General features: G+C 66.2%; 105 protein-coding genes, 1 other RNA gene and 4 pseudogenes (2 of these 110 cut by a window edge). 80 read left to right on the plus strand and 30 right to left on the minus strand.

The genetic code is table 11. The annotated features are described in order from the left end of the window. On the plus strand, positions 1 to 151 hold the 3' end of the coding sequence (locus H9L16_RS07520; RefSeq protein ID WP_187553895.1) for a cystathionine gamma-synthase. It extends 1,010 nt beyond the left edge of the window; the window shows 151 of its 1,161 coding nt (coding positions 1,011–1,161); its start codon lies off the left edge, out of view; the stop codon is at positions 149 to 151. 7 nt (positions 152 to 158) lie between these two features. Here H9L16_RS07520 and H9L16_RS07525 read toward each other — a convergent pair whose 3' ends face one another. The 3 genes from H9L16_RS07525 to H9L16_RS07535 all read right to left on the minus strand — a co-directional run bounded on the left by H9L16_RS07525 (position 159) and on the right by H9L16_RS07535 (position 4,376). Further along, entirely contained in the window at positions 159 to 932 is a 774-nt protein-coding gene (locus H9L16_RS07525; protein WP_187553896.1) for a sulfotransferase domain-containing protein, read from the minus strand. Next, positions 913 to 2,052, minus strand: a complete 1,140-nt coding sequence (locus tag H9L16_RS07530) for an ABC transporter ATP-binding protein (RefSeq protein ID WP_187553897.1) — start codon at positions 2,050 to 2,052, stop codon at positions 913 to 915. The genes H9L16_RS07525 and H9L16_RS07530 overlap by 20 nt, the downstream gene beginning before the upstream one ends. A gap of 296 nt (positions 2,053 to 2,348) precedes the next feature. Next, on the minus strand, positions 2,349 to 4,376 hold the full coding sequence (locus H9L16_RS07535; RefSeq protein ID WP_187553898.1) for a hypothetical protein: 2,028 nt from the start codon (positions 4,374 to 4,376) through the stop codon (positions 2,349 to 2,351). 457 nt (positions 4,377 to 4,833) lie between these two features. Here H9L16_RS07535 and H9L16_RS07540 point away from each other — a divergent pair, with 457 nt between their 5' ends. From H9L16_RS07540 to H9L16_RS07645, 24 genes are all read left to right on the plus strand, one after another. Next, the gene (locus H9L16_RS07540; RefSeq protein WP_187553899.1) at positions 4,834 to 5,634 is read left to right on the plus strand and encodes an ABC transporter permease; all 801 of its coding nucleotides are present in this window, start codon (positions 4,834 to 4,836) and stop codon (positions 5,632 to 5,634) included. Continuing rightward, the gene (locus tag H9L16_RS07545; RefSeq protein ID WP_187553900.1) at positions 5,624 to 7,324 is read left to right on the plus strand and encodes a GspE/PulE family protein; all 1,701 of its coding nucleotides are present in this window, start codon (positions 5,624 to 5,626) and stop codon (positions 7,322 to 7,324) included. Before H9L16_RS07540 ends, H9L16_RS07545 begins: the two co-directional genes overlap by 11 nt. 7 nt (positions 7,325 to 7,331) lie before the next feature. Further along, positions 7,332 to 8,525: a type II secretion system F family protein gene (locus H9L16_RS07550; RefSeq protein WP_187553901.1), complete on the plus strand. Its 1,194-nt coding sequence runs from the start codon at positions 7,332 to 7,334 to the stop codon at positions 8,523 to 8,525. A gap of 35 nt (positions 8,526 to 8,560) precedes the next feature. Continuing rightward, positions 8,561 to 9,025 carry a type II secretion system major pseudopilin GspG gene (gspG, locus tag H9L16_RS07555; RefSeq protein ID WP_223158191.1) on the plus strand — a complete coding sequence of 155 codons (465 nt, stop codon included), beginning with the start codon at positions 8,561 to 8,563 and terminating at the stop codon, positions 9,023 to 9,025. Between the two features lie 13 nt (positions 9,026 to 9,038). After that, entirely contained in the window at positions 9,039 to 9,425 is a 387-nt protein-coding gene (locus H9L16_RS07560; RefSeq protein WP_187553902.1) for a pilus assembly FimT family protein, read from the plus strand. Between the two features lie 14 nt (positions 9,426 to 9,439). Further along, entirely contained in the window at positions 9,440 to 9,763 is a 324-nt protein-coding gene (locus H9L16_RS07565; protein ID WP_187553903.1) for a PulJ/GspJ family protein, read from the plus strand. A gap of 121 nt (positions 9,764 to 9,884) precedes the next feature. Next, complete coding sequence (locus tag H9L16_RS07570) at positions 9,885 to 10,316, plus strand: hypothetical protein (RefSeq protein WP_187553904.1); 432 nt, start codon at positions 9,885 to 9,887, stop codon at positions 10,314 to 10,316. Beyond that, positions 10,292 to 10,447: a hypothetical protein gene (locus tag H9L16_RS07575; RefSeq protein ID WP_187553905.1), complete on the plus strand. Its 156-nt coding sequence runs from the start codon at positions 10,292 to 10,294 to the stop codon at positions 10,445 to 10,447. Before H9L16_RS07570 ends, H9L16_RS07575 begins: the two co-directional genes overlap by 25 nt. Before the next feature lie 26 nt (positions 10,448 to 10,473). Further along, entirely contained in the window at positions 10,474 to 10,917 is a 444-nt protein-coding gene (locus tag H9L16_RS16160; RefSeq protein WP_233449420.1) for a hypothetical protein, read from the plus strand. Next, entirely contained in the window at positions 10,911 to 11,291 is a 381-nt protein-coding gene (locus H9L16_RS07580) for a hypothetical protein (protein WP_325065073.1), read from the plus strand. Before H9L16_RS16160 ends, H9L16_RS07580 begins: the two co-directional genes overlap by 7 nt. Before the next feature lie 90 nt (positions 11,292 to 11,381). Next, a complete protein-coding gene (locus H9L16_RS07585; RefSeq protein ID WP_187553907.1) occupies positions 11,382 to 12,521 on the plus strand; it encodes a hypothetical protein in 1,140 nt (379 codons plus the stop codon). After that, positions 12,518 to 13,060, plus strand: a complete 543-nt coding sequence (locus H9L16_RS07590) for a GspMb/PilO family protein (RefSeq protein WP_187553908.1) — start codon at positions 12,518 to 12,520, stop codon at positions 13,058 to 13,060. The genes H9L16_RS07585 and H9L16_RS07590 overlap by 4 nt, the downstream gene beginning before the upstream one ends. A 48-nt stretch (positions 13,061 to 13,108) precedes the next feature. Next, positions 13,109 to 13,681 (plus strand): hypothetical protein, encoded by a 573-nt coding sequence (locus tag H9L16_RS07595; protein WP_187553909.1) that lies wholly within the window; start codon positions 13,109 to 13,111, stop codon positions 13,679 to 13,681. Positions 13,682 to 13,991: 310 nt separating this feature from the next. Continuing rightward, positions 13,992 to 15,890, plus strand: a complete 1,899-nt coding sequence (locus tag H9L16_RS07600; RefSeq protein WP_187553910.1) for a secretin N-terminal domain-containing protein — start codon at positions 13,992 to 13,994, stop codon at positions 15,888 to 15,890. 20 nt (positions 15,891 to 15,910) lie between these two features. Further along, complete coding sequence (locus H9L16_RS16165; RefSeq protein WP_229796625.1) at positions 15,911 to 20,014, plus strand: glycosyltransferase; 4,104 nt, start codon at positions 15,911 to 15,913, stop codon at positions 20,012 to 20,014. Next, on the plus strand, positions 20,011 to 21,045 hold the full coding sequence (locus H9L16_RS07610) for a GDP-mannose 4,6-dehydratase (protein WP_187553911.1): 1,035 nt from the start codon (positions 20,011 to 20,013) through the stop codon (positions 21,043 to 21,045). The genes H9L16_RS16165 and H9L16_RS07610 overlap by 4 nt, the downstream gene beginning before the upstream one ends. A 25-nt stretch (positions 21,046 to 21,070) precedes the next feature. After that, the gene (locus H9L16_RS16170) at positions 21,071 to 21,343 is read left to right on the plus strand and encodes a hypothetical protein (RefSeq protein ID WP_233449421.1); all 273 of its coding nucleotides are present in this window, start codon (positions 21,071 to 21,073) and stop codon (positions 21,341 to 21,343) included. Next, a complete protein-coding gene (locus H9L16_RS07615; RefSeq protein WP_425507243.1) occupies positions 21,307 to 21,999 on the plus strand; it encodes a GHMP family kinase ATP-binding protein in 693 nt (230 codons plus the stop codon). The genes H9L16_RS16170 and H9L16_RS07615 overlap by 37 nt, the downstream gene beginning before the upstream one ends. Beyond that, the gene (locus tag H9L16_RS07620; RefSeq protein WP_187553912.1) at positions 21,996 to 22,583 is read left to right on the plus strand and encodes a D-sedoheptulose-7-phosphate isomerase; all 588 of its coding nucleotides are present in this window, start codon (positions 21,996 to 21,998) and stop codon (positions 22,581 to 22,583) included. The genes H9L16_RS07615 and H9L16_RS07620 overlap by 4 nt, the downstream gene beginning before the upstream one ends. Further along, complete coding sequence (locus tag H9L16_RS07625; protein WP_187553913.1) at positions 22,573 to 23,274, plus strand: nucleotidyltransferase family protein; 702 nt, start codon at positions 22,573 to 22,575, stop codon at positions 23,272 to 23,274. The genes H9L16_RS07620 and H9L16_RS07625 overlap by 11 nt, the downstream gene beginning before the upstream one ends. Next, positions 23,271 to 23,849 (plus strand): D-glycero-alpha-D-manno-heptose-1,7-bisphosphate 7-phosphatase, encoded by a 579-nt coding sequence (locus H9L16_RS07630; RefSeq protein ID WP_187553914.1) that lies wholly within the window; start codon positions 23,271 to 23,273, stop codon positions 23,847 to 23,849. The genes H9L16_RS07625 and H9L16_RS07630 overlap by 4 nt, the downstream gene beginning before the upstream one ends. 83 nt (positions 23,850 to 23,932) lie before the next feature. Next, complete coding sequence (locus tag H9L16_RS07635) at positions 23,933 to 24,766, plus strand: class I SAM-dependent methyltransferase (RefSeq protein WP_187553915.1); 834 nt, start codon at positions 23,933 to 23,935, stop codon at positions 24,764 to 24,766. Next, positions 24,763 to 26,616, plus strand: coding sequence for an LTA synthase family protein (locus H9L16_RS07640; protein WP_187553916.1), 1,854 nt, complete (start codon positions 24,763 to 24,765; stop codon positions 26,614 to 26,616). The genes H9L16_RS07635 and H9L16_RS07640 overlap by 4 nt, the downstream gene beginning before the upstream one ends. Positions 26,617 to 26,620: 4 nt before the next feature. Continuing rightward, positions 26,621 to 26,983, plus strand: a complete 363-nt coding sequence (locus H9L16_RS07645; RefSeq protein ID WP_187553917.1) for a hypothetical protein — start codon at positions 26,621 to 26,623, stop codon at positions 26,981 to 26,983. Between the two features lie 56 nt (positions 26,984 to 27,039). On the opposite strand, the gene H9L16_RS07650 is transcribed toward H9L16_RS07645, so the two are convergent. From H9L16_RS07650 to H9L16_RS07660, 3 genes are read right to left on the minus strand one after another with little or no spacing between them, the layout of a single operon-like run. After that, the gene (locus H9L16_RS07650) at positions 27,040 to 27,495 is read right to left on the minus strand and encodes a hypothetical protein (RefSeq protein ID WP_187553918.1); all 456 of its coding nucleotides are present in this window, start codon (positions 27,493 to 27,495) and stop codon (positions 27,040 to 27,042) included. Positions 27,496 to 27,530: 35 nt separating this feature from the next. Beyond that, positions 27,531 to 28,472 (minus strand): electron transfer flavoprotein subunit alpha/FixB family protein, encoded by a 942-nt coding sequence (locus H9L16_RS07655; RefSeq protein ID WP_187553919.1) that lies wholly within the window; start codon positions 28,470 to 28,472, stop codon positions 27,531 to 27,533. After that, complete coding sequence (locus H9L16_RS07660) at positions 28,472 to 29,218, minus strand: electron transfer flavoprotein subunit beta/FixA family protein (RefSeq protein ID WP_187553920.1); 747 nt, start codon at positions 29,216 to 29,218, stop codon at positions 28,472 to 28,474. The genes H9L16_RS07655 and H9L16_RS07660 overlap by 1 nt, the downstream gene beginning before the upstream one ends. A 320-nt stretch (positions 29,219 to 29,538) precedes the next feature. On the opposite strand from H9L16_RS07660, the gene H9L16_RS07665 reads away from it, so the two are divergent. From H9L16_RS07665 to H9L16_RS07690, 6 genes and pseudogenes are all read left to right on the plus strand, one after another. Further along, entirely contained in the window at positions 29,539 to 30,258 is a 720-nt protein-coding gene (locus H9L16_RS07665; RefSeq protein ID WP_229796624.1) for a CoA transferase subunit A, read from the plus strand. 1 nt (position 30,259) lies between these two features. Then, on the plus strand, positions 30,260 to 30,886 hold the full coding sequence (locus tag H9L16_RS07670) for a CoA transferase subunit B (protein WP_187553922.1): 627 nt from the start codon (positions 30,260 to 30,262) through the stop codon (positions 30,884 to 30,886). Between the two features lie 134 nt (positions 30,887 to 31,020). Continuing rightward, positions 31,021 to 33,258, plus strand: coding sequence for a reprolysin-like metallopeptidase (locus H9L16_RS07675; protein ID WP_187553923.1), 2,238 nt, complete (start codon positions 31,021 to 31,023; stop codon positions 33,256 to 33,258). 50 nt (positions 33,259 to 33,308) lie between these two features. Continuing rightward, entirely contained in the window at positions 33,309 to 34,589 is a 1,281-nt protein-coding gene (locus tag H9L16_RS07680) for an FG-GAP-like repeat-containing protein (RefSeq protein ID WP_187553924.1), read from the plus strand. Positions 34,590 to 34,678: 89 nt separating this feature from the next. Then, positions 34,679 to 34,804: pseudogene (locus H9L16_RS07685) on the plus strand (succinyl-CoA--3-ketoacid-CoA transferase); the annotation flags it as partial. 277 nt (positions 34,805 to 35,081) lie between these two features. Continuing rightward, complete coding sequence (locus tag H9L16_RS07690; RefSeq protein ID WP_187553925.1) at positions 35,082 to 37,286, plus strand: reprolysin-like metallopeptidase; 2,205 nt, start codon at positions 35,082 to 35,084, stop codon at positions 37,284 to 37,286. An 83-nt stretch (positions 37,287 to 37,369) separates the two neighbouring features. On the opposite strand, the pseudogene H9L16_RS07695 reads toward H9L16_RS07690, so the two are convergent. From H9L16_RS07695 to H9L16_RS07715, 5 genes and pseudogenes are all read right to left on the minus strand, one after another. Continuing rightward, positions 37,370 to 39,045 (minus strand): annotated as a pseudogene (locus H9L16_RS07695) (electron transfer flavoprotein-ubiquinone oxidoreductase). Between the two features lie 87 nt (positions 39,046 to 39,132). After that, a complete protein-coding gene (locus tag H9L16_RS07700; RefSeq protein WP_187553926.1) occupies positions 39,133 to 39,768 on the minus strand; it encodes an ABC-type transport auxiliary lipoprotein family protein in 636 nt (211 codons plus the stop codon). After that, entirely contained in the window at positions 39,765 to 40,691 is a 927-nt protein-coding gene (locus H9L16_RS07705) for an MlaD family protein (protein ID WP_187553927.1), read from the minus strand. Before H9L16_RS07705 ends, H9L16_RS07700 begins: the two co-directional genes overlap by 4 nt. A 15-nt stretch (positions 40,692 to 40,706) precedes the next feature. Then, positions 40,707 to 41,522: an ABC transporter ATP-binding protein gene (locus H9L16_RS07710; RefSeq protein WP_187553928.1), complete on the minus strand. Its 816-nt coding sequence runs from the start codon at positions 41,520 to 41,522 to the stop codon at positions 40,707 to 40,709. Then, positions 41,522 to 42,643, minus strand: a complete 1,122-nt coding sequence (locus H9L16_RS07715; protein ID WP_187553929.1) for an ABC transporter permease — start codon at positions 42,641 to 42,643, stop codon at positions 41,522 to 41,524. Before H9L16_RS07715 ends, H9L16_RS07710 begins: the two co-directional genes overlap by 1 nt. A 70-nt stretch (positions 42,644 to 42,713) precedes the next feature. On the opposite strand from H9L16_RS07715, the gene H9L16_RS07720 reads away from it, so the two are divergent. Continuing rightward, positions 42,714 to 43,964, plus strand: a complete 1,251-nt coding sequence (locus H9L16_RS07720) for a threonine/serine exporter family protein (protein WP_187553930.1) — start codon at positions 42,714 to 42,716, stop codon at positions 43,962 to 43,964. A 186-nt stretch (positions 43,965 to 44,150) separates the two neighbouring features. Here H9L16_RS07720 and H9L16_RS07725 read toward each other — a convergent pair whose 3' ends face one another. The 4 genes from H9L16_RS07725 to H9L16_RS07740 all read right to left on the minus strand — a co-directional run bounded on the left by H9L16_RS07725 (position 44,151) and on the right by H9L16_RS07740 (position 47,142). Continuing rightward, positions 44,151 to 44,543 (minus strand): H-NS histone family protein, encoded by a 393-nt coding sequence (locus H9L16_RS07725; RefSeq protein WP_187553931.1) that lies wholly within the window; start codon positions 44,541 to 44,543, stop codon positions 44,151 to 44,153. 100 nt (positions 44,544 to 44,643) lie between these two features. Then, entirely contained in the window at positions 44,644 to 46,353 is a 1,710-nt protein-coding gene (locus tag H9L16_RS07730; protein ID WP_187553932.1) for a proline--tRNA ligase, read from the minus strand. Positions 46,354 to 46,489: 136 nt separating this feature from the next. Further along, positions 46,490 to 46,759, minus strand: a complete 270-nt coding sequence (locus H9L16_RS07735) for a DUF4124 domain-containing protein (protein WP_187553933.1) — start codon at positions 46,757 to 46,759, stop codon at positions 46,490 to 46,492. Further along, positions 46,756 to 47,142, minus strand: coding sequence for a DUF4124 domain-containing protein (locus H9L16_RS07740; protein ID WP_187553934.1), 387 nt, complete (start codon positions 47,140 to 47,142; stop codon positions 46,756 to 46,758). The genes H9L16_RS07735 and H9L16_RS07740 overlap by 4 nt, the downstream gene beginning before the upstream one ends. Positions 47,143 to 47,243: 101 nt before the next feature. Here H9L16_RS07740 and pssA point away from each other — a divergent pair, with 101 nt between their 5' ends. The 3 genes from pssA to rimI are packed head-to-tail and all read left to right on the plus strand — an operon-like array spanning position 47,244 to position 48,774. Beyond that, the gene (pssA, locus tag H9L16_RS07745) at positions 47,244 to 48,017 is read left to right on the plus strand and encodes a CDP-diacylglycerol--serine O-phosphatidyltransferase (RefSeq protein ID WP_187553935.1); all 774 of its coding nucleotides are present in this window, start codon (positions 47,244 to 47,246) and stop codon (positions 48,015 to 48,017) included. Beyond that, positions 48,014 to 48,268 carry a hypothetical protein gene (locus tag H9L16_RS07750; RefSeq protein ID WP_187553936.1) on the plus strand — a complete coding sequence of 85 codons (255 nt, stop codon included), beginning with the start codon at positions 48,014 to 48,016 and terminating at the stop codon, positions 48,266 to 48,268. Before pssA ends, H9L16_RS07750 begins: the two co-directional genes overlap by 4 nt. Before the next feature lie 47 nt (positions 48,269 to 48,315). Next, positions 48,316 to 48,774 carry a ribosomal protein S18-alanine N-acetyltransferase gene (gene rimI / locus H9L16_RS07755; protein WP_187554104.1) on the plus strand — a complete coding sequence of 153 codons (459 nt, stop codon included), beginning with the start codon at positions 48,316 to 48,318 and terminating at the stop codon, positions 48,772 to 48,774. 12 nt (positions 48,775 to 48,786) lie between these two features. Here rimI and H9L16_RS07760 read toward each other — a convergent pair. The 3 genes and pseudogenes from H9L16_RS07760 to H9L16_RS07770 all read right to left on the minus strand — a co-directional run bounded on the left by H9L16_RS07760 (position 48,787) and on the right by H9L16_RS07770 (position 53,811). Continuing rightward, positions 48,787 to 51,662, minus strand: a pseudogene (locus H9L16_RS07760) (valine--tRNA ligase). A gap of 99 nt (positions 51,663 to 51,761) precedes the next feature. Next, on the minus strand, positions 51,762 to 52,187 hold the full coding sequence (locus H9L16_RS07765) for a DNA polymerase III subunit chi (protein ID WP_187553937.1): 426 nt from the start codon (positions 52,185 to 52,187) through the stop codon (positions 51,762 to 51,764). Positions 52,188 to 52,326: 139 nt separating this feature from the next. After that, a complete protein-coding gene (locus tag H9L16_RS07770; RefSeq protein WP_187553938.1) occupies positions 52,327 to 53,811 on the minus strand; it encodes a leucyl aminopeptidase in 1,485 nt (494 codons plus the stop codon). Positions 53,812 to 53,967: 156 nt separating this feature from the next. Between H9L16_RS07770 and lptF the strand changes: the two genes are divergently transcribed. Together lptF and lptG are read left to right on the plus strand one after the other, a co-directional pair. Then, positions 53,968 to 55,047, plus strand: coding sequence for an LPS export ABC transporter permease LptF (lptF, locus tag H9L16_RS07775; protein ID WP_187553939.1), 1,080 nt, complete (start codon positions 53,968 to 53,970; stop codon positions 55,045 to 55,047). Then, on the plus strand, positions 54,996 to 56,141 hold the full coding sequence (gene lptG / locus H9L16_RS07780) for an LPS export ABC transporter permease LptG (protein ID WP_187554105.1): 1,146 nt from the start codon (positions 54,996 to 54,998) through the stop codon (positions 56,139 to 56,141). Before lptF ends, lptG begins: the two co-directional genes overlap by 52 nt. Here lptG and H9L16_RS07785 read toward each other — a convergent pair. After that, the gene (locus tag H9L16_RS07785) at positions 56,122 to 56,625 is read right to left on the minus strand and encodes an RDD family protein (protein ID WP_187553940.1); all 504 of its coding nucleotides are present in this window, start codon (positions 56,623 to 56,625) and stop codon (positions 56,122 to 56,124) included. The genes lptG and H9L16_RS07785 overlap by 20 nt on opposite strands. A gap of 41 nt (positions 56,626 to 56,666) precedes the next feature. On the opposite strand from H9L16_RS07785, the gene xerD reads away from it, so the two are divergent. The 16 genes from xerD (at position 56,667) to H9L16_RS07865 (ending at position 75,174) form a co-directional block, all read left to right on the plus strand. Further along, the gene (gene xerD / locus H9L16_RS07790; RefSeq protein ID WP_229796623.1) at positions 56,667 to 57,641 is read left to right on the plus strand and encodes a site-specific tyrosine recombinase XerD; all 975 of its coding nucleotides are present in this window, start codon (positions 56,667 to 56,669) and stop codon (positions 57,639 to 57,641) included. 78 nt (positions 57,642 to 57,719) lie between these two features. Beyond that, positions 57,720 to 58,520 (plus strand): DsbC family protein, encoded by an 801-nt coding sequence (locus H9L16_RS07795; RefSeq protein WP_187553942.1) that lies wholly within the window; start codon positions 57,720 to 57,722, stop codon positions 58,518 to 58,520. A 70-nt stretch (positions 58,521 to 58,590) separates the two neighbouring features. Then, entirely contained in the window at positions 58,591 to 62,493 is a 3,903-nt protein-coding gene (gene purL, locus H9L16_RS07800; RefSeq protein WP_187553943.1) for a phosphoribosylformylglycinamidine synthase, read from the plus strand. Positions 62,494 to 62,786: 293 nt separating this feature from the next. After that, the gene (gene gspE / locus H9L16_RS07805; RefSeq protein ID WP_187553944.1) at positions 62,787 to 64,511 is read left to right on the plus strand and encodes a type II secretion system ATPase GspE; all 1,725 of its coding nucleotides are present in this window, start codon (positions 62,787 to 62,789) and stop codon (positions 64,509 to 64,511) included. Positions 64,512 to 64,515: 4 nt separating this feature from the next. Then, complete coding sequence (gene xpsF / locus H9L16_RS07810) at positions 64,516 to 65,733, plus strand: type II secretion system protein XpsF (protein ID WP_187553945.1); 1,218 nt, start codon at positions 64,516 to 64,518, stop codon at positions 65,731 to 65,733. 67 nt (positions 65,734 to 65,800) lie between these two features. Continuing rightward, positions 65,801 to 66,229: a type II secretion system major pseudopilin GspG gene (gspG, locus tag H9L16_RS07815; protein WP_187553946.1), complete on the plus strand. Its 429-nt coding sequence runs from the start codon at positions 65,801 to 65,803 to the stop codon at positions 66,227 to 66,229. Positions 66,230 to 66,259: 30 nt separating this feature from the next. Beyond that, complete coding sequence (gene xpsH / locus H9L16_RS07820; RefSeq protein WP_187553947.1) at positions 66,260 to 66,736, plus strand: type II secretion system protein XpsH; 477 nt, start codon at positions 66,260 to 66,262, stop codon at positions 66,734 to 66,736. Then, positions 66,733 to 67,185, plus strand: coding sequence for a type II secretion system protein XpsI (gene xpsI / locus H9L16_RS07825; RefSeq protein WP_229796622.1), 453 nt, complete (start codon positions 66,733 to 66,735; stop codon positions 67,183 to 67,185). The genes xpsH and xpsI overlap by 4 nt, the downstream gene beginning before the upstream one ends. Then, positions 67,185 to 67,898: a general secretion pathway protein GspJ gene (locus tag H9L16_RS07830; protein ID WP_229796621.1), complete on the plus strand. Its 714-nt coding sequence runs from the start codon at positions 67,185 to 67,187 to the stop codon at positions 67,896 to 67,898. Before xpsI ends, H9L16_RS07830 begins: the two co-directional genes overlap by 1 nt. Next, entirely contained in the window at positions 67,895 to 68,725 is an 831-nt protein-coding gene (locus tag H9L16_RS07835) for a type II secretion system minor pseudopilin (RefSeq protein WP_187553948.1), read from the plus strand. Before H9L16_RS07830 ends, H9L16_RS07835 begins: the two co-directional genes overlap by 4 nt. Before the next feature lie 5 nt (positions 68,726 to 68,730). Next, the gene (locus H9L16_RS07840) at positions 68,731 to 69,861 is read left to right on the plus strand and encodes a PilN domain-containing protein (protein ID WP_187553949.1); all 1,131 of its coding nucleotides are present in this window, start codon (positions 68,731 to 68,733) and stop codon (positions 69,859 to 69,861) included. Continuing rightward, positions 69,848 to 70,456 carry a type II secretion system protein GspM gene (gene gspM / locus H9L16_RS07845; RefSeq protein WP_187553950.1) on the plus strand — a complete coding sequence of 203 codons (609 nt, stop codon included), beginning with the start codon at positions 69,848 to 69,850 and terminating at the stop codon, positions 70,454 to 70,456. The genes H9L16_RS07840 and gspM overlap by 14 nt, the downstream gene beginning before the upstream one ends. After that, positions 70,446 to 71,198: a hypothetical protein gene (locus H9L16_RS07850; RefSeq protein ID WP_187553951.1), complete on the plus strand. Its 753-nt coding sequence runs from the start codon at positions 70,446 to 70,448 to the stop codon at positions 71,196 to 71,198. Before gspM ends, H9L16_RS07850 begins: the two co-directional genes overlap by 11 nt. A gap of 33 nt (positions 71,199 to 71,231) precedes the next feature. Beyond that, a complete protein-coding gene (gene gspD, locus H9L16_RS07855; protein WP_187553952.1) occupies positions 71,232 to 73,403 on the plus strand; it encodes a type II secretion system secretin GspD in 2,172 nt (723 codons plus the stop codon). Further along, entirely contained in the window at positions 73,400 to 74,254 is an 855-nt protein-coding gene (locus H9L16_RS07860) for a glycosyltransferase family A protein (protein ID WP_229796620.1), read from the plus strand. Before gspD ends, H9L16_RS07860 begins: the two co-directional genes overlap by 4 nt. Then, positions 74,251 to 75,174 carry a glycosyltransferase family 2 protein gene (locus H9L16_RS07865; protein WP_187553953.1) on the plus strand — a complete coding sequence of 308 codons (924 nt, stop codon included), beginning with the start codon at positions 74,251 to 74,253 and terminating at the stop codon, positions 75,172 to 75,174. The genes H9L16_RS07860 and H9L16_RS07865 overlap by 4 nt, the downstream gene beginning before the upstream one ends. Positions 75,175 to 75,202: 28 nt before the next feature. Here the strand turns inward: H9L16_RS07865 and pyrF are convergent, their stop codons facing one another. Then, positions 75,203 to 76,018: an orotidine-5'-phosphate decarboxylase gene (gene pyrF, locus H9L16_RS07870; protein ID WP_187553954.1), complete on the minus strand. Its 816-nt coding sequence runs from the start codon at positions 76,016 to 76,018 to the stop codon at positions 75,203 to 75,205. Positions 76,019 to 76,072: 54 nt separating this feature from the next. Further along, the gene (ettA, locus tag H9L16_RS07875) at positions 76,073 to 77,737 is read right to left on the minus strand and encodes an energy-dependent translational throttle protein EttA (RefSeq protein WP_187553955.1); all 1,665 of its coding nucleotides are present in this window, start codon (positions 77,735 to 77,737) and stop codon (positions 76,073 to 76,075) included. A 183-nt stretch (positions 77,738 to 77,920) separates the two neighbouring features. Between ettA and glyA the strand changes: the two genes are divergently transcribed. The 8 genes from glyA to thiL all read left to right on the plus strand — a co-directional run bounded on the left by glyA (position 77,921) and on the right by thiL (position 84,592). After that, positions 77,921 to 79,192, plus strand: coding sequence for a serine hydroxymethyltransferase (gene glyA, locus H9L16_RS07880; protein WP_187553956.1), 1,272 nt, complete (start codon positions 77,921 to 77,923; stop codon positions 79,190 to 79,192). Positions 79,193 to 79,198: 6 nt separating this feature from the next. Then, positions 79,199 to 79,732, plus strand: a complete 534-nt coding sequence (nrdR, locus tag H9L16_RS07885; protein ID WP_187553957.1) for a transcriptional regulator NrdR — start codon at positions 79,199 to 79,201, stop codon at positions 79,730 to 79,732. Next, the gene (ribD, locus tag H9L16_RS07890) at positions 79,729 to 80,826 is read left to right on the plus strand and encodes a bifunctional diaminohydroxyphosphoribosylaminopyrimidine deaminase/5-amino-6-(5-phosphoribosylamino)uracil reductase RibD (RefSeq protein WP_187553958.1); all 1,098 of its coding nucleotides are present in this window, start codon (positions 79,729 to 79,731) and stop codon (positions 80,824 to 80,826) included. Before nrdR ends, ribD begins: the two co-directional genes overlap by 4 nt. After that, on the plus strand, positions 80,826 to 81,425 hold the full coding sequence (locus H9L16_RS07895; RefSeq protein ID WP_187553959.1) for a riboflavin synthase: 600 nt from the start codon (positions 80,826 to 80,828) through the stop codon (positions 81,423 to 81,425). The genes ribD and H9L16_RS07895 overlap by 1 nt, the downstream gene beginning before the upstream one ends. Positions 81,426 to 81,545: 120 nt before the next feature. Continuing rightward, positions 81,546 to 82,661 (plus strand): 3,4-dihydroxy-2-butanone-4-phosphate synthase, encoded by a 1,116-nt coding sequence (ribB, locus tag H9L16_RS07900; protein ID WP_187553960.1) that lies wholly within the window; start codon positions 81,546 to 81,548, stop codon positions 82,659 to 82,661. Between the two features lie 33 nt (positions 82,662 to 82,694). Further along, complete coding sequence (ribH, locus tag H9L16_RS07905; protein ID WP_187553961.1) at positions 82,695 to 83,162, plus strand: 6,7-dimethyl-8-ribityllumazine synthase; 468 nt, start codon at positions 82,695 to 82,697, stop codon at positions 83,160 to 83,162. Then, positions 83,159 to 83,620 carry a transcription antitermination factor NusB gene (gene nusB / locus H9L16_RS07910; protein WP_187553962.1) on the plus strand — a complete coding sequence of 154 codons (462 nt, stop codon included), beginning with the start codon at positions 83,159 to 83,161 and terminating at the stop codon, positions 83,618 to 83,620. Before ribH ends, nusB begins: the two co-directional genes overlap by 4 nt. A 15-nt stretch (positions 83,621 to 83,635) precedes the next feature. Further along, complete coding sequence (gene thiL, locus H9L16_RS07915; protein ID WP_187553963.1) at positions 83,636 to 84,592, plus strand: thiamine-phosphate kinase; 957 nt, start codon at positions 83,636 to 83,638, stop codon at positions 84,590 to 84,592. Positions 84,593 to 84,630: 38 nt separating this feature from the next. Here the strand turns inward: thiL and H9L16_RS07920 are convergent, their stop codons facing one another. From H9L16_RS07920 to H9L16_RS07930, 3 genes are all read right to left on the minus strand, one after another. Continuing rightward, positions 84,631 to 85,485 carry an SGNH/GDSL hydrolase family protein gene (locus H9L16_RS07920; protein WP_187553964.1) on the minus strand — a complete coding sequence of 285 codons (855 nt, stop codon included), beginning with the start codon at positions 85,483 to 85,485 and terminating at the stop codon, positions 84,631 to 84,633. A gap of 76 nt (positions 85,486 to 85,561) precedes the next feature. Further along, entirely contained in the window at positions 85,562 to 85,966 is a 405-nt protein-coding gene (locus H9L16_RS07925; RefSeq protein WP_187553965.1) for a YraN family protein, read from the minus strand. Next, positions 85,953 to 87,269 (minus strand): penicillin-binding protein activator, encoded by a 1,317-nt coding sequence (locus H9L16_RS07930; RefSeq protein WP_187553966.1) that lies wholly within the window; start codon positions 87,267 to 87,269, stop codon positions 85,953 to 85,955. The genes H9L16_RS07925 and H9L16_RS07930 overlap by 14 nt, the downstream gene beginning before the upstream one ends. 61 nt (positions 87,270 to 87,330) lie before the next feature. On the opposite strand from H9L16_RS07930, the gene rsmI reads away from it, so the two are divergent. Next, on the plus strand, positions 87,331 to 88,155 hold the full coding sequence (gene rsmI / locus H9L16_RS07935) for a 16S rRNA (cytidine(1402)-2'-O)-methyltransferase (protein WP_187551176.1): 825 nt from the start codon (positions 87,331 to 87,333) through the stop codon (positions 88,153 to 88,155). A 133-nt stretch (positions 88,156 to 88,288) separates the two neighbouring features. Here rsmI and rnpB read toward each other — a convergent pair. Next, an RNA gene (gene rnpB, locus H9L16_RS07940) (RNase P RNA component class A) lies at positions 88,289 to 88,638 on the minus strand. A gap of 58 nt (positions 88,639 to 88,696) precedes the next feature. Beyond that, positions 88,697 to 89,464 carry an NRDE family protein gene (locus tag H9L16_RS07945; protein ID WP_187551178.1) on the minus strand — a complete coding sequence of 256 codons (768 nt, stop codon included), beginning with the start codon at positions 89,462 to 89,464 and terminating at the stop codon, positions 88,697 to 88,699. Between the two features lie 332 nt (positions 89,465 to 89,796). Here H9L16_RS07945 and mraZ point away from each other — a divergent pair, with 332 nt between their 5' ends. The 15 genes and pseudogenes from mraZ to lpxC all read left to right on the plus strand — a co-directional run bounded on the left by mraZ (position 89,797) and on the right by lpxC (position 106,698). Further along, positions 89,797 to 90,243, plus strand: a complete 447-nt coding sequence (gene mraZ / locus H9L16_RS07950) for a division/cell wall cluster transcriptional repressor MraZ (protein ID WP_187551180.1) — start codon at positions 89,797 to 89,799, stop codon at positions 90,241 to 90,243. Continuing rightward, complete coding sequence (gene rsmH / locus H9L16_RS07955; protein ID WP_229796619.1) at positions 90,240 to 91,187, plus strand: 16S rRNA (cytosine(1402)-N(4))-methyltransferase RsmH; 948 nt, start codon at positions 90,240 to 90,242, stop codon at positions 91,185 to 91,187. Before mraZ ends, rsmH begins: the two co-directional genes overlap by 4 nt. Further along, positions 91,184 to 91,450, plus strand: a complete 267-nt coding sequence (gene ftsL / locus H9L16_RS07960; protein ID WP_187551181.1) for a cell division protein FtsL — start codon at positions 91,184 to 91,186, stop codon at positions 91,448 to 91,450. Before rsmH ends, ftsL begins: the two co-directional genes overlap by 4 nt. 125 nt (positions 91,451 to 91,575) lie before the next feature. Next, positions 91,576 to 93,318: a peptidoglycan D,D-transpeptidase FtsI family protein gene (locus tag H9L16_RS07965; RefSeq protein WP_308427073.1), complete on the plus strand. Its 1,743-nt coding sequence runs from the start codon at positions 91,576 to 91,578 to the stop codon at positions 93,316 to 93,318. Continuing rightward, positions 93,315 to 94,802 (plus strand): UDP-N-acetylmuramoyl-L-alanyl-D-glutamate--2,6-diaminopimelate ligase, encoded by a 1,488-nt coding sequence (locus tag H9L16_RS07970; protein ID WP_187551185.1) that lies wholly within the window; start codon positions 93,315 to 93,317, stop codon positions 94,800 to 94,802. The genes H9L16_RS07965 and H9L16_RS07970 overlap by 4 nt, the downstream gene beginning before the upstream one ends. Beyond that, complete coding sequence (locus H9L16_RS07975; protein ID WP_229796618.1) at positions 94,799 to 96,184, plus strand: UDP-N-acetylmuramoyl-tripeptide--D-alanyl-D-alanine ligase; 1,386 nt, start codon at positions 94,799 to 94,801, stop codon at positions 96,182 to 96,184. Before H9L16_RS07970 ends, H9L16_RS07975 begins: the two co-directional genes overlap by 4 nt. Beyond that, on the plus strand, positions 96,174 to 97,271 hold the full coding sequence (gene mraY, locus H9L16_RS07980) for a phospho-N-acetylmuramoyl-pentapeptide-transferase (protein WP_187551186.1): 1,098 nt from the start codon (positions 96,174 to 96,176) through the stop codon (positions 97,269 to 97,271). Before H9L16_RS07975 ends, mraY begins: the two co-directional genes overlap by 11 nt. Beyond that, positions 97,271 to 98,626 (plus strand): putative lipid II flippase FtsW, encoded by a 1,356-nt coding sequence (gene ftsW / locus H9L16_RS07985; protein WP_187551188.1) that lies wholly within the window; start codon positions 97,271 to 97,273, stop codon positions 98,624 to 98,626. Before mraY ends, ftsW begins: the two co-directional genes overlap by 1 nt. A 26-nt stretch (positions 98,627 to 98,652) precedes the next feature. After that, positions 98,653 to 99,705 carry an undecaprenyldiphospho-muramoylpentapeptide beta-N-acetylglucosaminyltransferase gene (gene murG, locus H9L16_RS07990; RefSeq protein ID WP_187554111.1) on the plus strand — a complete coding sequence of 351 codons (1,053 nt, stop codon included), beginning with the start codon at positions 98,653 to 98,655 and terminating at the stop codon, positions 99,703 to 99,705. Next, entirely contained in the window at positions 99,705 to 101,147 is a 1,443-nt protein-coding gene (murC, locus tag H9L16_RS07995; RefSeq protein WP_187551190.1) for a UDP-N-acetylmuramate--L-alanine ligase, read from the plus strand. Before murG ends, murC begins: the two co-directional genes overlap by 1 nt. A gap of 8 nt (positions 101,148 to 101,155) precedes the next feature. After that, the gene (locus tag H9L16_RS08000) at positions 101,156 to 102,127 is read left to right on the plus strand and encodes a D-alanine--D-alanine ligase (RefSeq protein WP_425507261.1); all 972 of its coding nucleotides are present in this window, start codon (positions 101,156 to 101,158) and stop codon (positions 102,125 to 102,127) included. Then, the gene (locus H9L16_RS08005; RefSeq protein WP_187551193.1) at positions 102,124 to 102,921 is read left to right on the plus strand and encodes a cell division protein FtsQ/DivIB; all 798 of its coding nucleotides are present in this window, start codon (positions 102,124 to 102,126) and stop codon (positions 102,919 to 102,921) included. Before H9L16_RS08000 ends, H9L16_RS08005 begins: the two co-directional genes overlap by 4 nt. After that, the gene (ftsA, locus tag H9L16_RS08010) at positions 102,918 to 104,153 is read left to right on the plus strand and encodes a cell division protein FtsA (RefSeq protein ID WP_187551195.1); all 1,236 of its coding nucleotides are present in this window, start codon (positions 102,918 to 102,920) and stop codon (positions 104,151 to 104,153) included. The genes H9L16_RS08005 and ftsA overlap by 4 nt, the downstream gene beginning before the upstream one ends. A gap of 127 nt (positions 104,154 to 104,280) precedes the next feature. Next, positions 104,281 to 105,536 (plus strand): annotated as a pseudogene (gene ftsZ, locus H9L16_RS08015) (cell division protein FtsZ). A 247-nt stretch (positions 105,537 to 105,783) separates the two neighbouring features. After that, positions 105,784 to 106,698 carry a UDP-3-O-acyl-N-acetylglucosamine deacetylase gene (lpxC, locus tag H9L16_RS08020; protein ID WP_187551197.1) on the plus strand — a complete coding sequence of 305 codons (915 nt, stop codon included), beginning with the start codon at positions 105,784 to 105,786 and terminating at the stop codon, positions 106,696 to 106,698. Between the two features lie 125 nt (positions 106,699 to 106,823). On the opposite strand, the gene H9L16_RS08025 is transcribed toward lpxC, so the two are convergent. Continuing rightward, positions 106,824 to 107,336: a DciA family protein gene (locus H9L16_RS08025; protein WP_425507182.1), complete on the minus strand. Its 513-nt coding sequence runs from the start codon at positions 107,334 to 107,336 to the stop codon at positions 106,824 to 106,826. On the opposite strand from H9L16_RS08025, the gene H9L16_RS08030 reads away from it, so the two are divergent. From H9L16_RS08030 to H9L16_RS08040, 3 genes are all read left to right on the plus strand, one after another. Then, the gene (locus H9L16_RS08030) at positions 107,320 to 108,246 is read left to right on the plus strand and encodes a M23 family metallopeptidase (protein ID WP_187551198.1); all 927 of its coding nucleotides are present in this window, start codon (positions 107,320 to 107,322) and stop codon (positions 108,244 to 108,246) included. The two genes, H9L16_RS08025 and H9L16_RS08030, sit on opposite strands and share 17 nt — an antisense overlap. Positions 108,247 to 108,510: 264 nt before the next feature. After that, entirely contained in the window at positions 108,511 to 111,237 is a 2,727-nt protein-coding gene (gene secA, locus H9L16_RS08035) for a preprotein translocase subunit SecA (RefSeq protein ID WP_187551205.1), read from the plus strand. Positions 111,238 to 111,419: 182 nt separating this feature from the next. Then, complete coding sequence (locus tag H9L16_RS08040; protein WP_425507183.1) at positions 111,420 to 112,376, plus strand: Nudix family hydrolase; 957 nt, start codon at positions 111,420 to 111,422, stop codon at positions 112,374 to 112,376. On the opposite strand, the gene coaE is transcribed toward H9L16_RS08040, so the two are convergent. The 3 genes from coaE to H9L16_RS08055 all read right to left on the minus strand — a co-directional run. After that, entirely contained in the window at positions 112,373 to 112,978 is a 606-nt protein-coding gene (gene coaE / locus H9L16_RS08045) for a dephospho-CoA kinase (RefSeq protein WP_187551209.1), read from the minus strand. The genes H9L16_RS08040 and coaE overlap by 4 nt on opposite strands. 124 nt (positions 112,979 to 113,102) lie before the next feature. After that, the gene (locus tag H9L16_RS08050; RefSeq protein WP_187551211.1) at positions 113,103 to 113,966 is read right to left on the minus strand and encodes a prepilin peptidase; all 864 of its coding nucleotides are present in this window, start codon (positions 113,964 to 113,966) and stop codon (positions 113,103 to 113,105) included. Positions 113,967 to 113,997: 31 nt separating this feature from the next. Beyond that, positions 113,998 to 114,385: the final stretch of a type II secretion system F family protein gene (locus tag H9L16_RS08055; protein ID WP_187551213.1), read on the minus strand. The gene runs 881 nt beyond the window's last position; 388 of the gene's 1,269 nt are visible here — the last part of the coding sequence; its start codon lies beyond the right edge, outside the window; the stop codon is at positions 113,998 to 114,000.

A 114,385-nucleotide genomic window follows, 5' to 3' on the forward strand; every position in this document is an offset into this window, starting at 1 on the left:
GCTGGCCAACCATCCGGCGGTGATGACCCATGCCTCGATCCCGCCCGCGCGTCGCGCCGAACTGGGGATCAGCGATGACCTGGTGCGCCTGAGCGTGGGCATCGAGGATCTGGCGGACCTCCAGCGCGATCTGGAATACGCGCTGGCCTGAGTTCGTCTCAGTCGAAGACGATGCCGTAGCGCTCGCGCATCGCCCGCAGTTCCCGCCGCATCAGCCAGCGCAGGAGCCGGGAGTCGAGCGCATCGGGCGCTGCCGGCGGATAGTCGCCCACGAAGACCGGCGCATATGCGTTGCCAGACGGCGGTGGTGCCGCGCCGAGGAATGCGCAGGCATCGCGCACGCAGGTTTCGGGGTCGCTGCGCAGGCGTTGACTGCGCAACACCAGCACTTGCTCGCGCGGGAAGTGCGCATAGAGCACATCGAGCTGGCGGGCGTAGTCGCCGCGCGCGCGATAGCTGTGACGACGCAAAGGCGAGCCGCGCGCGAAATTATCCGCGTAGCCGTGCAGGCGCCATCGTTCCAGCAACACCGCCAGCCAGAGTGGCAAGTGCTCGTGGCCGCGCTGGCGTTCCATATGGTGGTGCGAGCGGGCGCGTTCCAGCGGATCGCGCAGCAATACGATCCAGCGCATCGCCGGGTTGTAGCGGGCGATCCGCGCCACGCAGCGCGGCTGGAACAGGTAGAACGGCGTGGCGTCGCCCCAACATGCTCCGTGCTGCGTGTCCGCGAACTGGTCGACATGGCGGGCGTCGATTTCGCCTGCCGACCAGGTCTCGTCGAAGTCCGGCGCATCGAACACGTGCGCTTCCTTGTCGACCGGCAGGCGCAGGCCCGGGCTGGCGCGCAGGTACTGGGCAAGTGCCGAGGTCCCGCACTTCTGCACCCCCCCGACCACGAACGCGATCCGCGGTTCAGGCGATGTCGGTGCCATCCACGGGGCCGGTATGCAGGGTGATTTCGGCGGGCAGGGGAAAAAGCCCGCTGAAGCGCTCGATCGAGTTGTCGACGACTTCGAACGACAGATCGGATTCGTAGCGGCACAGGACGCGCCGATGATGCTGGTGCAGCGTGGGGGCTTGTACCAGTCGCGCGCGGATTCGGTAGATGCCATGTGCCAGCTGTACCCGGAACGCGATCTTCAGCTGCACGCGCTCCTCGCCCGGGGTTCGGTCTGGCAAGCGCACTCTGCGTCCGCTGAGCGGGACCCCGCGTTCGTCCAGGATGTCGATGACGCAGGCGGCATCGGTGAGGGTCGGTTCCATTTGCAGGTCGACAGTGACATCCAGCGGGTCGTCGTAGGCAAGGGCGAGGTGGCGCGCCCCATCCTGCAAGTGCATGGCCACGATCCCGCCGTCCTCGCTGCGAAACCCCTCGGCGATCCGGATCGGCTTCGGCTGGCCTTCGCGCAAGGCTTTGGCATGCACGCGGAACAGATATTCCTCGATGACTTCCTCGGGACTGCCGAGCATCGCCATGCGCCCGGATTCCAGCAGGATCGCCCGTTGACAGAACGCGCGCAGCGCGTTGAGGTCGTGGCCGACGAACAGCAGGGTGGTACCGCGCGCCAGGATCTGCTGGATGCGTGACATCGCCTTGGCCTGGAAGGCAGCGTCGCCGACCGCCAGTGCTTCGTCGACGATCAGGATGTCCGGGTCGATGTGGACCTGCACCGAGAACGCAAGGCGCAGCGCCATGCCGGAGCTGTAGGTCTTGACCGGCTGGTCGATGTAGTCGCCGATGTCGGCGAACGCGATGATGTCGGCGAGCAGGGCGTCGATGCGCGCAGTCGTCAGGCCCAGGATCGCGCCGTTGATGTAGATGTTCTCGCGCCCGGTCAGTTCCGGGTTGAAGCCGGAGCCCAGTTCCAGCAATGCGGCTACGCGGCCATGCGTTTCCACCCGGCCGGAGGTTGGCGGCAGCACGCCGGCGATGATCTGCAACAGGGTGCTCTTGCCGCTGCCGTTCAGGCCGATGATGCCCAGCGCTTCACCGCGCTGCAGCTCGAAATCGATGCCGTGGAGAGCTTCGTGCACATGCATGCGTCTGTGCACGGCGCGATGCAGGCGTGACGAAAGCCGGGGGGCCGCGCTGGCCAGCAGCGTGCCAAACCGGTGCAGGACAGGGACTATCAAGCGCTGTGCGGGCGAGGTCCAAGTCCGGAAAGTCTTGCAGACATCCTGCACGACGATGGCCGGGGATGATTGGGTGTGGATGGCGTTGGTACCAGCGGACATGGAGGCTGCAATCGAAACCAGACGCGCATTGTAGCCGTCGCTGCCAGCGCAAATAAAAACGGGCGGCCCGAAGGCCGCCCGCAAGGTGGAACGATGTCGCTAGATGCTAGAGCTTACGGAATCGACTGCGTGCAGTACGGATCTTCGTTGCTCTCGTCGCGGTCGTCGGTGCTGGTGCCGTGGTCGGAACCGGTACCGTTGCCCTCGTTGCCGCACGGATCGGTCGTGCCGCCCGTGCCCGGACCACCGTTCGGACCACCCGGCTCGCCGGTGGACTCGCCGTTGCCGCGGAAGTCCGGAGTGGATTCCTGGGCGATGTCGGACGGACGGGTGCCCGGCAGGCTGGCCAGCGTGCCTTCGATGCCATCACGCATGTACTGCTCGCCACGGGTATCGCTGTCGGTGACGTTGGTCAGGACGCGCAGGCTTTCGTTGCTGATCAGGCTGGTGGCAACCAGGCCCGGGAACTCGGCGGTGACGACTGCGCGCCACTTGTTGCCGGCACCCGCGGTACCCCATGCGCCGGTAGCCGTCAGGCTGCCCGGGAAGGTGCCGCTTTCCAGCTGGTCCGCATACACCTGCACGGACTGGCCGGCCGGGATGAAGATGCGAACCTGCGAACGGCCCGCCTGGTCCGGATCGGTGGTGCGAACGCCACTGTCCTGGATGCCTTCCAGCGAGACCCAGCCATCGGTGGCGCTGCGGTTGGTCAGGCGGATGAAGCTGCGCTGCGCCATGTTGCTGCCCGGATTGATGGTGAAGATTTCCATCGTCGAGCCGTTGTAACGCAGCGGGAGCAGGTTGCAGGCTTCGCCACCGACCGCCGGGAACACCTGCGGATTACCCAGGATGTCGTCGCGGTAGAAGGTGGTGGTGACCGAGATGTTCTGGTCATTGATCACGGTGTCGGAGTCGACGAAGCCGCAGACCGTCAGGTTGACGCCGTCTTCACCGGTCAGGCCAACGTCGTCCGCGTCGAAGACCGGGAAGGTCACGGTGGAGCCGTTCGCTTCACCACGCATCAGTGCGGTGCCGGAGGAGCACGTGCCGTCGAACAGCCACACATCATCGCTGTAAAGGGAGGGGGAATCGTTCTCGAACGCCAGCCAGCCGCCGGTGTCGCCGGTCAGCACGACCTCGAATTCGTCGTCACCCAGGAACTCGAAACCGCCGGCGGCCACGTCATTGGCACCGATGGTCACGTCGCCCAGATTGATCCACTGGCGGCTGTAGTCGCCGGTGAAGGGGTCGCTGCTGAAGTTGTCGCCCGTCGAGATCGAGGAACCCAGCTTGCCGTCCCAGCTGAAGCGGGACTTCGGCATGTCATCGCTGAGCCAGGAATCGGCCACGTCGATGTACTTGTCGGTGTCGGCGCCGCTGATGTCGGTGCAGGCGGTGACTGCCGAGACCAGGGTCAGGATCGGCCTGCTCTGCAAGGAACCGGCGAACGGTGCGTCGTTGGTCGGGTTGATGAACCAGAAGTCACCGTTGACCACGTTGCCGATGGTCGGCGAACCGACGAACTGATCCAGGCTGGTCAGGTGCGCGTTGTCAAAACGCAGCAACAGGCCGCTGGACGGGTTCTGCGGGTTGGTGATGCCCTGCTTCGGGGTGATGCGGATGGAAACGGTCTGGTTCGGCTCTGCGGTAGCAGCGCCGGTGGGCCCGATCGAATAATAGGCGTCAAACGCGACGTCCCACGTACAAGCCAGCGTGCCGTCCAGGTAGATGTCTTCGGTGGTGCGCACGGTCGCAGAGGCTGCCGGCAGCGGGCCGACGCCGTCTGGATCGACGCAGGTCGCCGGATCCACGTTGAACACGCTCGGCGTGTAGGTGCTGTCGAACTGCGCACCGTCTTTCAGGGTCATGCGGGCGGTGAAGCCGTTGGTGAAGTTGATCGCGTTGTCCGGGGCATTGAAGTCCCAGATCAACTGTTCGCGCATCGTGTAGTCGTAACCAGACGAGATGTAAATGTTCTGGTAGGCCACCGGCTCCGGAGCCTGCTGATCCGCGGTGCCGGTCATTTCATTGCCGTTGAGCGGGGCGTTGCCGTCTTGACGGGTGCCGTAGTCGTAAGCGACTGCAGCGCCGGCCAGTCCCATGCCGGCCACAAGGGCAGCGGCGAGGACGTTCTTCTTCATGCTAGACATGTCTAACTAACTCCTGTCAGTTGGTAATACGGTGTGTTTGCAACTCTTTCCGGCTGCACGGCCCATGCCCGGTACCAGGAGGCTGGGCCTCCGGCACCCGGAATCTTCCAAGCGTTTGCATCGATGTTCTGAGTAGACGTTAATCGGGGGTGCCTTGCGGACATCCACGATTCCCCTCCCCCTGGTTGATCAAGTTGCAGCGTGGACGCTAACGTAAGGTTCAGGAATCGTCAATCCCTTTAATGTGAATAGGTTATAGCGGTGTGCAAATCCTGTGTCACAACATGACCTTGTCACGACAATGTGACATTTCGTGTCAGCAAAGCCCCCGTTCAGGTGAAAGAAGCGGAGCGTTGGCACGAAACCGCTAGACTTCGGCCCCCATAAGCCGGTCGCTCGGGCGCTGAATATACCCGTTCCGCCGTCGATCGTTGAATCGGAGCCCGCAGTGCTGACGACTGTTGCACATTCATGGAGGCATGGGCCGCTGATTCGCATCCTGGCGTGGCGCGACATCAGCGGGCGCTATCGTGGATCGCTGCTGGGTTCCTTTTGGTCGCTGCTGACTCCGCTGCTCATGCTGGCCGTCTTCACTTTCGTGTTCGGGGTGGTGGCACCGACCCGTTGGCCAGGGGTGGAGGAGCAGGGGATCGGCATGTTCGCCCTGCGCCTGCTGGCAGGAATGGTGGTGCATGGCTTGTTGGCCGAAGTGCTGTCGCGGGCCCCGGCCTTGGTGACCTCGCAACCCAACTACGTGACCAAGGTGGTGTTTCCGCTGGAGGTCCTGGGCTGGGTGTCGCTGCTGACCGGGATTTTCCACGCGTTGATGGCGTTGGTGGTGCTGGTGGTGCTGGACGGTGTCTTCGGCACGGGCTTTTCATGGACGATGCTGGCGTTGCCGCTGGTCCTGCTGCCGTACGCGCTGCTGCTGGTGGGTCTGGTCTGGCTGGTGTCCGCGCTGGGCGTGTTCCTGCGCGACTTGGCCCAGCTGGTCGGGCCACTGGTGATGGTGTGCATGTTCCTGGGGCCGGTGTTCTACCCGCGCGAGGCGATGCCTGCCGCCGCCCAGCCCTGGCTGGCGCTGAACCCGATCACGGTGCCGGTGGAGCAGGTGCGACGGGTGCTGTTCGACGCGCAGTGGCCACAGTGGGACGTGGTGGCGCAGTATTCGTTGGTGTCCGTGGCTGTGTATGTGTTTGGCTTGTGGGCGTTTTCCAGACTCAAGAAAGGATTCGCCGATGTCCTCTGAAGCCGCGCGCGCCGCGCCGCGCGACCGCTTGCTGGGCGAGTTGCTGCTCGACGCCGGCCTGCTGGGCGTGGCCGACCTGGAACGGGGGCTGGCCCTGCAGCAGAAGCTGGGCGGGCGGCTGGGCAGCGTGCTGATGCGGATCGGCGCGGTGAGCGAGGACAACCTGCTGCAGGTCCTCAGCCGACAGTTGGGATTGCCGGTGATGGGTGCCGAGGTGCCGGCCCCGGACGAGGACGCGATGCGGCTCACCGCCCTGCAGGCACCGACCGGGATCGACTGGCTGCTCGACCAGCAGGTGCTGGTCTGGCCGGGTGAGGGCAACGACCTGCTGTGCGCTGCGCGCGACCCGTTGTTGCCCTCATTGCGCGAGGCGATGCGGCATGCCTTTCCCGGTCGTCGGGTGCATTGGTGTCTGTGCCGGGCGCAGGACCTGGAGCGCATGCTCGACGGCTTGGCCCACCATGCCCGCTCGGACGAATGGAGCGGTGGCGACGAACAGCAGCTGCGGGCGATGGCCGAGGAAGCCCCGGTCGTCGAGCTGGTCAGCAACCTGATGGCGCAGGCGGTCGAGCAGCGCGCCTCGGACATCCACCTGGAGCCGGAGGAGCGCACCTTCAGCGTGCGTTTCCGCATCGACGGCGTGCTCCACAACCGTCTGCATCTGCCGCGTGACCGTTTCGACGCGGTCGCCTCGCGGCTCAAGCTGATCTCGGGCATGGATATCGCCGAGCGCCGGCTGCCGCAGGACGGGCGCATGTCGACCCGTGTCGGCGGGCAGGAAATGGACATCCGCGTATCGGCATTGCCCGGCGTGCATGGCGAGTCGATCGTGATGCGCCTGCTGCCGAAGGAGCGCAAGGAACTGGGGCTCGAGCGGCTCGGCTTCGAGGCGGATCACCTGGCGATGATGAAGGCGTGGACCGCCGAGGCGAACGGCATCGTGCTGGTCACCGGCCCGACCGGTTCCGGCAAGTCGACCACGCTTTATGCATCGCTGGCTGCCGCAAACGATGGCCTCAAGAAGATCATCACGGTCGAGGATCCGGTCGAGTTCCAGCTGCCGGCGATCACCCAGATCCAGGCGCATCCCGACATCGGCCTGACCTTCGCCAACGCCCTGCGTTCGATCCTGCGCCAGGATCCGGACGTGATCATGATCGGCGAAATCCGCGACCTGGAAACCGCGCAGATCGCGGTGCAGGCTGCGTTGACCGGCCATCTGGTGCTCAGCACCCTGCACACCAACGATGCGATCAGCGCGTTTACCCGCCTGGTCGACATGGGCGTGGAGCCGTTCCTGGTCGCCACCCCGGTGCGTGCCGTGCAGGCGCAACGGCTGGTGCGCCGGTTGTGCCCGCATTGCGCCCGCCCGCATGCGGTGCCGGCCGCGATAGAGGCCGAAGTCCGGCTGTTCGCCGAACGCGTGCTGCCCGGTATGGCGCCGCGCTGGATGGAGGCGGTGGGGTGCTCGCAATGCATGAATACCGGTTACCGCGGCCGCCTGGGCATCTACGAGATGGTGCCGGTGACTGAGGCGATGCAGCACCTGATCGTCAGTGGTGCATCGGTGAACGAGATGAAGAAGCTGGCCCGCGACGAAGGCTGCCGGTTCCTGCGTGATGACGGCCTGTTGAAGGCGTGGCAGGGCCAGACCACGGCCGAGGAAGTGCTGCGCGTCACCGGCAGTTGAGCCCCGCATGCCCCGTTACCACTATCACGCACTGAACGCCGAGGGCATCAGCCTGGAAGGCATGCTGCGCGCCGACAACGAGCGCGACGTTGCCCGCCAGTTGGAGCGGCGCGGACTGTCGGTGATCGAAGTGACCTCCGGAGAAGCCGGCGGTCGCGAGCGCCGCGGCCGCCTGCGCCACGGCGACGTGATCCTGGCCCTGCAGGAACTGGCGACCATGCTCACCTCCGGTGTGAGCATCGCCGATGCGGTCGGCAGCCAGGCGCTGGGTGCGCACCATCCACGCATCGTCGCCGCATTCAGCACCATGTCCCGCGATCTGCAGCGCGGCTTGGCGTTTTCGGCCACGCTGGCCAAGTGCGGGCTGCCGTTGCCGGAATACGTGGTGCAACTGGCGCGTGCCGGCGAACTCACCGGCGAACTCGGCCGCGCGCTGCGCGATGCCTCCACACAGATGGAGTACGAGCAGCAGCTGCGCAACGAGATGCGCAACGCGCTGATCTACCCGCTGGTGCTGGTGCTGGCCGGGGTAGCGGCGGTGGCGATCATGTTCATCTTCGTGGTGCCCAAGTTCGCCTCGTTGCTGGAGCAGGCGAACGACTTGCCGCTGCTTGCGTGGATCGTGCTGGCCTTCGGCACCTGGACGCGGGAGAATTTCCTGCTGCTTCTGGTCTTGCTGGCAGCGGTCGGTGCTGGCGCCGCATGGGCGCTGCGCAAGCCGGAGCTGCGCGCACGCGGGATGGATGCGATGTCGCGCTGGCCGGTGATCGGGCCATGGTTGGTGGAGGCCGATACCGCGCGCTGGGCGAAGGTGCTGGGTGCGCTGCTGGGCAACAAGGTGCCACTGATGCGCGGGTTGGAACTGGCGCAGTCCGGTCTGCAATTGCCGCAACGGCGCGCGCGCATGGGCGAGGTGACGCGTGCAGTGCGCGGTGGCTCCTCGCTGGCTGATGCGCTGGAAGACCACGACGCACTGACCGCGACCGGTTACAACCTGATCCGGGTCGGCGAGCGCTCCGGCAAGCTGGCATCCATGCTGGATTCATTGGCGCGGCTGTATGAAGAGGCGGGCCGCAATCGCATGAAGCGCGTGCTGATCCTGCTGGAGCCGATCGCGATCCTGGTGATCGGCAGCGTGATCGGCACGATCATCCTCGGCGTGATCCTGGCCATCACCAGCGCCAACGACCTTGCCGTTTGACCGCAGTTCCCCGAGACAACAATCGAGACGCAACGATGCGATCCAATCCCCGTTTCCGCATGCGCCACCAGCATGGCTTCACCCTGCTCGAGATGATCGTGGTGCTGGTCATCATTGGCCTGATCATGGGCCTGGTTGGTCCAAGGTTGTTCGGCCAGGCCGACAAGGCGAAGGTGCAGACGGCCAATACCCAGATCAAGATGCTGCGCGGCGCATTGCAGACGATGCGCCTGGATATCAGTCGATGGCCGACCGAGCAGGAAGGCCTGGCCTTGCTGACGACCAAGCCCGTGAACCTCGACGCGGTGAAAGGTTGGGCTGGCCCGTATCTGGATGAGGCGGTGCCGCAGGATCCGTGGGGCCAGGCCTACCAGTTTTCTCCTCAGGCCAGCGATGCCAATCCCTTCGTCCTGTATTCCTACGGCGCCGACGGCAAGGAAGGGGGAGAAGGTCAGGATGCGGACATCGGTTACTTGCCGGGTCAACCCGCCGCCCAATGATCCGCAGGCTGGCATGAGCAGGGCAGGTTTCACCCTGCTGGAGATGATCGTGGTGCTGGCGACCTTGGGTCTGGCCACCGCGCTTGCGGTGCCGGCCATGCTGCGTGGAATCGAAAGTTGGCGCCAGCAGGCCGCGATCGACGTCTTGTTGGACGCTATCCGGGCGCTTCCGGCAGGCGCGCGTGCGCGTGGCCAGCCGATCGTCATCGACGAAACCTCGTTGCGATCCGACAATCCGCCTCTGCGCATCGCGGGCGATTGGACCCTGAGCGTCCCCACACCGTGGCGCGTCGGTGTCAATGGCGTGTGCGCGGGCGGCGACATGGTTGTGGTAGGTCGATATGGCGAGAAAACCATTCGCGTCTCTACACCATTTTGCGAGGCGAAGGTCCTGCCTTGAGAACGCGTTCATCCATGGCCGGCTTCACGCTACTGGAGGCGATTGTCGCTCTGGTGATCCTCAGCATCGGCGCGTTGGCGCTGTATGGGTGGCTCTCCACGAACATGATCGCGCTGGAGCGAGTGCGGGCACGACAAGAGCAGGAGATCGTGGCCCGTTCCTCGCTCGATCTCGTGCGTCGCCTCAATCCGATGGAGACACCCACCGGGGAGCGTCGTGTTGACGACCTCATCGTCAAATGGTCGGGGAGGTGCTGGAAGGACCCAAGCCGGGTGTCATGCAATCCGGAGGTACGAGCATCTTCAATGTGGGATTGTATTTGCTGGATGTTCGCGTGACCCGCGATGGAGAGGTCGTGCATGCGTTCAAGGTGCGCCAGGTCGGCTGGAAGCAGGTGCGGAAGGTGGATCTGTGAGCGCGTGCATAAACCCGCGTTCGCGCCTCTCGGGCTTCACCCTGATGGAAATGCTGGTCACTCTCATGCTGGTGTCGTTTGCCACCATGTTGATGTTCCAGATGTTGGGCAGCTACCGCATCGCGAACGAGCGGGTGAGCGCGCAGGCGGGCTTGATCGATCGGCAGGCACTGCTTTACGACTGGTTCCGGGACACCGTACATGGCTTGTTCACGGCACGCGATCTGATATTCACCGGAGATCCCGAGCGCTTTATGGCCGTGACCATCAATCCACTCTATGCGCCGGAAGGGAGCCCGACCCGCATCGGCTGGTCCCTCCAAATGGCGACCAACGGGCGGCAGGAAATCGTGTACTCCGAATCCGGGCGCGAGCGATGGCGGCTGCCGCTGGACGGCGATGGCAGTGCGCGCTTTGTCTACTTGGATGAGTCCGGGCGCCAGAGCTCGACTTGGCCCCGAAGCTGGGATTGGTGAAGCCGGAGAAACTGCCTGCGGTCGTGATGTTGTCGCGCGGCGAAAACAGCGGTCTGTCGCCGGCGCTGGCGGCAGTCCTCGGTCCGTTGGAGCCGCCATATCGCTTGTACGGGCTGGAGCAAATGGATTGACTGGGATGCATAGGGAGCGGGGATTCGTGCTGGTGCTGGTCCTTGCGATGCTGGTGGTGCTATCGCTGGTCGCGGGCACCGTGGCCGCGATCACCAGTCGATTGGTCGCGCAGTCGCAGCAACGAGCGCAGTACATGCAGGACGAGGTGGATATCGCAAGCACGCGCGCCACGATCCTGTATCTCATGATGAGCCAGCGGGTGACCGTGCGCGGAATAACGGTGGACAATCTGGTGTCGTTCGGCGAGGACGGCGTGCGCGAGATCCAATCTCCCGCAGACCTGGATTCATCTCTCCCGATCGGCAACGAAATCGTGCCCGATGGCCGCGTGTATCGGGCATGGGCAATGCCCGTTTCTCGCTGCAGGACGACCATGGTCTGTTTGGCGTCAACTGGAGTTCGCCAGCCAGGCTGGATCGGCTGCTGGCAAACGGCGGCCGTGCTCAGGAGCCAGCCGAGACCTTGCTGAATCGCTTGCTCGATTATCAGGATGAAGACGATTTGTATCGTCTGAACAGTGCTGAGGCGGACGCATATCGCAAAGCCGGCCTGGCTCGACCGACCAACCGGCCACTTACTACTCCGATGGAATTGACGCGCGTGATGGGATGGAAGGCCGCACTTGATTTCCTGTCGCCTGCGGAAATCAACGACGCGATCAGCGTGGATACCGTGTCGATGGTCAACGTCAATACCGCTTCAGCCAGAGTTCTTCTGACGCTGGCAGGCATGGACCAAGAAAAAGTGGATCGAGTGATGGCTTTCAGGAAACTGCAACCGTTCCTGACCGACGTGTCGTTCAATCAATTCCTCGGGCGCATGCAGGCCCGGAGGAGCCCTTGACTGTGTATCCTGCCGCGTCGGGTACCTTGAAGCTTTGGTCGTCGTCGGGCGGGCAGGTGGGGCTCATTCATTGGAAAATGACGCCGATCGATGAACGAGAAGGTCGCCCTTGGCGTGAAGACTATGAGCTCATCCAATCCAAAGGCCCGAATCAAGACGCTCCTGTCTACTCAGTTCGCTCGCGGCTTTTCGCCCAGCAGATGGATGCGAGGAACTGACGGTCTGCGGCAACTGTCAGCGGGCGGTAACGGACAGGAATGGGTGCTCGCGCGCAGCTATTGTGTTTACGCCCTGCTGGACGGCACATCCGTTCCCCCGCGCAAACGGAAAGGTTACGCCGAAATGGCCACAGCTCGCTGGTCGCCATTTCTGGATACGGAGTCGCGTGTCGAATGGCAAGGGAACCGTGCCATGGTGTGGGCATGGTCGCGAGCGCGTGCGCTGGCCGGGGAAGCCGACGGAATCTTGCCGCCGCCGCGCCGGATCGTGCCCGAATCGCTGTTTCGCGGACAACCGCTGCCCGCTGGCGATGAGCTCGTGGTGTTGGAGGAAGGGCTCGAAGGGCGCGTCTGGCGCGATGGCCTGCTGGTGTCGTCGTGCTGGTGGCCCGAAGTCCCCGACCTTGGCGAGTGGAACGATTTCCGGCGTGGCGCGGGCCTCCCGCCCGCGGCGATCTTGCCTCCGCCGATTGTGCACCCATTGGCAGAGCGCATGTGGACGACACGACGCGCAGAAGGCATTGGCGAGACCTTCGGCCGTTACCGTAATTATCTTGCGCTGATTGGCGTCGGGTTAGCGACCGCAGTACTGGCGGCACTGCTGTGTGGAGTGCTCGCATTGAAGGTATCGATCTGGCAGGTCGAGGGTCAAATAGCGGATCGCGAGCAGGCGCTGGAGAAGATCATCCTGGCGCGCGAGGAGGCGTTGAGAACCCGCGATGCGGTGGATGCTGCGCTTGCCCTGCGGCCACCCGGTGGGCAACTTGAATTGATGGCGCTCGTCACACGACTCATGCGTGGCAACTGGCAATTGCTCGAATGGAAGATGGTGGATTCTCAAACCCTGCAGCTGACTGCCCGCATGGCCAATCCGGATTCCCGTGCAATCGTGTCGGCATGGGAGGCGTCCAAGCGGTTCACTGGAGTGACTGCAGAGCTCGGTCAGCAGAACGGAACCGTTGTGGTGAATGCAAAGGTACTGCCGGCCAAGCCGCAGGAAGCGCGCCCGTGACCCTGGCTTTCATGCCGAAGTGGCTGCAGTTGCGCGAGGAGTGGCGCGGCAACGCTCGCCTGCGCATGGGTGTAGCGATAGTAGCGGCCATCTTGTTCGTGTATGCGTGCTTGCTGCTTTGGGATTGGCGCAGCGCTCTCCATGAAGAATATCGGGAGCGCACTTTGCAGCTATACAAGATGGAAGCGCTGGCAGGGCAGCAGTATTGGCCAGCCCGCGCGCAGAGCGCGCGGATCGTGGAGAAGGCGGTTCTGGCCGAGATCCCGGATGCCGCTACCCTCGGACTCGCGCAGGCCGAGGTACAGACGACGGTACGGCAGATCCTGAATGCCTTTGGTCCAAAGATGTCCAGCAGTACCCGCCCTGCTGCACAGGTGGCAGGACGCCCGGGTATCTGGCGACTCCCGGTCGCGCTTCGCGGCCCTGCAAACGTGATGCAGCTTTCAGAGATCCTTCGCCGCATCGAAAGCGCGGAGCGTTTGATGACCGTGGAAGAAATGTCGATCACTTTCGCAAGGGCGAACCCAATATCGCGTTGACATTGGTGGCCTACTATCGAATTGGCGGCCGCATGCAGGAAGGCGGCGATGGCGCTAATTGAATCAATCCGTCGACACCCGCTGCTTCTGGCCGTTTTTTTTGGGGCAGTCATGGGCGCTGTCGTAGGCGTATTTCTACCGATTCGCGCGGCTGCGTTTCCGAAGGCGCAACCCGAATCTTGGGTGCTGCCCTCTGCGCAGGCATTGAAACGCTTTCGCGAGGATCAGTTCGAGCAAGTCCGCAACGGGCGCTTCTGGGGCGAACTTGCGATGCCGGGGCAGCGGGCCGCTCGCGCCGCCGTCTCGAACTGGTCGCTCGGGGCGATCGTGACGCGCCCGGTGGTGCAGGTATCAGTGACCGCAACCGGCAAAGGGCTGGCTTGGGTGCGTCTGGGCGGCGCGTTGCCGGACGGCTCTATCCTTGTGTCCGCAAGCCGGGATCGCATCTGGTTCGAAAAGGACGGCTGCAAGCGCGTCCGCTCGTTGTATCAGAACAAGGTGAGGCCAGACCCGGAAGGCTGCATCGGCGATGCAGCGTCGAAACCGGGCACTGTGCCTCCGCCGGTAACCGCAACAACCGCCAAGCCTTCTGCAACGCAGCCCGCAGAGCAGCAACCGTGACATTCCTCTTCGTAGATTTCCGCATGAAAAGTTGCCGTCCTTTCCTGGTCGCTACCGCCGCTGCGTTATTGGCGGGGGCGTGCGCAACGCCGCGCCTGGAGCTGCCTGACCCATTGCATTCCTCGCAAGGGGTTGGCACTTCGACAGGGGAAACCCTGATGGAGGCAGGCATTGAAAGCGAACGCCGAACCGCGTTGTTGCGAGGCACCACTCCTGTCGTACCCGGTAGTGGCGACGGCCTGGTGTCTGGCGTGCAGGGTGAGCCGATGCCGCCCCTCAAAGGGGGGCAGTAAACGTCAATATCGAGGGCATGCCAGTTCCTGCCTTCATCAACGAGTTCTTCGGGTCGATCCTGGGGGTTGGGTTCCAGATGGATCCGCAGGTTTCGCGCATGAACGATCTGGTCACCTTGCGCACTTCCGGACCGCAGTCACCGCGAGACTTCTATCGTCTGGCGGTGCAAGTGCTGAGAACCTATGGAGTAGGCACCGAATACACCTCGGGAATGGTGATGTTCAACCGTGCCCGCGACAACGGCGGCTCGGTTCCGCCGCTGGTGGTCAGCGGACGGACGTTGCCCGATGTGCCAATTACGCACCGACCGGTGTTCCAGCTGGTCGAGCTGCAGTCAGTGCGAGTGAACGACGTGATCAGCCTGCTCAACATGGCGTTCAAGTCGGATGCCCTCACGATCCAGCCAGACAACAGCCGCAATGCCATCGTCCTGATGGGCCGTCCGGAACTGGTGAGACAGGCCCTGGATGCAATTCGTGTATTCGATCGGCCGTATATGCGTGGCCGGACCAGTGCCCGTCTTGAGCCGGCCTTCGTGACCGCCGACGAATTGTCCCGGCGCTTGGTCGACGTTCTCAGTGCAGAGGGTTACGGCGCTTCGCTGTACACCACGGGCTCAGCTTCGGGCACGGCGGTCCTGGTTCTGCCGCTGACATCGGCCAACGCGGTGCTGGTTTTCTCGGCCGATCGTGCGGTGCTGGAGCATGCCATCGAGTGGGCTCGCAGCATTGACCGGCCCAACCCTACTGCGGGCACGGATGGCCTGTTCTATTACACCGCCAAGAACACCAAGGCGGAAGAAATCGCCAAGACGATCAGCGGGGTGCGCAGCGCGTCAACCACACGAACGCCGAGTCGCGAGACAGTCGATGGAAGTCAAGGGGGTAGCGCCTCGGCGGCACCGGCGGCACCAGCGGCTGGTGAAGTGGATCTTTCGCGCGGCAAGCTCATTCCGGATGAGCCTCGAAATGCGCTGATCTTTCAGGGCACGGCCACCGACTGGGGTCGCTTGTTGCCACTGATCCAGCAGATGGACAAGGCGCCGCGTCAGGTAATGATTGAAGTGACTGTGGCCGAAGTGACTCTTACCGATGAGGAGGAGTTCGGGGTGTCCTGGCTGGCCCGCAACAGCGATCTCGGCAAATTCAACGGCAACATCAGCTCCGGTGTCTTGGGCACCGCGACCGGTGGTTCCGGGCTCAACTACATCCTCGACATCGGCGGCCAGGCGCGCGCCTCGCTCAAGGCGCTGGCTACGCTCGACCGCATCAGCGTGTTGTCCACGCCTCGTCTGATGGTGAAAAGCGGTGAAGAGGCCAGCTTGGATGTGGGCACCGAAGTCCCCACCATCAGTTCGCAGGCGACGGGCGGCCTGAATACCGGCGGGGGCGGCACCGGTTTCATCCAGACGGTGCAGTACCGCAAGACCGGCATCCTGCTGAACATCAAGCCGGTGGTGTATTCCGATGATCGTGTGGACATCGAATTGCGCCAGGAGGTCAGCGAGGCGCTGCCGCTCGGTGCCGATTCCGGGGTGAGTTCGCCGGCGATTTTCAACCGGTCCTACAGCACCAGTCTCAGTCTGAAAGACGGCAGCGCGATCATGATTGCCGGACTGATGTCGCAGCGGCAGACCAATGGCAGCAGCGGCGTTCCTTACCTGAAGGATGTGCCGGTGCTGGGCAACCTGTTCAAGAGCCAGAAGCGCAAGCGCGACAAGACCGAACTGGTGCTGATGATCGTGCCTTACATCATCGAGACCGACACTCAGGCCGAGGAATTGACTCGCTCGCTCAGCCAGCGGTTCGAGTTGCTGGAATTGCCGCCGTCGACGACACAGCCTAGCTTGGTGCCAGTGATGCCTTCGGCCCCCGTGCGTGGACAGGACGGCGACGGCAGCGTTCTGCCCCATTGACCCGAAAGGGCGCAGACAGAATGGCGAGTGCCAAACCGGTACCAGACAAGGGCAACTCACCGGTTGCCCTTCTGGTACTCGGCATGCATCGCAGCGGCACCTCCGCTGTCACGCGGGTACTCAACCTGCTGGGCGCAGAGCTCGGTGACGACCTGATGCCTGCTGCTCCGGACAATCCGTCCGGGTTCTGGGAACACAATGGCATCGTCGCAGTGCACGACACTCTGCTGAAAGCCTTGGGGTTGCGTTGGGATGATCCCAGGCCATTGCCGAGCAACTGGTTGCGCTCGGCGGCGGCGGGCCACGCCGAGCGGGAATTGCAAAACCTGATTCGCCGAGATTTCACGGGGGTTGACCTGTGGGCGATCAAGGATCCTCGTTTGTGCCGGCTGATGCCGCTTTGGAGGCGCGTGCTTGCTTCCCTCGCCATCGAGCCGCGGGTGTTGCTGGTGTCACGGCACCCGAGCGAAGTGGCCGAATCGCTGCATCAACGCGACCGGTTGCCACAGCCGATAGGCGAGCTGCTATGGGCACGTTACCTGCTGGAAGCAGTCAAGGGCAGTGCAGGCTGCCGGCGCAGCATGATCGACTATGCCGATTTGCTTGCCGACTGGCGCCAGGTTGTCGAGCGCATCGACCAGGCACTTTCGTTGGGTTTGAAAGTGGATGCTCGGCGGGTACGCGAAGTACAGGCATTCCTGAGGCCGCAGTTGCGGCATCACGCAGCGCACGGCGCATGGCCGGGCGGTCTGCTTGCTCCCTTGGGCGAGATCGCGGGCGGAACTCTGGATGCCAATGCGGTAGATGGCGCAGCTCGTGCATTCGATGCAGTCATGCGACCCACTCAGCCATTGGTGGAGGCTTACGCCAGCTTGGTGGCAGTGGCTCGTGGGAATGAAGCGAAAATTCGCACGGATTTGGAAGCCCAAGGCCATTGGGCGCAGCAGCTGGACGGTGAATTGGATGCCGTGCGTGCGCGCCATGGCCAGCTTGTCGCCGAGCATGAACACACTGTGGGCTGGGCGCACGCACTGCAAAGCGAACTGGCGACGCTGCAAGGGCTTTACCGGCAAGCCGAGGCAGACCGGGACGAAAAGGCCGGCTGGGCGCAAAACGTTCAGGACGAGCTGGCGAGGCTGCAAGGGCTGTACCGGCAAGCCGAGGCAGACCGGGACGAAAAGGCCGGCTGGGCGCAAAACGTTCAGGACGAACTGGCGAGGCTGCAAGGGCTGTACCGGCAAGCCGAGGCAGACCGGGACGAAAAGACCGGCTGGGCGCAAAGCCTTCAGGGCGAGCTGGCGAGGCTGCAAGGGCTGTACCGGCAAGCCGAGGCAGACCGGGACGAAAAGACCGGCTGGGCGCAAAGCCTTCAGGGCGAGCTGGCGAGGCTGAAAGGGTTGTACCGGCAAGCCGAGGCAGACCGGGACGAAAAGGCCGGCTGGGCGCGAAGCCTCCAGGGCGAGCTGTCGACGCTGCAAGGGTTGTACCGGCAAGCCGAAGCAGATCGTGAGGAAAAGACCGGTTGGGCGCAGGCGCTGCAGAGTGAACTGGCGACGCTGCAAGGACTGTACCGGCAAGCCGAGGCAGACCGGGATGAAAAGACCGGCTGGGCGCGTGCACTGAACGCGGAACTAGCACAATTACGTTTGGAACATGATCGGGTTGCAGCGGATCACTTCGAAAAGCAGGATCGATTGCAGGCCTTGGAAATCAGCTTCAACGAAAGCAAGGGAAGGGAGGATGCGCTACGAGAGCGGATCGCCCGGAAAGAGCAGCAGGAGCAGGAAATGCAGTTGCAATTGGAGCGGATCGCGGCTGAATTGGCGCGCTTGCAGAATGCGCTAAGCGATCGCCAGGCCGAACTTGAGAGCGAACGCGCCACCCGCCATGTGTTCCAGCAATATGCCTCGGAGCTGGAACAGGCGGTGGGAGGTATTCTTTCCTCCTCCAGCTGGCGATGGAGTCGTCCGCTTCGTCGCTTGATGGCGGCCCTGCGCGGCTCTGCGGTCGAAGTGGCACTGCCCCAACGACCCCACCCCTTCCTTGCGACTGCCCTGCGCTGGCAAGAGCCGAGTGCGCGGGTTGCGCCAGATCAGCCTCATCAGACCGGAGAGCCGGCCGCTGGTGTGTTTGCCGGCATTGCCTTTCCGGAGGTTGATGGGCCTCGCGTCACGGTGGTGATTCCCACCTATGGAAAGCCGGATTACACGGCCCGCTGCCTGCTTTCGATTCAGCGATCCGGTGATGTCGCGTCTTTTGAGGTTTTGTTGCTGGAAGACGCCTCCGGAGATGGCGCGATGGAAGCGCTGCGTGCGATCCCGGGTCTGCGTTATCACGAGAACAAGGAGAATCTCGGCTTCCTGCGTTCCTGCAATCAGGCATTGCAGCTGGCGCGCGGCGAATTCATCTGTCTGCTCAATAACGACACCGAAGTGCAGCCCGGCTGGCTGGATGCACTGTTGCGCACATTCGATACTCATCCCGATGCGGGCTTGGTCGGCGCCAAGCTGGTCTATCCGGATGGCCGATTGCAGGAAGCCGGCGGCATCGTCTGGTCTGATGCCACGGCTTGGAACTACGGCCGGTTGCAAGACCCGGCGGCACCGGAATTCTGTTACGCAAAGGAGGTCGATTATGTCTCCGGCGCCTGCATCATGTTGCCCGCTGGCCTTTTCCGGCGGCTAGGGGGGTTTGACGAGTTCTATTGTCCGGCGTATTGCGAGGATACCGATCTGGCCTTCCGGGTACGCGCTGTCGGCCAACGGGTGATGATGCAGCCGGAAGCCGTGGTGATCCACCATGAGGGCATCTCGCACGGTACCGACGAAGCCACGGGAGTGAAGGCCTGGCAGGTGGTCAACCAAGGCAAATTCCGCGAGCGCTGGGCGCAGACACTGCAGCACGAGCATTTTCGCAACGCCGAACATCCGTTCCTGGCGCGAGACCGGTCAGCGCTGAAGAAGACCGTATTGGTAATCGACCACTACGTGCCGCAGCCTGATCGCGATGCCGGATCGAGAACGATGTGGCAATTCATGCAGCTGTTTCTGGCGCATGGCATGAACGTGAAATTCTGGCCTGAAAACCTGTGGCGCGACCCGGTCTACACGCAGCGGTTGCAGCAGGCAGGTGTTGAAGTCATGTACGGTCCTGCATGGGCCAATGGGTTCGAGCGTTGGCTGGAACAGGCCGATGGTGCGATCGACTACGTCCTGTTGAGCCGGCCTCATGTTACCCAACCGCTGTTGCAGGCGCTTCGCCGGCGGACACGGGCGAAACTGCTCTACTACGGACACGATATCCATCACCTGCGCATTCTCAGCGAATACGCCCTGACGGGTGACAAGGCGCTCCTGCCGGAGGCAGAACGTCTGCGTGCACTGGAGGAAGCGGTCTGGCGTAGCGTCGACGTCGCTTACTACCCGGCAGATGCAGAGACCAATCACGTACGCACATGGTTGACCGCAAACAATGTGAACAGTCTCGCGGCGACCATCCCGGTGTATGCCTTCGACAGTTTCCCGGAGGATCCTTGGAACAACCTGGACGAGCGCCGCGACGTGCTGTTCGTGGCCGGATTCGCGCACGGCCCCAATGCGGATGCTGCTGCATGGCTAGTCAACGAAGTGATGCCGCGACTGTGGCGGCGACACCCGAGGCTGCGGCTGTCGCTGGTTGGGTCCAATCCCACCTCGGCAGTTGTTGCACTGGCCAGCGAGCGCGTTGAGGTGACCGGTTTCGTGGATGACGACGAGCTACAGCGTCGCTACCGATCCGCGCGCGTCGCGGTGGCCCCGTTGCGCTATGGCGGCGGCATGAAGGGCAAGGTGGTGGAAGCGATGCGATTCGGCCTCCCCTGCGTCACGACTCCAATCGGCAAGCAGGGATTGGAAGACGTGGACGACTGGCTGGCAGCCCACCAGGATCCGGATGCGTTCGCCGACGCAGTATTCCGGCTGCTTGAAGACGATGCGGCCTGGCAGCACGCGTCAGTATCGTCGCAGGCGCACGCACGCAGGCATTTCTCCTCCGAGGCGATGTGGCAGGTGGTCGGGCGCGCCATCGATCCTGCGCCCTACGAGAGCGCCGACGTGCGCAGAGTGCAGTTGAGGGGAGCGGCATGAAAGTATTGATTCTCGGCGCGACGGGTTTCGTCGGCAGCTACCTCATGGAGCGCGCAATGGCGCGTGGTGACGAGGTGGTCGGCACTCACTACAACGCGACCATCGAAAACCGCGACTGGCGCCCGTTCCAGGATCGTTTGTCGCGTTGCGACATCCGTTATCGCGAGCAAGTCGATCGCGTCATCGCTCGCAGCTGCCCGGATGTGGTCTATCTGCTTTCGGCGCAGAGCTACCCCGCGCTTTCATGGGATGTGCCGGTCGAGACATTGCACACCAACGTGATCGGCACGGCTCAGGTGTTCGAATCCATCCGCGCCGCCGGAATCGACCCGGTGGTGGTGGTGGCTTGCTCCAGCGCCCAGTACGGCGAGGTTGCCGAAGCCGATATCCCCGTGCGCGAAAGCCATCCGATGCGACCGCTGCATCCCTACGGGGTCAGCAAGGTCGCTACCGAGATGCTTGCGCTCCAATACCACGCGAATTGCGGTATCCGCAGCGTCTGCGCGCGCATCTTCAACACCACGGGACCGCGCAAGACGGGGGATGTTTGCGCGGATCTGACGCAACGCGTGGCCCGGATCGAAGCCGGTATGCAGGCACCGGTGCTCGCCGTGGGAAACCAGGATACCTGGCGCGCCATCACGGATGTGCGTGATTTGGCTCGGGCACTCGAACTCCTGGCCGAATGCGGCGTCGCCGGAAACTCCTACAATATCAGCGGCGCCACGACCTACCGCATTGGCGATATCGTGGACACCTTGAAGGCGGCGTCGCGCGTTCCTCTTGAAGTGCGCACGGATCCTGCTCTGCTGCGTCCCAGCGACGAGAAAGTCATATTCGGCGATTCCTCGCTCTTGATGGCCGCGACGGGTTGGGCGCAGGAGATACCGCTTCGGCAGACCCTGGACGACATGCTTTCCTACTGGCGGAGTCTGCTTGCTTCAGAAGGGGGGCGGGATGATCGTCCGCGCGCGCGCGCCCCTCCGTCTGGGGCTGGCCGGTGGCGGCACCGACGTTCCGCCGTACTGTGACCAGTACGGTGGTTACGTGATGAACGTGACTATCGACAAATATGCCTATGTCACCCTGGATCCGTCGCCGGATGGTCTGCTGCATCTGCATGCGGTGGATACCGACGTATCCGCCGTGCTCTCTCCGGATCAGGTGAGTCCAGAGCCGGGTCCACTGCAACTGCTCAAGGGTGTCTATCTCAGGATCGTGGCGCAGTTCCTGGGGGACGAGCACCCGCGCTGCGTGTACGTACCCACTCCGATGCGCCACCGGGTTCCGGATTGGGCTCGTCGTCCACGATGGTGGTGGCGCTGGTGACCGCGTTCGCCGAGTACTTTTCGTTGGCGCTTGGCGAATACGAGATTGCACAGCTGGCATACGATATCGAACGCAAGGATCTGGACTTGGCCGGCGGTCGGCAGGATCAGTATGCGGCTGCGTTCGGCGGCTTCAACTTCATGGAGTTCTACGCCGGCGATCACGTCGTGGTGAACCCGTTGCGCGTGAAAGAGTGGATCTGGGCGGAACTGGAATCCAGCCTTGTGCTGTATTTCACCGGGGTTTCGCGCGAGTCGGCGAAGATCATCGACGAACAGTCGCGCAATATTCGTGAAAACCGGGCGGATTCACTGGATGCGATGCACCGCTTGAAACTGGAAGCCAGTCGCATGAAGGAAGCGCTGTTGCGCGGTGATCTGGTCCGTTTTGCGGAGGTGATGCGGGCTGGATGGATCGCCAAGAAGCAGAGCGCACACAGCATCAGCAACGCACTGATCGACGATCTCGAAACGCTGGCAATGGATAATGGCGCCCGCGCCACCAAGGTGTCGGGCGCGGGAGGGGGCGGCTTCATGATGTTCGTCTGCGATCCTGCGGACCGCGTTCTGCTTTCGCGGGCGCTGGCGACTCGAGGGGGCAGCGTGTTCGATTTCCATTTCAATCCGCACGGTGCGGTCGCGTGGAGGGTGCCATGAGGGAGTACATCACTGACGAGTTCGCCAAGGCGGTGGCCAACATGCAGGCGTTGGCCGATGATGTTGCGTTGGCCGAGCAAGTCGAGCGGTCAGTTCTCCTGTGCACCGATGCGTTGCGCAACGGCCGCAAGCTGCTGTTCTGCGGCAATGGCGGCAGCGCCGCCGACGCGCAGCACTGGGCCGGCGAACTGGTCAGCCGTTTCTATTACGACCGTCCGGGCCTGGCGGCGATCGCACTGACGACCGACAGCAGCATCCTCACCGCGATCGGCAACGATTACGGTTACGACTACGTGTTCGCACGCCAGGTCGAGGCGCTGGGCCAGGCGGGCGATGTGCTGGTCGCGATCTCCACCTCCGGCAATTCGCCGAACGTGTTGCGTGCCGCCGATGTCGCGCGCGCACGCGGCATGAAGGTGATCGCCTTTACCGGGCGCAGCGGCGGCAAGCTGCTGGCGATGGCCGACCTCTGCTTCCGCATGCCGTCGGACGAAACCCCGCGTATCCAGGAAGGCCACGAATTCGTCGGCCATCTGCTGTGCGCGCTGATCGAAGCCGGCATTTTTCCGCGCGATGCCGGCTGACGAAGCCATCATCCTTGCCGGCGGCTTCGGCACCCGCCTGCGCGGCATCGTCGATGATGTGCCCAAGCCGCTGGCACCTGTGGCCGGTCGCCCGTTCCTGGCGTGGGTGCTCGACCGGCTTGCGGCCAATGGTATTCGCCGCTGCCTTCTGGCCACCGGCTATCTGTCCGACACGATCGAACAACGCATCGGCGCACGCTGGCAAGGCATGGACATCGCCTATTCGGTCGAACCGGAACCACTCGGCACCGGTGGCGCGATCCGTCTCGCCGCAACGCGTTTGCTCGGTGATGCCGCACATGTATTGAACGGCGACACCTGGCTCGAATACGACCCTCGCGCGCTCGAAGCCGCCGCGCATGCCGCAGGCACGCCGATGGCGATCGCGCTGGCGCGCGTGGACGACGTGGCCCGCTACGGTGCCGTCGATATCGACCAGCATCGCGTCATCGGCTTTCGCGAGAAAGGCGAGACCGCTGCCGGCTGGATCAATGCCGGTTGCTACTTCCTCGGCGCCGATGCGCTCGCGGCATTGCCTGCGCATGATACGTTTTCGTTCGAGCAGGCGGTGCTGCAACCGCGCACGCACGCAGGCGAAGTCGCTGCGTTCACAGACACGGCGGGCTTCATCGACATCGGTGTGCCGGTGGATTACGCAAGGGCGCAGCTGCAATTCGCGGGGCAGGCGTGAGCACGGCGCACATCCGCGCGCCGTACATGGATCCTTCGGCGGATGCGCAGCTTGCCAGCTTGCCTGTGCCGCGCAAGGCGTTGTTCCTCGATCGCGATGGCGTGGTCAACATCAACCACGGTTACGTGCACACGCCAGCCAATACCGATTGGGTGCCGGGCATCTTCGAGTTGGTCGCCGACGCGCATGCGCGTGGCTACCTGCCCATCGTCGTCACCAATCAGGCCGGGATCGGGCGTGGTCTTTACGACGAAGTCGCATTCCTCGCCTACACCGCGTGGATGCATGCTCAGTTCGCTGCACGCAATACACCACTACTGGCCACGTTCTGGTGCCCGCACCATCCCGATGCCGGAAATGGCGACTATCGTGCCGATTGCATGTGCCGCAAGCCAGCGCCGGGAATGTTGCTGGATGCGATCGCGCGTTACGGTATCGATCCTGCGCAGTCGTCGATGATCGGCGACAAGCAGGGCGACTTGGAGGCCGCTGCAGCAGCAGGAGTTCCAGCAAGGCTGCTGCACGAACAGGATTGGGGTTCCGGGCTGGCCGGGATGCTGAGCATACTCTCGTGACCACGCACTCGCAGGCGCAGTAAGTGATGAGGCCTGCATGCGGATTGCCTAAGCAACCGCCCTACTGAGACAATCGATACGGCATGCAGGAAATTCATTTCAATTTCGACGTTGAATCGCATCGCCTCGACCACCCGGAGATGACGGCGACCTGGTTATTCAGTCAGCGTCTCTTGGAGTGTCGAGATGTCATCGATGGCATGCAGATCCTTTGCTCGATCTGCAGGGATTTCACCAGGCTGACACCATTGTTCGAAGGTCAGGCGATCGATCTCCGAGAGGGAATGCAGTGCAGTTCTTGCAAGATGAGTGCGCGGCTTCGCGCTGGTGCCGGCTTGCTTGATCACTTGGTCGACTCGTCGCACGAGATCTACATTACCGAGCAAAGCACGCGGCTATACGCTCTCCTGCAAGCGCGCTACCCGAACCTGCGTGGCAGCGAGTTCGAGCCGCACACACAACGACGTGCAGAAATGGCGGCATACCTGGCCTCCATCGGTGGACATGGTGAGGTCGTTTTTGAGGATGTGACGCGGCTCAGTATGGGTTGTGCCACGATGGATGCGATCGTCAGTTTCGACGTGCTTGAGCATGTGCCTGATTACCGCAAGGCCCTTCGCGAATTCAGGCGGGTCTTGCGTCCTGGCGGTTGCATGATCGCCACCTTCCCGTTCACGGATACTGCTGAAACGATCATCCGTGCGTCGTTGACTGAAAGCGGCGAGATCATCCACCACCACGAACCCGAATACCACGGCGACCCGTTGGGCGGCCAAGTCCTGTGTTTCCAGCATTTTGGCTGGGATATTCTGCGGTGCGCCAGGGATGCGGGGTTCGCGACCGCGACGATGACGATGCCATGGGCACCCGAGCAGGGCCTGCTGTATGGCAACTGGATGTTCGTGGCGAAGGCATGACGCACTCGACGGAGTCGGTGCGTGTCCTGCCGCAGGTGGCCGCGGTCGCGAGATTCGGGGCGCTGCGTCGCTGGTATCTGCGTATGTTGTGGTTGCTGGCCCCCGTGTTTGTGTTCGCGTTCGCGTTGGGCATGTGGTGGCTGGACCGCTGGTCGTTGAACGTTGCCTTCGATGCCTATCTGACCTGGCAGCGCGTGCTGGCCAACGCCGCGGTCGGACTGGTGGCGATGCTGTTGCTGGCGGCGCTGACCCGGCGGTTGCTCGCCTCGATCCTCGTGGTGAGCGCATGGCATTCTCTGACGTTCGTCGCCTCATCGATCAAGCTGGCATCGCTTGGCCTTCCGGTCATCCTGCAGGATGTGTACTTCCTCAGTGGACTGGATGCCTCTAGTTTCCACCTGTTGCGGCAGTACCTGTCCCTGTCGCAGACGGTGCTGCTCGGCATGCTGGCAGTGGTCGGCATCATCGCCGGCATGTTCTGGCTTGAACCCCGCTGGTGCCGTCCGCGCAGCCCGGTGCGCTTCATCGCATTCGCGGCAGCGGTCGCCCTGCTGGCCAGCCTGTACGCGGCGGCTTGGCCGTGGACCACGCGCTGGTATGACAAGGCGCACATCCGGCCATCACCGTTGAGTTCGATTCAGGCCACCCTGCACGGCGGCTTGGTCGCCAGCATGATTTATTACCACGGTGTCCAGCGACATCGGCAACTCACGGTGGATACCGTCGCATTGCGCGAGACGATGGCGCTGGTGGCCCACACGGCGGTTCCGGTGGCGGCCGCGGGCACGACCGTTGCGGATCATCCCGACGTGGTGATCGTGCTCAGCGAATCGTTCATGGATCCGCGCATCCTCAAGGGAATGGCGGACGTTCCGGATCTGATCCCGGCTATACGTCGCGAATTGCAGGCAGGCAATGGCGGGACGATGTTGGCGCCGACCTTCGGTGGCGGCACCGTGCGCACCGAGTTCGAGGTGCTGACGGGGATGCCGGTAGCTGCCTTCCCCGACGCCAGCTATCCGTATGTGGATCTGAGTCCGGGATTCCTGCCCGGCATCGTCAGCACGCTGGAAGCGCGTGGCTATGCCAGCCTGGCATTGCACGGGAATTCCGGTGCATTCTGGAATCGTGCCAATACCTACAAAGCGATGGGCATCGACCGATTCATTACCCAGCGTGCGATGCGAGTATCAGGTGGGCGTCTCGATGGCGCTTGGCTTTCGGATCGGTCGATGACCGACATTCTGCTTGCCGAACTGCAACGAGCGACCAAGCCAACTGTTGCCGTTGCGATCAGCATCGAGAACCACGGTCCCTATGGTGACGCGCCCAATGTGCGGGTCCCGGATGAACGCAGCAGCATTCGCTTGCCGCCAGGGCTGGACGCCAACGCTGCGAACGAGCTGCGCAACTATCTGTATCACTTGCGCAATGCAGATCGCGAGTTCGGGCGCCTGCTTGCCGGGCTGCGCGAGCGCAAGCGCCCGTTCGTGCTGTTGTTCTTCGGCGATCACCTGCCGGCGCTTGTTGGTGGCGCGTATGAACAGCTCGGTTTCGTTGATGGCCGGGGTGCTACGGAGCAACAGGTGCCGTGGGCGCTTGTTGCAGGCGTCGAAGAAGCGACAAGTAATGGCGCTTGGCCGTCGACCGCGCATGCTTGGCAATTACCGGCCATGGTCGTGCAAGAAGCAGGCGTGGACGATGACGCGTGGTTCGATTTCGTGTGGAAGGTCGGCAAGCGCCTGAATCCAGCGAGTGGTGCGCCTGCCGACGGACGACTGTTGAATGGTCTGAATGCCGGTGCCAACGCACGCCTGCAAAACCGTTTCACCGATTATGCGGAGGGCTGACGGTATGCGCGCGACAACGAAACTGTTCGCCGCATGGGTGCTAGCCATGGTGGCGCTGACCGGCTGCAAGCCTGCCCCGAAGGCGATCTTCGTGCTGGAGCCCAGCGTCGTCAGTTCGTGCCAGCAGCCGATCGCCACGCGAGTGCGCTGGGACGTATCTCCACTCGGGTTGAAGTACGCCGAGGTGGTGGTCCACAACGTGGGGCGTCGTCCCAAACGATGGGTGGGAGGCGATGCCAAGGGTGATGCCGTATCCGGCCCATGGGCGCACGATGGCTACACCGTGGTGCTCAAATCCCTGAATGGCGTGGTGCTGGCCACGCGCACGCTGACGACCACGCCGTGTCCGGGTAGCGACTGGTTGTAGTCGCGCTCGCAGGCGGCGCAAGCGCGCCGCCATGTTGGATCAGCGGCGAACGACGATCAGGGGCAGACCGGCCCGCCGATGGTCAAGCGCTCCAGTTCGGTATCGTCCACGCCGCTCTTGAGCACGAATACCGATCCAGGCTTGACCCAGTTGCCCGTGGCCTGCGACCCGGACGCGCCACTGTGGGTAAAGAGCTTGCCGCTCTCGGTGTAGATTTTCACCGTGGTCAGTTCTGGCTTTTCCTTGCGGACGTCCCACTTCAACGTCACCACGGCCCCTGGCTTGCATACGGCAAGCGCCGCAGGCTCGGCATGGATCATCTTGGTCGGTGCCACCACCACCTGCGGGACAGGTGCAGCGGCTGGCGCGGCAGTTTCGGCAACGGGCGTGGTCTGGTCGCTAGGTGCCGGACCGCAAGCGGCAAGAGTGAAGGCAAGCGGCAGCAGGATCAGGGCGGAGGCTTTCATTGTGTTCTCGTGGTTGGCAAGACGGTGGACGAGCGATTCGAACATGCGGCGGATCTTAGCGGCGCGCCGTGCAGATGGCGTCACGCCAGCGCCGCTTCCAGCTCCGGCAGGATCGTGAACAGGTCGCCGACCAGGCCGATGTCGGCGATCTCGAAGATCGGCGCGTCGCCGTCCTTGTTGATCGCCACGATCGTGCCGGCGTCCTTGATCCCGGTCAGGTGCTGGATCGCGCCGCTGATGCCGACCGCGACGTACAGCTCCGGCGAAATGATCTTGCCGGTCTGGCCGACCTGCAGTTCGTTCGGCACGTAGCCGGCATCGACCGCTGCGCGCGAAGCACCCACCGCCGCGCCGAGCTTGTCGGCCAGCGCGTAGATGACCCGGAAATTCTCTTCCGAACCCACGCCGCGGCCGCCGGAGACCACGCGTTTCGCGCTCTGCAGGTCGGGGCGATCGGAGCTGCCCGCGGCCAGGCCGATGTAGCGGGTGTGCGAGGGTAGGGCGACGTCGACCGAGGCCGTTTCGACGCTGGCGTTGCCGCCCTTGCCGGCTTCCGGCCAGGACGCGGCGCGCACGGTGGCGACCAGGGTCTGGCTGGCCGGTGCCTCGACAGTGACGATCGCGTTGCCGGCGTAGATCGGGCGCTTGAAGGTGTGGCTGCCTTCGACCGCCATCAGGTCGGAGACCTGGGCGACGCCGAGCAGTGCAGCCACGCACGGCATCAGGTCCTTGCCGAACGTGGTGCTCGGCCCGAACACATGGCTGTAGCCGGCCGCGAGCGCGGCGACTTGCGGAGCCTGCACCTGGGCGATGGCGTTCGCGTTCGCCACGTTGGCGACCGCGATCACCTTGGCGACGCCAGCGATCTGCGCGGCTTCGGCAGCGATGGACGCAGGGTCCGCGGCCAGCACCAGGATGTCGATGGCCTCCGGCGACAGCGCCTGCGCGGCGGACACGCACTTGGCGGTGGCGGCGTTGAGCTTGCCGTTGAGATGTTCGGCGACGATCAGGACCTTGGACATCAGAGCAACCCCTTCTGCTTCAGCGCGGCAACCAGTTCGGCCGCATCCTTCACCATCACCCCGCGGCTGCGCTTGGCGGGCGCAGCGTAGTGGGTGGTCTTGAGTCCTTCACCGGCGTCCACGCCGAGGTCCGCGTACGGAATGGTCTCCAGCGGTTTGCTCTTGGCCTTCATGATGTCCGGCAGCTTGATGAAGCGCGGCTCGTTGAGGCGCAGGTCGGTGGTGACCACTGCCGGCAGATCGACTTCGAGGGTTTCGAGGCCGGCATCGACTTCGCGCACCACCGTGGCCTTGCCATCGGCGATATCGAGCTTCGATGCGAAGGTCGCCTGTGGGCGGCCCCACAGGGTGGCGAGCATTTGCCCGGTCTGGCTGGCGTCGTCGTCGATCGCCTGCTTGCCGAGGATGACCAGGTCGGGCTGTTCCTTCTCGATCAGCTTGAGGAAGGTGCGCGCGGCGGCGAGCGCCGATACGGGGCCATCGACGACCACGTGGATCGCGCGGTTGGCGCCCATCGCCAGGCCATTGCGCAGGTGCGCCTGGGCGTCGGCGGGGGCGATCGTGGCGACGATCACCTCGGTGGCGATGCCCTTGTCGCGCAGGCGCAGGGCTTCTTCCAGCGCGATGTCGTCGAACGGGTTGGCCGACAGCTTGACGCCGTCGGTGACCACGCCGGAACCGTCCGGCTTGACCTGGATGCGGACGTTGTAGTCCACCACGCGCTTGTAACCGACGAGGATCTTCATCGAGCGGGAATCCCGGGATGTGACAGACCGGAGATTTTACCCGAGGAGCTGCTGCGTATTTGCTCGAAGGCGATCCCGATGACCCCGAGGGCCGTCGAGACTGCCGGGCATTCGCTTCCCCGCTCGAGATGCGGCTGCGCGCCGGCCAACCGGCTTGCATGCCGGTTGGCGTTCGCGGGCTCACAGCTTCGCTGCTCGAATTCCCCGCTCACCCCGGCAATCCCGCCGGCCACGATTCCTCCGGTTGCCCGAAAGTACGGTGGGCGACATCGGTCCGCCCGCTAGAATGGCGGTTCTCCCCCCGCATCGGAGCAAGGCCCGTGGCGTCTGCCAAGAGCAAGCAATACCCGAGTGCCGACGCCGCCCTGTCCGGGCTGGTGGCGGATGGCCAGACCCTCGCCGTCGGCGGCTTCGGCCTGTGCGGCATTCCCGAGGCGCTGATCGCCGCGTTGCGCGATTCCGGGGTCAAGGACCTGACGGTGATCTCCAACAATGCCGGCGTGGATGGCTTCGGTCTCGGCCAGCTGCTGAGCACGCGGCAGATCCGCAAGATGATTTCGTCGTATGTCGGCGAGAACAAGGAATTCGAGCGCCAGTACCTGGGCGGCGAACTGGAACTGGAGTTCAACCCGCAGGGCACGCTGGCCGAGCGCCTGCGCGCCGGCGGAGCCGGCATCCCGGCGTTCTTCACCGCCACCGGCTACGGCACGATCGTGGCGGACGGCAAGGAAACCCGCGAGATCGACGGCCGCCATTACGTGCTGGAAACCGCGCTGAAGGCCGACGTCTCGCTGGTCAAGGCCTGGAAGGCGGACAAGGCCGGCAACCTGGTGTTCCGCAAGACCGCGCGCAACTTCAACCCGGCGGCGGCGATGGCCGGCAAGACCTGCGTGGTGGAAGTGGAGGAACTGGTCGAGATCGGCGACATCGACCCGGATCACGTGCACCTGCCGGGCATCTACGTGCAACGGATCGTGGTCAACGCCACGCCGGAGAAGCGCATCGAGCAGCGCACCATTCGCCAGCCGGAGGGGAACTGACATGGCCTGGACCCGCGAACAGATGGCCCAGCGCGCCGCGCAGGAACTCACCGATGGCGCCTACGTGAACCTCGGCATCGGGCTGCCGACGCTGGTGGCGAATTACATTCCGGATGGAATGGACGTGTGGTTGCAGAGCGAGAACGGCCTGCTCGGCATCGGCCCGTTCCCCACCGATGAGACCGTGGATGCCGACCTCATCAATGCCGGCAAGCAGACCGTGACCGCTGTCGCCGGCGCCAGCTATTTCGGCAGCCACGATTCCTTCGCGATGATCCGCGGTGGCCATGTCAACCTGGCGATCCTCGGCGCGATGGAAGTCACTGACAAGGGCGACCTGGCCAACTGGATGGTGCCCGGCAAGATGGTGAAGGGCATGGGCGGTGCGATGGACCTGGTCGCCGGCGTGCAGCGCGTGGTGGTGCTGATGGAGCACGTGACCAAGGCGGGCAGCTCGAAGATCCTGCCGCAGTGCACGTTGCCGCTGACCGGCGTGGGCGTGGTCGACCGGATCATCACCGAGCTGGGTGTGTTCGATGTCACCGCCGACGGCCTGAAGCTGGTCGAACTTGCGGATGGCGTGACGCGCGAGGAAGCGATGGAGAAGACCGGGGTGCCGTTGGGCTAGTGGTGCTTCTGGCAACCCTGCGCCTCCCTTGCTTACCGCCTTGCCCAGGAAGTAAGACGATATGCGCTACGATCAGGTCGCCGATGATCGGGGATGTGAATTCGGCTGATCCATAAAGCCTTAAGGGGTGGGCTATGTCCAAGGTGTTCGGGAGTCGACGCTCGGCGTCGCACGGATCAACCGCTGTCTGGATTCTGGTTGCTTTGGCGGCACTAGGTCTGTCGGCCCTCTGGCTAGGTGCCCAACTCAGGGGTAGTGCCGATTCGCGTCCGGTGAAGCCATATCGAGATCTGTATCAGATCTACGAGGCCAAGGATCATGCCGTGTTGTTTCGGGCGGGCGACCGCTCGAACCTGCCGGACGAGCATGGGTTGGTTCCCCACGAAGGTAGTGAGAGTGGCAGCCGCCACGTCGTGCACGTGAGCCGCCGATCCGCGGAACAGGCGGCCGCAGCGAAGAAGGCTTTGGCAATCGAGTTGCCCACGGGTGAACGCTTTTCAGTGCAATTCGAGCGCAGCGAACGTGCGCCCAATGGTGACTGGACCTTTATCGGGAAAGTTTCTACGCGGCTAGGGCCGCAGTCGGCTGTGCTGACCTTCGGTCGCGCTGGGCTGTTCGGTGTGTTGCCCGTACCACAGGGCCAACAGATGCAGTTGAGCACCACGCGCGGCGTGACCGTGCTGGAGCTGGTGCGTCCGATGCATCCTCGGGATGCCGTGACCGGCGAACTTCCTGTCGATTACGTTCTGCCGGAGCAACATGTCCCGCAGCCGCAGAAAATGAAGCCGGGTCAGCGCATCGTCTCTTCCGCCAACACCACGGTTGTCCCTGCGCTGCGGGTTTCCTCAAATCCAGGCAGCACATCGCGAACATCATCAACAGCGGCGATAGCCACGCTTACTGCCACCGAGGCACCTGCGGTGCAGATCGACGTGCTGGGGCTGTACACCAAAAACATGGTCGAACTGCGCGGGAGCGTGGCGGCTGCCGAAACGGAGAGTAACAACTATCTGGCCATCGCGAACCAAGCACACCGCGACAGCAATACCGGGATCACCTTCACGTATGTGGGGTTGCGGCAGGTCGATTACCCCGCAGATGCATTCAACGGGGAGGCGCTGGGGGACCTGCAGTCAAACAGCATGCCGGATGGGACAGATATTCAGTCCTTGCGCGACACACTGCGAGCAGATCTGGTGGCGCTGCTACGGCCGTATGTCAGTGGAGATTCAAATGGTGGTATCGCGAACCTGACCTATGCCGATGGCTACGAGAGTGCCGCCTACTCAGTCAGCAACCTCAGCACATACACGTTTGCGCATGAAACCGGACACAACATGGGGTCAATGCACGACATCGAGACCTCCACGGCAAACGGGGTGATTTCATACGGGGCGTTTGAGTACTCCTTCGGGTACCGCCAGGATGGGCCACCAAAATTTGCCACCATCATGGCTTATCCAGTGAATGGCCAACCCTGGATCGGTTATTTTTCTCACCCCGGCACGACCGAATGCCTGAATGTCGCATGTGGGACGGAAGGAGCGGATAACGCACGCAGCATGCGCAACATGGCGTTGGTGATCGCTGAGTACCGATTGCCGCTGAACCAGATTCTTGTCACAGGCTCGCAAGTCATCGAAGGGGAGCCGGGAAATCTGTGGCCACGACAAGTCAACGTAACGGTGAAACTGTCGAGTCCCGCGCCCGCGGGCGGCGTACGTTTCGACATCGCAACCGAAGATGGAACGGCGGTTGCCGGCTCCGACTATTCTGGCTGGTTCCAGCCCGGTGCAGGCATCCCCGAGGGCGAATCGACCCGAAGTTTCTCGGTCACGATCTTGCCGGACATGCAGGTTGAGGCAGAAGAAACTTTCAGGGTCGTGCTGTCCAATGTGCAGGGTGCGGGCGTCTACAGAGGGACAGCCACGGTTCGCATTTTGGATGACGATCCAAGGGTGGCTGTGACGGGGCGGATCCTGGCGCCAAGCGGGGGCACCCTGCCTGCAAATGCCTTGCAGATTGGCGTCACGGAATGGAATGGCCGCAATTACCAGCAGGCATCGTATTGGGCCCAACCCCCTAATTTTGAATACAGGGCGCCGATCCAGGCGGGTTCATCCGTTCAAATCGATGTCTATGCATCAGCACCATATGCGAACACTTCCTATGATCTCGGTGTCGTGAATGGCGATCAGTACCGGGACATCGTGCTCAAGCGTGTGGTCAAGCTGACGGGCACCTTGCGGTTTGCTTCTGGGCAACCGGTTCCCACATCCTCGATCAACGTCATCGCGTGGGGGGCGACGGGATCAGATAGTGGCTCAGGCGCAACAGCCAGCCCCCCGATTTCACCTACACGTTCGATGTAGTGGAGGGGGCGGAAGTCCGTCTGGATGCGCAGAACCCGCCTGCACCGTTCGTGCGTCAACAGGTGGCCCTTGGCGAGCTTTGGTCTGATCGGGTGCAGGACATTTCGGTGGGTTCGGTACCCTCGCTGGTGATGACCGGTGCCCGCATCCTGGAAGGAGGCGCTGGTCAGAGCCTGACCGTGAACCTGAATCTCTACTTGTCCACCCCGGCACCTCCAGGTGGCGCGGCGGTGGATGTGGACGTCGTCAGTGGCACCGCGATGGCAGGCTCGGACTTCGTTGCAGCGGTAAAAAGGCGAGTCACGATTGGGGCGGGGAGTAACTCGATAACCGTGCCTGTGGTGATCAATGGCGATGCGATGCCAGAGGCGACGGAGTGGTTCAAGGTAGTCCTGAGCAATCCGTCCGGCGGATGGTTGCCGTCTCCCGAAGCGACCATTTACATCGAGAACGACGATTTCGGCCTGCTTCGCAATGACTTCGACGGCGATGGGCGTTCGGATGTGTTCTGGCGCAACTTGACGGACGGACGGAACATCCTGTGGTGGGCGGCCGACTACAACGACCAGTTCAATCCTGGTGCGGTCGCTTCCCAGTCCTGGGCCGTGGTGGGGGCCGGCGATTTCGATGGTGATGGCAAGAGCGATCTGTTCTGGCGCAACTCCGCCAATGGCCAGAACATCATCTGGCCTTCCGCCGACGGCAATCAGAAACGCAACGTAACCGCCATCACTGGACTGGATTGGAAGGTCGTGGCAACGGGCGATTTCGATGGTGATGGTCACGCCGACATTTTCTGGCGTCATGCCACCAATGGCCAGAACGCTATCTGGTGGTCTGGTGATTACGCCGCAAGAACGATGGAGCAAGCCGTCTCAACAACCTGGAAAGTAGCGGGCTCGGGCGATTTCGACGGGGATGGCAAGGAGGACGTGTTCTGGCGCAACACATCGACGGGTGCGAACGTCGTGTGGTGGTCCGGGGATTACGCGGGCTATACCAATCTCACGGGTGTGACCAACCAAGCATGGGCAGTGGTGGCGATTGGTGACTATGCCGGCGATGGCGTTGCGGACGCGTTCTGGCGCAATCAGACCACCGGCGAGCACATCATTTGGTGGAATGGGAGCTACGCGAATCAGGTGCGGGAAACCACAGTCTCGACGGCCTGGAAGCTGGTGGCATCCGGGGATTACAACGGGGACGGCGAGAGCGACCTGTTCTGGCGCAATGGCGCGACTGGGGCAAACATCATCTGGGATTCCGGACGCTATGCCAGCCGACGCAACGTCACAGGCGTGACCAACGCCGCATGGGTTATTCAGCAGTAATAGCTAGTATCACGAAAGCCTTGACACGGGCTGCACCCACCACTGGAAGCTAGGTTGTGATCTCGCAGGCGTCCCTTGGTCGGGACGAGATTGACAGCATCATCACCGAGCTGGGTGTGTTCGATGTCACCGCCGACGGCCTGAAGCTGGTCGAACTTGCGGATGGCGTGACGCGCGAGGAAGCGATGGAGAAGACCGGGGTGCCGTTGCACTGATCGGTGCGCGGTGATGGCTGCACAGCCGACCTGTGCGTGGGGTCACACTGGATTGCCGCTTTTGCATTCCTGAACGGGCGATCCGTCGCCGGTGCAAGCGTTGCCGCGATTCAGGATTGGTAGAATCCGGCCTACAGCCGGAGCTACCTGCCGGCATCGAGAGAAACCTATGCGGCGTACCTGGAGTTTGCTTGCCTGCGTGTTGGCATTAACGGCCTGCGATAGCGGCAGAAATGCTGGCGAGATCGCACGCACGGCCGGCGGGACGAACAAGGCCTTGGCCTCCGCCACGGCGACGCTTGCAGTGAACGCCATGGTGGTGACACCCGCCGCGGGGGAGAACCGCAGGCATAAGCCGTCCATTGCCGATGCACCCGACCAGGGCACTTTGCTCGGCTATTCGCAGAACGTCCCGACCAGGCAGCAGGGTGCGCTGTCGTGGCATCCCGCGGCGATCAGCGAAGCGCATGCGCTGGCGTCGATCGCCAAGGGTGAAATGCATCTGGCTGCGCCGGATGGCGGGCAGGTTCGCCTGCGCTACTTGCGCCATACGGAGCAACTGGGCGGCAACTGGACCTGGGTGGGGCAAGTGGTGGGCGGCGACGCGCGCCAGAATGCGGTCATCACCTTCGGCCCGCAGGCGGTATTCGGCTCGATCCCGCGTGGCTCGCAACCGGCGCTGCAACTGCAGACGCGCCAAGGCATCGTCTATGTGGTGGCGGCGGACCCGTCGCGACTGCTGCCTTTCAGGAGCAACGACGACGCCCGCCTACCACCCCCGGCTGGCGGAGCGACCAGCGCCGCGCTTGGCAAGCGTGAGGCGAAGGCCGCCGCGCCGCCGCGCACCGCGATCACGGCAACGGCATCGGAAAGCACCACGGTGGATGTGGTCGTGGGCTATTCCAACGGCATGCAAGCCGAGTTGGGAAGCGAGTCGGCGGTCGTTACCCGCATGGCCTATCTGGTCGAGTACGGCAACCAGGCGATGGTCAACAGCCAGGTCACCGGGGGCATGCGCCTGGTCGGAACCGCGCAGGTGACTTACAGCGACACCACCACGAACGACAGCACTCTTGACGATGTCACCGGGAGGACGCTCGCGGCGCTTACGCCACTGCATCAGGCGCGCGATGCCTACGGTGCCGACATCCTGCTGCTGGCACGCCCGTTGCGAGCGGAGCACGAGGGTTGCGGCATCGCATGGCTGCTGGGAGGTGGCCAGACGCCGATCACTCCGTCGGACGCCAACTGGGCTTATGGCGTGATCAGCGATGGCAGTTACAGCGAAGGCAACACCACTTGGTTCTGCGGCGATTCCACCCTGGCGCATGAGGCCGGCCACCTGCTGGGATCCGTTCATGACCGCGCCAACGCGAGCGGAACTGGACGTTATCCGTACTCCTACGGCTACAACGCCAGCGGTGTCTGCGATGTCATGGCCTATTGCGATGAGCAGAACGTGGAATACCAGGTCTTTTCCAATCCGCGCATCAGCATCTGTGGCGGCAACGCCTGCGGCGTGCTGGACAGCGAAGACAATGCGCGCAGCCTGAACCAGACCATCTCGCTGGTAGCGGCGTTCCGCGCGACCGTGGTGCCGCATGCGCCCGCCTCGACGCCACGCAACGATTTCGATGGCGATGGTCGTTCCGATCTGTTCTGGCGCAACCTGGTCGATGGCCGCGACATCCTCTGGTGGGGCGCGGAGTACGCGGACCAGCGCGATGTGGGCGGGGTGGCGACACTGACGTGGAACGTGGTGGGTGCCGGTGATTTCGACGGCGATGGCAGCAGCGACCTGTTCTGGCGCAACGCCAGCAGCGGACAGAACATCGTCTGGCCATCCGCCGACAACACGCGGTTGCGTTACACGACCGCGGTGACCAACCCGGCCTGGAAAGTGGTGGGTATCGGCGATTTCAACGGCGATGAACGCGACGACATCTTCTGGCGCAACACCAGCAGCGGCGAGAACATCATCTGGTGGTCCGGCGAATACGTGGGCCTGACGCGCGAACAGACGGTCTCGACCGCGTGGCAGGTGGTCGGTATCGGCGATTTTGACGGCGACGGCGAGAGCGACGTGTTCTGGCGCAATGCCTTGACCGGCGCGAACATCGTGTGGTGGTCGGGCGACTATGCCGGCTTTGCCAGCCTGAATCCGGTGGCCAACGCGGCGTGGGAGGTGGTTGCCAGCGACGACTTCGACGGCGACGGCCGTGCCGACGTGTTCTGGCGCAACCGGAATACCGGCGAGAACATCATCTGGTGGCAAGCCGACTATGCGCAGCTCCAGCAGGAAGTCGCGATCAACACCGCATGGAAGGTGGAGGCCTCCGGCGACTACGATGGCGATGGCGAGGCGGATCTGTTCTGGCGCCATTCGACCACCGGCCAGAACGTGGTCTGGGACTCTGGCCGCTACGCGAACCGTCGCGATCTGACCGGCGTGACCAACATGGCATGGGCGGTGCAGCCCTGATCTGGCGTTGTTCCGCCATGCGAATGGCGCGCACTCGTCGCGAACGAAGAAGCCGCCCGAGAGGGCGGCTTCTTCTTGTCAGCTTACATTCCGGTGTAGTTCGGCCCACCGCCACCCTGCGGGGCGACCCAGACGATGTTCTGCGTCGGATCCTTGATGTCGCAGGTCTTGCAGTGCACGCAGTTGGCGAAGTTGATCTGCAGCCGCTCGTTACCGGCATCGCCGACGAATTCGTAGACCGCGGCCGGGCAGTAGCGCGCCTCGGGCCGGCGTACTCGCGCAGGTTCACTTCGACCGGCACCGACGCATCCTTCAGGGTCAGGTGGCTGGGCTGGTCTTCGTCGTGATGCGTGCTGGACAGGAACACCGAGCTGAGGCGATCGAAGGTCAACACGCCATCGGGCTTGGGATAGTCGATTTTCGGCTGGGTCGCCGCCGGTTCCAGGCAGGCGTGATCGGGTTTCTGCCGATGGATCGTCCACGGTGGATTGCGGATGCCGAGTTTCGGCAGCAGCCATTGCTCGATGCCGGTCATCAGGGTGGCGAAGGTGCGCCCCTTCTTGAACCACTGCTTGAAGTTCTTCGACTGCAGCAGCTCGGCATGCAGCCAGCTGTTCTCGAACGCGAGGGGGTAGGCGCCCAGTTCATCGCGCTGGCGCCCTTCGCCCATTGCGGCGAACGCGGCCTCGGCGGCGAGCATACCGGTCTTGATCGCGGCGTGGCTGCCCTTGATCCGGCTGGCGTTGAGCGTGCCGGCCTCGCAGCCGACCAGCGCGCCGCCCGGGAACACCAGCTTCGGCAGGCTCAGCAAGCCACCGGCGGTGATCGCGCGGGCACCGTAGCCGATGCGGGTGCCGCCCTCCAGGTGCTTGCGGATCGCCGGATGCGTCTTGAAACGCTGGAACTCGTTGAACGGGCTCAGCCACGGATTCTTGTAGTCCAGCCCGACCACGAAACCGACGGTGATCTTGCCGTCGTCCGCGTGATACAGGAACGAGCCGCCGTAAGTGTCGCCGTCCAGCGGCCAGCCTGCGGTGTGCACGACCAGGCCGGGCTGGTGCTTCGCTGGATCGGCCTGCCACAGTTCCTTGATGCCGATGCCGTAGCTCTGCGGATCCTTGCCGGCGTCCAGCTTGTACTTCGCGATCAGCTGGCGGCCGAGTTGCCCGCGCGAGCCTTCGGCGAAAATCGTGTACTTGGCGTGCAGTTCCATGCCGCGCTGGTACTGGTCGGTCGGTTGGCCGTCCTTGCCGATGCCCATGTCGCCGGTGGCGACGCCCATCACCGCGCCGGCCTCGTCGTACAGCACTTCGGCGGCGGCGAAGCCGGCGAAAATTTCAACGCCCGCGGCTTCCGCCTGCTGCGCCAGCCAGCGCACCACTGCGCCCAGGCTGACGATGTAGTTGCCCGCGTTGTGGAAGCAGTCCGGCAGCAGCCAGTGCGGCGTGGCCTTGGCACCGGTTTCGTCCAGGAACAGGAATTCGTCCTCGGTCACCGCCTGTTTCAGCGGTGCGCCGCGTTCCTTCCAATCCGGGAACAGTTCGGTCAGCGCCTTCGGGTCCATGATCGCGCCGGACAGGATGTGCGCGCCGGCTTCGGAGCCTTTTTCGAGGACGCAGACCGAGACCTCGCGGCCGGCTTCCGCGGCCAGTTGCTTCAGCCGGATCGCCGTGGCCAACCCGCCCGGGCCGGCCCCCACGACAACGATGTCGTACTCCATCGACTCGCGCGCGATGGTGTCCTGCTCCGGTTGGCTCATCTGGCTCTCCTCTGGCTGCCGGCGATTTTCCCGGCTTCGCCTAGAGCGGGCAATCCAGGGAATCCGGAACTCTCGTCGCGCTGGATATCAACGATGCGGTTGCCGCTGGTGTTCGTTGCCGGTGCTCAGGGTCCAGCCCGCGACCTCGCGGGACAGCGTGCCCAGTGCCTGGCCGAAGGCATCGGCGACCAGCGCCACTTCGGTACCGCCGACGGGTTGAGCCTGACGGAATGTGCGGCTGCCGGCCACCGACTGGTCGGGGACGTGCAGCAGCTTCGCGTTGACCTCGATCACCGCAGTGGGTGCGCTGCCGGCGTCGTCGTAGCGGGCCTCGAAATGGCGGATGTCCATCACCAGCCGGTATTCCGCGCCGATGCCGCTTCCCTGGCGAGCGACGGACGGGATCTTGCCGCTGTCCTCGAGCATCCGCAGCACGGTTTCTTCCAGCATTTCCGGCGGCGTGCGCGCCCACATCGCGCCCTTGTAGACCTGCAGCTCGCCCGGCACCGGACTGACCGCGATGCGGGTGCCGTCGAGGATGCGTGCCGAGGTCGGGCGCACGGTGCCAAGTGCCCAGGTCGCCGACGGCCACGCCGGATCGGCGGTGGTCGCCAGATCCGGGGCAAAGATCGACGGCGTTTCCTTGGGACCGAGCAGGCTGCTGCAACCGGCAAGCGTGGCCAGCAGGGCGGCGGCGATCAGGGTGCGGGGCAGGCGGCTCATTTGGGTTCGAATTCCTTTGGCGCGTCGCGGCCCAGGATGTAGCTGGCGGGCCGGTCTTCCAGGCGGTCGGAGAGGTTGCGCAGGTCGCGGATCAGGCGGCGCAGTTCGGCCAGGGTCGGGCCGAGCTGGGCCAGGCCATCGTTGGCGAAGCTGTTCACCGCCGGGCGGTTCTCGGCAATCAGTGCATCGGCGTTGCCGGCTGCGGAATCGAGCTTCGCCACCGTCGAATCGATCCGATCCATCAGCGCGGGCAGGCGATCGATGAGGTTGCGGTCGACGCCGTCGATGACGCCGTTGGCCTTGCCGACGGTGAGCTTGAGGCCGTCTGTGACTTCGCGCGCGTTGATGATCAGCGCGGCGATGTCTTCCTTCTGCCCGGCGATGCTGCCGGTGGCCTGTTCAAGATTGTCGAGGGTGGCCGAGATGCGGCGGATGTTCTCTTCGCTGAGCAAGTGATCCATCCGCGCGACCAGCCGGTTGGCGGTGTCGGCGATGTTCTGCAACGCGGACGGCTCGGTGCGGATGATCGGGATGTCGCCGTTGTCGTTGGGTTCCAGCAGCGCGGCCTGCGGACTACCACCGCTGAGCTGGATGAACGGCACGCCGGTGATGCCCTGCTGCGAGAGCTTGGCGCGGGTATCGACCTTGACCGGCGCGTCCGCCTTCAGCTTGAGCAGGGCGATCACCTTGCGCGCGTCATCGGGAGCCAGGCTGAGCTTGTCGACCGTACCCACCGAGATGCCGTTGTACTGCACGCTGCCGCCTTCGGTCAGGCCGGTCACGGCCTCGGTGAAGACCACCTGGTATTCGCGCCAGTTGCGGTCGGACGAGAATTTCGCCGCCCACAGCGCGAACAGCAGCAGGAAGATGCTGGCAAGCAGGGTGAAGCCACCGATGAGCACGTAATTGGCGCGGGTTTCCATGGTTCCTTCCTGTTGCTAGCGGGCCTCGCGCGCGGCACGCCCGCGCGGCCCGTTGAAATATTCCTGCACCCACGGATGATCGAGCTGCTCGAGCTCCGTCACCGGAGCCGCCGCCAGCAACTTGCGATCCGCCAGCACCGCGACCCGGTCGCAGATAGCGTATAGCGTGTCGAGGTCGTGTGTGATGAGGAACACGGTCAGCCCCAGCGCCTGCTGCAGCGTGCGGATCAGGTCGTCGAACGCCGCCGCGCCGATCGGGTCCAGGCCGGCGGTGGGCTCGTCCAGGAACAGCAGCGGCGGATCCAGCGCCAGCGCCCGCGCCAGCCCGGCGCGCTTGCGCATGCCGCCGGAGAGTTGCGAGGGCAGCTTGTCGAGTGCGTCGGCAGGCAGGCCTGCCAGCTTGATCTTCAGCAGCGCCAGTTCGTAGCGCAGCGAGTCCGGCAGGTCGGGGTAGTACTCCTTGAGCGGCACCTGCACGTTCTCGCCGACGGTCAACGACGAGAACAGCGCGCCGTCCTGGAACAGCACGCCGGTATTGCGTTCGATGTGGCGGCGGTTCACCGGGTCGTCCGACAGTGCATCCACGCCGAGCACGTCGATGGTGCCGGCCTGCGGCGTGCGCAGGCCAAGGATCGCGCGCATCAGCACCGACTTGCCGGTGCCGGAACCGCCGACCACGCCGAGGATCTCGCCGCGGCGGACGTCCAGGTCCACGCCGTCGTGCACCACTTGTTCGTCGAAGCGGTTGACCAGCCCGCGCACGCGGATCAGCGGTGCGTTGCCGACGACCACGCCGTCCAGGGTGCGCTCGTTGGCTGTGTCGGTCGCCATCAGTAATCCATCTGCATGAACCACAGCGCGGCGAACGCGTCGATGATGATCACCATCGAGATCGACTGGACCACGCTGGAGGTGGTGCGCTCGCCCAGCGACTGCGCGGTGCCCTGTACCTGCAGGCCTTCCAGGCAGCCGATCAGGGCGATGATCAACGCGAAGATCGGGGCCTTGACCATGCCCACCACGAAATGGCTCATCTGCATCATTTCGTGCATGCGTGCGACGTAGGCCACCACCGGGATGTCCAGGTTCAACGCGCCGACCGCCATGCCGCCCAGCAAGCCGGCGACCATCGCGATGAAGGTCAGCAGCGGCAGCATCACCAGCAGGGCGAGCACGCGCGGAATCACCAGCAGGTCGATCGGATCCAGGCCGAGCACGCGGATCGCGTCGACTTCCTCGCGGTTGACCATCATGCCGATTTGCGCGGTGAACGCGCTGGCAGTGCGGCCGGCCAGCAGGATCGCGGTCAGCAGCACGCCGAACTCGCGCAGGAAGGCGGCATTGACCAGCTCCACCACGAAGATGGTGGCACCGAAATCGCGCAGCACCATCGCGCCCAGAAACGCGATCACCGCGCCGACCATGAACGACAGCAGGGCCACCAGCGGCGCGGCATCCAGGCCGACCTGCTCCATGTGGTGGACGGTGGCGGTGAGGCGGAAGCGACTCGGCTGCTTGAACAGGCGCAGCAGCTTGATCAGGACTTCGCCAAGGAAGGCGATCAGCGCCATCACTTCGCGGTAGTTGTCGACCACCGCGAAGCCGAGCCGGCCCAATGCGGCCTTGAAGCCAGTATCGCGCTTGCGCTTGGGGCGTTCGTCGTGGACATCCTCGATTGCCGCCACCAGCGGCTGCTGGTCGTCGCGGAAATGGAAACCCTGGAAGTCCAAGCCGCGGCGTTCGGCGAAACGCAGCAGTTGCAGTACGCCGAGCGTATCCAGGCGCTCGCAACCGCCGGCATCGACCTGGCTGGCGCCTTCCGGAGCGGCGCGCAAGGCGTCGCCGAGTTCATTGGCGTAGCGCAGGGTCCACCGGCCTTGCAGGCGCAGGATGCCGGGTTCCCCCGGATCGACGGTCGCGGTGGGTGGGTGGTGGTTGGGGCCTTTGCTCATGCGCCGGGCAAGCTTACGCAAAGCAGCGCGCATGGTGTGAAAGGGATTTGCCGCGTGCGATCCTTGCCGGATGCATGCGCGCAATGCCCTGACCGAGGCCGGTTACACCGAACGCATCGCCTTCGTGGTCGATGTGGCGCAGCACCTGCATGCCTACGGCACCACCGCGCAGCGGCTGGAAGGTGCGATCCAGTCGGTCTCCCGCAGGCTGTCGCTGGAGTGCGAACCCTGGGCCAACCCGACCGGCTTGATCCTGGCCTTCAGCGATCCCGCGCGGCCGGCGGGAGAGTCCGACACCACCCGGGTGATCCGCTTGGGCCTGGGCGACACCGACCTCTACAAACTCTGCGAAGCCGACCGCATCGCCGAAGAGGTGATGGCCGGGCACCTGGATATCCCGGCAGGCCGCGCAGCCTTGCGCGCGCTGGACCGGCCGACCAGCTGGCGCGGCAAGGCGATGCAGGTGCTGGGCTTCGCGCTGGCATCGGCGGCAGTGGCCGGGCTGCTGCGGCTGCCGTGGCTCGACATCGGCACAGCCGGTGCGATTGGCCTGTTGATCGGCCTGCTCGACATCGCCGCGCAGCGGCGCCCGCGCCTGTCCGAGGCGTTCGAAGCGATCGCCGGATTGCTCGCCGGCGGCGTGGCGATCGCGGTGTCGGCGCTGGTGGCGCCACTCAACCTCAATACCGTGATCATCGCCTCGCTGATCGTGCTGCTGCCCGGCATGGCGCTGACCAATGCGATGAACGAATTGACCAGCCGCCAGCTGGTATCGGGCACCGCGCGTTTTGCCGGGGCCATCACCACCATCCTGAAACTCACCATCGGCACCGCGATCGCGCTGGGCATCGCCGAGTTCGCCGGGTTCCAGCCGGATGTGCGCGCGCTGCGCCCACAGCCGGAATGGGTGGTGTGGTGCGCATTGCTGCTCGGTGCGTATGCCTTCGCGGTGCTGTTCCGGGCGCATCGCCGCGACTATCCGCTGGTGATGGCGTCGGCGATCGCGGGTTACCTGATCTCCCGCTTCGGCGGCGAATGGTTCGGTGCGCAGGCCGGCCTGTTCTTTTCGGCGCTGATCACTACCGCTGCCGGCAATGTTTATGCGCGCTGGCGCAACCGCCCGGGCGCGCTGGTGCGTTTGCCTGGCTTGATCATGCTGGTGCCGGGCAGCATCGCCCTGCGCGGGGTCATCACCCTGGTGCAGGCACAGGACATCGGTGCCGGCCAGGACGCGGCGATGCTGGCGCTCAATACCCTGATGGCCCTGCTGGCGGGATTGCTGTTCGGCAACTTGCTGGTGTCCGCGCGCCGGAATCTTTGACCAGGATTGCCTCGCTCGCTGTCGGATTCGCGATGAGATGCGGCGACGGGCCGGGTGGCCCGCGACAGCGCATTCAGAGCGCCGAGCAGGCTACCTGGCCCATCCCGGTAACTGGCCAAACTCGCACTGATCCCGAAACAAAAACGCCGGCGAATGCCGGCGCTTTCAGAAGCACGACTGATCGATTTACTTGATCAGGAAGTCTTCGAGCTTCTTGCCCTTGGCGGTTTCCGCGGCCAGCCAGCGCGGCTGCTTGCCGCGGCCGGTCCAGGTGTCCTTGGCATTGGCCGGGTTGCGATACTTCGGCGCGACCTTGCCCAGGCTGCGGCCCTTGGTCGACTTGCGAGCCTTCGGCGCGGTGGCAGGTGCGGCGGTAGCGGCTGCAGCGGCCGGCTTCACGGCGACGGACTTTCCGTAAAGTTCGTCGAAGGTCCAGCCGGTGCTCTTGAGGAACTTGGCGACCGCGGCCTTCACCTGGGCGGCGGGCTTGCGCTTGGCCAGCACTTTCTTGCGCTTGTTGGCCTCGGCGATCAGGTCGGCCAGTTCCTTGGTGCTGAGGTTGCTGATATTGACGCTCATTTTTGCGGGTTTCCTCGGTGGAAAATGCGGAATCCGGTTGCCGGACCCCGCATATTAACTTCCCGGATTAACTTTCGCCAATATCGGCCCACGCGACGATTCAGCCGCGGAGTTTCCCGAGCAGGGTTTCATGGTCGAGGTTTTCCGATTCCGTCGCATCGCGCGCGCGATATTCGAAGGTGCCTGCTTCCAGTCCGCGACCGGACACGACGACACGATGCGGGATGCCGATCAGTTCGATATCGGCGAACATCGAGCCCGGGCGCAGGCCGCGGTCGTCGAGCACGGCATCGAAACCGGCCGCCTTCAATTCGGCATACAGCGCTTCCGCGGCGTCGCTGACGGCCGAGTCGTTCTTCGGATTGATCACGCACACCGCGACATTCCACGGTGCCATCGCCGCCGGCCAGCGGATGCCGTTGGCGTCGTGGTTCTGCTCGATCGCCGCGGCCACGATGCGCGACACGCCGATGCCGTAGCAGCCCATCGCCGGATTGACCGCCTTGCCGTTGGCATCCAGCACCGTGCACTTCATCGCTTCGGAATACTTGCGGCCCAGCGCGAACACGTGGCCGACCTCGATCCCGCGGGCCAGCCCGAGCACGCCCTTGCCGTCCGGCGAGGCATCGCCGGCCACCACGTTGCGGATGTCGGCGGTTTCCGGCTCCGGCAGGTCGCGGCCCCAGTTCACCCCGGCGATGTGGAACCCCGGTTTGTTGGCCCCGACCACGAAGTCGGCGAGGGCGGCCACGCTGCGGTCGGCGATCACGCGGATCGGTTTCTTCGCATCCAACGGGCCGAGAAAGCCGGGCTCGCTGCCTAGGTAGTCCGCGATTTCGGCTTCAGTCGCCAGACGGTAATCCGCCATACCGGGCAGCTTGGCCAGCTTGATCTCGTTGACCATGTGGTCGCCGCGCACCAGCGCGAGCACGAACTGTTCCTTGCCGTCCGCATCGCTGCCGATGATCGCCACCGACTTCGCGGTGCGCTGCAGCGGGATGCCCATCAGCGCGGCCACGTCCTCGCAGGTCTTCTGCGTGGGCGTGTCGATGTCGCGCAGCGATTCCGACGCGGCCACGCGCCCGCCCGGCGACACCGCTTCGGCCAGTTCGACATTCGCCGCGTAATCGGAAGTTTCCGAGAACGCGAGTGCGTCCTCGCCGGAATCGGCCAGCACGTGGAACTCGTGCGAGGCACTGCCGCCGATCGCGCCGGTATCGGCGAACACCGCGCGGAACTTCAGCCCGAGGCGGGTGAAGATGCGCGAATAGGTGTCGTACATGTTGCGGTATTCGGCGGCGAGCGAGTCGTCGTCGATGTGGAAGGAGTACGCATCCTTCATCACGAATTCGCGCGCGCGCATCACCCCGAAGCGCGGGCGGATCTCATCGCGGAACTTGGTGGTGACCTGGTAGAAGTTGACCGGCAGCTGCTTGTAGCTGGCCAGTTCGTTGCGGGCGAAGTCGGTGACCGCTTCCTCCGCGGTCGGGGTGAAGCAGAAGTCCTGCTCCTTGCGGTCGCGGATCTTCAGCAGCTGCGGGCCGAACTTGGCCCAGCGACCGGTTTCCTCCCACAGCTCCTTCGGCTGGATCGACGGCATCGCCATCTCGATCGCGCCGGCGCGGTTCATTTCCTCGCGGACCACGGCCTCGACCTTGCGCATCACCCGCAGGCCCAGCGGCGACCAGGTGTACAGGCCGGCGGCAAGCTTGCGGATCATGCCGGCCTTGAGCATCAGCTTGTGGCTGATGACTTCGGCGTCGGCGGGGGTTTCCTTTTCGGTGCGGAGATGGAACTGCGAGAGACGCATGGGGGGATTCGCGAGCGGAAAGTCCGCATTTTGCCATGACGGCAGATTTCCCCGGCTGCGGCCGGTGCCGGCACCGGCCGGTACTCGCTACGCGGCTCGAAATGCCGCTGCGCGAACACCGGCCGAACCCGCCACCTCAGTCCCGGTCGCCCTTGATCTCGATGCCTTCCTGCGGCGTCCGGCTGATCCGCTCGTATTTGCGGCCGGCCGGCGGTTCATCGGTGATCTGCAGGTTGCCGGCATCGTCGCGCCAGCGGTACAGCGAGTCCGCGCGCTCGGCCTGCTTCGCCGCCACTTCCGCCGCGACAGCGCGTTCGCGTTCGCGACGCGGCATTTCCTGCGTGTACCACCACCAGGCGGCCACGCCCAAGGCGATGGCCAGCACCAGCATGCCCAGCTGCTTCACGGTTTGGCGGCGGGGCAATAGGCCTTGATCGCAGCCTGGTTCAATTCGATCTGCGAGGCGCGCTCGTCGCTGCTGAGGTTGCGGTCCGACTTGCCATCGCCATTGGTATCGACGCCGACGGCCTGGTTGGTCTGCAATCGCGTGAGGTTGCTGCGCGAGTTGGCGCACTGCTCGTTTTCGACAGGTTTGACCGTGGCGATTTCGGGCGTGTTGCCTTTGTTGTCGATGTCGCGGCTCTTGTGCGCCTGCGTCGGCGGCAGGTCGGCGTAGTGGGTCACGCCCTTGGCGTCCTTCCACTGGTACACGCGTTGCTGCTGGGCCAGGGTGGGCGCGGCCGCCAGCAACAGGGCAAGCGCGGCGGCGACGGTGCGGGTGGCGTGCATGGCGTACTCCAGGGGGATCCCGCGCCGATTGCAGCACCGCAACGTGGCCACCGCAAGTCCGGCGGCTTCGGCGCGGGCAGGATAGGCCCTACACTGGCCCGATGGATCCGAACCACAACGCCACCCCGCCACGCCCGCGCGGCCGCGGCATCTACCTGCTGCCCAACCTGCTGACCACCGGCGGTCTGTTCGGCGGCTTCTTCGCGATCATCGCGGCCTCGCAGGGGCGCTTCGAGACCGCCTGCATCGCGATCTTCGTGGCCGCGGTGCTGGACGGGCTGGATGGCCGGGTCGCGCGCCTGACCAACACCCAGAGCGAATTCGGCGTGCAGTACGACTCGCTGGCCGACCTGGTCAGCTTCGGCATGGCCCCGGCGCTCGTGATGTACCACTGGGCGCTGGTGGGCATGAAGCTGGACGGCGTGACTGCCGGCAAGCTGGGCTGGCTGGGCGCGTTCCTGTATGCGGCCTGCGCCGCGCTGCGGCTGGCGCGCTTCAACAGCCAGGTGGGCCAGGTCGACAAGCGCTGGTTCATCGGCCTGGCCAGCCCGGCGGCGGCCGGATTGATGGCCAGCTTCGTCTGGACCTGCACCGTGTTCGGCTGGACCGGCGAAGAATTGCGTTACGTCGCGTTGGGATTGACCGTCTGCGCCGGCCTGCTGATGGTCAGCCGGCTCCGCTACAACAGCTTCAAGGGCAGCGGCACCGGACCGAAATCGGACCGGGTGCCGTTCTTCGCCTTGCTGATCGTGGTGGTGGTGCTGATCGCACTGTGGATCGAGCCGCCGGTGACCTTGCTGGTGACCGCCACGTTGTATGCCGTGTCCGGGCCGGCGATGTGGTTCCGTCGGCGTCGGCTGGACGCCGCTGCGTGAGTTGGGATCCGTTCCAGCGCGCGGTCCTCGCCGAACTTGGGCATGTGGTCTACCGGCCGCCGGTCGCGGCGCAGGGCGTACAGGTGGATGATGCGGTGCTGGCGCGGTTGGCGCGCGCGGCAGGCTTGGAGCCGGAGGATTTCAGCCTGCAGTTCGGCGACCTCACGCCGCTGGCGAAGTTGCAGGGCGATGCCCGTGCCAAGCGCGCGCTGTGGCCGCGCCTGCGGGCGATGCGGCGGGGAATGGCGTGAACGCGCAGCGCGCGGACGCGGTGGCGGCCGTGCCGCACCTGCGGCCGATGCGCGAGGCCGACCTCGACGAGATCATGCGCATCGAGCTGCGCGCCTACCCGTTCCCGTGGACCCGCGGGATCTTTCGCGACTGCATGCACGCCGGTTATCCGATGTGGGTGCAGGAGCGCGACGGCGAGATCGTCGGCTACGGCGTGCTCAGCATCGGCGTGGAGGAAGCGCACGTGCTCAACCTGTGCACCGCGCCCGGCAGCGAAGGCCAGGGCCTGGGCCGGCGCATGCTGCAGGCCTTGCTGCGGGTTGCGCGCGGTTTCGGCTCGCAACGCGTGTTCCTGGAAGTGCGCCCGTCCAACCCGCGCGCGATCGCGCTGTACGACGCCAGTGGCTTCAACGAGATCGGTCGCCGCCCGCGCTATTACCCCGCCGCCAACAACGGCCGCGAGGACGCGATCGTCATGGCGATGGAGTTGTTGTCGGACGACATCACGAAGATGCCGCCGCTGTAGAAATAGGCCGGATCAACCAAGCCGCTCGCGCTGCGCAGTCAGCGCCTCCAGCTTCGCGCTCCAGTCGACCAGTCGCGCGCGTTCCTGCTCCACCACCGCGGCCGGCACGTTGCCGCCGAACTTGGCCAGCTTGGCCTCGCTCTTGTCCTTCTCGGACGCGACACGCGCGAGTTCCTTGTCCAGGCGCACGCGCTCGGCGTCCAGGTCGACCAGGCCTTCCAGCGGCACGAATAGTTGCAGCTCGCCGACCACAGCAGGTGCTGCAGCCGGCGGATCGCCCGCCAGCGTGTCGATGCGCTCCAGCTTGCACAGGAAGCGCAGTTGCGCGTCGAAGCGCTCGATGCGCGCGGCATCGTCGGCGTTGCCGCCGCGCACCAGCAGCGAGACCTGCTTGGCCGGCGAGACGCCAAGTTGGCTGCGGATGCTGCGAAGCGCGGTGATGACGGCCTTCAGCCATTCGATATCGGCGTTCGCTTCCTGATTGATCAGGTGAGTTTCCGCATCAGGATAGGCTTGCGTCATGACACTCTGGCCATCGATGCCGAGTTGCGGCGCGATCTGGCGCCAAAGTTCCTCGGTCACGAAGGGAGCAATCGGATGCAGCAGTCGCAGCGCGGATTCAAGCACCTGCAAGGCGGTCTGCGCGGTGCTGTCCTTGTGCCCGATGGAGTCGCCTTGGAAATATGGTTTCGAAAGCTCGATGAACCAGTCGCAGTATTCGTTCCAGAGGAATTCGTACACGCACTGCGCAGCAAGATCGAAACGATAGTTCGCGAAATGCGAATGAACGTCCGCAATGGCTTCCTGAAGGCGACCGACAATCCATTGATTGATGACGAGTCCGGCTGTTGAAAAACGCCGCTCCGCATGCAGCCACTTCCGCTCATCGGCCGGAATGGACTCGATGTTCATCAAGACAAACCGCGTCGCGTTCCACAACTTGTTGCAGAAATTCTTGTATCCCTCCGCGCGCTGCAGGTCGAACTTGATGTCGCGGCCGGGGCCGGCCAGTGCGGCCATGGTGAAGCGCAACGCGTCGGCGCCGAACGCGGGGATGCCGTCCGGGAATTCCTTGCGCGTGGCCTTCTCGATCTTCGGCGCATCGGTGGGCTTCATCAGGCCGGTGGTGCGCTTGGCGACCAGCGCATCGATGCTGATGCCGTCGATGATGTCGAGCGGGTCGAGGATGTTGCCCTTCGACTTCGACATCTTCTGGCCGTCCTTGTCGCGGACCAGGCCGGTGATGTAGACGTCGCGGAACGGCACGCGATCGACCAGCTGGTCGGTCATCATGATCATCCGTGCCACCCAGAAGAAGATGATGTCGAAGCCGGTGACCAGCACGGAGGTCGGCAGCGCGACGTCGAAGCCGAGTTCGCCCATTCGATCTTCGTTCGGCCAGCCTTGAGTGCTGAAGGGGAACATCGCCGAGGAGAACCAGGTCTCCAGCACATCGGGATCCTGGCGCAGCGCTGCATCGCCAAGGCCGTGCGTTGCGCGCACTTCGTCTTCGTTGCGACCCACGTAAATCTTGCCGGCGTCATCGAACCACGCCGGGATGCGGTGGCCCCACCAGAGCTGGCGGCTGATCGTCCAGTCCTGGATGTTCTCCAGCCAGTGGCGGTAGGTATTGATCCAGTTCGGCGGCACGAACTTCACTTCGCCCGATTCGACGAGTTCGAGGCCACGCTTGGCCAGCGTGTCCATCTTCACGAACCACTGGTCGGTCAGGAACGGCTCGATCACCTGGCCGCTGCGGTCGCCGCGCGGCACCTGCAGGCGGTGCGGCTTGATCTCCATCAGCAGGCCGGCAGCGTCGAGGTCGGCGACGATCCGCTTGCGCGCGTCGAAGCGATCCAGTCCGCGATACGCGGCGGCAATGTCATCGCGCGAGTCGATGATCTTCGCCTCGTCGGTGAAGATATTGATCATCGGCAACGCATGCCGTTGGCCCACCGCGTAGTCGTTGAAATCATGCGCAGGCGTGACCTTGACCACGCCGGTGCCGAAGGCCTTGTCGACGTAGTCGTCGGTGATCACCGGGATGCGGCGACCGGTCAGCGGAAGCTCCACGAACTTGCCGTGCAACGCGAGGTAACGCGCGTCTTCCGGGTGCACCATCGCCGCGGTATCGCCGAGCATGGTTTCCGGGCGCGTGGTGGCGACCACCAGGTAGTCGCGGGTTTCGCGCAGGGTCTCGACGCCGTCGGCGTCGTGTTCCACGTGCTCGTAGGTCACGCCGTCGGCCAGCGGATAGCGGATCGACCACATGTGGCCGTTCTCTTCCTCGCTGGCGACTTCCAGGTCGGAGATCGCGGTCTTCAGCACCGGGTCCCAGTTGACCAAACGCTGGCCGCGATAGATCAGGGGTCGGGATTGCCGTCCTTGTCCTTGTTTTCGTAGAGGCGCACGAAGGCTTCGACGATCGCGTCGCTGGCCATCGGATCCATGGTGAACACGCTGCGCGACCAGTCGCCGGACGCGCCGAGGCGGCGCATCTGCCGCTCGATGGTGTCGCCGGACTGCTGCTTCCACTCCCACACTTTCTCGATGAACGCATCGCGGCCCAACGAATCGCGGGTTTCGCCTTGCCCCGCGATGGCAAGGTTGCGCGACACCACCATTTCGGTGGCGATGCCGGCATGGTCGGTGCCCATCTGCCACAACGTGCGGTAGCCGCGCATGCGGTGGTAGCGGATCAGCGCGTCCTGCAGGGTGTGCTGGAACGCGTGGCCCATGTGCAACGTGCCGGTGACGTTCGGCGGCGGCAGCAGGATGGTGTAAGCGGGGCCGTCGCCCTGCGGCGCGAACGCACCGCTGGTTTCCCACTCTGCGTACAGGCGGGATTCGAAGGATTTGGGTTCGTAGCCGGAGGCGAGGGTGGTCATGGGAGGCCGTCTGGAGCGCGGGGTGCGGTTGTGGGAGGGGCTACAGCCCCGAGCTCTTGGAGTCGCGGCTGAAGCCGCTCCCACAAGGGCAAACGCAAATCACATGTCGTGCTTGTTCACGTCGAACCCGAGCGACTGGTAATGCTTCCAGCGCTCGCGCAGCGGGCCGCGCGCGGACGGATCCGCGGGCACCACTTCCAGCACGCGCTCGAAGCTACCGGTCGGCGCGGCGTCGCGCAGGTTGAGCAGCATCGGCCGGGCGGGGATGTCCATGTCCGGGGTGGCGATCAGGATCGGGGTGTCGTCGTCGCCTTCGTCCATGCCGGCGATCTGGTGCGGCAGGTACTCGTCGGGATCGAACGACCACATCAGGTCATCGATCGCCTCCGCCTGCGCGGCGTCGCGCGCGAGCACCAGGATCGACAGGTTGGCCGCGTAGCCTCGCTTCGCCAGCTCGCACACGAGCAGCAGCGGCTGCTCGCGGAAGCGGGGCTTGTCGATCAGGTAGAAGTCGGCGCGCGGCATCTCAAGCGCCCTCGCTCGTGCATGCGGCGTTGCGCATCCGCGCGCCGATCCTCATTGACCAACCAGTCAACTCCGGTCGTCGCGCGAACCCGCGCCTTGCATGCCCATCGCGATGACTGCTTGAGGACGACATGTTGCTTCAGGCCGCAACCCGATCCAGCAACCACTGCGACAGCAGACCGACCGGCCGGCCGGTGGCCATGCCCATCTTGCCGTCGCCATTCGACACGCCGGCAATGTCCAGGTGCACCCAGCGCTGGTCTTCGGTGAAGCGCGACAGGAAGCAGCCCGCGGTGATCGCGCCGGCCCAGCGGCCGCCGATGTTGTAGACGTCGGCGAAGGCGGAATCCAGCATGCCCTGGTATTCGTCCCACAGCGGCAACTGCCAGGCGCGGTCGAAGGCGGTCTCGCCGGCGGCCAGCAGTTCGCGGGCGAGGTCGTCGTCCTTCTTGGTCATCACCCCGGTGGCGTACTTGCCCAGCGCGACCACGCAGGCGCCGGTGAGCGTGGCCACGTCGACCAGCGCGGCCGGCTCGAAGCGCGCGGCATAGGTCAGCGCATCGCACAGGATCAGGCGGCCTTCGGCGTCGGTGTTGCCGACTTCGATGGTCTTGCCGGACATGCTGGTGATGACGTCGCTGGGGCGGTAGGCGTTGCCGTCGATGGCGTTTTCCACCGCCGCGGCGATCACCACCAGGTTGACCGGCAGGCGCATGCCGACCGCGGCGACGAAGGTGCCGAGCACGCTGGCCGCGCCGCACATGTCGTACTTCATTTCCTCGATGCCGCCCTGGGTCTTCAGGTTGACGCCGCCGGTGTCGAAGGTGATGCCCTTGCCGACCAGGACGTAGGGCTTGGCATCGCCGCCGCCGTTCCACTTGAGCACGATCAAGCGCGGGCGGTTGGCCGATGCGCGCGCGACCGCGAGCAGCGAGCCCATGCCGAGCTGTTCCATCGCCACTTCGTCCAGCACTTCGCACTCGGCGCCTTCGCTACGTGCGGCGAAGTCCTGCGCCTGCGATGCCAGATAGACCGGGTTGCAGATGTTCGGCGGCAGGTTGCCGAGCTCGCGGGTGAACTGCACGCCGGCAGCGATGGCGATGCCGTGGGCGAGTGCGGTGGCGTCATCGCCGGAGACCTCGAAGCGGACCAGTCCCTTCTCTTCGCGCTTCTTGTTCTTGGTGCCGAGGGTGGCGGTGTAGCGATAGCAGGCGTGATCGGCGGCGATCACCGCGTTGCGGATATTCCATGCGGCATCGCGGCCGGCGACCGCGACTTCGCTCAGAGTGAACAGCGCGGAGTTGACCGCGCCGGTCTTCAACGTGCGCGCGGCATCGCCGATGGCCTTGAGGTATTGCGGGACGCCGAACTTGCCGGCATCGCCCAGGCCGATCACCAGCACGCGCGGCGCAGTCACGTTCGGCAGGTCGTGCAGCAGGGCGGTCTTGCCGGTCTTGCCGACGATGTCGCCGCGGGCGAGCAGGGCCTTGATGCGGCCGTCGCTGGCGGTGTCGAGGGCGGCGGCGGCCGGTGTGAGGCTGCCGTCGGCGAAAGCACCCACGACGACGCAATCGACGCTGGCGGAGGCGGGCGGGGTCAGGTTCAGGCTGAATTCGAGGCTCATCGACCAAGGTGTCCGGGAAGTGACGTCCGAAGACGGGCATGGCAGCCGCAGGGCATGCCTGCGGTCGCGCCGGTGGTGTCGCTTACAATGCGCGGCCGCGGCAAAGCGCGGGATGCAGCGCGTAACGAACCCCGAAGTTTAAAGCAAGCAGGCCCGATGCCGAAGCTGGACCGTTATCTGAGTGCCGAGTTCGCCCGCGCCGTGTTCGCTGCGCTGGTGATCCTGGGCATGGTCAGCCTGGGCGGCCTGTTCGCCGACCTGATCGGCGAAATGGCGCGCGGCAAGGTGCCGCCGACCCTGTTGCTGTCCCAGCTGGGCTTGCGGCTGGTGAGTTATATGCCGCTGATCTTGCCGCTGGGCCTGTTGCTGGGCCTGCTGCTGGCGGTCGGCCGGCTGTACCGCGATTCCGAGATGCACGTGCTGGCGGCGGCGGGCGTGGGGCCGCGCCGGTTGCTGCGGCCGCTGTTGATCGTGGTGATTCCACTCCTGCTCATGATTGGCGGCAGCTCGCTGTGGCTGGGCCCGTGGGCGAACGGGGTGGCCCGCTCGATGGTGGCCGAGGCCAACAAGAACCTGCTGGTCGCCGGACTGGAACCGGGCCGCTTCACCCCGATGTCGGGCGGCGGCGTGGCCTATGCCGGGGAAATGTCCGGCGACGGCACCAAGCTGGGCCGGGTCTTCGTGTACCGCGAACGCGGCGACCGCATGGATGTGGCCACGGCCCGCACCGGTGAGCTGTATCGCGACCAGGGCGCACGGCTGCTGGCCTTGCTCGACGGGTTCCGGGTCGAAGGTCCGGCCAGCGGCGCGGATCTGGATTACCGGCTGATGCGCTATGCGCGCAACGAGATGCAGTTGCCGGCCGCCGACGACGAGGCGCTGGCGGATTCGCCCGCATTCAAACCGACGCCGGCGCTGCTGGGCATGCCCGGTGCCGCTGCCGCCGCCGAATTGCACTGGCGCATCGCGCCGCCGCTGCTGGCGCTGGCGTTCGCCCTGCTGGCGGTGCCGCTGGCGCGCAGCTCGCCGCGCCAGGCGCGCTATGGCTCGATGCTGCTGGCGTTCCTGGCCTATCTGGTGGGTGTGTTCCTGATGATGCTTGGCACCCAATGGTTGGCGGAAGGCACCCTGCCTGCCGCCTTCGGGCTGTGGTGGTTGCTGTTGCCGATGCTCGCCCTGGGCATCTGGCTGTACGCGCGCGACGGCCGCGTGGCGCGTGCATGGTGGCGTCGATGAAGCACTGGCCTCGCCTGCATGACACCTACATCGCGCGGGCCGTGGTCGGCAGTGTGCTGCTGGCCTGGGGCGTGCTGCTCGGGCTGGACGTGGTGCTGGCCTTCGCCGCCGATGCCCGCGATGTCGGCAAAGGCGGCTTCACCATCAATCATGCGATCGCCGCGACCGGCCTGACCATTCCGTGGCGCGCCTACAACCTGTTCCCGACCGCCGCGGTGATCGGTGCGCTGCTCGGCCTGGGCCAGTTGTCGGCCTCATCCGAATTGACCGCATTGCGCGCCGTCGGCCTGTCGCGTCGCCGCCTGAGCATCTCGGTGGCGTTGTCGCTCGCAATGCTCACCGCGCTGATGGTGGTCAATGGCGAGACCCTGGCACCCTGGGGCGAGGAACGCGCGCAGGCGCTCAAATCGGTGCGCAATCAGGATCTGGTGGTGGCCCAATACAGCGGGCTGTGGGCGCGCGAGGGCGACATGTTCCTCAATGCGCGCAATGGCGAGCAGAAGCAGCGCGGCGATGATCGCTGGCTGGAGTTGCGCGGCGTCCGCCTGTTCCAGTTCGACGATGCCGGCCGCCTGGAATCGATTGCCCATGCCAGCATCGCCGAACACCGCCCGGGCGGTTGGGTCCTGCGCGAAGTCGAACGCACGACCTTCGGTGCGAAGTCGGTGACCCGCGTCAAGATTCCCGAGGAACGTTGGGAATCGGCGCTGGACGAGACCGCGCTGGCCGCCAGCGTGACCAAGCCGCGCAACATGGGCAGCGGCGAGTTGCGCGGCAGCATCGAATACCGCAAGCGCAACGATCTGGAAGCGGGCGAGTTCGAGGACATCTACTGGGGCCGCTGGTTCTACCCGATCAACGTGCTGGCGCTGTGCCTGGCGGCGGTGCCGTTCGCATTCGGCTCATTGCGCAGCGGCGGCTACGGCAAGCGCGTGTTCATGGGCATCGTGTTCGCCCTGGGCTTCTGGATGTTGCAGCTGACCTTCTCGAAGCTGGCCGGGATCTACCGCTTCGACTACCGCATCGCCTACGCGATGCCGCCGATCATCATGCTGCTGGTCTCGTACCTGCTGTTCAAACGGCGCTCGGGCTGACCGGCCTGCGCTTCGGCTGCCGGATCAGCCGCGTCCCGCTGGCGCGGTCGTGCCAGGTGAGGCCGTCACGGTCGATCCACGCCCACCAGAATCCCAGGCCGCCGAGCAGCAGCGACAGGCTGGCCACCGCGTAGCGCCGCCACAACGCCTTTCCGTTCGGGACATTCCCGCTCAGGTCGACAATCCGCAGCCGCCACGGGCGCATGCCCAGGGTCTGCCCGCCGCCGCGCCAGCTGAGCGCGGCGTACAGGCCGGTGATCATCCAGCAGCACAGCCAGAGCAGCCATTGCAGTGCGCTGAACGGTGCGATGTTCTCGCGCGGCGGGTGGTGGCCAAGGAAGGTGTAGCCCACAGTGAACGCGGTCGAGGCCAGCATCCACAGCGCGATCACCGGCAGGGCGTCGTAGAGCAGGGCCAGCAAACGCCAGCCGATCAGCGCGTGCGGTTTGGTCGGTGCAGCGGCGGGGACGGTGTCATCGGGCATCGCGACAGGATACAGGCGGCCCGTGCGGCCACCGGCTACGCTTGCGCGCAATGAGCACCACCGCCGATCGCCGACGCATCGCCCGTTCGTTGCCACCGCTGGCGGATGCAGACACGACCGCGATCGAGCGCTTCCTCGATGCCGCCTGGGCTGAGAACGGTCTGTCGCCGGCCGCGCTGACGGCGTATCGCAGCGACCTGCAGGGCCTGGCGCGATGGCTGCAGGCGCGGCCATCGGCACCGCCGCTGGCATTGGCCGCGCGCAGCGACCTGTTCGACTACCTGGCCATGCGCAGCGCTGCCGGCTACAAGCCGCGCAGCAATGCCCGCCTGCTGTCCACGCTGCACGCGTTCTACGCGCACGCCGTGCGCCTGCGGTTGCGTGGCGACGATCCCAGCGCCTTGCTGCAGCCGCCCCACCTGCCACGATTGCTGCCCAAGGCCTTGTCGGAAGCGCAGGTGTCGGCCTTGCTTGAATCCCCCGATGCCGGCACCCCGACCGGCCTGCGCGATCGCGCGATGCTGGAACTGATGTACGCCTGCGGCCTGCGCGTCAGCGAACTGGTCGGCCTGCCCGGGACCGCGATCAACCTGCGTCAGGGCGTGCTGCGGGTGACCGGCAAGGGCGGCAAGGATCGGCTGGTGCCCTTGGGCGAGGAATCCCAGCACTGGCTGCAGCGTTACCTGCGCGAGTCGCGCCCGGCGCTGCTGGCCGGCCTGCGCGATACCGGCATCGCCCAATCGCTGTTCGTCGATGGCAAGGGCCAGGCACCGACCCGGCAGGCGTTCTGGGCGCTGGTCAAGCATCACGCGGCCGCGGCCGGTATCGATCCTGCGCGGGTCAGCCCACATGGCCTGCGCCACAGTTTCGCCACCCACCTGCTCAATCGCGGGGCGGATCTGCGCGCGCTGCAGATGCTGTTGGGCCATGCCTCGCTGTCCACCACCCAGATCTACACCCTGGTCGCGCGCGAGCATCTGAAATCGCTGCACGCCCGGCACCACCCGCGGGCCTGATTGCCGGCGCATGCGAGAATGCCGGGAACCCCGTGGCCGGCGACCGGTCGGACCACGTGCCCGTCTCCAGGAGTTTCGATGAATCGTTTCCTCGCCTTCGCCGCACTGTGCGGCCTGAGCCTGTCCGCCTGCGCGCAACAGCCTGCACCGGATGCCGCAGGCCAGAAGATCACCATCGGACCGAAGGCCATGGCCGAACCCGCGTTCGCCACCGGTAGCCCGGAGGAACGCGCCCGCGCCGTCTTGCGCGAGCTCAACCCGAAGATCACCGTGGAAAGCATCAAGGCCGCCCCGATCCCCGGTTTCCGCGAAGTGATCGCCACCGGCCAGGTCGTGTATGTCAGCGATGACGGCAAGTACCTGTTCCAGGGCGGGCTGCTGGATATCGCCAAGCGCAAGGACATGGGCGAAGCGGCGATGGCGAAACTGCGCGCCGACGTCCTCAAGACCCTGCCGGTTGCGGATCGCATCGTGTTCTCGCCGGCCGGCAAGCCGAAGCACACGGTTGTGGTGCTGACCGACATCGAATGCGGCTATTGCCGCAAGTTCCACACCGACATCGCCGAGTACACCAAGCGCGGCATCGAGGTCGAGTACCTGGCGTTTCCGCGCGCCGGCCTGGCCAGCGCCGACTACCGCAACATGGTGTCGGTCTGGTGCGCGCCGGATCGGCGCAAGGCACTGACCGATGCCAAGGATGGCCGCGCGGTGCCGTCGCGCACCTGCCAGACGCCGGTGGACATGCAGTACCGCGCCGGGCAGCGGATGGGCCTGACCGGCACCCCGATGATCCTCAACAGCAGCGGCGAACTGATGGGCGGTTACCTGCCGCCGGATGCCCTGCTGGAGCGCCTGGAAGCCGCGGCCGCGGGCGTCTGAATCCGTGCGTCGGCCGGCGCGTGGCCCGGCTCGGCTACACTAGCCGGCCCGTTGCCACCGTCAGCCGGACATGATCCTCCTCGAGGGCGCGCCCGCCCTGTCGCCGTTCCGTCGCGACCGCCTGCAAGCCCGACTCAACGCCATCGTCCCCGGTCTGCGCATCAGCGGTGCCTGGCATGGTTACTGGATCGACCCCGACGCCGGTGCAAGCCCGGACCTGGAGGCGCTCAAGCGCATCCTGCAGGCCGGTGACGGCGTGGCCGATGCCGAACCCGGCAGCGTCTCGCGTTTCATCGTGCCGCGGCTTGGCACCTTGTCGCCATGGGCGAGCAAGGCCACCGAACTGCTGCGCGGTGCCGGCCTGCCGGTGAAACGGGTCGAGCGCGGCATGCGCATCGACGTGAGCGGCTGGCCGCAAGACGCCGCTAAACAAGCCGCGCTGGGCAAGCTGCTGCACGACCCGATGACGCAGTCGCTGCTTGCCACCCGCGAAGACGGCGCGGCGCTGTTCAGCGCCAATCCGCGCGGCGCACTCGAGGTGATCCCGCTGGCAGACATCGATGCCGCCAATGCGCGGCTCGGCCTGGCCCTGGCGCAGGATGAGATCGACTATCTGCGTGACCGTTACGGGGAACTCGGCCGCGACCCGCACGACGTCGAACTGATGATGTTCGCGCAGGCCAATTCCGAGCACTGCCGGCACAAGATATTCAATGCGTCGTGGACCATCGATGGTCGTGAACAACCGACCTCGTTGTTCAAGATGATCAAGAACACCCATGCGGTCACGCCGGAACACACGTTGTCCGCGTACAGCGACAATGCGGCGGTGGTCGGCGGTTACGCGGCGTCGCGCTTCCGTCCCGATCCGGCGACCCAGCAATATCGTGCCGAACCGGTGGCCGAGAGCGCGTTCTGCATCAAGGTCGAGACCCACAACCACCCGACCGCGATCGCGCCCTTCCCCGGCGCATCCACCGGTGCCGGCGGCGAAATCCGCGACGAAGGCGCGACCGGTCGCGGCGGTCGTCCGAAGGCTGGCCTGTGCGGCTTCTCGGTGTCGCACCTGCGCATTCCCACGCTGCCGCAACCGTGGGAGGGCGAACGCGTGCTCAATCCGCGGATGGCACCGGCGCTGGAGATCATGCTGGACGGCCCGCTCGGCGCTGCTGCGTTCAGCAACGAATTCGGCCGGCCCAATCTTGTCGGCTATTTCCGCAGCTTCGAGCTGCGCGAAGGCAGCATGTCCGATGGCAGCCAGCTGACCCGCGCCTACGACAAGCCGATCATGCTCGCCGGCGGCATCGGCGCGATGGACCGGCCGATGGTGGCCAAGCTGCTGTTGTCGGACGGCGATGCGGTGATCGTGCTCGGCGGCCCGGCGATGCTGATCGGCCTGGGCGGCGGCGCGGCGAGTTCGGTGGCGTCCGGTGATACCAGCGAAGACCTCGATTTCGCCTCGGTGCAGCGCGACAACCCGGAGATGGAACGGCGCGCGCAGGAAGTCATCGACCGCTGCGTCGCGATGGCCGGAGACAATCCGATCCTGTCGGTGCACGACGTCGGCGCCGGCGGCCTGTCCAACGCGATCCCGGAGCTGCTGCACGACTCTGGCGTGGGTGGCGTGATCGATCTTGGCAAGGTGCCCAGCGATGATCCGTCGCTGTCGCCGATGCAGCTGTGGTGCAACGAATCGCAGGAACGCTACGTGCTCGGCATCGCGCAGTCGCGGGTGGCCGAATTCGCCGCGCTGTGCGCGCGCGAGCGGTGCGTGTTCGCCGTCGTCGGCACCACGACCAGAGAAGAGCGACTGGTGGTCGGCTATGCCGGCGAGCCGCCGGCGATCGACCTGCCGATGGATGTACTGTTCGGCAAGGCACCGAAGATGCATCGCGACAGCGCGCATCCGGTGCCGCCGCAATGGCCCGAGGCCGACACCGACGCGCTCGACCTGCACGAGGCCGGCCTGCGCGTGCTCGCCCATCCCAGCGTGGCATCGAAATCCTTTCTCATCACCATCGGCGATCGCACTGTCGGCGGCCTGACCGCGCGCGACCAGATGGTCGGCCCGTGGCAGGTGCCCGTCGCCGATTGCGCGATCACCCTCAGCGGGTTCGACGGTTTCACCGGCGAGGCGATGGCGATCGGCGAACGCACGCCGCTGGCCCTGCTGGATGCCGCCGCCTCAGCGCGGATGGCGGTCGGCGAGGCGATCACCAACCTGCTCGCGGCGCCGGTCGAATCGCTCAATCGCATCAAGTTGTCGGCGAACTGGATGGCCGCGGCCGGCCATGCCGGCGAAGACGCGCGCCTGTTCGATGCGGTCAAGGCGGTGGGCATGGAGTTGTGCCCGGAACTCGAACTGAGCATCCCGGTCGGCAAGGATTCGTTGTCGATGCAGGCGCAATGGCAAGCCGATGGCGTTGCCCGGAAATCGGTGTCGCCGGTGTCGCTGGTGGTGTCCGCGTTCGCGCCCGTCGTCGACGTGCGCGCGCAGGCCACGCCGCTGCTGCGCCGCGACATCGAGTCGGAGTTGTGGCTGATCGGCCTGGGCGCCGGTCGCCAGCGCATGGGCGGCTCGGTGCTCGCGCAATGCCATCCCGACGCCACCGACGGTCATGCGTTGCCAGCCTTCGGCGGCGACGTGCCCGACCTCGACGATCCGCAACGCCTGCGTTCGTTGTTCGAGCTGGTCCGCGACGCGCGCGAGAACGGCATGCTGCTGGCCTACCACGACCGTTCCGACGGTGGCGTTTTCGCCGCGCTGTGCGAGATGGCCTTCGCCTCGCATCTCGGCCTGGAGATCCGCCTCGATGGTTGGGGCGATGGCCGCGGCGACGACGTGTTCAGCACGCTGTTCAACGAGGAACTCGGCGCAGTCGTGCAGGTGCCGGTCGAGGAACGCGCGGCGTTCGCCGACCTGGTCGCCCGCCACGGCCTGATCGAATGCGCGCAACGCATCGCCCGGCCGACGACTGCCCCGACGATCCGCGTCAGCGACGCCGACGAGACCCTGGTCGAGTGGCGTTGGGATGAATTGTTCGACGCGTGGTGGTCGGTGAGCCATGCGATGCAGAAGCTGCGCGACAACCCGGACGGCGCCGACAGCGAGCGCGACGCGTCACGCCGCTTCGATGCGCCCGGCCTGCAGCCGAAGCTCACGTTCGATGCGGCTGAAGACATCGCAATGCCATTCATCGCGAAGGGCGCGCGCCCGAAGGTCGCGATCCTGCGCGAGCAGGGCGTCAACAGCCAGATCGAAACCGCGTTCGCGTTCGATGCTGCCGGCTTCGATACCTTCGACGTGCACATGAGCGACCTGGTCGCCGGCCGCTTCGACCTGGCCGACTTCAACGGCTTGGTCGCCTGCGGTGGCTTCAGTTACGGCGACGTGCTCGGTGCCGGCCGCGGCTGGGCGACCTCGATCCTCGAGCGCAACGCGTTGCGCGACATGTTCGCCGCGTTCTTCGCGCGCCAGGACGCGTTTTCGCTGGGCATCTGCAACGGCTGCCAGATGATGGCGCAGCTGCGCGGGATCATTCCCGGCGCGGAGCACTGGCCGACCTTCCAGCGCAACGCCAGCGAGCAGTACGAAGCGCGCCTGGCACTGCTCGAAGTGGGCGATTCGCCCTCGCTGTTCCTGCGCGGCATGGCCGGTTCGCGCATCCCGGTGGCGGTGGCGCACGGCGAGGGCCGCGCGCAGTTCGACAGCGGCATCGACCACAGTGCAGTGGACATCGCGCTGCGTTACGTCACCGGCGACGGTCGCGTGGCCGAGGCCTACCCCGCCAATCCGAACGGCTCGCCAGGCGGCATCGCCGGCGTATCCAGCCGCGACGGCCGCGCGACGATCCTGATGCCGCATCCCGAGCGCACCCTGCGCAGCGCCAACTTCAGCTGGGCCCCGCGCGACTGGCCACAGGATTCCCCGTGGCAGCGGATGTTCCGCAACGCGCGGGCGTGGTTGGGGTGAGCGGACCATGAGGCATCCAAAAAGGCTGGCTTGCGCCAGCTTTTTTTTGGGTAGTATCGACGCCACATCCTGCTGTGGCTGCGAGCTTCAGTGGCGTAGTACGGCGGTCGCATTATTTGCCGACAAGAGTTGATTCCACATGTCCTGTTCAACGACATGTGTGCCAAGTAGTGCTGACAGGCTTCAGCTGCCAGATTCTTGCCGTCGAACGCGAATCCGGGCCATGCTCGCCATCGCACCACGTTAGCCGCCCTGCTACCCTCGCAGCCTTCATCCCGTGGCCTTGCGATCCCATGAGCGCTGTCCTGTCCGACCCCGTCCCGGCCAGCCCCGACGAGCGCATCGTTGCCTTGTTGTTGCAACGCGGCAAGCTCAAGGACGCCGACCTGGTCCGCGCGCGTCGTCTGCAGGAAGAGACCGGTGGCGGTTTGCTGGCGTTGCTGGCGCGGCTCGGCCTGGTGTCCGAGCGCGACCATGCCGAAGCGTGTTCGACCGAGCTCGACCTGCCCCTGCGCAGCGCCCGCGACGTGCCGGAGTTGCCGCCGGAAGACGTGGCGCTGGGCCAGCAGTCGATCAGCATCAAGTTCATGAAGCAGTACCACGTGGTCCCGGTGTCCGCGGACGCGACGCATGTGGATGTGTTGCTGGCCGATCCGCAGGATGCCTACGCGCTGGATGCGGTGCGGCTGGCGACCGGCCGTGAGCTGCGGCCGGCGGTGGCGCTGCGCAGCGAGATCGACGAGCTGGTGGAGCGCTGGCACGGCCAGGGTCGCAGTGCGATGGAGGGCATCGTCGAGAACGCCGAGGGCGAGGCCGGCTTCGACGATGTCGAACACCTGCGCGATCTCGCTTCCGAAGCGCCGGTGATCCGGCTGGTGAACCTGGTGATCCAGCGCGCGGTGGAACTGCGCGCCTCGGACATCCACATCGAACCCTTCGAGACGCGGCTGAAGGTGAGATACCGCATCGACGGCGTGCTGGAGGAAGGCGAAAGCCCGCCGGCCAACCTGACCGCGGCGGTGATCAGCCGCATCAAGATCATGGCCAAGCTCAATATCGCCGAGCGCCGCCTGCCGCAGGACGGCCGCATCGTCATGCGCGTGCAGGGCAAGGAACTGGACCTGCGCGTCAGCACGGTGCCGACCGCGCATGGCGAATCGGTGGTGATGCGCCTGCTGGACCGCGAAACCGTGGTGCTGGATTTCGACAAGCTCGGCTTCGGCCCGGCATTCATGCCGCGCTTCCAGAAGATCATGGAGCAGCCGCACGGGATCCTGCTGGTCACCGGCCCGACCGGTTCCGGCAAGACGACCACGCTGTACACCGCGCTGAGCAAGCTCAACACGCCGGACGTCAAGATCATCACGGTCGAGGATCCGGTCGAATACCAGATCGAAGGCATCAACCAGATCCAGGCCAAGCCGCAGATCGGGCTGGACTTCGCCAACGCGCTACGCAGCATCGTCCGCCAGGATCCGGACATCATCATGATCGGCGAAATGCGCGACCTGGAAACCGCGCGCATCGCGATCCAGTCGGCGCTGACCGGTCACCTGGTGTTGAGCACGCTGCATACCAACAACGCCGCCGGCGGCATCACCCGCCTGCTCGACATGGGCGTGGAGGATTACCTGCTGACCTCGACGGTCAATGGCATCGTCGCCCAGCGGCTGGTGCGCCGGTTGGAGCCGACACACGCCGAGCAATACGCGGCATCGCCGGAGGAGATCGAAAAGTTCGGCCTGCGTCGGTACCAGCCGCAGGGCGAGATCTTCCTGTATCGGCCGAAGGCGTCGGCGTTGTCGCCGACCGGTTACCTGGGCCGCACCACGATCATGGAATTGCTGGTGATGGACGATGAAGTCCGCCGCGCGGTGATGCGCCATGCCGGCATGGACGAAATCGAGAAACTCGCGCGCCAGGGCGGCATGAGCACCATGTACGAAGTCGGCATCGCCAAGGCGTTGCGTGGCGAGACCACGATCGAGGAAGTCCTGCGCGTGACCGAGGACGCCTGAGCCGATGGCGCTCTACCGCTACAAGGCGCTGAACGCGCGCGGCGAAGTGCTGGACGGCCAGATGGAGGCCGGCAGCGATGCCGAAGTCGCCTCGCGGCTGCAGGAGCAGGGCCATTTGCCGGTGGAGGCGAAGCTTGCCTCCGAGGCCGGCGGCGAATCCACCTGGCGCGCGCTGTTCAAGCCGAAGCCGTTCGCCGGTCAGCGGCTGGTGCAGTTCACCCAGCAACTGGCGACCCTGCTCGGTGCCGGGCAGCCGCTGGATCGCGCGCTGGGCATCTTGCTGGAATTGCCGGAAGACGAGGCGGCCACCCGCACCATCGGCGACATCCGCGACGCGGTGCGTGGCGGCGCCTCGTTGTCGGCGGCGCTGGATCGGCAGCACGGCACGTTCAGTCGCTTGTTCGTGAACATGGTTCGCGCCGGCGAGGCCGGCGGCAACCTGCACGAAACCCTGCAGCGGCTGGCCGATTACCTGGAGCGTTCGCGCGCGTTGCGGGCGCGGGTGATCAACGCGCTGGTGTACCCGGCGATCCTGCTGGCGATGGTCGGGCTGTCGCTGCTGTTCCTGCTCGGCTACGTGGTGCCGCAGTTCTCGGCGATGTACGAGAGCCTGGATGCCGACCTGCCGTGGTTCTCGACCTTCATCCTTGGCTTGGGTGAATTCGTCCGCGACTGGTGGATCGTGATCCTTGCCTTGCCGCTGCTGGCCGTGCTGTGGATCGACCGCAAGCGCCGCGATCCGGTATTCATGCGCCGCTTCGACAGCTGGTTGCTGCAACGCAAGTTGGCCGGTCCGCTGGTGGCCAAGCTGGACACCGCGCGGCTGGCGCGCACGCTGGGCACGCTGCTGCGCAATGGCGTTCCCCTGCTGTCTGCGCTCGGCATCGCCCGCAACGTGCTGGACAACCGGGTGCTGGCCGCCGACGTGGATGCCGCCGCGGAAGAAGTGAAGAACGGCATCGGCCTGTCCGCCGCGCTGGGCAAGGGCAAGCGCTTCCCGCGGCTGGCCCTGCAGATGATCCAGGTCGGTGAGGAATCCGGCGCGCTCGACACGATGCTGCTGAAGACCGCCGACACCTTCGAGCAGGAAACCTCGGTGGCGATGGATCGCCTGCTGGCGGCGCTGGTGCCGGCGGTGACCCTGATGCTGGCGGTGGTGGTGGGGGTGGTGATTCTGGCCGTGCTGTCGCCGATCTACGACCTCACCAGCGTGGTCGGCTAGGGCCGGGCCGGGAACTCGGCGACAATCGATGCATCCAATCTTTTCACGCCCAACGCGGGACATCCCCATGCGCAATCGTCAATTCCGTCCCATCCCGAAGGCATCGCAGGCCGGCTTCTCGTTGATCGAGATCATCATCGTGGTCGTGCTGATCGGTGGCATCGTGGCCTTCGCTGCCAACAAGATCCTCGGCGGGCAGGACCGCGCCAACGTCAACCTGGCCAAGGCACAGGTGCAAACGCTGGCCGAGAAGATCCAGCAGTACCAGATGGATACCGGCACCTTGCCGGACAGCCTGGAAGCGCTGGTCAAGGCGCCGACGGACGCCAATGGCTGGCTCGGCCCGTACGCGCGCGGTCCCGAACTGGTCGATCCGTGGAAGCAGCCCTACGCCTACAAGGTGCCGGGTGAGGGCGGGCCATTCGACCTGGTCAGCCTGGGTGCCGACCGCAAGGTCGGTGGCGACAGCGTCAACGCCGACATCCAGTACCAGTAAGCGCGATCGGCGCAGGCGCGGGGACAGGGGATGCGCACGCGCGGGCAATCGGCGGGATTCACGCTGATCGAGATGCTGGTGGTGCTGGTGATCATCGCCGCTGCCACCCTGCTCGCAATGGCGGCGTTCGGTGGCGGCATGCGCGGCATGCAACTGCGTTCGTCGGCGAAGGAAATTGCCGCACAGCTGCGCTTCGCCCGCGCGGTCGCGATCAGTACGGGCGAGCCGCAGGACGTGGTCTTCGATCCGCAGGGCCGCAGCTGGCGCGGCGCGAAAGGCCGCAGCGGCAGTCTGCCGGGCGAGGGCGACGTGGTCTTCACGGGTGCCGGTACCGCCCAGTTCGCCGATACCGCCGATGAAGCGGGCAAGGGCGTGGTGCGGTTCTTCCCCGATGGCGCGGCCACCGGCGGGCGCGTGCGGCTGCTCGCGAATGGCGCGGGGTGGGATGTGGACGTGCGCTGGCTGACCGGCGAGGTGGTGATGCGCCGCGTGCGGGACGTGCAATGACGCGTCCGCAGATGCATCGCGTCGCCAAGCGCAAGCGTGCCGCAGCCGGCTTCACCCTGATCGAGATCATCGTGGCGTTCGGCGTTCTTGCGCTGGGTCTCACGTTGTTGATCGGCACCTTGTCCGGCGCGACTCGGCAGGTGCGCCAGGCCGGCGATGCCGGGCGCGCGGCGCTGCATGCGCAGACGCTGCTAGCCGAGCACGCCAGTACGTTGCAGGGGCCAGCGAATGACGATGGCGAGCTGGAGGACGGCCGGTATCGCTGGCAGTTGCGGGCCACGCCGTGGACCGATCCGGCGGCACGTGGCGGATCGGTGCAGGTTGACCCCGGTGCCGCCCGCCTGCTGCACGTGCAGCTGGACATCGAATGGGCCGAGGGCGATCCGCAGCAACGCCTGCAAGTCAGCAGCCTGCGTCTGGCCTTGCCCGCGCAGGGCGGACGGCCGTGATGCGCCGCGCCGCCGGCTTCAGTACGGCCCTCGCGCGCAGCCCTCGGGCGTTCAGCCGGCCAGGCGGCAGTGCCGCCAAAACGGCCGGCTTCACCTTGCTGGAAGTGCTGCTGGCGACCAGCTTGCTGGCGGCTGCGATGGCGCTCGGCTTCGCCACCCTGCGTGCGGCCGCTGCCACCGCGCAGCGCGGCGAGGCGATCGCCGAACGCAACGAACGCATCCGCGCCGTCTCCGATTTCCTGCGCCGGCGCATCGGCGGGGCGCAGGGCGTCGTCTTCGAACTCGATCCCGGCACCGGCGCGTCGAAGCGTTTCGAGGGCGATGCAAATTCGATGCGCTTTGTCGCCGACCTGCCGGATTACCTCGGGCGTGGTGGGCCGCATCTGCACGCGCTGGGCGTCGGCCGCGGTGCCGAGGCCGGGCTCGGCCTGCTGATCGATTTCCGCATGGTGCAAGCCGGCCAACTCGTCCCCGGCAGCGCCGCCCGCCCGCCTGAACCGCTGGCGGAGGGCCTGAGACAGGTGCGCTTCGCCTATCGCTCGCTCACCGGCAACGGCGAGTTCGGCCCCTGGGAAGCCGTTTGGGAAGACCCGGCAAAACTGCCGCTGCAGGTGCGCGTGCAAATCGTCGATGGGCGCGGCCCGTGGCCCGATCTGGTGGTCGCGTTGCCGGTCGCGGGTAGCTTCGCCACCCTCGGGGATGCCCAGCAATGAGCCGGAGTCGGGGCGCGGCGTTGTTGCTGGTGATGTGGCTGGTGCTGCTGCTGAGCGGGCTGGTCGCCGGTTATGCGATGTCGGCACGGATCGAGTCCTTGCAGGGCAATGGCGCGGCGCGGGGCGTGGTCGCCGGAGAGGCCGCGCGGGCCGGCGTGGAGCTCGCGGTATCGCGCCTGCTGGAACAGGATCCGACGCAGCGCTGGGCGGCCGATGGCCGCGCCTACAAGATGCCGTTCGGGCGCGCTGCGGTCTCGGTCGTGATCCTCGATGAAGCGGCCAAGATCGACCTCAATGCCGCCGCCCCGACCTTGCTGGCCGGCCTGTTCGAGGAACTCGGCGAACCGCGCGAGCGCGCCGCGCGCCTGGCCGCTGCGATCGTCGACTGGCGTGACCCCGACAACCTCAGCCAGCCCGCCGGTGGTGCCGAGGATCCGGCCTATGCCTCCGCCGGCCTGGCCTGGGGCGCGAAGGACGCACCGTTCGACAGCGTGGCCGAACTAGCCCAAGTGCTGGGCATCCGTCCGGCGTTGGTCGCGGCCGCCGTACCGCACCTCACCGTGTATTCCAGCAACGCCACACCTGACGCGAACATCGCCGATCCGGTCGTGCTGGCGGCGATGGGCCTGCAGCCGCGGAGCGCACCGATCGACCCGGATGCGCCACCAGCAAGCGCCGGCAGCGGCACGTATAGTATCGATAGTCGTGCCCGACTCCCCGATGGTCGCAGTGCACATCTGTCGGTAGTCCTGCGAATGGGAGGCAACGCTTTGCCCGGATCGACGTACACGCCGCTGCGTTGGCAGGCGGGGAGCGACGCACGGTGAGCGCGATGCCTGCACGCCTGGGCAATGCCGGGGTTGGCCTGCGCGGGTTCATCGCCTGGTGGAGCGCCGGCCTGCGCGCCTGGCTGCCGCTGCGGTGGCAACACCTGCTGTCCGCCAATGGCGACCGCGTATTGCTGCAGGTGCAGGGCGATGGCGTGCAGTTGCGCCGCCAGCGCGCCGACAGCGTGCAGGACGTGGCGATGTTGCCGCTGCAGGTGCACGGTGCCGCCGATGGCCGCGATCCGCTGGCCGGGGTACTGGCCGATGCCGCCGCGGAGTTGCCGCGCTGGCTGGTGTTGCCGGCGTCGCAGGGGCTGCGCCGTCCGTTGTTGTTGCCGGCCGCCGCGCGCGAACGTCTGCGCGACATGCTGGCCTTCGAGATCGAACGACAGACCCCATTCGCCGCTGCCGACGTGGTCCACGACGGCCGCCTGCTGGGCGTGCGCGAGGACGGCCAGTTGCAGGTCGAACTGGTGGTGGTGCCGCGCCGCGCGCTGGACGCGCAGATGACGCAACTCGGCGCGATGACGGCAACCCTGGCCGGCGTGGATCTGCTGGATGCCGAGGGCCGTACGCTCGGGGTGAACCTGCTGCCGCCGGCGCAACGTCTGCAGGAGCGCAATCCGTGGCGCGTGTGGAACCTGATCCTGGGCGCGGTCGCGCTGCTGGCACTTGGCCTTGCGCTGGCGCAGGTGGTCGACAACCGCCGCGCCGCCGCCGATGCCTTGCAGGCCGAGGTCGCATCGCGCAGCACTCAGGCCCGCGCCGTCGCCGAACAGCGCCAGCGCCTGGTGGATGCGGTCGAAGGCGGCGCCTACCTGCAGCGCCAGCGCAATGGCCGCGCCTCGGTGATCGAAGTCATCGACGCATTGTCGCCGCGCTTGCCGGATGGCACCTACCTCGAGAAATTGAGCATCGAAGGCGAGCAGCTGACCCTGCTGGGCCTGTCCAACCAGGCTGCGGCGCTGGTCGGCAAGCTGGAAGGCGCGCCGCAATGGGACCTGCCTGCGTTGAGCGGTGCCCTGCAGACCGATCCGCGCACGCGCATGGATCGCTTCACCATCGTCGCGCAACTGCGTGGCACCGCTGCCGAGAAGTCCACCGACAAGCAGGGGGCCGCCGGTGGCGCGCGCTGACCGCGACCGCTGGCTGGCACTGGTCTTGCTGCTGGCGGTGATCGGGCTGGTGTACCTGTTGCTGGTGCATCCGTTGTTCACCGTGCCGCTGCGCGAGGCCGACGCCCGCATCGCCGAACTGCGCGAGCGCGATGCGCGGGTGCGCAGCCTGCTGGCGCAGCGTCCGCAGATCGAACAACGCCTGGCCGAACTCGATGCGCGCGGCGGCGCGTCCGGCTTCCTGGCCGAGCCCACCAGCGAACTCGCCACCGCCGCGCTGATCCAGCAACTGGAGCGCGTGGTCGGCGAAGCCAGCCCGGGCAACCGCGGCTGCGCCATCGTCAACCGCGCGCCGCTGTCCGGCGACCCACCGCCGGGCCGCTACCGCCGGGTCACCGTGCAGGTGCGCCTGCGCTGCGGCAATGCGGAAACCTTGGCGGTCCTGCACACCCTGGAGTCCACGCGTCCGTACCTGTTCGTCGACATGCTCTCGATCGCCGCGCAACGCTATTTCGCGATCCCCGGCAGTGCGCAGCCGCAGGAAGGCGGGCTGGACGTGAGCTTCGACCTGCATGGCTACCTGCGACCGGCACCGGGGGTGGCGCGTGCGGACTGAGCGCAGCCTGCTGCAACGTTTCGCCCAGGCGCGACCGCTGACGTGGCTGTTGGCCGGCATCTGCAGCTGGGCCCTGCTGCTGTGGCTGGGCGCGCTGCTGGGCATGGGCGGGCGCGTTGCCGCGGTCGAACCGCAGCCGGCCAGCGCCTTGCCGCAACCCCGGCCGGCCACGCCGGACCGGATCGGGCCGCTGATCCGTTACGCGGAAGCCGCGGCGCGTCCGTTGTTCACCCAGGATCGTCGCCCGCGCGGCTTCCTGGCCAGCGTGCCCGAAGGCGAGGGCGAAGCCGCGCAGAGCCAGTCGCTGGATTTCATCCTGACCGGCGTGCTGATCAGCCCGCAGGTGCGCCTGGCGACCCTGCAGCCCAGCGGTGGCGGCGAAGCCCAGCGCGTGCGCGAGGGCAGTTCACCCGACGGCGCGAACGGCTGGCGCCTGCTGGAAGTGCAGCCGCGCCGCGTCGTGTTCGAAGGCAGCAGCGGCCAGGTCACCCTGGATCTGCGCACCTTCGGCGGCAGTGGCCAGGCGCCGGGTGCGGTGGCCGTCCCCACCCCCGCGGTACCGCCGCCGCCCACGACGCAAAGCACGGACGCGGGTCCACCGCAGTCCGAGGCCGCGCGCATCGAAACCATCCGTCGCCGCATCGAGGCCCGTCGCGCGCAACTGCGCGCCGGCTCGGGTAACGGCAACACCAACAACAACGGCACGCCGCCCTCGCCGGCGACCGCGCCGCGACGGCAATAAGCAGTGCACGCCATGAATGTGGAGTTTCCCCGAATGAACCTGCGCCCTTTCCTGATCGCCAGCCTGCTCGGCCTGCTGGCGGCCTGCGCCAGCAACCCGCAACCGCAGATCCGTCATGCGGACCGGTTGCCTGCGGGGCAGGCCGGCCAACAGGTTGCCGGCGACGATTCCGGCGTGAGCGGGATCCGCCGGGACGTATTGGAAGAACTCGGCCGTGACGGACCGAAGCCGGTGATCCGCCGCGGCAGCGCGTCGCCGATCAACCAGACGGCCGCCAGTGCGGCACCGCCGTCGTTGGTCAGCAGCGGCCAGGCCAGCTTCAACTTCGAAGGCGAGTCCCTGCATGCGGTGGTCAAGGCGATCCTGGGCGACATGCTCGGGCAGAGCTACAACATCGCGCCGGGCGTGCAGGGCACGGTCACCGTGGCCACCCAGCGTCCGGTCGGTGCCGCCGGTGCGCTGAGCCTGCTGGAAAGCGTGCTGGCGCAGAACAATGCGCGCATGGTCTACAGCGACGGTCGCTACAACATCGTCACCGCCGACCAGGCGCTGACCAGCGGCGTGGTGCCGCGTACCGGCTCCACTGCGCTGGCGCGCGGCTTCGAGTCGCGGGTGGTGCCGCTGCGTTTCGTCTCCGCGACCGAGATGGAAAAGATCCTCAAGCCATATGCGCGACCGAACGCCATCGTCAGCGTCGACGGCGCGCGCAACATGCTGACCATCGCAGGCACCCGCGCCGAGTTGGACAACTACCTGCGCACCATCCAGGTGTTCGATGTCGACTGGATGGCGAGCATGTCGGTGGGCGTGTATCCGCTGCAGTCGGGCCGTGCCAGCGACGTGGTGCAGGACCTGGAGCGGGTGTTCGGCGAAGAGGGCAAGTCGCCGACCGCCGGGATGTTCCGTTTCATGCCGCTGGACAGCAGCAACGCGGTGATGGTCATCACCAGCCAGCCGAAATACCTGGACGACATCCAGCAGTGGATCGACCGGATCGAGGGCGGCAGCGGCGATGGCCGCCTGTTCTCCTACGAGCTGAAGTACATCAAGGCGCGCGACCTGGCCGACCGCCTGGCCGAGGTGTTCGGCGGCGGCAGTGGCAACAGCGGCAGCGAATCGCCGTCGATGATGCCCGGCGTGGGCACCACCGAGATCAGCGACGCCGGCATCGACGACAAGTCCGGCACCTCCAGCGCCGCGATCAACAGCGGATTGGGCGATGGCGGCAACCTGCCCAACAACCGCAGCGGCAACGGCAAGGTCACGCTGAAGGTCGAAGGGTCGGAAGTCGGCGTGTCGGCGGTGGAAGACACCAACTCGCTGCTGGTGCGCGCCAATCCGTCGCAATGGAAGTCGATCCGCGAAGTGATCGAGCGGATCGACGTGATGCCGATGCAGGTGCACATCGAGGCGCAGGTGGTCAGCGTGGCGTTGAAGGGCGCGCTGCAGTACGGCGTCAGCTGGTTCTTCGACAACGCGGTGGGTTCGGAGGCGGCGGGCAACTTGCCGTATCCGACCGGTCGCAACAGCTTCGGCAGCTATGGCGGCGGCGTGAGCAACATCCCGAATGTCGGCAACCTGCTCAGCTGGACCTTCCTCGGCAACAACGCGGCGGCGATCGTCAGCGCACTGGATCAAGTCACCGACGTGCGCACGCTGTCCGCGCCCTCGGTGTTCACCCAGAACAACCGCGAGGCCAGTCTCAACGTCGGCCAGCGCATCCCGATCTCGTCGGTCAGCCTCAACCCGGGGAACGGCAACGAGAACACGTACAGCTCGGTGCAGTACCTGGACACCGGCATCATCCTCAAGGTGCGCCCGCGAGTGACCCGCGACGGGCTGGTGTTCCTCGACATCGTCCAGGAAGTCAGCAAGCCGACCGGCGAAGCGGACGACAACGGCAATGTGCGCATCGACACCAGCAAGGTCACCACCAGCGCGCTGGCCCCGAGCGGTGAGACCATCGTGCTGGCGGGCCTGATCAGCGAGGGCACGAATCGCAATTCGACCGGTGTGCCCGGCCTGAGCCGGATCCCGTGGGTCGGCGGCCTGTTCGGCCAGCAGGGCCAGACCAAGACCCGCGACGAACTGGTGGTGCTGATCACACCGACCGTGGTGCGCAATCCGATGGAAGCGCGCGAGCTCACCGACGAATACGGTCGCCGCTTCCGTGCGCTGGACCCGATCTACAAGCCGAAGCAGTGAGCCTGTCGGGCGCGTCGCTTCCCATCGTCCTGGTGCCGGTCGGCACCAACGAGGATGCGCTCGACGCCAGCCTGGCCGCACTGGATGCATCCACGCCGGTCGGCACGCGCGTGTGGCTGGCCGACGACGCGCAGGTCGGCCCGCGCGGCAACGCGATCATCGAACGCTGGCTGGCGCACACGCCGTTGCAGGCCGCGCATACGCGACGTGCGTCGCCGATCGGCGACGCCGCGCATCTCGACGAAGCGCTGCGCGCCTGCGGCGATGCCGATGTCGCGATCCTGGCCAGCGACGCGCGGCCGACACCGGGCTGGCTGGAACACCTGCACGATTGCCTGGCACGCGATCCATCGATCGCCACTGCCACGCCCTGGAGCAATGCCGGTGAAGCGGCGGCATGGCCGCGGATCGGCGAGATTGTCGAGGTCGATGCCTCGCCGGCACGTCTCGCGCGCGCCTGCGCGCAACTCGGCAACACGCATCCGTCGCTGCCGTCGGCGGTGACCCATGCGGTGCTGATTCGCGGCGCGGCGCGTGCGCGAGCCGGCGGGCTGGATCCGGCGAGTTACCGCTCCTGGTATGCGGCGTTGATCGATCTGTCGCTGCGCATGTCCGGACTCGGCGGGCGCAACGCGCTGTGCGAAACCGCCTTCGTCCTGCGCGAGGTCGAAGGCAAGCCGGCCGAAGGCGACATGGACGCGCTGTCGGTGCGCTGGCCGGCCTGGCATGCGCAGTTGGCCCACTTCCTGATGGACGATCCGTTGCGTGCGTTGCGCGAACGCATGGCCGAAGCGCTCGCAGGCGATGACGGCACGCCACCGCAGCCGGATCTGTTTGCGGACGTGCCATGAGTGGCGGCGACATCGCCGCCATCGTGGTCAGCTACGACAGCGAGGAAACCATCGACGACTGCCTCTCGCGCCTGCGCGCCGCAACGGGCGTGGTCGAGATCCGCGTGGTCGACAACCAATCGCGCGACGGCACCCTGGATATCGTGCAACGCCACGCACTGGCTGATCCGCGCCTGCGTTTCATCGCCAATCCCGACAACCCCGGTTTTGCGGTGGGCTGCAATCAGGGCGCGGCAGACAGTCGTGCGCCGTGGCTGGCCTTCGTCAATCCGGATTGCCTGGTCGAACCCGATTCGCTGGCGCGGATGCGTGCGCATGCGCATCGGGCCGTCGGCTTCGGCGAGGATGGCCCGCGTGACCTCAGCGAGTATTTCGATGCGGCGTTGCGCGGGCAGGGCGGCGATGTCGTCCTCGGTGCCGACCTGGTCGGCGAAGACGGCGTGCGCGATACCGCCGCGCGTCGCCGCGATCCGGATTTCGCGGCGATGCTTCGCGATCCGTCGCGCGCGCAACTCGGCATCGCCATCGATCCGTCGCAACGGGTGCAGGCGGTCGATGCGGTTTCGGGTGCGTTGATGCTGATGGCGCGTGGATTGTTCGAGTGCATCGGCGGCTTCGATGAACACTATCGATTGCATGCGGAAGACCTCGACCTGTGCCGTCGCGCGCGCGCAGAGGGCGCGATGGTGGCCTGCGCGAATGACGTGCAAGTGGTGCATGTGCGCGGGGTGTCGTCGCGCTCGCGGCCACTTTTCGTGGAATGGCACAAGCACCGCGGCTTCTGGCGCTACTACCGCAAGTTCGATGCAGCGCGCGATGGTGCATTCGTTCGCGCCACGGTGTTCACGATGATCTGGGGGCGATTTCCGTTCGCGGCGCTGCGCGCCTCACTCCGTCGAAAAACAGGGCTGTCATCCTGAGCGAAGCGAAGGATGACTGGCGGAGCGCCTACCTGTGGCGGTTGATCTCGTCGCGCAGCGTCTTCGCCGCGTCCGCGGCCGCATCGGCATAACCCGCACCGCCGCTGGCGTACAGGATCCCGCGCGAGGAATTGATCATCAGGCCGGTGCCGTTCGCGGTCTTGCCGTTGCGCACGGTGGCTTCCACGTCGCCGCCCTGTGCACCGATGCCGGGGATCAGCAGCGGCATGTCGCCGACGATGCCGCGGATGATCTTCAATTCTTCCGGGAAGGTCGCGCCGACCACCAGCGCGCAGTTGCCATCACCATTCCACTCGCTGGCAATGGTGCGGGCAACGTGCTGGTACAGCGGCGCGCCATCGACCAGCAACTCCTGGAAATCACGCGCGCCGGGATTGCTGGTATGGCAGAGGAACACGCAGCCGCGGTCGTTGCGCTGCAGGAAGGGTGCGGCCGAGTCGCGGCCCATGTATGGATTCAGCGTCACCGCATCGGCGCCGAAGCGATCGAAGGCTTCGACCGCGTATTGCTCCGCGGTATTGCCGATGTCGCCGCGCTTGGCGTCGAGGATCACCGGGATGTCGGGATACGCGCCGTTGATGTGCGCGATCAACCGCTGCAGCGCGGCCTCGCCGTCGTTGTGCGCGGCGAAATAGGCGATCTGCGGCTTGAACGCGCAGGCGTATTCGGCGGTGGCATCGACGATATCGCGGCAGAACCCGAACAGCGCGTCATCGTCATCGACGAAGACATCGGGGAATTTCGCCGGGTCGGGATCGAGGCCGACGCAGAGCAGCGAGTCGGATGCCTGCCAGCGGTCGCGGAGTTTTTCGATGAAGCCCATGGGTTGTTGTCCCTCCGATGCGGAAACGCCCGCGTTGCCGCGGGCGTTCCATGATTACTTCAGCGCCTTGAACCGCAACCGGTGTGGCTGCGCGCCGGCTTCGCCCAGGCGACGCTTCTTGTCTTCCTCGTACTCGCGGTAGTTGCCCTGGAAGAACTCCACGTGCGAATCGCCCTCGAAGGCGAGGATGTGGGTGGCGATGCGGTCCAGGAACCAGCGGTCATGCGAAATGACGAAGGTGTTGCCGGGGAACTCCAGCAACGCATCTTCGAGCGCGCGCAGGGTTTCGATGTCGAGGTCGTTGGACGGTTCGTCGAGCAGCAGCACGTTGCCGCCCTGCAGCAGGGTCTTGGCCATGTGCAGGCGACCACGCTCGCCGCCGGACAGCGAGCCGACCATCTTCTGTTGGTCCTGGCCCTTGAAGTTGAAGCGGCCGATGTAGGCGCGCGACTGGATCTCGATGCCGTTGATGTTGAGGATGTCGAGGCCGCCGGCGATCTCCTGGAACACGTTGTGGTTGCCGGTCAGCGCTTCGCGGCTCTGGTCCACGTAGGCCAGCTTCACCGTCGGGCCCATGTCGATGCTGCCGCTGTCCGGGGTTTCCTGGCCGGTGATCATCCGGAACAGGGTCGACTTGCCGGCGCCGTTCGGACCGATGATGCCGACGATGGCACCGTTCGGGATGCTGAAGCTGAGGTCGTCGATCAGCACGCGGTCGCCATAGGCCTTGGTGACGTTCTTGAACTCCACCACCTTGTTGCCCAGACGCTCACCCGGCGGAATGAAGATCTCGTTGGTCTCGTTGCGCTTCTGGTAGTCGACCGACTGCAACTCTTCCATCCGCGCCAGGCGCGCCTTGCCCTTGCTGCGGCCGCCCTTGGCGTTCTGTCGCGACCATTCCAGTTCCTTCTGGATCGCCTTCTGGCGCGCCTTCTCGCCGGACTCTTCCTGCTTCAGGCGCGCGTCCTTCTGGGTCAGCCAGTCGGTGTAGTTGCCCTTCCACGGGATGCCGCGGCCGCGGTCGAGTTCCAGGATCCACTCGGCGGCGTTGTCGAGGAAATAGCGGTCATGGGTCACTGCCACCACGGTGCCGGTGTAGCGCGCCAGGAATTGTTCCAGCCACTCGACGGACTCGGCGTCGAGGTGGTTGGTCGGTTCGTCGAGCAGCAGCATGTCCGGCTTCTGCAGCAGCAGGCGGCACAGCGCGACGCGGCGCTTCTCGCCGCCGGACAGCTTGCCGATGATCGCGTCCCACGGCGGCAGGCGCAGTGCATCGGCGGCGATTTCCAGCTGGTTCTCCAGGGTGTGCGCATCGCCGGCGGCGAGGATCGCCTCCAGCTTTTCCTGCTGCTTGGCCAGCGCGTCGAAGTCGGCGCCTTCCTCGGCGTAGGCGGCATACACCGCGTCCAGCGCGGCTTGCGCCTGCAGCACTTCGCCCACGCCTTCCTCGACGGCCTCGCGCACGGTCTGCTCCGGGTTCAGGCGCGGCTCCTGTTCCAGATAGCCGACCTTGATGCCTGGCTGCGGGCGCGCCTCGCCGGTGAAATCGGTGTCCACGCCGGCCATGATCCGCAGCACGGTCGACTTGCCGGCACCGTTGAGGCCGAGCAGGCCGATCTTGGCGCCCGGGAAGAACGACAGCGAGATGTCCTTGATGATCTGCCGCTTGGGCGGGACCGTCTTGCTGACGCCCTGCATGGTGTAGATGAATTGCGACATCGTGGCGTGCTCCGCAGGCAGGCGGCGGCGCCTGCACGTGGCAGGGCCGCAAAGGGGGTTCCAGAATCGGCCGATTATAGCCGGGCAGGGGCCTGCGGCGGTGTTCGCGTACGCCATCGCATGGGGTGCCCGGGGCCGTGAAACGCTAAACTTGCGGTTCCCCACCGCCACCCCGGAGCTCCGATGTTTTCCCGCGCCGACCTGATTGCCGGTTTCGACCCCGAACTCGCCAAGGCCATCGCCGACGAGACCCGTCGCCAGGAAGACCACGTCGAGCTGATTGCCAGCGAGAACTACGCCAGCCCGCGGGTGATGGAAGCGCAGGGCAGCCAGCTCACCAACAAGTACGCGGAAGGCTATCCGGGCAAGCGCTACTACGGCGGCTGCGAATACGTTGACGTTGCCGAGCAACTGGCCATCGAGCGCTGCAAGCAACTCTTCGATGCCGACTACGCCAACGTGCAGCCGCATTCCGGTTCGCAGGCCAACCAGGCGGTGTATTTCGCGCTGCTGCAGCCGGGCGACACCATCCTCGGCATGTCGCTGGCGCATGGCGGCCACCTGACCCACGGTGCCAAGGTCAACATCAGCGGCAAGCTGATGAACGCGATCCAGTACGGCGTCGACGATGCCGGCCTGATCGATTACGACGAGGTCGAACGCCTCGCCATCGAACACAAACCGAAGATGGTCGTCGCCGGCTTCTCCGCGTATTCGCAGGTGGTCGACTGGGCGCGCTTCCGCGCCATCGCCGACAAGGTCGGTGCGTACCTGTTCGTGGACATGGCGCACGTGGCCGGCCTGATTGCCGCTGGCGTGTATCCGAACCCGGTGCCGCATGCGCACGTGGTCACCAGCACCACCCACAAGACCCTGCGCGGTCCGCGTGGCGGGATCATCGTGGCGAGCGCCGCCGGCATGGGCGAGCACGCCGAAGACATCCAGAAGAAGTTGCAGTCGATCGTGTTCCCGGGCATCCAGGGCGGTCCGCTGATGCACGTGATCGCGGCCAAGGCGGTGGCGTTCAAGGAAGCGCTGCAACCGGAGTTCAAGGCCTACCAGGAACAGGTGGTCAAGAACGCGCGGGCGATGGCGAAGGTGATCATCGCGCGTGGCTACAAGATCGTCTCCGGCGGCACCGACAACCACCTGATGCTGGTCGACATGATCGGCAAGCACGTCAGCGGCAAGCAGGCCGAGGAAGCCCTCGGCAAGGCGCATATCACCGTCAACAAGAACTCGGTGCCGAACGACCCGCGCAAGCCATTCGTCACCTCCGGCCTGCGCATCGGCACCCCGGCGGTCACCACCCGCGGCTACAAGGAACCGGATTGCGTGGCGCTGGCCGAGTGGATCTGCGACGTCCTCGACAACCCGGCCGACGACAACGTGATCGCCGGCGTGCGCGAGAACGTGACGCTGCAATGCAGGCAATTCCCGGTCTACGGCGACTGACCACGCGTGCACTGCCTCTTCTGCCAGCACCACGACACCCGCGTGATCGATTCGCGCGTGTCCGAGGACGGCGCGACGATCCGTCGCCGCCGCGAGTGCGAGGCCTGCGGCGAGCGCTTCTCCACGCTGGAAACCATCGAGCTGAAATTGCCCACGATCATCAAGTCGGACGGGCGGCGCGAACACTTCGACGCGCGCAAGCTGCGCGCCGGCTTCGACCGCGCGCTGCAGAAGCGCTCGGTGTCGGAAGAGGCGATCGAGACCGCGGTGCGCGCGGTGGTGCACCAGTTGCGCATGACCACCGAGCGCGAACTCGCCTCGCGCCGGGTCGGTGAATTCGTGATGGGCGAGCTGCGCAGGCTGGACCACGTCGGCTACGTGCGCTTCGCTTCCGTGTACCGCAGTTTCGAGGACGTGGCCGATTTCCGCGAGGAACTCGACCGCCTGGAACGCGACCTGCCCGGCGAAGGGCAATTGCCGCTGCTCGGTGGCGATGTGGTGTCGATCGACAAGCACGCCGACAAGAACCGGAAAAAATGAGCTACAGCACGATCGACCACCTGATGATGGCGCGCGCGTTGCGCCTGGCGCAACGCGCCGCGTTCACCACCCGACCGAACCCGATGGTCGGTTGTGTGATCGTGCAGGGCGAGGACCTGGTCGGCGAAGGCTGGCACCAGAAGAAGGGCGGGCCGCATGCGGAAGTCTTCGCGTTGCAGGCCGCCGGTGATCGTGCGAAGGGCGCGACCGCTTACGTGACATTGGAACCCTGCGCGCACACCGGCAGCACCGGGCCGTGCGCGGATGCGTTGATCGCGGCAGGTGTTTCGCGCGTGGTCGCGGCCATGCGCGATCCGTTCCCGCAGGTGGACGGTGCCGGTTTCGACAAGCTGCGTGCTGCGGGGATCGCGGTGGAATCCGGCTTGATGGAAGCGCAGGCGCGGGAACTGAATCGAGGCTTCCTGTCGCGGATCGAGCGCGGACGACCCTGGTTGCGGGTCAAGTTGGCCAGCAGCCTGGACGGCCGCAGTGCGATGGCTTCCGGCGATTCGAAATGGATCAGCGGCGAGGCCTCGCGGCGCGATGTGCAGCAGTGGCGCGCGCGCAGTGGTGCGTTGTTGACCGGCGCGGGCACCGTGCTGGCCGACGATCCGCAACTGACCGTGCGGCTGGGCGATGACAGCGCATTCCTGCCGCCGCTGCGGGTGGTCCTGGATCCGGGACTTGCCACCGTCGCCCGTGGCCGCGTCCGCGAAGGCGACGCGCCCACGCTGTACCTGCATGCACCCGAGGCCAAGCCGCCGCGCGGACTGCAGGCCGATCACGTGGCGGTGCCGGTCAACAAGGGGCGCTTCGACCTCGATGCCGTGCTGCGCCTGCTGGCCACGCGCGGCATCAACGAGGTGCAGGTGGAAGCTGGCGCAACCCTGGCCGGTGCGTTCCTCGCTGCCGGCCTGGTCGACGAATTGCTGCTGTACATCGCGCCGGTCCTGCTCGGCGAACGGGCGCGCCCGTTGTTCGATGGCCTGCACATCGACGCGATGACCGAGCGCCTGCGCCTGCGCACCGTCGACAGCCGCAGCATCGGCGGCGACATGCGCCTGCTGTTGCGGCCGGAAGGGACGACGGCCTGATGTTCACCGGATTGATCGCGGGCGTTGGCCGATTGGCCGCGCGCGAAACACGTGGTGGCGATGCCCGATTGGCCATCGAGGTCGGCACCTTGCCGTTCGATGGCGTGCAACTGGGTGAGAGCATCGCGGTCAATGGCTGCTGCCTGACCGTGGTCGAGTTCGATGCGTCGTCGTTCGCGGTAGACGCATCGAACGAAACCCTTGCACTGACCACGCTCGGTCGCCTCGCCATTGGCGTACCGCTGAACCTGGAACGCGCAATGCTGCCGACCGATCGACTTGGTGGGCACCTGGTGAGCGGGCATGTCGATGGTCTGGCCGTCGCCGCGAAGCGCCGGGACGACGCGCGCGCGGTGCGCTGGCGCGTCGAAGCACCGATGACGCTGCTGCGCTACATCGCCCACAAGGGCTCGGTCTGCGTGGACGGCGTGAGCCTGACCGTCAACGAGGTGGATGATGCGGGCTTCGAAGTGGCGCTGATCCCTCACACCGTCGGGCACACCGCGTTCCATGCGCTGCAAGAAGGCGACGCGGTCAATATCGAAGTGGATTTGCTGGCCCGCTATGTGGAGCGATTGCTGGCGACCAAGGAACATTGAGGCCGTCACCCCGGCGAATGCCGGGGTCCAGCTTTTCCGACATCGAATCAAGAACTGGATATTCGGCTACCGCCGAAATGAATCACTTCCGGCCTGCGCCGGGATGACGAGCAAAACATCATGAGCTTCGCGCCAATCCCCGAACTGCTGGAAGAACTCCGCGCCGGCCGCATGGTCGTCATCGTCGACGACGAGGACCGCGAGAACGAAGGCGACCTGATCATGGCCGCCGAACTGGTGCGGCCGGCCGACATCAATTTCATGGTCACCCACGCGCGCGGCCTGGTCTGTCTGTCGCTGACCCGCGAACGTTGCGCGCAACTCGGGCTCGCGCCGATGGTGCAGGCCAATACCGCTCAGTTCCATACCAATTTCACCGTCAGCATCGAAGCGGCGGAAGGCGTCACCACCGGAATCAGCGCCTACGACCGCGCGCATACCATCCGCACCGCGGTGCGCCCGGATGCGAAGCCGGCCGACCTCAGCCAGCCCGGCCACATTTTCCCGCTCACCGCGCAACCCGGCGGCGTGCTGACCCGCGCCGGCCACACCGAGGCCGCCAGCGACCTGCCGATGCTGGCCGGGCTGGAGCCGGCCGGCGTACTGGTCGAGGTGATGAACGCCGATGGCGGCATGGCGCGCAGGCCGGAACTGGAAGTGTTTGCCCGCGAGCACGACCTGAAGATGGGTTCGATCGCCGACCTGATCGCCTATCGCCTGGCGACCGAGCATACCGTCGAGCGCATCGATGATCGCGCCATCGATACCGAATTCGGCCCGTTCCGGCTGATCACCTACCGCGACCGCATCGCCCACGAGCTGCATTTCGCGCTGGTTCGCGGCACCCCGGATCGCGAGACCCCCACGTTGGTGCGCGTGCAGGTCGAAAATCCGCTGAGCGACCTGCTGCACTGGCGTCGCGACGATTTCGGCGTGGCCGCCACCGATGCGCTGCGGGCGATCGCCGCCGAAGGGCAGGGCGTGATGGTGGTGCTGTCCGAGCCGCGCAACGCCGAGGCCCTGCTGGCGCGCCTGCGCGAGCAGGCCGCGCCTGCCGCCAACAGCAAGGACGTGGGCCAGTGGCGGCGCAACGGTGCGGGCGCGCAGATCCTGGCCGAGCTGGGCCTGGGCAAGCTGCGCGTACTCGGCACTCCACGCCGGCAGGTCGGCCTGGCCGGCTATGGGCTGGAGGTGGTCGAATACATCGCGGCCACAGCCACGGCGGCTGCGCGCTAAACTGCACGGCCCCGTTTCGACCTCCCAGCTCCCATGCCGCATATCGAAGGCGACCTGCGCGCCCCGCAAGGCGCACGCTTCGCGATCATCGCCAGCCGCTGGAACCCGCGCATCGTCGACGCGCTGGTCGCCGCGGCGCGCGAGACATTCATCGGCAACGGCGTGGACGAAGCCGCCATCGATGTGGTCCGTGTACCCGGTGCCTGGGAATTGCCGATGGCCGCACGCGATGTGGCGGTGGCCGGCAGGCATGCGGCGATCGTCGCCCTCGGCTGCGTGATCCGTGGCGACACCCGGCATTACGAGCAGGTGGCCGATGGCGCATCGGATGGCTTGATGCGCGTTGCGCTGGACACCGGCGTACCGGTGCTAAACGGCGTGCTGGCGGTCGACCGCTTCGAGGATGCCGCGGCGCGTGCCGGCGGCAGCCATGGCAACAAGGGCGAGGAAGCCGCATTGGTGGCGATCGAAATGGCGAACCTGCGGGAGAAACTGGCATGAACCGGCATCGCAACGACGGCATCGACCCGGTGGCCCGCTCGCGTTCGCGCCGGCGCGCGTTGCAGGCGATCTACGCCTGGCAATTGAGCGCGACCAGCGAAGGCGCGCTCATTGCCGAATTCGCCCACGAGCAGGCACATGAAATCGCCGACCTCGAATACTTCGAGGACCTGGTGCGCGGCGTGCTCCGCCACGTGGCGCAACTGGACGATGCGCTGTCTGGTTACATCGATCGCACGGTGAACGAAGTCGACCCGATCGAGCGCGCCGCGCTGCGCATCGCCGCGTATGAATTGCTGCATCGCCCGGACGTGCCGTATCGGGTGGTGATCAACGAAGCGATCGATTCGACCAAGCGCTTCGGTTCCGAACACGGCCATACCTACGTCAACGGCGTGCTCGACAAGGCGGCCCTGGCGTTGCGCGGCACCGAGTCGCAGGCTGCGCGCCCGCGCTGACGTCACGGAGCATCGGTGGACAGCAAAGTCGCCGAATTCGACCTGATCGAACGCATCCGCCGGCGCATCGCGACGCGCAGCGACGTGTTGCTCGGCATCGGCGACGATGCCGCACTGCTGCAGCTGCCTGCCGGCATGCAGTTGGTCGTGGCCATGGACACGCTCAACAGCGGCGTGCATTTCCCGCCCGAAACCGCGCCCGCCGACATCGGCTGGAAAGCACTCGCGGTGAACCTGTCCGACCTTGCAGCGATGGGCGCGTTGCCGGCGTGGTGCACGCTGTCGTTGTCCTTGCCCGATGCGAACAGCGACTTTGTCGATGGCTTCCTCGACGGCTTCCTCGCGCTTGCGGAGCAGCACGACATCGCCCTGGTCGGCGGCGATACCGCGCGCGGGCCGTTGTCGATCTGCGTGACCGTGCACGGTTTCATCGAGCCGGGCACGGCGCTGCGCCGCGACGGCGCATGCGTCGGCGATGACCTCTGGGTCAGCGGCAGCCTGGGCGATGCCGCGGCGGCGCTGTCGCAGTGGCGGGCAGGCGGCGCGATTGATCCGGGATTGCGCGCGCGATTGGACCGACCGACGCCGCGCGTTTCGCTGGGACGGGCGCTGCGCGGCATTGCGACGTCATGCATCGACATTTCCGATGGCCTGCTCGCCGACCTGGGCCATGTGTGCAAGGCCAGCGATGTCGGCGTGCGGGTCGACGTGGATGCGCTGCCTGCTTCGCAGGCGTTGCGTGCGTGCTTCGATGCTGAGGCAATCCGCCGGTTGCAGGCGACCGGCGGCGACGATTACGAATTGTGTTTCAGCGCGCCAGTGGAACTGCGCAGCGCGGTGATCGAATCGGCATCCACGCATGCGCCGGTGACAAGGATCGGCCGCATTGTCAGCAGAAATGGTGTCTCCGCGCTGGATGCGAGTGGCGTGGCGTGGCAGCCAGGGCAGGCGGGATTCCGCCACTTCGAATGAGCAAGCCGGTGCAGCGGCCCGCCTGACGACGTGTGGTCTCAGCGACCGCGGCGGCCACCTTCTCCTTCCTCTTCGTCCTTGCCCTTCGGCTCGGGCAAGGCTTTCACCAGCGGTTCGATCAGGTTGGCGGGGATCAAGGTCGCCTTTCCGTTTCCAGCCAATCCCGGCTGGGATTCCATTGCAGAATCCGGCGACACCGCTGCATTGACCGGCAGCAGCGGCGCAGCGACGCGCAGATCCTTGGCGACGGGCACATTGCCGGTGACATCGCGGTACAACGCGAGCGCCAGCATCACGGAAGCCAAGGTGCTGGGGTGGGTGCCGTCAGGATAGAGCTTGATCTCCGGCTGGGCCTTGCGCAGCGCGTCCAGCGCTCCAGCCGCATCGAACACCGACGCATCATGTTGCTTGGCAATCATGCGCACACTGCGATTCAGCTTGCCCTGCCAGCGTTCGTCCGGCCCCCAGGTACCGAACAGCAGCACCTTCGCACCTTGTTCCGATGCCTGTTCGACGAATTTTCCATAGGCTTGAACGCTGGCTGCGCAGGGCGCCTTGCGTTGCTCCTGCGCACTGGCCATGCAGGCGGCGAGGTGGCCACCCTGCTCCTGCAGCACGACGGCATCGAATCTGCGCGCCCGCAAGGCTGCGGCAACATGGCCATCGTCCAGTCGATCATCAAGCTTGCCGCCCGGCGCTGCGTAGGTTTCGGTGGTGATGGCCACGCTCTGCGAAGTGCCCACGGCGCGCAGCAGCGCGGGCAGGTTGTTGGTGTAGATCAGGCTGTTGCCGACCAGCAGCACGCGATATTCCTTCGTTGCCGGATCCGGTGCCTGCGCATTGGCGAACGGAGCGAGCAAAAGCGTCAGACCGAGCAGGAGGCGTGGCGGCATGGTGGCGGTCGCGAAGGAGGACGTCGAAGCGTAAGGCTTTGTAGTCCGGGTTGCGTATGCCGTTGGTTGGCCGGGCTCAGACGTCGTCGGCGCGGAAGGCGTCCTGCAGCCACTCCAGCGCGGGCGCGGCGGGATCGCCGCTGGCGGCGATCACGTCGAAGCGGCAGGGTGCGTTGGCGTGCTCGGGATGTCGTTGCAGGAAGACCTGCGCGGCGCGGATGAGGCGACGGCGCTTGCCGGCGTCGACCGAGGCCGCGCCACCACCGAACGCGTTGCTGGCGCGATAGCGCACCTCGACGAAGACCACGGCATCGGCGTCACGCCCGTTGTTGTCGAGCATGACCAGGTCGATCTCGCCGCCACGCGCAGCGGCGTTGCGCGACAGCATGTGCATGCCTTGGGCCTGCAGGTAGGCGAGTACGGCGGCTTCCACCGCATCGCCACGGATGCGGCGCGGGGTGCGCCGGTCAGCGTGCGCCATCGGCCAGCGGCACCGGCACGCCGCCGGCGAACCGCGACCAGCCGGGGACGCGCAGCACGTTACCGAACCCGTCCAGGCTCAAGCGCCCGGTCGCGCCGGCCACGTCGCCGTTGTTCGACAGTGCCAGCCGTTCGAGATAGCCGGTCAGCAACCATGCGTCGTAGCCGAAGGCGAACAGGCGCGCAGCCGGGCCCTTGGCGGTATCCACGCGGGCCGCTGCACTGGCCTGCGAGGGCAGGCCGTCGACATTGCGCACGGCCCAGGCCTCGGTCGGATAGACGATGCCGTCCAGCGCCGCGTCCTCGGCCGGCTTGCCGGTGCCGGAGACGATCTGCGAGGTCGCCACGCGCGTGCCCGCATTGATCCCGGCCAAGGCGAGTTGCGGCATCAATGCACGCGCCTGGGAACCCTTCACCGCCAGCAGCAACGTATCGACGCCCTGTGCCGCTGCGATGTCCTCGGTCACCTGGACGCCGCGGCGTTCCAGTTGCGCCTTGGCGGTGCTGGCGGTGCGTCGTTGCGCATCCTCCCCACCGGTCTGGATCAGCACATGCTTGGCCCCGCGCTGGATCAGGTACTGGGCCAGGCTGATGCCCTCGTCCTCCGGAGACAACGAAAAAGCCGCGCTGCCGGCCGGTGGGGTGCGACTGCCGCGGTTGAGCGCGAGCAGCGGCACCGACGGGGTCTCGTCGGCGAACACCGCATCGACCTCGTCGCGCGCGAGCGGACCGACCACGAAATCGTTGCCCTCGGCGGCGGCGCGCGCGTATGCGGCGCTCGCGCCTGCGGCGGTGTCGTAAAAGCGCACGTCCGGCCGACGCCGGCGCTCGCCGTAATAGCCGGCCAGGAAACCGTCGCGCACCGAGGCCGCCGCGGCCGATTGCCCGCCGCTGAGCGGCAGCAGCACGCCCACCTTGAGGGGTGGCCGGTAGCCGTCGCGGTCGGCCGGCGGCCGGTCGGCGGCACCGAAGCTGACATCGCCGCGATCGAACGGGCGCGGCAGCGGCAGCCCGCGGTTGAGCAGGGCGCGGCCGGCGAAGGAATACAGCGGATCGCCGACCGGCAGGCGCGCGGCATCGCGGGCCAGCGCGGCATCGTCCAGACCGGCCAGCAGGGTCTCGATGCGTCCGGCATTGGCGCTGCGGGCTTGCCCCGTCAACGCGGCGTGGCCCTGCGCCAGCACCTGCGCCTCGCTGAAGGCGACGCTGTAGGCGGACGTGACCACGGGTGGCTGCACGTCCACGCTGGCGCAGCCGGCGAGGGCCAGCAACAGGAGGGCGATGGCGGTGTGTTTCAGGGCCACGTGTCGGCGCTCGTTCGGGAACCGGCTAGGATTCTACCCGCGACCACGATCAAGGCAGGCGATGCAACGTTCCGGAACCCTGTTCGTGGTAGCCACGCCGATCGGCAATCTGGGCGATTTCAGCGCACGCGGGCGCGAGGTGCTGGCCTCGGTTGCCGCGATTTGCGCCGAAGACACCCGCCGCAGTGGCCAGTTGCTGGCCCATTTCGGGATCTCGACGCCGCTGCTCGCCCTGCACGAGCACAACGAGGACGCCATCGCCCAGAAGATCGTCGCCCGTTTGCTGGCCGGCGACTCGCTGGCGCTGGTCTCCGATGCCGGCACCCCGTTGGTCAGCGATCCCGGCTTCCGGCTGGTGCGCGCCGCCCGCGAGGCCGGCGTCCCGGTCAGCCCGGTGCCCGGCGCCAGCGCGCTGGTCGCCGCGCTTAGCGTGGCGGGACTGCCGAGCGACCGGTTCATCTTCGAGGGCTTCCTGCCGGCCAAGTCGAAAGCCCGCCGCGAACATCTGCAAAGCCTCGTCAGTGAGCCGCGCACCTTGATCTTCTACGAGTCCTCGCACCGGATCGAGGAAGCGCTGGACGATGCCGTGGCCGCATTCGGCGCCGATCGCCCCGCGGTGATGGCGCGCGAACTGACCAAGCTGTTCGAGACCGTTCTCGACGGCACGCTGGCCCAGCTGTCCGAACGCGTACGCGCCGATCCCGACCAGCGCAAGGGCGAGTTCGTGCTGCTGGTGCAGGGCGCCGGCGAGGACGCCGATGCCAAGGTCGCCGAGGGCCTGCGCCTGTACGCGAAACTCAAGGAACACCTGCCGCCTTCCACGGCGGCGAAAGTGGCCGCGGAGCTTTCCGGCGCGCCCCGCAAATCTCTATACGGCGCGCAGTAAAAAGTGCCGTCGCAAAGCCCCCTTTAGTAAAGGGGGCGCGCCGACAGGCGCGGGGATTTGGCCAGCGATGGCCTGGGGCCCAAAGTTTGCGCAGCAAACTTTGGGGGCTTCATCGTGCCAAGCACGATGAAGGTGGCGGAGCCGGCCGATAAGCCGGGTTCTGTCTAGGACAGTCATTCCTCTAGGCGCACGGTCACCCGTACGCTCAAGCAGCCTACCCGGAGACACCGCGGGCCGCGGCATCGTCTCCCTATTTGGCCTTGCTCCCGGTGGGGTTTGCCGTACCGGCCTGTTGCCAGGCTCGCGGTGCGCTCTTACCGCACCATTTCACCCTTACCTGCCAGATTGCTCCGACATAGGCGGTATCTTTCTGTTGCACTTTCCGTCGGCTTGCGCCGCCCAGGCGTTACCTGGCACCGTGCCCTGTGGAGCCCGGACTTTCCTCGGCATTGTTTCCAATGACGCGACTGTCTGGCCGACTCCGCCGCGTGCATTGTCGCACGTGAGTCGCGTAGCCCGGGTAGAGCGCGCGAAACCCGGGCTACAAGAGCGGCTCGCCGTGCAGCACGGTCTCGCCCTCGAACACGCCCTCCGGGCCGAAGCGGCGCTCGTGGATGCGGGCTCGGCCATCGTGGTCGATCAGGGTGAGCGTGCTGGCGCGGGTGCCGTAGTCGCGGCCGCGGATGAAGGCGGGCGAGAGCCGGCGTTCCAGCTCCAGGCCGACGCCGGTGTCGGGCAGGCCGGCATCGTCGGCGAGCTGCTCGTTGGCCAGCGCGCGCCACAGCGGGTCGAGGTCGTCGTGGCCGGCATCGACCCATGCCTGCAGGGCCGCGCGCAGCCGGCGGGTCTTCGGCCATGGCGCGTCGAAGGCACCGTTGGAGAGCCCGTGCACACCGGATGCCACCTCGCGGGCACCGTTGGCGGGGTGGTTGCCGACATAGGTGCAGGTCTCGGCGTCGGCCAGCACCAGATTGAACGGGGCGTAGTCGCTGGCGACGCCGGCCAGCGCCGCCGCATGGGCCGAGGCGGATGCGGCGCTACCCAGGAAATCCGCCGGCAGCGCGCCGCGCGAGGGTCCGTTGAAGGGCGGCGGCAGGCCGTCGCGGACATTGGTGATGACCGCGGCCCGGCCATTGCGGCCCAGCCCCACCCACGTCCCGCCGGACTTCAGGTCGCGGCCGGCCAGGATCCCGCTGTCCGGCCAGATTGCCAAGGGTGCGGTCGGCCGCCCATGGAATTCATCGCGATTGCCGGCCAGCACCAGCCGCCAGCGAGGGTGGGATTTCCAGGCGAAGGCGACCAGGCACATGGCGCGCATTCTGGCAGAGGCGTGATGCCCTCAATGACGGTGATTTTTGCGATGCAGCATCGCGCACTCCGGATCTGAATGCAGGGGCTGGAAGATGTGCCGAATGTCACGGATTCTCAAATATTGAGACGAAACAGTAGCTTGTGGATAAAGCTTGAACAAGTCTCTCAAGAGTGCTGCAAGTCCTTGAACGCACAGGTGAAAAGGCCTGTGGATTGTTGTTGACAAGGGCATGGGCCCTGCCTACTGTGGCGACTCGTGGGAAAACCGGGAAATTTGTGGTTTTCTTGTCATGAACTCCGCCTTAGACGGAGGCGACGCAGGGCAGGGACATGTTCCAGGGCGAGACCGCCATCACCATCGACGACAAGGGCCGGCTGGCGATTCCGACCAGCTACCGGGAGATTGTCGCGCGCGAGTGCGGCAACCGCCTGGTCGTCACCTACAACCCGTTCGAAGCGGGCTGCCTGTACCTGTATCCGCTGCCGGTCTGGGAAAAGGTCCGCGACCAGGTCAACGCCCTGCCGCGCACCCGCAAGAACAGCCGCTTGCTGCAGTTGAAGCTGGTCGGCGCGGCGGCCTTTGCCGAGCCCGACGGCAGCGGCCGCATTTCCCTGCCGGCGAGCCAGCGCAGCGCGGTCGGCATCGAGAAGAAAGCGGTCCTGCTGGGCATGGGCGACAAGTTCGAGTTGTGGAGCGAGCAGGCCCACCACGAACAGATCCGGCAAACGCTGGGCGATGCCGACCTGGGCGACGATTTGCAGGACCTGGTGTTGTGAGTACGGGTGGCGCGGCCCTCGCGTCCGCCCACCTCCCCGTGATGTTCGCCGAGGTGATGGACGGTCTGGCGGTGAAGGCGGATGGCACCTATCTGGATGGCACGTTCGGGCGCGGCGGGCATGCGCGCGGCGTGTTGCAGCGACTCGGGCCGGGAGGCCGCCTGCTGGTGATGGACAAGGACCCCGAGGCGATCGCCGTGGCCGCGCAGTTGGCGGGCGGTGATGCGCGCGTGTCCTGGCATCGCGGCAGCTTCGCTGACCTGGCCGGCTGGTCGCTGGCTGCGGATGGGCTGGATGGCGTGTTGTTCGACCTGGGCGTGTCCTCGCCTCAACTGGACGTGGCCGAACGCGGGTTCTCGTTCGGCAAGGACGGCCCGCTGGACATGCGCATGGATCCCGATTCCGGCGAGAGCGCCGCCGAGTGGCTGGCGCGCGCCGACGAAAAAGAGATCGCCGACGTGCTGTGGACCTGGGGCGAGGAAAAGCAGTCACGCCGGATCGCCCGCGCCATCGTGCAGGACCGTGCGACGAAGCCGTTCACCCGCACGGCCGAGCTTGCGGGATTGATCGCAAGGCTGATGCCGCGCAACGACAAGAAGGCGCATCCGGCGACGCGCACCTTCCAGGCGATCCGCATCTTCATCAACCGCGAGCTGCTCGACCTGGAGGTCGGGCTGGATGCGGCGATGGCGCGGCTCAAGCCGGGTGGTCGGCTGGCGGTGATCAGCTTCCATTCGCTGGAAGATCGTATCGTCAAGCAATTCATGCTCCGCCACGCCAAGGCACCGCCGACGAACCGGCGCATGCCGATCGAAATCGAATTCACGCCTTCGCTGCGCCTGATCGATGGCGCGCAGAAAGCCGGCGAAGCCGAGCTGGCCGACAACCCGCGCGCGCGCAGCGCCGTGCTGCGCGTCGCCGAGCGATTGGAAGAGGCGGCATGAACGGCAAGTTGCTGCTGGGCGCGCTGATAGCGGCCAACGTGGCCACCGCGCTGCTGGTCGTGCGCGATCGCCACGAGCACCGCCAGGCTTTCGTGGCGCTCAGCAAGCTGGAGCGGGCGCGCGACGAGATCAACATCGAATTCGGCCGCTTGCAGCTGGAGCAGGCGACCTGGGCGGAGAGCAACCGCGTGGACCAGGTCGCGCGTTCGCGCCTGGGCATGGTGTTCCCGCGCACCGAAGACATCGTGGTGCTGCGCCGATGAAACTGTTCGGCAAGCAACAGCCATTGCCCGGCCGCCATGACGGCGAGCGCCGCGAGCGCGCCCGCCCCGCTGCGGGCAGCCGGCCACGCGCGCAACGCAACGGTTTCGACCTGCGCAGCCGGCTGATGATGGTCTGCGGCACGCTGGCCCTGTGTTCGGTGGCGCTGATCGCGCGCGCGCTGGACCTGCAGGTCATCGACCATGCCTTCTACCAGCAGCAGGGCGACGCCCGTTTCGTTCGCGAGATCCCGATTGCGACCTCGCGCGGGATGATCACCGACCGCAACGGCGAGCCGCTGGCGATTTCCTCGCCGGTGGAATCGATCTGGGGCAACCCCAAGGAACTGCTGAAGTCGCCGGCCCGCTTGCCGGCGCTGGCGGTAGCGCTGGGCATGCCGCAGGACGAACTGGCCAGCCGCCTGAGCCAGCGCGCAGGCAAGGAATTCGTCTATCTCAAGCGCCGGATCAACCCGGACGAGGCGGCGCGCATCCTGGCGCTGAACATCCCCGGCGTGGCCAGCCAGCGCGAATACCGCCGCTTCTATCCGCAGGGCGAAGCGGTGGCCCATGTGCTGGGCTTCACCAACATCGACGACCGTGGCCAGGAAGGCCTGGAACTGGCCTTCGACGACTGGCTGCGCGGCACGCCGGGGGCGAAGCGGGTGATCCGCGATCGTCGCGGTCGGATCGTGGAGAGCGTGGATCTGGTGCGCGCCGCCGAGCCGGGGCGCGACCTGGCGCTCAGCATCGACCGCCGCATTCAGTACCTGGCGCACCGCGAACTGCGCAATGCGATCAACATCACCGGCGCGAGCAGTGGCTCGGCGGTGGTGCTCGATGTCGCCACCGGCGAAGTGCTGGCGATGGTGAACCTGCCGACGTTCAATCCGAACGCAGTCGGTACCAGCCCGCGCGACGCCCACCGCAACCGCGCGGTCACCGACCTGCTGGAGCCGGGCTCGACGATGAAGCCGCTGACGGTGGCTGCCGGTCTGGAAGCCGGCGTGATCAGCGTGGACTCGCTGTTCAACACCAGCCCGGGCTGGATCCCGAACGGCCGCTACCGCACCAACGACACCCACAATTACGGCGTGCTGGACACCACCGGAGTGATCCGCAAGAGCTCGAATGTCGGCGCGGCGATGATCGCCAAGCGCCTGGGCGATGCCCAGTTCGATGCGTTCCTGCGCCGCTTCGGCTACGGCCATGTCACCGGCAGCGGTTTCCCGGGCGAGGCTGCCGGCCTGTTTCCCAGCCATCAGCGCTGGAGCGGGACCAGCAAGCAGACCATCAGCTACGGCTACGGCCTGAACGCCACGCCGCTGCAGATCGCCACCGCCTACGCGGCGCTGGGCAATGGCGGGCTGTTGCACCAGCCGAGCTTCGTGAAGGGCCAGAAGGGCAAGTCGCAGCAGGTGCTGGCGCCGGCGATTGCGGACCAGGTGTTGCACATGATGCAGACCGTGACCGAGCCGGGCGGCACCGCGACGCAGGCCGCGATCCTGGGCTACCACGTGGCCGGCAAGACCGGCACCTCGCGCAAGGCCAGCGCGGGCGGTTACTCGCGCCGTTACATCGGCTACTTCGCCGGCCTGGTGCCGGTGGATAACCCGCGCTTCGCGATGGTGGTCGCGATCAACGACCCCACCAAGGGTTCCTACTACGGCGGCATCGTGGCGGGCCCCGTGTTCCGCAACGTCATGGAAGGCGCGTTGCGCCTCATGGACGTGTCGCCGGACAACCTCGACGCCTGGCTGGCCGCGCAGGCCGCAGCCGAAGCCAAGCGCGCCAAGGCCGTTGGCCATGCCGTGCCGGTGACTGCAGTCGCCGATGCCGGCACCGCGCCTGTCGCGGGAGCGCTGCAATGACTCGCGCGATGTTGCTCAGTGAATTGCTGCCCGAACTGGAAGGCTTGTCCGCCGATCTCGCCGTCACCGGCCTGGTGATGGATAGCCGCGAGGTTCGCCCGGGCGATGCCTTCGTCGCCATCGCCGGCTTCGGCGCGCATGGGCTCAACTTCGTCGATGCCGCGCGCGAGGCCGGTGCTGCCGCGATCCTGTTCGAGCCGCCCGCGCCCGAGGCCTTGCCCGCGCCGGTGGATGCGATCCCGGTCGCCGGCCTGCGTTCGCGCATGGGCACGATGGCCGACCACTTCCACGACCACCCCAGCGCGGCGATGACCACGGTCGGCGTGACCGGCACTAATGGCAAGACCTCGACCGTGCAGTTGCTCGCACAGGCGTGGACCTTGCGTGGCGAGAAGGCGGGCACGGTGGGCACGCTCGGTGCCGGCATCTGGCCGAAGATCGTGCCGACCGGGTTCACCACGCCGCTGGTGCTGCGCATGCACGCGCTGCTCGCCGAATTGCGCGACGAAGGCGCGCAGGCGGTGGCGATGGAAGTGTCCTCGCATGCGCTCGACCAGGGTCGCGTCGATGGCGTCCACTTCGATGTCGGCGTGTTCACCAACCTCACCCGCGATCATCTGGATTACCACGGCGACATGGCCAGCTACGGCGCGGCCAAGGCGCGGCTGTTCGACTGGCCGGGGCTGCGCGCTGCCGCGGTGAACCTCGACGATGCCTTCGGTCGCGAACTGTTCGATGCGGTCAGCGGCAAGGTGCGCGCGGTCGGCTTCTCCTCGCGCGGCGCAGCGGGTGCCAGCGTGCGTGCGGAGGATGTGCAGCTGGACGGCAGCGGCATCCGCTTCCTGCTGGATGCAGGCGGCCAGGCGCATTCGGTGCGTTCGCCGCTGCTCGGCCGCTTCAACGTCGACAACCTGCTGGGCGTGGCCGCGACCCTGTTCGCGCTGGGCATGGCGCCGGCGCTGGTCGCCGAAACCCTGTCGCAGCTGGCGCCGGTCGATGGCCGCATGAACCGCATCGGCGGCGAGGGCGGGCTGCCGCTGGTGGTGATCGACTACGCGCACACCCCGGACGCGCTTGAGCAGGCGCTGGCGTCGCTGCGTGCGCACACCGTCGGCACCCTGGCCTGCGTATTCGGCTGCGGTGGTGAGCGCGACCGCGGCAAGCGCCCGCAGATGGCGTCGATCGCCGAGCGGCTGGCGGACACGGTCATCGTCACCGACGACAACCCGCGCAACGAAGATGGCGATGTCATCGTCGCCGACATCATCGAAGGCTTCGCCGATGCATCGCGCGTGGTGGTGCAGCGCGACCGCGCCGATGCCATCGCGCAGGCGCTGGCCACGGCCGGCGCGGACGACGTGATCCTGGTCGCCGGCAAGGGCCACGAGCCTTACCAGGAAATCGCCGGCATCCGCCACGCGTTCGACGACACCGCGGTCGCCCGCGACCTGTTGCGTCGTCGCGCGCAGGAGTCGAACACGTGACGCCGCGCTCGCTCGCCTGGATCGCGCAGGCCACCGGCGGTCGCCTGGTCGGTGCCGATCGCATGGTGGATGCGATCGCCACCGACACCCGCGCGTTGCCGGGCGGCAATGCGTTGTTCATCGCGTTGAAGGGCGAACGGTTCGACGGCCATGCGCATGTGCAGGCCGCCATCGACGGTGGCTGCGTGGCCGCGCTGGCCGCGCGCGAACTCGACATCGACACGCCGCATGTGGTGGTGGCCGACACCGAACTCGCGCTGGGCGCATTCGCCGCGGCGGTGCAGCGTGAACGCAGCACGAAAGTGCTGGCGATCACCGGCAGCAATGGAAAGACCTCGGTGAAGACCTTGCTGCTGTCGATCCTGCAGCAGCTTGGTGGCGCCTACGCCAACCCGGGCAATCGCAACAATGAAATCGGCCTTCCGCTGGCGGTGCTGGACGCGCCCGACGACGCGCGTTTCGCGGTGTACGAAATGGGCGCCGGCAAGCCGGGCGACATCGCCTACCTGACCGAGATCGCGAGGCCGGATGTCGCATTGGTCAACAACATCGCGCCTGCACACCTGGAACGGATGGGCAGCATGCAAGGCGTTGCCGAAACCAAGGGCGCGATTTACGGCGCACTGCCCGCTGACGGCGTGGCGGTGGTCAATGCCGACGACAGCTTCGCCTCGACCTTCATCGAGCGCGCTCAGGGCCGCGGGGTGCTGCGCTTCGGCATCGATGCGGCCGCCGATGTGCAGGCGCGCGACATCCGCATCGACGCGGACGGTTCGCGCTTCGTCCTGGTCTCGCCGCACGGCGACGCCGAGGTGCGGTTGCCGATGCCGGGCCGCCACAACGTGCGCAATGCGCTGGCCGCGGCGGCGATGGCGTTCGCGGTGGGTGCCAGCCTCGAACAGGTGCGCGCCGGGCTGGAAGCGGTGCAGCCGGTCGCCGGTCGCCTGGTCGCGCACGCGCTGCGCAACGGTGCGGTGCTGGTCGACGACAGCTACAACGCGAATCCGGGTTCGCTGGCTGCGGCCCTCGACACCTTGGCAAGCAGCGGCAACGAAGCCTGGGTGGTGCTGGGCGACATGCGCGAACTCGGCGCAGAAGAAATCGCCTTGCATGCGCAGGCCGGGCAGCAGGCGAAGGCCGCCGGCATCGCCCGCCTGTTCGCGCTGGGCGAATTGAGCGCGCACGCGGCGCAAGCGTTCGGCGACGGCGCTTTGGAATTCGAGACGCATGCGGCGCTGGTCGATGCGCTGCTGGCCGGCTTGCGGCCGGGTGTGCGCGTGCTGGTGAAGGGATCGCGCGGCAGCGCGATGGATCGCATCGTCATGGCGCTGTTGCAGCGCGACGCGGCGGAAAATGGCGGGGGAACGACCGATGCTGCTTGAACTGACCCGCTGGCTGGAACAGCTGCAAAGCGTATTCGGCCTGTTCAACTACCTGACCTTCCGCGCGATCCTGGGTGCGCTGACCGCGCTCGCGCTGTCGCTGTGGTGGGGCCCGGCGATGATCCGCAAGCTGGCCACGCTCAAGGGCGGCCAGCCGATCCGCAAGGACGGTCCGCAATCGCATTTCTCCAAGGCCGGTACGCCGACCATGGGCGGCGCATTGATCCTGCTCACCGTGCTCGCCTCGGTGCTGCTGTGGGCGGACCTGCGCAACAAGTACGTGTGGGTGGTGCTGGTGGTGATGATCGGCTTCGGCGCGATCGGCTGGTGGGACGACTGGATCAAGATCGTCAAGCGCGATCCCAACGGCATGCGTTCGCGCACCAAGTACGCGCTGCAGTCGGTGCTCGGCCTCGCCGCCGGCCTGTTCCTGTACATGACGGCCGATGTCGATGCCGCGACCACGTTGTATATCCCGTTCTTCAAGAACGTGGCGCTGCCGCTGGCGGGCATCGCCGGCGCGATTTTCTTCGTCGGCATCGCCTACTTCTGGATCGTCGGCTTTTCCAATGCGGTCAACCTGACCGATGGCCTGGACGGGTTGGCGATCATGCCGACGGTGCTGGTGGCCTGCGCGCTGGGCGTGTTCGCCTACGCCTCCGGCCACGCCGTGTTCTCGGCCTACCTCGGGATTCCCAAGGTTCCCGGTGCAGGCGAGCTCGTGGTGATCTGCGCGGCGATCGCCGGCGCGGGCCTGGGCTTCCTGTGGTTCAACACCTACCCGGCGATGGTGTTCATGGGCGACATCGGCGCGCTCGCGCTGGGCGCGGTGCTCGGTACCGTTGCGGTGATCGTGCGCCAGGAACTGGTGTTGGTGATCATGGGCGGCATCTTCGTCATCGAAACGCTGTCGGTGATGATCCAGGTGGCCAGCTTCAAGCTCACCGGCAAGCGCGTCTTCCGGATGGCGCCGATCCACCACCACTTCGAGTTGAAGGGCTGGCCGGAACCACGGGTGATCGTGCGCTTCTGGATCATCAGCGTGGTGCTGGTGCTGGTCGGTCTGGCGACGTTGAAGATCCGCTGATGAGCGCGACGACCTTCGATGCCCTGTCGAACGACGGCCGCCGCCAGGCGACCCGCGTCGACGACATCCGCGGGCGCTTCGATCCGTGGCTGCTCGGCGTGGCGATCGCCCTGGCGTGCACGGGCGTGGTGATGGTCGGTTCGGCCGCGGTCGCGGGTGCCGGCATGGACGTGGGGCCGTGGTATTTCCTGACCCGCCACGTGCTGTTCCTGGCGGTCGGCGTGGTGCTGGCGGCGATCGCCATGCGCACCGAACTGAAGACGATCGAGCAATACAGCCAGCTCCTGCTGCTGGGCTGCTTCGTCCTGCTGCTGCTGGTCTATGTTCCGGTGCTGGGCAGCACGGTGAACGGCGCGCGGCGCTGGATCAACCTGGGCGTCTCCAAGTTCCAGGTCGTCGAGGCGGTCAAGGTTCTCTACATCGTCTGGCTGGCGAGCTACCTGAAGCGTTACAGCGAGGACGTGGCCATCACCTGGATGGCGATGTTGAAGCCGGTCGCGGTGGTTGGTGCGCTGGTGGTGCTGTTGCTGATGCAGCCGGACTTCGGATCCTCGGTGCTGCTGCTCGGCATCACCATCTGCATGCTGCTGCTGGGTGGCGCGCCGATCCAGCGGATCATTTTGCCGATCCTGTTGATGGTGCCGGCGCTGGTGCTGCTGGTGGTGTTCGAGCCCTACCGCATGCGTCGCGTCACCTCGTTCATGGATCCATGGCAGGACCAGCTCGGTGCCGGTTACCAGCTCAGCAACGCGTTGATGGCGATCGGCCGCGGCGAATGGCTGGGCGTGGGCCTGGGCGCGTCGGTACAGAAGCTGTCCTATTTGCCGGAAGCGCATACCGACTTCATCTTCTCGGTGATCGCCGAGGAACTCGGTTTCGCCGGTGCCTGCGCGATCGTGGCGATGTACGTGCTGCTGGCCGGCCGGGCGTTCTGGCTGGGCCTGGAGTGCGTGGAGATGAAGCGCCACTTCGCCGGCTACATCGCCTTCGGCATCGCCCTTTGGATGGCCTTGCAGAGCTTCGTCTCGATCGGGGTCAACCTGGGCCTGCTGCCGACCAAGGGCCTGACCCTGCCGCTGATTTCCTCCGGCGGTTCCAGTGTGCTGATGACCTGCGTGGCGATGGGCCTGCTGCTGCGCGTGTCCTGGGAATACGAACGCGCCGCGCGGCAAGTCGCCAAGTTGCGCGGCCTGGCCAGCCAGCCACCAGCCGGCCCGGGCCCGGAGACCGCGCAGCCGCCGATGCCGTCCGATGGCGGCACGCGCGGCACCAGCCGCCTGCGCCAGCGCATCGAACCGGGCGTGGGCACGCGCAGCGAAGCCGCGGCGTCGCCGGTGTTGCGGAGGTCGCGTTGAACGATTCCGCACCCCTCGTGCTGATCATGGCCGGCGGCACCGGCGGCCACATCTTCCCCGGCCTTGCGGTCGCGCAGGCGCTGCGCGAGCGTGGCGCGCGGGTTGCGTGGCTGGGTGCCGATGGCGGCATGGAAACCCGATTGGTGCCGCCGCACGACATCGCCATCGACACCATCGCGGTGGCCGGCGTGCGCGGCAAGGGTCTGATGACACTGCTCGGCGCACCGCTGCGGATCCTGCGCGCGGTGCGCGATGCAGCGCGTGTATTGCGCGCGCGCCAGCCATCGGCGGTGGTGAGCTTCGGTGGGTTCGCGGCCGGCCCGGGCGGGATCGCCGCGCGCATCGCCGGTATCCCGCTGCTGGTGCACGAACAGAACCGCGCAGCGGGCATGACCAACAAGGCGCTGGCGAAGGTCGCGCGGCAGGTGCTGGTCGGCTTTCCGCAGACTTTCGCGCGGGAAACATTGGTCGGCAATCCGGTGCGCGCGCAGATCGCGCAGGTCGCAGCGCCGGAACTTCGCGACTTCGTGCATGGCGGTGCGCTGCGCCTGCTGGTGCTCGGCGGCAGCCAGGGCGCGCGCGCGTTGAACAACGCGGTGCCGCAAGCGGTGGCTGCGCTCGGCCTGCCGGTGGAAATTCTCCACCAGGCCGGCGAAAAAATGCTCGATGACGCGCGCAAGGCCTATGCCGATGCGGGCGTTGCCGCCACCGTCGAACCCTTCATCGCCGACATGGCCGCGGCCTACGCGCATGCCGACCTCGTGGTCTGCCGCGCCGGCGCGTTGACCCTCGCCGAGTTGTGCGCGGTCGGCGTGGGCAGCGTGCTGGTGCCGTTCCCGCAGGCGGTCGACGACCACCAGACCCGCAATGCCGAATTCCTGGTCGAGCGCGGCGCTGCATTGCTGCTGCCGCAGGGCGACGACCTCGCGACTCGCCTGCAAGCGCTGCTCGCCGACCTGGCCGCCGAACCGGGCAAGCGCCTGGCCATGGCCAATGCCGCGCGTTCGCTGGCGATGCCCGATGCCGCCGCACGCGTCGCCGACGCTGTGCTCGCAACGATTCGCAAGGAAGCCGCCTGATGTCCATCAACAGCCTGCGCCTGCGGCAGATCGGCGATCTCGCCAAAGCGTTCCCGCGCGTGCACTTCGTCGGCATCGGCGGCGTCGGCATGAGCGGCATTGCGGAAGTGCTGTGCACGCTCGGCTACCAGGTCAGCGGTTCCGACAACGCCGACAACGCCGTGACGCGTCGCCTTGCGTCGCTGGGCGCAACGATCAGCAAGGGCCACGCCGCCGCCAACGTGCTGGATGCCGATTGCGTGGTGGTCAGCAGCGCGATCAAGCCCGACAACCCGGAATTGCTGGAAGCGCGTTCGCAACGCATCCCGCTGGTGCCGCGCGCGGAAATGCTGGCCGAGTTGATGCGCTTCAAGCGCGGCATCGCGGTCGCCGGCACCCACGGCAAGACCACCACCACATCGCTGCTGGCCAGCGTGCTGGCCGAGGGCGGTATGGATCCCACCTTCGTGATCGGTGGACAGCTGCTTGCCGCGGGTGCCAACGCACGCCTCGGTGGCGGTCAGTGGCTGGTCGCCGAAGCCGACGAAAGCGATGGCAGTTTCCTGCGCCTGAATCCGGCGGTGGCGATCGTCACCAACATCGACGCCGATCACCTGGAAAACTACGGCGGCGACTTCGCCCGGGTGAAGGACGCGTTCAACGAATTCCTGCACAGGTTGCCGTTCTACGGGCTGGCGGTGCTGTGCATCGACGATGCGGAAGTCGCCGCGCTCGCGGAAAACACGCCGCGCCATGTGGTGACTTACGGCTTCAGCGCCATCGCCGATGTGCGCGCCGAGGACGTTCGCCAGCAGGGCGGGCGCATGCATTACACGCTGTGCCTGCCGGACGGCTCGCGCACGCCATGCACGCTCGCCTTGCCGGGTCGGCACAACGTGCAGAACGCGCTGGCGGCATCGGCGGTCGCGTGGCAACTCGGCGTGGGCAACGATGCGATCGCCCGCGCGCTGGAACAGTTCGCCGGCATCGGCCGCCGCTTCAACCAGTTGGCGAAATTGCCGCTGGCCGGCGGCGGCGACGTGGTCCTGGTCGACGACTACGGCCACCATCCGAAGGAACTCGCCGCGGTGTTCGATGCCGCGCGTGGCGGCTGGCCGGACAAGCGGCTGGTGGTCGCGTTCCAGCCGCATCGCTATTCGCGCACGCGCGACCTGTTCGACGATTTCGCCGCGGTGCTGTCGAGCGTGGACGCGCTGGTGCTGACCGAGGTCTACCCGGCCGGCGAAGCGCCGATCGCCGGTGCCGACGCGAAGTCGCTGGCGCGTTCGATCCGCACCCGCGGCCGGGTCGATCCTGTGGTCGTCAACGGTGCCGCCGACGTAGCCGGCGTGCTCGCTGGCCTGCTTCGCGATGGCGATCTGCTGCTGTTGATGGGTGCCGGCGACATCGGCGCGGCCGCGCAACAGATCGCACGCAATGGCCTGCAAGGAGACAACCCATGAGCGCCGACATGACGTTTCCGCCGCTTCGGGTGAGCGATGCGCGCGACTTCGGCCGCGTCGCCGTGCTGATGGGCGGCACCAGCAGCGAGCGCGAAGTCTCGCTGGATTCCGGCCGCAACGTCCTGGAGGCGCTGCAGGCGCGCGGCGTGGATGCGCACGCGGTCGACGGCATCCCGGCATTGGTCGATGCATTGGTGCATGGTCAGTTCGATCGCGTGTTCAACATCCTCCACGGCAATCGCGGCGGTGGTGAAGACGGCGTGCTGCAAGGGCTGCTGGAAGCGCTGGAAGTGCCGTACACCGGCTGCGGCGTGCTGGCCAGTGCGCTGACCATGGACAAGATCCGCACCAAGCAGGTTTGGTTGAGCGCGGGCCTGCCGACGCCGAAGTTCGTGCGCCTGTCGCCCGGTGAAGATGTTCGTGCAGCAGCGCTGCAACTCGGCCTGCCGGTGTTCGTGAAACCGTCGAGCGAAGGCTCGAGCGTGGGCGTGGCCCGCGTGACCGACGATGCCGGCATCGAAGAGGCGATCCGCGTCGCCCGCGCGTACGGCGGCGAGATGCTGATGGAGCAGATGGTGGTCGGCGACGAACTGACCGTCGGCATCCTCGGCGATGTCGCGCTGCCGTCGATCCGCATCGTGCCGAAGGGCGAATGGTACGACTACAACGCCAAGTACATCGCCGACGACACCCAGTATCTCTGCCCGGGCCTGCAGGGTGACGATGAAATCGCGATCCGCCAGCTCGCCCTGGATGCGTTCCGCGCTGCCGGTTGCAGTAGCTGGGGCCGTGTCGACGTCATGCGCGACCGCGCCAGCGGCGCGTTGTTGCTGCTGGAAGTGAACACCGCGCCGGGCATGACCAGTCATTCGCTGGTGCCGAAGGCGGCCGGTCAGCGCGGCGTGTCGTTCCAGGAGCTGTGCTGGCGGATCCTCGAACAGACCCTGCCGGCGACTGACGAGGAGCGCGCGGACGCATGAGCGCGATGCTGCGACTGCTGGCCTGGATCCTCGCGGTGGCGCTGGTCGCGCTGCCGGTGGTCGCCGTGGTCAACGGTTGGGTCGGCGGCGCGCAATGGCCGCTGCGCACCCTGCGCGTGCAAGGCGACCTGCAGCAGGTCGACCAGGCACGCCTGCGCGCGACCGTGCTGCCGTATGCCAAGAAAGGCTTCTTCGCGGTCGAACTGGATCGCATCCAGTCCGCGGTCGGCGCGTTGCCTTGGGTCGAGCGCGCGGAAGTGCGCAAGCACTGGCCGGACGTGCTGGAAGTGCGGATAAGCGAGCATCGTCCGTTCGCGCGCTGGGGCAGGGATCGCTTGCTGTCCGAACACGGCAAGCTGTTCTCGGCGGCGGGCGCGCAGGTGCGCGCCGACTTGCCGCAGCTCGACGGCCCGGACACCCAGGTGGCCGATGTCGTGGCGCTCTACAACCAGGCGCGCGAGCGGCTGGCCAATGCCGGCGGCGTGCGCGGCGCCGGCATGGACAAGCGCGGCAGCTGGTCGATCACCCTGTCCGACGGCACCGAAGTCGTGCTCGGTCGCAACGATCCCGAGCAACGCCTGGAACGCTTCGCGCCGCTGCTGCCGCGGCTTGCCGCGCAGCATCCCGGGCAGCGCCTGGTGCGCGCCGACCTGCGCTACACCAACGGGTTTTCGCTGAGCTGGGCCGCGTTGCCGAAGCCAGCTGCACTGCCCGCACCGATGCAGGAAGCAACCCCATCCCAATCCTCCCCTGCAAGCAGGGCAGGCAGCGAAACAAGGCAAGCAAACACATGAACCGCAAGGGCGACAAGTCGCTGATCGTCGGCCTCGACATCGGAACCTCCAAGGTCACCGCGTTGGTCGGCGAGTACGCGCCGGGCGAACCGATCGAGGTGATCGGGATCGGTTCCCACGAATCGCGCGGCCTGCGCAAGGGCGTGGTGGTCGACATCGACTCCACCGTCCAGTCGATCCAGCGCGCCGTCGAAGAAGCCGAGTTGATGGCCGGCTGCGAAGTGCGCAGCGTGTACGCCTCGATCAGCGGCAACCACGTGCAATGCCGCAACTCGCAGGGCATCGCCCCGATCCGCGACGGCGAAGTCAGTTACGCTGACCTCGACCGCGTGCTGGAGGCGGCCAAGGCGGTCGCGATCCCGGCCGACCAGCGCATCCTCCACGCGATCCCGCGCGACTACGTGCTCGACGATTCGCAGGAAGGCATCCGCAATCCGGTCGGCATGAGCGGCGTGCGCCTGGAGGTGCATGCGCACCTGGTGGTGTGCGCGCAATCGGCCGCCGCCAACATCACCAAGTGCGTGCAGAAATGCGGGCTGCAGGTCGACGATCTGGTGCTGTCGTCGCTGGCATCGAGCACCGCGGTGCTGACCCCGGACGAACGCGAACTCGGCGTGGTGCTGGTCGACATGGGCGCGGGCACCACCGACATCGCGGTGTTCGTGCAGGGCGCGATCAGCCATACCGCGTCGCTGCCGGTGGCTGGCGACAAGGTCACCGAGGACATCGCGCACATGCTGCGCACGCCCACGCCGGAAGCCGAACAGATCAAGGTCCGCTACGCCTGCGCGCTGGCGCAGCTGGCGCGTGCCGAGGAAAGCATCCAGGTGCCCAGCGTCGGCGACCGTCCGCCGCGGCGGATGCCGCGCCACGCGCTGGCGCAGGCGGTGCAGGCGCGCTACGAGGAAATCTTCGAGATGGTCCAGGCGGAACTGCGCCGCAGTGGCTTCGAGCAACTGGTGCGCGCGGGCATGGTCCTCACCGGCGGCGCTTCCAAGATGGAAGGCGTGGTCGAACTGGCCGAGGAAATGCTGCAGATGCCGGTGCGCATCGGCATCCCGCAACACGTCAGCGGGCTGGGTGAAGTGGTCGGCAACCCGGTGCACGCCACCGGCGTGGGCCTGCTGCTGATGGGCAGCCAGATCGAGAACCCACGCCGGCCGCAGCTCCGCGATGGTCGCGCATTCGGCTGGATGGACAAGGTGAAGAACTGGTATCGCGGCCAGTTCTAGCGACGGGGCATCGCCGCGAGGGCGTGGCGATGCGTGGAGGGTGGCAGGCAGGACGGTTGCGGGCGCGGCATCGGCATCACCACACAAACGATCTCAAACAAGCACCACATAACAAGAGGACACGGACATGGCGCAGACATTCGAACTGGTCGAGAAGATGGCACCAAACGCGGTGATCAAGGTCATCGGCGTGGGCGGCGGCGGCGGCAACGCGGTCGCGCACATGGTCAACAGCAGCGTGGAAGGGGTGGAGTTCATCACCGCCAATACCGACTCGCAGGCGATCAAGAATTGCGGCGCGAAGCTGCAGTTGCAGCTGGGCGGCAATGTCACCAAGGGCCTGGGCGCAGGCGCCAACCCGGAAGTCGGCCGCCAGGCCGCACTGGAGGATCGCGACACCATCATCGACGCGCTGACCGGCGCCGACATGGTGTTCATCACCGCCGGCATGGGTGGCGGCACCGGCACCGGCGCCGCGCCGGTGGTCGCGCAGGTCGCCAAGGAAATGGGCATCCTGACCGTTGCCGTGGTCACCAAGCCGTTTCCGTTCGAAGGCCGCCGCCGCATGCAGGTGGCGCTGAAGGGCATCGAGGAACTCAGCCAGCATTGCGACTCGCTGATCACCATCCCCAACGAAAAGCTGATCACCGTGCTCGGCCGCAACGCGACCATGATCCAGGCCTTCCGCGCGGCGAACGACGTGCTGCTTGGTGCGGTGCAGGGCATCGCCGACCTGATCGTTCGCCCGGGCCTGATCAACGTCGACTTCGCCGACGTCCGCACCGTCATGTCGGAGATGGGCCTGGCGATGATGGGCAGCGGCAGCGCGCGCGGCGACGACCGTGCCCAGGCCGCGGCCGAGGGCGCGATCCAGAACCCGCTGCTGGACGACGTCAACCTGTCCGGCGCCAATGGCATCCTGGTCAACATCACCGCAGGTCCTGACTTCACCATGGCCGAGTTCGACGAAGTCGGCCGAACCGTGGAGCAGTTCGCCTCGGAAGACGCCACCGTGGTCATCGGGACCGTGCTGGATCCGGAGATGCAGGACGAAGTGCGCGTCACCGTGGTCGCCACCGGCCTCAACCGCAACACCGCCGGTGGCCGCCAGCCGGCCCCCGCAGCGAGCGCAACGATGCGCGTTTCGACAGCGGTTTCGACGCCCCGCGTCGCCCGCAGGTGCAGTTGATCAACACCCAGGGCAAGCGCGACGGCACCACCGGCCTGATGATCGACGAGGTCTCCGATCCGTTCGTGCCGGGTGCGAACACCGGTTTCGTCGGTGGCCTGCGCCGTAATGTCGATGCCGGCCCGGCCGTGGCCGAGTTGCCGAAGGACGATTACCTGGATATCCCGGCGTTCCTGCGTCGCCAGGCGGATTGAGTCTGAAGCGCCATCCCGGCTTGCGTCGGGATGACAGCGAAGCACGAGCGTCATGTCCCTTCGCACGCCGGGTTGCCCGCCCGGCGTGATTCCAGGTCGGTCGGCGTCATGCCGGCCGGCCCTTTTCCTGAGTCACCCGCGAACAGCTCGCAAGCAGGGATCGACGCGCGCGGCGGCGCGCCAGGCCTGCGTCTCAAGCGTGTTGCATAGCGGCGCGGTTCAGCAATCAGAGTGGTAATCTGCGCCGATGCTTCGCCAACGCACCCTCAAGAACCTGATCCGCGCCACCGGCGTGGGCTTGCATGGCGGCGAGAAGGTGTTCCTCACCCTGCGCCCGGCCCCGATCGACACCGGCATCGTGTTCCGCCGCATCGACCTGGATCCGGTGGTCGAGATCCCTGCCAGCGCCGCCCTCGTCTCCGAAACCACGCTCTGCACCGGTCTGAGTTGCGAAGGTGCCAAGGTGCAGACCGTCGAACACCTGATGTCGGCCCTGGCCGGCCTGGGCATCGACAACATCTACATCGAACTGACCGCACCGGAAGTGCCGATCATGGATGGCTCGGCCGGCCCGTTCGTGTTCCTGCTGCAGTCCGCCGGCATCGCCGAGCAGAACGCGCCAAAGCGCTTCATCCGCATCCGCAAACACGTCGAAGTGCGCGACGGCGACAAGATCGCCAGCTTCAGCCCGCACGACGGCTTCCGGGTCGGCTTCACGGTCAAGTTCAACCATCCGGCGATCCCGGACACGCTGTCGCGCGCCGAAGTCGACTTCTCGACCAGCGCCTACATCAGCGAGGTGAGCCGCGCGCGCACCTTCGGCTTCATGCAGGATCTGGAGTACATGCGCGAGCGCAACCTGGGCCTGGGCGGCTCGATGGACAACGCGATCGTGCTCGACGAGTTCCGCGTCCTGAACGAGGACGGCTTGCGCTACGCCGACGAATTCGTGCGCCACAAGATCCTCGACGCGGTCGGCGATCTGTACCTGGCCGGCCGTCCGATCATCGGTGCCTACGAGGGTTACAAGTCCGGCCACGCGCTCAACAACAAGCTGGTCCGGGCCCTGTTGGCCGATGCCGAAGCGTGGGAAGAAGTCAGTTTCACCGACCCGGTGGCACCACTGCCGGTCATTTATGGCGACGCCGTCCCGGCGACCTGAACCGGTTTGCCCGCGGCCCCGGCCTGTGACCAAGTGCGCGCATTCAGCTGAATCGTTAGTCTTTATTTAACAAAATCACAGACTTGTGACGTTAGGATGCCCAGCCGGCCGGGTTGGGTGCGTTCCTACGTCCCCCGCTGTCCGGGTTTGCGGTTTCCCCCGACGCGCTTCTCCGACACGTCGGGCGCGCCAGACCGCAACAGTGCCAAGGCAGCCGCCAGTCCCGATTGGCCGGCCGCCGACATTGGTGGAGCGGTTGACGCGGCTGGTGGCATCGGTCGCAACGGTTGGGTCGTCGTCCTGACGGTCAACCCCGCGACATCGAGCCCGACGGACCGGGCGGCGTCGACCAGTTCCTGCGTGGCCAGCCGCAACTTGGCATGCCACACCGGGCCATCGACGACGAAAACGAGCTTGTCGCCACGAACGTTCGCCAGCCGCGCATGCGCGGCCAGAACGGGCGGCAAGTGGGGACGCAACAACTGGTCCACCGCGTCGAGCCAGAGTGCCCGGCGCAGGGTGCCGCCTTCGGCCCCGTCGAGCAGCGCTTGCAGCGCCGCGCGCGGACCCGATGGGGCAGTCGCCCCCGCAGGGGTGTGGACCGAGAACCAGGCATACCCGATGACCGAAACAAGCAAGTCACACGATACCCGCCGGCGCGTGATCGCGCAGGTACAGACCTTCCGCTTCTGGGCGATGCGCCGTCCGTTGGCCGCCCTCGGCGTGCTGCTCGGCGCAGGCCTGCTGCTCGGTGCCGGTGGTCGCAGCATGGTGGGCATGGCCGAGGTCGAAGCCATGCAGGCCGCCGAAGCCAATCGGCAGGCCGAGCTGGCCAAGGTCCGCCGCGACGCCCAGCGTGAGGTCAATGCGCTGGCTGCACGGCTGGCGGAGCTGCAGGCGCAGGCCAACCGCCTGAACGCGCTCGGCGCGCGCCTGACCCAGGCCGGTCAGTTGCAGGACGGCGAATTCGAGTTCGAGAAGCCGGTGGGTCAGGGTGGCGCGGGCCGCGCCAGCGACATGCCGCCGGTCGAGCTGCGTCGTGGCATCTCCCTGCTGGAAGGCGAGTTCGGCCGCGCCGATACCCAGCTGTCGGTGCTGGAAAGCCTGCTGTTCAACCGCGCGCTGGACCGCAACGCGATGCCTTCGCGCGATCCGATCGCCAACAGCTACATCACCTCCGGCTTCGGCGGCCGTGCCGATCCGTTCGGTGGCGGCCACCAGTTCCACAAGGGCATCGATTTCGAGGCCGATGTGGGCGACCCCGTGCTGGCCGTGGCCGATGGCGTGGTCAGCTATTCCGGCGTGCGTTCCGGCTACGGCAACGTGGTCGAGGTCGATCACGGCAACGGTTACGTGACCCGCTACGCGCACAACTCCACCCTGGAACGGCAAGTCGGCGACCTGGTGCGTTCGGGCCAGGAAATCGCCAAGGCCGGCTCCAGCGGCCGCTCCACCGGTGCCCACGTGCACTTCGAAGTCTGGCAGGACGGTGCGGTGGTCAACCCGCGCAAGTTCCTCGCGGTGACGTCCAGCGGCGCACACCGCTGAGGCCGCTTCCCGTCCGTCCATCCGCACTGCGGGTTGGATGTGCGGGGAGGGGCATCGCCTGTTTGCCTCTTCCCGGCCCCCGCTTGAAGCGGGGTGGACGCCGGCTTGATAACGCCTGCCGGTGCCTCCAGCTACACTAGCGGACTGCGAAACGGGCGCAATGCGCCCGTTTTTGTCGTTTCGCCCGCTGATACGCCATCCCCGATGGCCCACTGATGCCGCCGCGCGACCGCGCGCGCATCCTCGAACCGGATTCGTCGCCCCATGCTCAACAACCTGCTCACCAGTGTCTTCGGCAGCCGCAATGAACGCCTGCTCAAGCAACTGTCCGGGATCGTCAAGAAAATCAATGCGCTGGAACCGCAGATGCAGGCGCTGTCCGACGACGCGCTGAAGGCGAAGACCGAAGAGTTCAAGGCGCGCAGCGCCAAGGGCGAGTCGCTGGACAAGCTGCTGCCGGAAGCGTTCGCGGTCTGTCGCGAAGCCTCGATCCGCGTGTACGGCATGCGCCATTTCGATGTCCAGCTGATCGGCGGCATGGTCCTGCACAGCGGCAAGATCGCCGAGATGCGCACCGGTGAGGGCAAGACCCTCACCGCGACCCTGGCGGTGTATCTCAACGCGCTCGAAGGCAAGGGCGTGCACGTGGTCACCGTCAACGACTATCTGGCGCGCCGCGACGCCGCGCAGATGGGCAAGCTCTACAACTGGCTGGGCCTCAGCGTGGGCGTGGTATTCCCGGGCATGCCGCACTCGGACAAGCATGCTGCCTACGCCTGCGACATTACCTACGCCACCAACAACGAGATCGGCTTCGACTACCTGCGCGACAACATGGCGCTGGCCAAGGAAGACCGCTTCCAGCGCGGATTGAGCTACGCGATCATCGACGAGGTGGACTCGATCCTGATCGACGAGGCGCGCACCCCGCTGATCATTTCCGGTCCGGCCGAGGAGTCGCCGGAGCTGTACGTGCGGGTCAACCAGATCGTGCCGTCGCTGGTCCGCCAAGAAAAGGAAGACAGCCCGGGCGATTTCTGGGTCGACGAGAAGGGCAAGCAGGTCCATCTGTCCGAGGCCGGCCAGGAACACGCGGAAGCCTTGCTGCGCGGTGCCGGCATCCTCGGCGAAGACGAAAGCCTGTACGCGCCGCAGAACATCCACATCGTCCACCACCTCAACGCGGCGATGCGCGGGCATGCCATCTACCAGCGCGACGTGGACTACATCGTCCGCGATGGCGAAGTCATCATCGTCGACGAATTCACCGGCCGTACCCTGCCGGGCCGGCGCTGGTCCGATGGCTTGCACCAGGCGGTCGAAGCGAAGGAAGGCGTGGCGGTGCAGCGCGACAACCAGACCCTGGCCTCGGTCACCTTCCAGAACCTGTTCCGCATGTACGGCAAGCTCGCCGGCATGACGGGTACCGCGGACACCGAAGCCTACGAGTTCCAGAGCATCTACGGCCTGGAAGTGGTGGTGATTCCCACCCATCGGCCGATGGTGCGCAAGGACCATTCCGACCTGGTCTTCCTCAACCGCGCCGGCAAGTACCGCGCGGTGGCGAACGAGATCAAGGAATGCGCCGCGAAGGGCCAACCGGTACTGGTCGGCACCACCTCGATTGAAGTCTCGGAACTGCTGAGCGACGCACTCAACGAGGCCGGCATCGCCCATGAGGTGTTGAACGCCAAGCAGCATGAGCGCGAAGCGCACATCGTCGCCAATGCCGGTGCGCCCGGCGCGGTGACGATCGCCACCAACATGGCCGGCCGCGGTACCGACATCGTGCTGGGGGGCTCGCTGGAAGCCGAGCTGGCCACGCTGGGCGAGGACGTCACCCAGTCCGAGAAGGACGCCATCAAGGCCGCATGGCAGGTTCGCCACGACGCGGTCAAGGCCGCCGGCGGCCTGCATATCGTCGGCACCGAGCGCCACGAAAGCCGCCGCATCGACAACCAGCTGCGCGGCCGTTCCGGCCGCCAGGGCGATCCGGGTTCGTCCCGTTTCTACCTGTCGCTGGAAGACAACCTGATGCGCATCTTCGCCGCCGACTGGGTGCAGAAGGTGATGGCGCGGATGGGCCTGAAGGAAGACGACATCATCGAAAGCCCGCTGGTGACCAAGCAGATCGCCAACGCGCAGCGCAAGGTCGAGGCGCACAACTTCGACATCCGCAAGAACCTGCTGGACTTCGACGACGTCAACAACGACCAGCGCAAGGTGATCTACGGCCAGCGCGACGAACTGCTGGAAGCTGACAGCATCAAGGGCAACATCGACGGCATCCGCGGCGACGTGGTGACCGACCTGGTCGAGCGCTTCGTGCCGGCGGATTCCGTCGACGACCAGTGGGACCTGCCGGGCTTGGAAGCCGAGCTGGCGACCGAGTTCGGCGTGCAGGTACCGCTGGTTCGCATGCACCAGGAACAGGACGAGCTGGACGCGTCGCAGGTGCTGGCCAAGGTGCATGCCTCGGTGGACGAGCTGTTCGAGGGCAAGGAAGCGCAGGTGGGCGGCGAAACCATGCGCATGCTGGAAAAGCACGTGATGCTCAACGTTCTCGATCAGAACTGGAAGGAACACCTGGGGCGCATGGATTACCTGCGCCAGGGCATCCACCTGCGCGGCTATGCGCAGAAACAGCCGAAGCAGGAATACAAGAAGGAAGCGTTCGAGCTGTTCTCGGAATTGCTGGAGAAAGTGAAGCGCGAAGTGGTCAGCCTGCTCGCGCGGATCCGCGTCCGCGACGAGGCCGAAGTGGCCGCCGCCGAGGCCGAAGAGCGCGCGCGCGCCGAGGCGGTGGCCAGGCAGATGCAGTTCCAGCACCCCGACATGGGCGGGCTGGGCGCCGATGAAGAAGCGGCTGCCGTGCAAATCGCGCAACAGCCGCAAGGCTACGGCGAGGAATTCAACCGCGTCGGTCGCAACGATCCCTGCCCCTGCGGCAGCGGCAAGAAGTTCAAGCACTGCCACGGGCAGCTTGCGTAGCAAGCTGCCCGTGCACCGCCTGCCCAGTCAGGTGGTGCCCCCAAGCCGCTGCGCGGCATTGGGGCCCCACGGGGCGCACCTCCAATCCCCCGCGCCTTCGGCGCGCCTCCCTTACCAAGAAGGGGGCTTTTCCGATCCAAGATCATCGGCATTGGTCACTGCACCGGGGCGTGGTTGTTGCCATGAAGCAGATCCACGTTGTCGCCGGCGTCATCCGCGATGCGCGCGGCCGTATCCTGCTGGCGCGTCGTACCGAAGGGCGTGATCTCGCCGGCCTGTGGGAATTCCCCGGCGGCAAGGTCGAAGCCGGCGAGTCGCCTGAAGACGCACTGATCCGCGAGCTGCATGAGGAACTCGGCATCCAGGCCACGGTCGGCGCATCGCTGATCCGCGTCCCCCAGCAATACCCCGGCAAGCGGTTGCTACTGGACGCGCGCCATGTCGAATTCGATGGCGTGCCCGAGGGGCTGGACGGGCAGGCGCTGGCTTGGGTGCCGCAGGGAGATCTCGCCGATTACCCGATGCCGCCCGCGGACGTGCCGGTGGTCGCCGCGTTGACCCAGCCGGATCGCTACCTGGTCACGCCAGCCCCTGGCGACGACGAGGCCTGGCTGACTTCACTGGCGGATGCGCTGGCGCACGGCGTGCGCCGCGTGCAGTTGCGCGCGCGCGATGTCGAGGCGCGTCGCTGGCGCGGTCTGGTTGCGCGTGCCGTTGCGCTGAGCCGTCGCGTGGGTGCCGAGGTGCTGCTCAACGGCGACATCGCCCAGGCCCGGGAAGCGGGCATCGGCGTGCACCTGCGCTCGGCCCAGTTGCACGATGCCGCACTGCAGGCTTCGCTGGATGACATGCGCGCCGCCGGCCACGCAATCGCCGCGTCCTGCCACGACGCAGGCGACCTGCAGCGGGCCGAGGCGCTGGGTTGCAGTTTCGTCGTGCTTGGCCCGCTGCAGGCGACCGCGTCCCATCCGGGCCAGCCGGGCATCGGTTGGGATGCCTTTTCAGGCGTGCGCGAGCACGTGTCATTGCCGATCTATGCGATCGGCGGCCTAGCGCCCGTGGATATCGCCGACGCCCGCACGCATGGTGCGCAGGGGATTGCCGCGATCCGCGGCTTGTGGCCTGGCGGAAACGCCTAGGTTGCCAGCCGCCGGTAAAGCCGATCCAGCGCTTCCACTTGGGCGTGCAGGGCATCCAGCGGCCCATCATTGACCAGCACATCGTCGGCGATCGCCAGTCGTTCCCGCCGGCTTGCCTGTGCTGCGACCATCGTCCGTGCCAAGGCTTCGTCGATCCCGTCGCGCTGCAACAGTCGCACCAGTTGCACGGGTTCGGGTACATCGACCACCAGGATCCGGTGCAACCAGGGATAGGCCTCGCGGCCACCGCCTTCGGCGAGCAGCGGGATCGAGGCGATCGCGTACGGCCCGGTCGCGGCAATGCAGGTGGCCCGGAGCGCCTCGCGCACACGCGGATGGATGATCGCTTCCAGTTTCTTTCGGGCATCGGGGTCGGCGAACACGCGGCGGCGCATGGCCGGGCGGTTGAGCTGCCCGGCGTCGAGTACCCCCATGCCGAATTCCGCAACGACCTCGGCCAAGCCTTCGCTGCCCGGGACGACGGCTTCGCGCGCAGCGATGTCGGCGTCGGCGACCACCAGTCCATGCGAACGGAACAATGCATCGACCGTGCTCTTGCCGGACGCCACGCCGCCGGTGATCGCGAGGATGAACTCACTCATGGGCAATTTTCACCGGTGGTGCAGCTGTCTTGGAGTCAGGCGAGGCTTCTGTGGAAGGGGCTTCGGCCCCGACGGAGGAAAGCATCGGGGCTCAAGCCCCTTCCACAAAGGCAAGGCGCGAGGCTCAAGCCAATCCCGCGATGCGCATGTACCAGCCGACCAGATCGTTGCCCCACATGAAGCTGATCCAGCCGGCGATCGCCAGATACGGGCCGAACGGGATCGGAGTGGCCTTGTCGCGGCCCTTGGCGGCAAGCCAGATCGAGCCGACCAGGGCACCGACCAGCGAAGAAATCAGGATCGTGGGCAGCACCCCGGCCAGTCCGCACCACGCGCCCAGCGCCGCGAGCAGCTTGAAGTCGCCGTGGCCCATCCCTTCCTTGCCGGTCAGCTGCTTGAACACCCAGTACACCGACCACAGGCTGACATAGCCAGCCATCGCCCCCAGCAGCGCGGCCTTCTGGCCGATGTAGAGGTTCTCCACCGACGCCACCAAGCCCAGCCACAGCAGCGGCAAGGTCAGTTGGTCGGGCAGGAGGCGGGTGCGGAAATCGATACCGGACAACGAGATCAGGAAGCCGGTGAGCAGCATCGCGCCGAACCCCTTCCAGCCGAAACCGAACCGCCAGACGCAGGCCACGAACAACAGCGCGGTCAGCAGTTCGACAAGCGGATACTGAACGGAGATCGGTGCCTTGCAGCCGCGGCATTTGCCGCCCTGAATCACCCAGCTGACCAGCGGGATGTTTTCGTACCAGGACAGGTTGCGTTTGCAATGCGGGCAGTGCGAGCCCTCCACCACGATCCCCGGCGGCGGCGGATCATAGAGATCCGGCTCTTCCAGGATCTCGCGGGCGTCGCGCTTCCACTCCCATTCCAGCCGACGCGGGAGGCGCAGGATCACGACGTTGAGGAAGCTGCCGACCAGCAGGCCAAGCCCGGCCACGGCGGGAAAGCCGAGCCCGGGGTGTGCATCGAGGAATGCCATCGAGTTGCCGTGCGCCTGTGTGTTGGGCGGATTACATCACCGTCATGGCGAGCTTGAAGATCGGCAGGTACATCGCGATCACGATCGAGCCCACCAAGCCACCGATGATCACCATCACCATCGGCTCGATCAGGCTGGACAGCGCATCGACCGCATTGCTGACTTCTTCCTCGTAGAACTCGGCCACTTTCAGCAACATGTTGTCGAGCGCACCGGCTTCCTCGCCGATCGCGGTCATCTGCACCACCATGTGCGGGAACAGGTTGACCTGCTTCATCGCCACGTTGACCGGGTAACCCACGGCCACGTCTTCCTTCATCCGCATCACCGCCTTGCTGTAGACCGTGTTGCCAGTGGCACCGGCCACGTTGTCCAGCGCTTCCACCAGCGGCACGCCGGCACGGAATGTCACCGCCAAG

This window comes from Thermomonas carbonis, assembly GCF_014396975.1.
GTDB classification, from domain to species: Bacteria; Pseudomonadota; Gammaproteobacteria; order Xanthomonadales; family Xanthomonadaceae; genus Thermomonas; species Thermomonas carbonis.

Bases quoted from the DNA above. Each gene is read 5' to 3' on its own strand.
- H9L16_RS07525 (WP_187553896.1), bottom strand. From the start codon at position 932: ATGGCACCGACATCGCCTGAACCGCGGATCGCGTTCGTGGTCGGGGGG.
- H9L16_RS07535 (WP_187553898.1), bottom strand. From the start codon at position 4,376: ATGAAGAAGAACGTCCTCGCCGCTGCCCTTGTGGCCGGCATGGGACTG.
- H9L16_RS07545 (WP_187553900.1), top strand. From the start codon at position 5,624: ATGTCCTCTGAAGCCGCGCGCGCCGCGCCGCGCGACCGCTTGCTGGGC.
- H9L16_RS07550 (WP_187553901.1), top strand. From the start codon at position 7,332: ATGCCCCGTTACCACTATCACGCACTGAACGCCGAGGGCATCAGCCTG.
- gspG (WP_223158191.1), top strand. From the start codon at position 8,561: ATGCGATCCAATCCCCGTTTCCGCATGCGCCACCAGCATGGCTTCACC.
- H9L16_RS07560 (WP_187553902.1), top strand. From the start codon at position 9,039: ATGAGCAGGGCAGGTTTCACCCTGCTGGAGATGATCGTGGTGCTGGCG.
- H9L16_RS07565 (WP_187553903.1), top strand. From the start codon at position 9,440: ATGGCCGGCTTCACGCTACTGGAGGCGATTGTCGCTCTGGTGATCCTC.
- H9L16_RS07570 (WP_187553904.1), top strand. From the start codon at position 9,885: ATGGAAATGCTGGTCACTCTCATGCTGGTGTCGTTTGCCACCATGTTG.
- H9L16_RS07585 (WP_187553907.1), top strand. From the start codon at position 11,382: ATGAACGAGAAGGTCGCCCTTGGCGTGAAGACTATGAGCTCATCCAAT.
- H9L16_RS07595 (WP_187553909.1), top strand. From the start codon at position 13,109: ATGGCGCTAATTGAATCAATCCGTCGACACCCGCTGCTTCTGGCCGTT.
- H9L16_RS07600 (WP_187553910.1), top strand. From the start codon at position 13,992: ATGCCAGTTCCTGCCTTCATCAACGAGTTCTTCGGGTCGATCCTGGGG.
- H9L16_RS16165 (WP_229796625.1), top strand. From the start codon at position 15,911: ATGGCGAGTGCCAAACCGGTACCAGACAAGGGCAACTCACCGGTTGCC.
- H9L16_RS07610 (WP_187553911.1), top strand. From the start codon at position 20,011: ATGAAAGTATTGATTCTCGGCGCGACGGGTTTCGTCGGCAGCTACCTC.
- H9L16_RS07620 (WP_187553912.1), top strand. From the start codon at position 21,996: ATGAGGGAGTACATCACTGACGAGTTCGCCAAGGCGGTGGCCAACATG.
- H9L16_RS07625 (WP_187553913.1), top strand. From the start codon at position 22,573: ATGCCGGCTGACGAAGCCATCATCCTTGCCGGCGGCTTCGGCACCCGC.
- H9L16_RS07635 (WP_187553915.1), top strand. From the start codon at position 23,933: ATGCAGGAAATTCATTTCAATTTCGACGTTGAATCGCATCGCCTCGAC.
- H9L16_RS07640 (WP_187553916.1), top strand. From the start codon at position 24,763: ATGACGCACTCGACGGAGTCGGTGCGTGTCCTGCCGCAGGTGGCCGCG.
- H9L16_RS07645 (WP_187553917.1), top strand. From the start codon at position 26,621: ATGCGCGCGACAACGAAACTGTTCGCCGCATGGGTGCTAGCCATGGTG.
- H9L16_RS07650 (WP_187553918.1), bottom strand. From the start codon at position 27,495: ATGTTCGAATCGCTCGTCCACCGTCTTGCCAACCACGAGAACACAATG.
- H9L16_RS07655 (WP_187553919.1), bottom strand. From the start codon at position 28,472: ATGTCCAAGGTCCTGATCGTCGCCGAACATCTCAACGGCAAGCTCAAC.
- H9L16_RS07660 (WP_187553920.1), bottom strand. From the start codon at position 29,218: ATGAAGATCCTCGTCGGTTACAAGCGCGTGGTGGACTACAACGTCCGC.
- H9L16_RS07670 (WP_187553922.1), top strand. From the start codon at position 30,260: ATGGCCTGGACCCGCGAACAGATGGCCCAGCGCGCCGCGCAGGAACTC.
- H9L16_RS07675 (WP_187553923.1), top strand. From the start codon at position 31,021: ATGTCCAAGGTGTTCGGGAGTCGACGCTCGGCGTCGCACGGATCAACC.
- H9L16_RS07700 (WP_187553926.1), bottom strand. From the start codon at position 39,768: ATGAGCCGCCTGCCCCGCACCCTGATCGCCGCCGCCCTGCTGGCCACG.
- H9L16_RS07705 (WP_187553927.1), bottom strand. From the start codon at position 40,691: ATGGAAACCCGCGCCAATTACGTGCTCATCGGTGGCTTCACCCTGCTT.
- H9L16_RS07710 (WP_187553928.1), bottom strand. From the start codon at position 41,522: ATGGCGACCGACACAGCCAACGAGCGCACCCTGGACGGCGTGGTCGTC.
- H9L16_RS07715 (WP_187553929.1), bottom strand. From the start codon at position 42,643: ATGAGCAAAGGCCCCAACCACCACCCACCCACCGCGACCGTCGATCCG.
- H9L16_RS07720 (WP_187553930.1), top strand. From the start codon at position 42,714: ATGCATGCGCGCAATGCCCTGACCGAGGCCGGTTACACCGAACGCATC.
- H9L16_RS07725 (WP_187553931.1), bottom strand. From the start codon at position 44,543: ATGAGCGTCAATATCAGCAACCTCAGCACCAAGGAACTGGCCGACCTG.
- H9L16_RS07730 (WP_187553932.1), bottom strand. From the start codon at position 46,353: ATGCGTCTCTCGCAGTTCCATCTCCGCACCGAAAAGGAAACCCCCGCC.
- H9L16_RS07740 (WP_187553934.1), bottom strand. From the start codon at position 47,142: ATGCACGCCACCCGCACCGTCGCCGCCGCGCTTGCCCTGTTGCTGGCG.
- pssA (WP_187553935.1), top strand. From the start codon at position 47,244: ATGGATCCGAACCACAACGCCACCCCGCCACGCCCGCGCGGCCGCGGC.
- rimI (WP_187554104.1), top strand. From the start codon at position 48,316: ATGCGCGAGGCCGACCTCGACGAGATCATGCGCATCGAGCTGCGCGCC.
- H9L16_RS07765 (WP_187553937.1), bottom strand. From the start codon at position 52,187: ATGCCGCGCGCCGACTTCTACCTGATCGACAAGCCCCGCTTCCGCGAG.
- H9L16_RS07770 (WP_187553938.1), bottom strand. From the start codon at position 53,811: ATGAGCCTCGAATTCAGCCTGAACCTGACCCCGCCCGCCTCCGCCAGC.
- lptF (WP_187553939.1), top strand. From the start codon at position 53,968: ATGCCGAAGCTGGACCGTTATCTGAGTGCCGAGTTCGCCCGCGCCGTG.
- H9L16_RS07785 (WP_187553940.1), bottom strand. From the start codon at position 56,625: ATGCCCGATGACACCGTCCCCGCCGCTGCACCGACCAAACCGCACGCG.
- H9L16_RS07795 (WP_187553942.1), top strand. From the start codon at position 57,720: ATGAATCGTTTCCTCGCCTTCGCCGCACTGTGCGGCCTGAGCCTGTCC.
- purL (WP_187553943.1), top strand. From the start codon at position 58,591: ATGATCCTCCTCGAGGGCGCGCCCGCCCTGTCGCCGTTCCGTCGCGAC.
- gspE (WP_187553944.1), top strand. From the start codon at position 62,787: ATGAGCGCTGTCCTGTCCGACCCCGTCCCGGCCAGCCCCGACGAGCGC.
- xpsF (WP_187553945.1), top strand. From the start codon at position 64,516: ATGGCGCTCTACCGCTACAAGGCGCTGAACGCGCGCGGCGAAGTGCTG.
- gspG (WP_187553946.1), top strand. From the start codon at position 65,801: ATGCGCAATCGTCAATTCCGTCCCATCCCGAAGGCATCGCAGGCCGGC.
- xpsH (WP_187553947.1), top strand. From the start codon at position 66,260: ATGCGCACGCGCGGGCAATCGGCGGGATTCACGCTGATCGAGATGCTG.
- xpsI (WP_229796622.1), top strand. From the start codon at position 66,733: ATGACGCGTCCGCAGATGCATCGCGTCGCCAAGCGCAAGCGTGCCGCA.
- H9L16_RS07830 (WP_229796621.1), top strand. From the start codon at position 67,185: ATGCGCCGCGCCGCCGGCTTCAGTACGGCCCTCGCGCGCAGCCCTCGG.
- H9L16_RS07835 (WP_187553948.1), top strand. From the start codon at position 67,895: ATGAGCCGGAGTCGGGGCGCGGCGTTGTTGCTGGTGATGTGGCTGGTG.
- H9L16_RS07840 (WP_187553949.1), top strand. From the start codon at position 68,731: ATGCCTGCACGCCTGGGCAATGCCGGGGTTGGCCTGCGCGGGTTCATC.
- gspD (WP_187553952.1), top strand. From the start codon at position 71,232: ATGAACCTGCGCCCTTTCCTGATCGCCAGCCTGCTCGGCCTGCTGGCG.
- H9L16_RS07865 (WP_187553953.1), top strand. From the start codon at position 74,251: ATGAGTGGCGGCGACATCGCCGCCATCGTGGTCAGCTACGACAGCGAG.
- pyrF (WP_187553954.1), bottom strand. From the start codon at position 76,018: ATGGGCTTCATCGAAAAACTCCGCGACCGCTGGCAGGCATCCGACTCG.
- ettA (WP_187553955.1), bottom strand. From the start codon at position 77,737: ATGTCGCAATTCATCTACACCATGCAGGGCGTCAGCAAGACGGTCCCG.
- glyA (WP_187553956.1), top strand. From the start codon at position 77,921: ATGTTTTCCCGCGCCGACCTGATTGCCGGTTTCGACCCCGAACTCGCC.
- ribD (WP_187553958.1), top strand. From the start codon at position 79,729: ATGAGCTACAGCACGATCGACCACCTGATGATGGCGCGCGCGTTGCGC.
- H9L16_RS07895 (WP_187553959.1), top strand. From the start codon at position 80,826: ATGTTCACCGGATTGATCGCGGGCGTTGGCCGATTGGCCGCGCGCGAA.
- ribB (WP_187553960.1), top strand. From the start codon at position 81,546: ATGAGCTTCGCGCCAATCCCCGAACTGCTGGAAGAACTCCGCGCCGGC.
- ribH (WP_187553961.1), top strand. From the start codon at position 82,695: ATGCCGCATATCGAAGGCGACCTGCGCGCCCCGCAAGGCGCACGCTTC.
- nusB (WP_187553962.1), top strand. From the start codon at position 83,159: ATGAACCGGCATCGCAACGACGGCATCGACCCGGTGGCCCGCTCGCGT.
- H9L16_RS07920 (WP_187553964.1), bottom strand. From the start codon at position 85,485: ATGCCGCCACGCCTCCTGCTCGGTCTGACGCTTTTGCTCGCTCCGTTC.
- H9L16_RS07925 (WP_187553965.1), bottom strand. From the start codon at position 85,966: ATGGCGCACGCTGACCGGCGCACCCCGCGCCGCATCCGTGGCGATGCG.
- rsmI (WP_187551176.1), top strand. From the start codon at position 87,331: ATGCAACGTTCCGGAACCCTGTTCGTGGTAGCCACGCCGATCGGCAAT.
- H9L16_RS07945 (WP_187551178.1), bottom strand. From the start codon at position 89,464: ATGTGCCTGGTCGCCTTCGCCTGGAAATCCCACCCTCGCTGGCGGCTG.
- mraZ (WP_187551180.1), top strand. From the start codon at position 89,797: ATGTTCCAGGGCGAGACCGCCATCACCATCGACGACAAGGGCCGGCTG.
- ftsL (WP_187551181.1), top strand. From the start codon at position 91,184: ATGAACGGCAAGTTGCTGCTGGGCGCGCTGATAGCGGCCAACGTGGCC.
- H9L16_RS07965 (WP_308427073.1), top strand. From the start codon at position 91,576: ATGATGGTCTGCGGCACGCTGGCCCTGTGTTCGGTGGCGCTGATCGCG.
- H9L16_RS07970 (WP_187551185.1), top strand. From the start codon at position 93,315: ATGACTCGCGCGATGTTGCTCAGTGAATTGCTGCCCGAACTGGAAGGC.
- mraY (WP_187551186.1), top strand. From the start codon at position 96,174: ATGCTGCTTGAACTGACCCGCTGGCTGGAACAGCTGCAAAGCGTATTC.
- ftsW (WP_187551188.1), top strand. From the start codon at position 97,271: ATGAGCGCGACGACCTTCGATGCCCTGTCGAACGACGGCCGCCGCCAG.
- murG (WP_187554111.1), top strand. From the start codon at position 98,653: ATGGCCGGCGGCACCGGCGGCCACATCTTCCCCGGCCTTGCGGTCGCG.
- murC (WP_187551190.1), top strand. From the start codon at position 99,705: ATGTCCATCAACAGCCTGCGCCTGCGGCAGATCGGCGATCTCGCCAAA.
- H9L16_RS08000 (WP_425507261.1), top strand. From the start codon at position 101,156: ATGACGTTTCCGCCGCTTCGGGTGAGCGATGCGCGCGACTTCGGCCGC.
- H9L16_RS08005 (WP_187551193.1), top strand. From the start codon at position 102,124: ATGAGCGCGATGCTGCGACTGCTGGCCTGGATCCTCGCGGTGGCGCTG.
- ftsA (WP_187551195.1), top strand. From the start codon at position 102,918: ATGAACCGCAAGGGCGACAAGTCGCTGATCGTCGGCCTCGACATCGGA.
- lpxC (WP_187551197.1), top strand. From the start codon at position 105,784: ATGCTTCGCCAACGCACCCTCAAGAACCTGATCCGCGCCACCGGCGTG.
- H9L16_RS08030 (WP_187551198.1), top strand. From the start codon at position 107,320: ATGACCGAAACAAGCAAGTCACACGATACCCGCCGGCGCGTGATCGCG.
- secA (WP_187551205.1), top strand. From the start codon at position 108,511: ATGCTCAACAACCTGCTCACCAGTGTCTTCGGCAGCCGCAATGAACGC.
- H9L16_RS08040 (WP_425507183.1), top strand. From the start codon at position 111,420: ATGAAGCAGATCCACGTTGTCGCCGGCGTCATCCGCGATGCGCGCGGC.
- coaE (WP_187551209.1), bottom strand. From the start codon at position 112,978: ATGAGTGAGTTCATCCTCGCGATCACCGGCGGCGTGGCGTCCGGCAAG.
- H9L16_RS08050 (WP_187551211.1), bottom strand. From the start codon at position 113,966: ATGGCATTCCTCGATGCACACCCCGGGCTCGGCTTTCCCGCCGTGGCC.